General features: G+C 44.8%; 98 protein-coding genes and 6 pseudogenes (2 of these 104 only partly in view). 36 read left to right on the top strand and 68 right to left on the bottom strand.

Annotation, left to right across the window (positions count from 1 at the left end):
• The 3 genes from recN to ruvX form a co-directional block, all read left to right on the top strand.
• Nucleotides 1–674, top strand: partial view of a DNA repair protein RecN gene (gene recN, locus ACT6PV_RS01895; protein ID WP_445114818.1) — the 3' portion only. The gene continues 988 nt to the left of window position 1, outside the view; 674 of the gene's 1,662 nt are visible here — the last part of the coding sequence; its start codon lies off the left edge, out of view; it ends in the stop codon at nt 672–674.
• 183 nt (nt 675–857) lie between these two features.
• Nucleotides 858–1,412, top strand: a complete 555-nt coding sequence (locus ACT6PV_RS01890; RefSeq protein ID WP_445114817.1) for a YqgE/AlgH family protein — start codon at nt 858–860, stop codon at nt 1,410–1,412.
• Nucleotides 1,405–1,854, top strand: coding sequence for a Holliday junction resolvase RuvX (ruvX, locus tag ACT6PV_RS01885; RefSeq protein ID WP_445114816.1), 450 nt, complete (start codon nt 1,405–1,407; stop codon nt 1,852–1,854). Before ACT6PV_RS01890 ends, ruvX begins: the two co-directional genes overlap by 8 nt.
• A 66-nt stretch (nt 1,855–1,920) precedes the next feature.
• Here ruvX and ACT6PV_RS01880 read toward each other — a convergent pair whose 3' ends face one another.
• From ACT6PV_RS01880 to ACT6PV_RS01870, 3 genes are read right to left on the bottom strand one after another with little or no spacing between them, the layout of a single operon-like run.
• Nucleotides 1,921–2,937 carry an HlyD family secretion protein gene (locus ACT6PV_RS01880; RefSeq protein WP_445114815.1) on the bottom strand — a complete coding sequence of 339 codons (1,017 nt, stop codon included), beginning with the start codon at nt 2,935–2,937 and terminating at the stop codon, nt 1,921–1,923.
• A 48-nt stretch (nt 2,938–2,985) separates the two neighbouring features.
• Nucleotides 2,986–3,192: a DUF1656 domain-containing protein gene (locus ACT6PV_RS01875; protein WP_445114814.1), complete on the bottom strand. Its 207-nt coding sequence runs from the start codon at nt 3,190–3,192 to the stop codon at nt 2,986–2,988.
• A complete protein-coding gene (locus tag ACT6PV_RS01870) occupies nt 3,180–5,279 on the bottom strand; it encodes an FUSC family protein (RefSeq protein WP_445114813.1) in 2,100 nt (699 codons plus the stop codon). Before ACT6PV_RS01870 ends, ACT6PV_RS01875 begins: the two co-directional genes overlap by 13 nt.
• 502 nt (nt 5,280–5,781) lie before the next feature.
• Between ACT6PV_RS01870 and ACT6PV_RS01865 the strand changes: the two genes are divergently transcribed.
• Nucleotides 5,782–6,621: an IclR family transcriptional regulator gene (locus ACT6PV_RS01865; RefSeq protein WP_445114812.1), complete on the top strand. Its 840-nt coding sequence runs from the start codon at nt 5,782–5,784 to the stop codon at nt 6,619–6,621.
• A 146-nt stretch (nt 6,622–6,767) separates the two neighbouring features.
• The gene (locus ACT6PV_RS01860) at nt 6,768–8,570 is read left to right on the top strand and encodes an ABC transporter ATP-binding protein (protein WP_445114811.1); all 1,803 of its coding nucleotides are present in this window, start codon (nt 6,768–6,770) and stop codon (nt 8,568–8,570) included.
• Between the two features lie 16 nt (nt 8,571–8,586).
• Here ACT6PV_RS01860 and ACT6PV_RS01855 read toward each other — a convergent pair whose 3' ends face one another.
• The 9 genes from ACT6PV_RS01855 to dxs form a co-directional block, all read right to left on the bottom strand.
• A complete protein-coding gene (locus ACT6PV_RS01855; protein ID WP_445114810.1) occupies nt 8,587–8,874 on the bottom strand; it encodes an STAS domain-containing protein in 288 nt (95 codons plus the stop codon).
• 13 nt (nt 8,875–8,887) lie between these two features.
• Nucleotides 8,888–9,520: an MlaC/ttg2D family ABC transporter substrate-binding protein gene (locus tag ACT6PV_RS01850; protein WP_445114809.1), complete on the bottom strand. Its 633-nt coding sequence runs from the start codon at nt 9,518–9,520 to the stop codon at nt 8,888–8,890.
• Nucleotides 9,521–9,539: 19 nt separating this feature from the next.
• Entirely contained in the window at nt 9,540–10,211 is a 672-nt protein-coding gene (gene mlaD, locus ACT6PV_RS01845) for an outer membrane lipid asymmetry maintenance protein MlaD (protein ID WP_445114808.1), read from the bottom strand.
• A complete protein-coding gene (gene mlaE, locus ACT6PV_RS01840; protein ID WP_445114807.1) occupies nt 10,211–10,990 on the bottom strand; it encodes a lipid asymmetry maintenance ABC transporter permease subunit MlaE in 780 nt (259 codons plus the stop codon). Before mlaE ends, mlaD begins: the two co-directional genes overlap by 1 nt.
• Nucleotides 10,987–11,805 (bottom strand): ABC transporter ATP-binding protein, encoded by an 819-nt coding sequence (locus ACT6PV_RS01835; RefSeq protein WP_445114806.1) that lies wholly within the window; start codon nt 11,803–11,805, stop codon nt 10,987–10,989. Before ACT6PV_RS01835 ends, mlaE begins: the two co-directional genes overlap by 4 nt.
• 181 nt (nt 11,806–11,986) lie before the next feature.
• Nucleotides 11,987–12,127 (bottom strand): hypothetical protein, encoded by a 141-nt coding sequence (locus ACT6PV_RS01830; protein WP_445114805.1) that lies wholly within the window; start codon nt 12,125–12,127, stop codon nt 11,987–11,989.
• Nucleotides 12,128–12,231: 104 nt separating this feature from the next.
• A complete protein-coding gene (locus tag ACT6PV_RS01825; RefSeq protein WP_445114804.1) occupies nt 12,232–14,133 on the bottom strand; it encodes a DEAD/DEAH box helicase in 1,902 nt (633 codons plus the stop codon).
• 437 nt (nt 14,134–14,570) lie between these two features.
• The gene (locus ACT6PV_RS01820) at nt 14,571–15,401 is read right to left on the bottom strand and encodes an inositol monophosphatase family protein (RefSeq protein ID WP_445114803.1); all 831 of its coding nucleotides are present in this window, start codon (nt 15,399–15,401) and stop codon (nt 14,571–14,573) included.
• A 117-nt stretch (nt 15,402–15,518) separates the two neighbouring features.
• Nucleotides 15,519–17,423, bottom strand: coding sequence for a 1-deoxy-D-xylulose-5-phosphate synthase (dxs, locus tag ACT6PV_RS01815; RefSeq protein ID WP_445114802.1), 1,905 nt, complete (start codon nt 17,421–17,423; stop codon nt 15,519–15,521).
• Between the two features lie 302 nt (nt 17,424–17,725).
• Here dxs and ribA point away from each other — a divergent pair, with 302 nt between their 5' ends.
• The 4 genes from ribA to ACT6PV_RS01795 all read left to right on the top strand — a co-directional run bounded on the left by ribA (nt 17,726) and on the right by ACT6PV_RS01795 (nt 22,901).
• Nucleotides 17,726–18,328 carry a GTP cyclohydrolase II gene (gene ribA / locus ACT6PV_RS01810; RefSeq protein ID WP_445114801.1) on the top strand — a complete coding sequence of 201 codons (603 nt, stop codon included), beginning with the start codon at nt 17,726–17,728 and terminating at the stop codon, nt 18,326–18,328.
• Between the two features lie 40 nt (nt 18,329–18,368).
• Nucleotides 18,369–19,310 carry an oxygen-dependent coproporphyrinogen oxidase gene (hemF, locus tag ACT6PV_RS01805; RefSeq protein ID WP_445114800.1) on the top strand — a complete coding sequence of 314 codons (942 nt, stop codon included), beginning with the start codon at nt 18,369–18,371 and terminating at the stop codon, nt 19,308–19,310.
• Nucleotides 19,311–19,910: 600 nt separating this feature from the next.
• Nucleotides 19,911–20,699 (top strand): shikimate dehydrogenase, encoded by a 789-nt coding sequence (aroE, locus tag ACT6PV_RS01800; RefSeq protein WP_445114799.1) that lies wholly within the window; start codon nt 19,911–19,913, stop codon nt 20,697–20,699.
• Nucleotides 20,700–21,077: 378 nt separating this feature from the next.
• Nucleotides 21,078–22,901, top strand: coding sequence for an acyl-CoA dehydrogenase C-terminal domain-containing protein (locus ACT6PV_RS01795; protein ID WP_445114798.1), 1,824 nt, complete (start codon nt 21,078–21,080; stop codon nt 22,899–22,901).
• A 356-nt stretch (nt 22,902–23,257) separates the two neighbouring features.
• Here the strand turns inward: ACT6PV_RS01795 and hemW are convergent, their stop codons facing one another.
• Nucleotides 23,258–24,412: a radical SAM family heme chaperone HemW gene (hemW, locus tag ACT6PV_RS01790; RefSeq protein ID WP_445114797.1), complete on the bottom strand. Its 1,155-nt coding sequence runs from the start codon at nt 24,410–24,412 to the stop codon at nt 23,258–23,260.
• Between the two features lie 126 nt (nt 24,413–24,538).
• Between hemW and ACT6PV_RS01785 the strand changes: the two genes are divergently transcribed.
• The 4 genes from ACT6PV_RS01785 (at nt 24,539) to ACT6PV_RS01770 (ending at nt 28,248) form a co-directional block, all read left to right on the top strand.
• Nucleotides 24,539–25,000, top strand: a complete 462-nt coding sequence (locus ACT6PV_RS01785) for a DMT family transporter (RefSeq protein ID WP_445116996.1) — start codon at nt 24,539–24,541, stop codon at nt 24,998–25,000.
• A 32-nt stretch (nt 25,001–25,032) separates the two neighbouring features.
• Nucleotides 25,033–26,397: an MATE family efflux transporter gene (locus tag ACT6PV_RS01780; RefSeq protein WP_445114796.1), complete on the top strand. Its 1,365-nt coding sequence runs from the start codon at nt 25,033–25,035 to the stop codon at nt 26,395–26,397.
• A gap of 219 nt (nt 26,398–26,616) precedes the next feature.
• Nucleotides 26,617–27,915 carry an ABC1 kinase family protein gene (locus tag ACT6PV_RS01775; RefSeq protein WP_445114795.1) on the top strand — a complete coding sequence of 433 codons (1,299 nt, stop codon included), beginning with the start codon at nt 26,617–26,619 and terminating at the stop codon, nt 27,913–27,915.
• Nucleotides 27,916–27,999: 84 nt separating this feature from the next.
• Nucleotides 28,000–28,248 carry a type B 50S ribosomal protein L31 gene (locus tag ACT6PV_RS01770; RefSeq protein ID WP_445114794.1) on the top strand — a complete coding sequence of 83 codons (249 nt, stop codon included), beginning with the start codon at nt 28,000–28,002 and terminating at the stop codon, nt 28,246–28,248.
• Nucleotides 28,249–28,349: 101 nt separating this feature from the next.
• Here ACT6PV_RS01770 and crcB read toward each other — a convergent pair whose 3' ends face one another.
• Nucleotides 28,350–28,730 (bottom strand): fluoride efflux transporter CrcB, encoded by a 381-nt coding sequence (gene crcB / locus ACT6PV_RS01765; RefSeq protein ID WP_445116995.1) that lies wholly within the window; start codon nt 28,728–28,730, stop codon nt 28,350–28,352.
• A gap of 183 nt (nt 28,731–28,913) precedes the next feature.
• On the opposite strand from crcB, the gene ACT6PV_RS01760 reads away from it, so the two are divergent.
• Nucleotides 28,914–29,252 carry a HopJ type III effector protein gene (locus tag ACT6PV_RS01760; RefSeq protein ID WP_445114793.1) on the top strand — a complete coding sequence of 113 codons (339 nt, stop codon included), beginning with the start codon at nt 28,914–28,916 and terminating at the stop codon, nt 29,250–29,252.
• A 98-nt stretch (nt 29,253–29,350) separates the two neighbouring features.
• On the opposite strand, the gene ACT6PV_RS01755 is transcribed toward ACT6PV_RS01760, so the two are convergent.
• The 3 genes and pseudogenes from ACT6PV_RS01755 to ACT6PV_RS01745 all read right to left on the bottom strand — a co-directional run.
• Nucleotides 29,351–29,746, bottom strand: coding sequence for a GFA family protein (locus tag ACT6PV_RS01755; protein ID WP_445116994.1), 396 nt, complete (start codon nt 29,744–29,746; stop codon nt 29,351–29,353).
• Between the two features lie 59 nt (nt 29,747–29,805).
• On the bottom strand, nt 29,806–31,014 hold the full coding sequence (locus tag ACT6PV_RS01750) for a TIGR03862 family flavoprotein (protein WP_445114792.1): 1,209 nt from the start codon (nt 31,012–31,014) through the stop codon (nt 29,806–29,808).
• Nucleotides 31,015–31,126: 112 nt separating this feature from the next.
• Nucleotides 31,127–31,750, bottom strand: a pseudogene (locus ACT6PV_RS01745) (SAM-dependent methyltransferase); the annotation flags it as partial.
• A gap of 137 nt (nt 31,751–31,887) precedes the next feature.
• Between ACT6PV_RS01745 and ACT6PV_RS01740 the strand changes: the two are divergent.
• Nucleotides 31,888–32,058: a DNA gyrase inhibitor YacG gene (locus tag ACT6PV_RS01740; protein WP_445114791.1), complete on the top strand. Its 171-nt coding sequence runs from the start codon at nt 31,888–31,890 to the stop codon at nt 32,056–32,058.
• A gap of 134 nt (nt 32,059–32,192) precedes the next feature.
• On the opposite strand, the gene ACT6PV_RS01735 is transcribed toward ACT6PV_RS01740, so the two are convergent.
• The 5 genes from ACT6PV_RS01735 to ACT6PV_RS01715 form a co-directional block, all read right to left on the bottom strand.
• Nucleotides 32,193–32,837, bottom strand: coding sequence for an MBL fold metallo-hydrolase (locus ACT6PV_RS01735; protein WP_445114790.1), 645 nt, complete (start codon nt 32,835–32,837; stop codon nt 32,193–32,195).
• Nucleotides 32,838–32,840: 3 nt separating this feature from the next.
• Nucleotides 32,841–33,860 carry a ferrochelatase gene (hemH, locus tag ACT6PV_RS01730; RefSeq protein WP_445114789.1) on the bottom strand — a complete coding sequence of 340 codons (1,020 nt, stop codon included), beginning with the start codon at nt 33,858–33,860 and terminating at the stop codon, nt 32,841–32,843.
• 83 nt (nt 33,861–33,943) lie between these two features.
• A complete protein-coding gene (locus tag ACT6PV_RS01725) occupies nt 33,944–34,960 on the bottom strand; it encodes a DUF4062 domain-containing protein (RefSeq protein ID WP_445114788.1) in 1,017 nt (338 codons plus the stop codon).
• A gap of 61 nt (nt 34,961–35,021) precedes the next feature.
• Nucleotides 35,022–35,906 carry a glutamate racemase gene (gene murI, locus ACT6PV_RS01720; protein ID WP_445114787.1) on the bottom strand — a complete coding sequence of 295 codons (885 nt, stop codon included), beginning with the start codon at nt 35,904–35,906 and terminating at the stop codon, nt 35,022–35,024.
• 40 nt (nt 35,907–35,946) lie between these two features.
• Nucleotides 35,947–36,561, bottom strand: a complete 615-nt coding sequence (locus tag ACT6PV_RS01715) for a DUF1285 domain-containing protein (protein WP_445114786.1) — start codon at nt 36,559–36,561, stop codon at nt 35,947–35,949.
• Between the two features lie 205 nt (nt 36,562–36,766).
• On the opposite strand from ACT6PV_RS01715, the gene ACT6PV_RS01710 reads away from it, so the two are divergent.
• The gene (locus ACT6PV_RS01710; protein ID WP_445114785.1) at nt 36,767–38,479 is read left to right on the top strand and encodes a 4Fe-4S dicluster domain-containing protein; all 1,713 of its coding nucleotides are present in this window, start codon (nt 36,767–36,769) and stop codon (nt 38,477–38,479) included.
• A gap of 204 nt (nt 38,480–38,683) precedes the next feature.
• Here ACT6PV_RS01710 and tusA read toward each other — a convergent pair whose 3' ends face one another.
• Nucleotides 38,684–38,941 carry a sulfurtransferase TusA gene (gene tusA, locus ACT6PV_RS01705; RefSeq protein WP_445114784.1) on the bottom strand — a complete coding sequence of 86 codons (258 nt, stop codon included), beginning with the start codon at nt 38,939–38,941 and terminating at the stop codon, nt 38,684–38,686.
• A gap of 194 nt (nt 38,942–39,135) precedes the next feature.
• Between tusA and ACT6PV_RS01700 the strand changes: the two genes are divergently transcribed.
• Nucleotides 39,136–39,975, top strand: a complete 840-nt coding sequence (locus ACT6PV_RS01700; RefSeq protein WP_445114783.1) for an HlyC/CorC family transporter — start codon at nt 39,136–39,138, stop codon at nt 39,973–39,975.
• Nucleotides 39,972–41,522, top strand: a complete 1,551-nt coding sequence (lnt, locus tag ACT6PV_RS01695) for an apolipoprotein N-acyltransferase (RefSeq protein ID WP_445114782.1) — start codon at nt 39,972–39,974, stop codon at nt 41,520–41,522. The genes ACT6PV_RS01700 and lnt overlap by 4 nt, the downstream gene beginning before the upstream one ends.
• Nucleotides 41,523–41,609: 87 nt before the next feature.
• On the opposite strand, the gene ACT6PV_RS01690 is transcribed toward lnt, so the two are convergent.
• The 4 genes from ACT6PV_RS01690 to gspF form a co-directional block, all read right to left on the bottom strand.
• Nucleotides 41,610–41,948: a tRNA-binding protein gene (locus tag ACT6PV_RS01690; protein ID WP_445116993.1), complete on the bottom strand. Its 339-nt coding sequence runs from the start codon at nt 41,946–41,948 to the stop codon at nt 41,610–41,612.
• A 173-nt stretch (nt 41,949–42,121) separates the two neighbouring features.
• Complete coding sequence (locus ACT6PV_RS01685; protein ID WP_445114781.1) at nt 42,122–42,457, bottom strand: hypothetical protein; 336 nt, start codon at nt 42,455–42,457, stop codon at nt 42,122–42,124.
• A 283-nt stretch (nt 42,458–42,740) separates the two neighbouring features.
• Entirely contained in the window at nt 42,741–43,178 is a 438-nt protein-coding gene (gene gspG, locus ACT6PV_RS01680; RefSeq protein WP_445114780.1) for a type II secretion system major pseudopilin GspG, read from the bottom strand.
• 126 nt (nt 43,179–43,304) lie between these two features.
• The gene (gene gspF, locus ACT6PV_RS01675) at nt 43,305–44,510 is read right to left on the bottom strand and encodes a type II secretion system inner membrane protein GspF (protein WP_445114779.1); all 1,206 of its coding nucleotides are present in this window, start codon (nt 44,508–44,510) and stop codon (nt 43,305–43,307) included.
• 153 nt (nt 44,511–44,663) lie between these two features.
• Here gspF and ACT6PV_RS01670 point away from each other — a divergent pair, with 153 nt between their 5' ends.
• The 6 genes from ACT6PV_RS01670 (at nt 44,664) to ACT6PV_RS01645 (ending at nt 51,873) form a co-directional block, all read left to right on the top strand.
• Nucleotides 44,664–46,889 (top strand): primosomal protein N', encoded by a 2,226-nt coding sequence (locus ACT6PV_RS01670; RefSeq protein ID WP_445114778.1) that lies wholly within the window; start codon nt 44,664–44,666, stop codon nt 46,887–46,889.
• An 89-nt stretch (nt 46,890–46,978) separates the two neighbouring features.
• The gene (locus tag ACT6PV_RS01665; protein ID WP_445114777.1) at nt 46,979–48,856 is read left to right on the top strand and encodes a monovalent cation:proton antiporter-2 (CPA2) family protein; all 1,878 of its coding nucleotides are present in this window, start codon (nt 46,979–46,981) and stop codon (nt 48,854–48,856) included.
• 105 nt (nt 48,857–48,961) lie between these two features.
• Complete coding sequence (hslO, locus tag ACT6PV_RS01660) at nt 48,962–49,837, top strand: Hsp33 family molecular chaperone HslO (RefSeq protein ID WP_445114776.1); 876 nt, start codon at nt 48,962–48,964, stop codon at nt 49,835–49,837.
• 256 nt (nt 49,838–50,093) lie between these two features.
• Nucleotides 50,094–51,050: a DnaJ C-terminal domain-containing protein gene (locus ACT6PV_RS01655; protein WP_445114775.1), complete on the top strand. Its 957-nt coding sequence runs from the start codon at nt 50,094–50,096 to the stop codon at nt 51,048–51,050.
• A 14-nt stretch (nt 51,051–51,064) separates the two neighbouring features.
• Nucleotides 51,065–51,400, top strand: coding sequence for a chaperone modulator CbpM (locus ACT6PV_RS01650; protein ID WP_445114774.1), 336 nt, complete (start codon nt 51,065–51,067; stop codon nt 51,398–51,400).
• 200 nt (nt 51,401–51,600) lie between these two features.
• Entirely contained in the window at nt 51,601–51,873 is a 273-nt protein-coding gene (locus tag ACT6PV_RS01645) for a YdcH family protein (protein ID WP_445114773.1), read from the top strand.
• Between the two features lie 4 nt (nt 51,874–51,877).
• On the opposite strand, the gene ACT6PV_RS01640 is transcribed toward ACT6PV_RS01645, so the two are convergent.
• The 6 genes from ACT6PV_RS01640 to ACT6PV_RS01615 form a co-directional block, all read right to left on the bottom strand.
• Nucleotides 51,878–53,101, bottom strand: coding sequence for a magnesium transporter CorA family protein (locus ACT6PV_RS01640; RefSeq protein WP_445116992.1), 1,224 nt, complete (start codon nt 53,099–53,101; stop codon nt 51,878–51,880).
• Between the two features lie 93 nt (nt 53,102–53,194).
• On the bottom strand, nt 53,195–55,282 hold the full coding sequence (gene pnp / locus ACT6PV_RS01635) for a polyribonucleotide nucleotidyltransferase (RefSeq protein ID WP_445116991.1): 2,088 nt from the start codon (nt 55,280–55,282) through the stop codon (nt 53,195–53,197).
• A gap of 262 nt (nt 55,283–55,544) precedes the next feature.
• Entirely contained in the window at nt 55,545–55,814 is a 270-nt protein-coding gene (gene rpsO / locus ACT6PV_RS01630) for a 30S ribosomal protein S15 (protein ID WP_445114772.1), read from the bottom strand.
• A 798-nt stretch (nt 55,815–56,612) separates the two neighbouring features.
• Complete coding sequence (recD, locus tag ACT6PV_RS01625) at nt 56,613–58,391, bottom strand: exodeoxyribonuclease V subunit alpha (protein WP_445114771.1); 1,779 nt, start codon at nt 58,389–58,391, stop codon at nt 56,613–56,615.
• A 92-nt stretch (nt 58,392–58,483) separates the two neighbouring features.
• Nucleotides 58,484–62,197 carry a UvrD-helicase domain-containing protein gene (locus ACT6PV_RS01620; protein ID WP_445114770.1) on the bottom strand — a complete coding sequence of 1,238 codons (3,714 nt, stop codon included), beginning with the start codon at nt 62,195–62,197 and terminating at the stop codon, nt 58,484–58,486.
• A 6-nt stretch (nt 62,198–62,203) separates the two neighbouring features.
• The gene (locus ACT6PV_RS01615; protein WP_445114769.1) at nt 62,204–65,884 is read right to left on the bottom strand and encodes an exodeoxyribonuclease V subunit gamma; all 3,681 of its coding nucleotides are present in this window, start codon (nt 65,882–65,884) and stop codon (nt 62,204–62,206) included.
• 172 nt (nt 65,885–66,056) lie between these two features.
• On the opposite strand from ACT6PV_RS01615, the gene ACT6PV_RS01610 reads away from it, so the two are divergent.
• Entirely contained in the window at nt 66,057–66,563 is a 507-nt protein-coding gene (locus tag ACT6PV_RS01610; RefSeq protein WP_445114768.1) for a hypothetical protein, read from the top strand.
• 100 nt (nt 66,564–66,663) lie between these two features.
• Here the strand turns inward: ACT6PV_RS01610 and pap are convergent, their stop codons facing one another.
• Nucleotides 66,664–68,082: a polyphosphate:AMP phosphotransferase gene (pap, locus tag ACT6PV_RS01605; RefSeq protein ID WP_445114767.1), complete on the bottom strand. Its 1,419-nt coding sequence runs from the start codon at nt 68,080–68,082 to the stop codon at nt 66,664–66,666.
• 264 nt (nt 68,083–68,346) lie between these two features.
• On the opposite strand from pap, the gene ACT6PV_RS01600 reads away from it, so the two are divergent.
• The 6 genes from ACT6PV_RS01600 to hisIE all read left to right on the top strand — a co-directional run bounded on the left by ACT6PV_RS01600 (nt 68,347) and on the right by hisIE (nt 74,706).
• Nucleotides 68,347–69,054 carry an FFLEELY motif protein gene (locus ACT6PV_RS01600; protein WP_445114766.1) on the top strand — a complete coding sequence of 236 codons (708 nt, stop codon included), beginning with the start codon at nt 68,347–68,349 and terminating at the stop codon, nt 69,052–69,054.
• A 151-nt stretch (nt 69,055–69,205) separates the two neighbouring features.
• Entirely contained in the window at nt 69,206–70,162 is a 957-nt protein-coding gene (gene ubiE / locus ACT6PV_RS01595) for a bifunctional demethylmenaquinone methyltransferase/2-methoxy-6-polyprenyl-1,4-benzoquinol methylase UbiE (RefSeq protein ID WP_445114765.1), read from the top strand.
• An 11-nt stretch (nt 70,163–70,173) separates the two neighbouring features.
• A complete protein-coding gene (locus ACT6PV_RS01590) occupies nt 70,174–70,860 on the top strand; it encodes a ubiquinone biosynthesis accessory factor UbiJ (RefSeq protein WP_445114764.1) in 687 nt (228 codons plus the stop codon).
• Nucleotides 70,861–70,865: 5 nt separating this feature from the next.
• Nucleotides 70,866–72,485, top strand: coding sequence for an ABC1 kinase family protein (locus ACT6PV_RS01585; protein ID WP_445114763.1), 1,620 nt, complete (start codon nt 70,866–70,868; stop codon nt 72,483–72,485).
• Between the two features lie 25 nt (nt 72,486–72,510).
• On the top strand, nt 72,511–73,818 hold the full coding sequence (locus tag ACT6PV_RS01580) for an FAD-dependent oxidoreductase (protein ID WP_445114762.1): 1,308 nt from the start codon (nt 72,511–72,513) through the stop codon (nt 73,816–73,818).
• A 105-nt stretch (nt 73,819–73,923) separates the two neighbouring features.
• Nucleotides 73,924–74,706 carry a bifunctional phosphoribosyl-AMP cyclohydrolase/phosphoribosyl-ATP diphosphatase HisIE gene (hisIE, locus tag ACT6PV_RS01575; RefSeq protein WP_445114761.1) on the top strand — a complete coding sequence of 261 codons (783 nt, stop codon included), beginning with the start codon at nt 73,924–73,926 and terminating at the stop codon, nt 74,704–74,706.
• Nucleotides 74,707–74,799: 93 nt separating this feature from the next.
• On the opposite strand, the pseudogene ACT6PV_RS01570 reads toward hisIE, so the two are convergent.
• The 3 genes and pseudogenes from ACT6PV_RS01570 to ACT6PV_RS01560 form a co-directional block, all read right to left on the bottom strand.
• Nucleotides 74,800–75,198: pseudogene (locus ACT6PV_RS01570) on the bottom strand (transposase); the annotation flags it as partial.
• A 37-nt stretch (nt 75,199–75,235) separates the two neighbouring features.
• Nucleotides 75,236–76,338, bottom strand: a protein-coding gene (locus tag ACT6PV_RS01565) for an IS3 family transposase (RefSeq protein WP_445114760.1) whose coding sequence is annotated in 2 segments (ribosomal slippage) — nt 75,236–76,077 and nt 76,077–76,338 — 1,104 coding nt in all. Because the reading frame shifts where the segments join, the coding sequence is not laid out codon by codon here.
• Between the two features lie 124 nt (nt 76,339–76,462).
• Entirely contained in the window at nt 76,463–78,616 is a 2,154-nt protein-coding gene (locus ACT6PV_RS01560) for a calcium-binding protein (protein ID WP_445114759.1), read from the bottom strand.
• 93 nt (nt 78,617–78,709) lie between these two features.
• On the opposite strand from ACT6PV_RS01560, the gene ACT6PV_RS01555 reads away from it, so the two are divergent.
• The gene (locus ACT6PV_RS01555; RefSeq protein ID WP_445114758.1) at nt 78,710–79,087 is read left to right on the top strand and encodes a helix-turn-helix domain-containing protein; all 378 of its coding nucleotides are present in this window, start codon (nt 78,710–78,712) and stop codon (nt 79,085–79,087) included.
• Complete coding sequence (locus ACT6PV_RS01550; RefSeq protein WP_445116990.1) at nt 79,084–79,614, top strand: IS630 family transposase; 531 nt, start codon at nt 79,084–79,086, stop codon at nt 79,612–79,614. The genes ACT6PV_RS01555 and ACT6PV_RS01550 overlap by 4 nt, the downstream gene beginning before the upstream one ends.
• On the opposite strand, the gene ACT6PV_RS01545 is transcribed toward ACT6PV_RS01550, so the two are convergent.
• The 5 genes and pseudogenes from ACT6PV_RS01545 to ACT6PV_RS01525 all read right to left on the bottom strand — a co-directional run.
• A complete protein-coding gene (locus ACT6PV_RS01545) occupies nt 79,560–80,459 on the bottom strand; it encodes a calcium-binding protein (protein WP_445114757.1) in 900 nt (299 codons plus the stop codon). The genes ACT6PV_RS01550 and ACT6PV_RS01545 overlap by 55 nt on opposite strands.
• Before the next feature lie 7 nt (nt 80,460–80,466).
• Nucleotides 80,467–81,614 (bottom strand): IS3 family transposase gene (locus ACT6PV_RS01540; RefSeq protein ID WP_445114756.1). Its coding sequence is split into 2 segments (ribosomal slippage): nt 80,467–81,368 and nt 81,368–81,614, totalling 1,149 coding nucleotides; the frame shifts between segments, so codons are not numbered across the junction.
• 58 nt (nt 81,615–81,672) lie between these two features.
• Entirely contained in the window at nt 81,673–84,363 is a 2,691-nt protein-coding gene (locus tag ACT6PV_RS01535) for a hypothetical protein (RefSeq protein ID WP_445114755.1), read from the bottom strand.
• Nucleotides 84,353–84,892: a hypothetical protein gene (locus ACT6PV_RS01530; RefSeq protein ID WP_445114754.1), complete on the bottom strand. Its 540-nt coding sequence runs from the start codon at nt 84,890–84,892 to the stop codon at nt 84,353–84,355. Before ACT6PV_RS01530 ends, ACT6PV_RS01535 begins: the two co-directional genes overlap by 11 nt.
• A 234-nt stretch (nt 84,893–85,126) precedes the next feature.
• Nucleotides 85,127–85,246, bottom strand: a pseudogene (locus tag ACT6PV_RS01525) (IS1595 family transposase); the annotation flags it as partial.
• A 951-nt stretch (nt 85,247–86,197) separates the two neighbouring features.
• On the opposite strand from ACT6PV_RS01525, the gene ACT6PV_RS01520 reads away from it, so the two are divergent.
• Nucleotides 86,198–88,366 (top strand): phosphocholine-specific phospholipase C, encoded by a 2,169-nt coding sequence (locus tag ACT6PV_RS01520; RefSeq protein WP_445116989.1) that lies wholly within the window; start codon nt 86,198–86,200, stop codon nt 88,364–88,366.
• A gap of 115 nt (nt 88,367–88,481) precedes the next feature.
• On the opposite strand, the gene htpG is transcribed toward ACT6PV_RS01520, so the two are convergent.
• The 3 genes and pseudogenes from htpG to ACT6PV_RS01505 form a co-directional block, all read right to left on the bottom strand.
• Entirely contained in the window at nt 88,482–90,401 is a 1,920-nt protein-coding gene (gene htpG / locus ACT6PV_RS01515) for a molecular chaperone HtpG (protein WP_445114753.1), read from the bottom strand.
• Nucleotides 90,402–90,526: 125 nt separating this feature from the next.
• Nucleotides 90,527–91,942 carry a Na+/H+ antiporter family protein gene (locus tag ACT6PV_RS01510; RefSeq protein WP_445114752.1) on the bottom strand — a complete coding sequence of 472 codons (1,416 nt, stop codon included), beginning with the start codon at nt 91,940–91,942 and terminating at the stop codon, nt 90,527–90,529.
• 130 nt (nt 91,943–92,072) lie between these two features.
• A pseudogene (locus tag ACT6PV_RS01505) lies at nt 92,073–92,949 on the bottom strand (alpha/beta fold hydrolase).
• A 119-nt stretch (nt 92,950–93,068) separates the two neighbouring features.
• Between ACT6PV_RS01505 and ACT6PV_RS01500 the strand changes: the two are divergent.
• Complete coding sequence (locus ACT6PV_RS01500; protein WP_445114751.1) at nt 93,069–93,563, top strand: DUF4442 domain-containing protein; 495 nt, start codon at nt 93,069–93,071, stop codon at nt 93,561–93,563.
• Nucleotides 93,564–93,598: 35 nt separating this feature from the next.
• Here the strand turns inward: ACT6PV_RS01500 and ACT6PV_RS01495 are convergent, their stop codons facing one another.
• A complete protein-coding gene (locus tag ACT6PV_RS01495; RefSeq protein ID WP_445114750.1) occupies nt 93,599–93,952 on the bottom strand; it encodes a DNA transfer protein p32 in 354 nt (117 codons plus the stop codon).
• A 477-nt stretch (nt 93,953–94,429) separates the two neighbouring features.
• On the opposite strand from ACT6PV_RS01495, the gene ACT6PV_RS01490 reads away from it, so the two are divergent.
• Nucleotides 94,430–94,594, top strand: a complete 165-nt coding sequence (locus tag ACT6PV_RS01490; protein WP_445116988.1) for a transposase — start codon at nt 94,430–94,432, stop codon at nt 94,592–94,594.
• Between the two features lie 22 nt (nt 94,595–94,616).
• Here the strand turns inward: ACT6PV_RS01490 and ACT6PV_RS01485 are convergent.
• The 22 genes and pseudogenes from ACT6PV_RS01485 to ACT6PV_RS01380 all read right to left on the bottom strand — a co-directional run.
• Nucleotides 94,617–94,750: pseudogene (locus ACT6PV_RS01485) on the bottom strand (IS1595 family transposase); the annotation flags it as partial.
• Between the two features lie 109 nt (nt 94,751–94,859).
• Nucleotides 94,860–95,171, bottom strand: coding sequence for a hypothetical protein (locus ACT6PV_RS01480; RefSeq protein ID WP_445114749.1), 312 nt, complete (start codon nt 95,169–95,171; stop codon nt 94,860–94,862).
• Between the two features lie 155 nt (nt 95,172–95,326).
• Complete coding sequence (locus ACT6PV_RS01475) at nt 95,327–95,659, bottom strand: hypothetical protein (RefSeq protein WP_445114748.1); 333 nt, start codon at nt 95,657–95,659, stop codon at nt 95,327–95,329.
• Between the two features lie 58 nt (nt 95,660–95,717).
• Nucleotides 95,718–96,044, bottom strand: coding sequence for a hypothetical protein (locus ACT6PV_RS01470; RefSeq protein WP_419263159.1), 327 nt, complete (start codon nt 96,042–96,044; stop codon nt 95,718–95,720).
• Nucleotides 96,045–96,071: 27 nt separating this feature from the next.
• Nucleotides 96,072–96,524 carry a type II secretion system protein gene (locus ACT6PV_RS01465; protein ID WP_445114747.1) on the bottom strand — a complete coding sequence of 151 codons (453 nt, stop codon included), beginning with the start codon at nt 96,522–96,524 and terminating at the stop codon, nt 96,072–96,074.
• A 1-nt stretch (nt 96,525) separates the two neighbouring features.
• A complete protein-coding gene (locus ACT6PV_RS01460) occupies nt 96,526–96,897 on the bottom strand; it encodes a type II secretion system protein (protein WP_445114746.1) in 372 nt (123 codons plus the stop codon).
• 5 nt (nt 96,898–96,902) lie between these two features.
• Entirely contained in the window at nt 96,903–97,379 is a 477-nt protein-coding gene (locus ACT6PV_RS01455) for a prepilin-type N-terminal cleavage/methylation domain-containing protein (RefSeq protein ID WP_445114745.1), read from the bottom strand.
• Nucleotides 97,376–99,694 carry a secretin and TonB N-terminal domain-containing protein gene (locus ACT6PV_RS01450; RefSeq protein WP_445114744.1) on the bottom strand — a complete coding sequence of 773 codons (2,319 nt, stop codon included), beginning with the start codon at nt 99,692–99,694 and terminating at the stop codon, nt 97,376–97,378. The genes ACT6PV_RS01455 and ACT6PV_RS01450 overlap by 4 nt, the downstream gene beginning before the upstream one ends.
• A complete protein-coding gene (locus tag ACT6PV_RS01445; protein WP_445114743.1) occupies nt 99,691–100,269 on the bottom strand; it encodes a hypothetical protein in 579 nt (192 codons plus the stop codon). The genes ACT6PV_RS01450 and ACT6PV_RS01445 overlap by 4 nt, the downstream gene beginning before the upstream one ends.
• 1 nt (nt 100,270) lies before the next feature.
• A complete protein-coding gene (locus ACT6PV_RS01440) occupies nt 100,271–100,765 on the bottom strand; it encodes a hypothetical protein (RefSeq protein WP_445114742.1) in 495 nt (164 codons plus the stop codon).
• Complete coding sequence (locus tag ACT6PV_RS01435; protein WP_445114741.1) at nt 100,762–101,214, bottom strand: hypothetical protein; 453 nt, start codon at nt 101,212–101,214, stop codon at nt 100,762–100,764. Before ACT6PV_RS01435 ends, ACT6PV_RS01440 begins: the two co-directional genes overlap by 4 nt.
• Before the next feature lies 1 nt (nt 101,215).
• Nucleotides 101,216–101,944: a hypothetical protein gene (locus ACT6PV_RS01430; protein ID WP_445114740.1), complete on the bottom strand. Its 729-nt coding sequence runs from the start codon at nt 101,942–101,944 to the stop codon at nt 101,216–101,218.
• The gene (locus ACT6PV_RS01425) at nt 101,922–103,433 is read right to left on the bottom strand and encodes a GspE/PulE family protein (RefSeq protein ID WP_445114739.1); all 1,512 of its coding nucleotides are present in this window, start codon (nt 103,431–103,433) and stop codon (nt 101,922–101,924) included. The genes ACT6PV_RS01430 and ACT6PV_RS01425 overlap by 23 nt, the downstream gene beginning before the upstream one ends.
• The gene (locus ACT6PV_RS01420; RefSeq protein WP_445114738.1) at nt 103,430–104,623 is read right to left on the bottom strand and encodes a type II secretion system F family protein; all 1,194 of its coding nucleotides are present in this window, start codon (nt 104,621–104,623) and stop codon (nt 103,430–103,432) included. Before ACT6PV_RS01420 ends, ACT6PV_RS01425 begins: the two co-directional genes overlap by 4 nt.
• 91 nt (nt 104,624–104,714) lie before the next feature.
• Nucleotides 104,715–105,104 (bottom strand): hypothetical protein, encoded by a 390-nt coding sequence (locus tag ACT6PV_RS01415; protein ID WP_445114737.1) that lies wholly within the window; start codon nt 105,102–105,104, stop codon nt 104,715–104,717.
• Between the two features lie 62 nt (nt 105,105–105,166).
• On the bottom strand, nt 105,167–105,520 hold the full coding sequence (locus tag ACT6PV_RS01410) for a hypothetical protein (protein ID WP_445116987.1): 354 nt from the start codon (nt 105,518–105,520) through the stop codon (nt 105,167–105,169).
• Between the two features lie 34 nt (nt 105,521–105,554).
• A complete protein-coding gene (gene gspG, locus ACT6PV_RS01405) occupies nt 105,555–105,971 on the bottom strand; it encodes a type II secretion system major pseudopilin GspG (RefSeq protein ID WP_445114736.1) in 417 nt (138 codons plus the stop codon).
• Nucleotides 105,972–106,056: 85 nt separating this feature from the next.
• Nucleotides 106,057–106,575 carry a hypothetical protein gene (locus ACT6PV_RS01400; protein ID WP_445114735.1) on the bottom strand — a complete coding sequence of 173 codons (519 nt, stop codon included), beginning with the start codon at nt 106,573–106,575 and terminating at the stop codon, nt 106,057–106,059.
• Between the two features lie 4 nt (nt 106,576–106,579).
• Nucleotides 106,580–113,497: a polymorphic toxin-type HINT domain-containing protein gene (locus ACT6PV_RS01395; protein ID WP_445114734.1), complete on the bottom strand. Its 6,918-nt coding sequence runs from the start codon at nt 113,495–113,497 to the stop codon at nt 106,580–106,582.
• A 59-nt stretch (nt 113,498–113,556) separates the two neighbouring features.
• Nucleotides 113,557–113,811 carry an RHS repeat domain-containing protein gene (locus ACT6PV_RS01390; protein WP_445114733.1) on the bottom strand — a complete coding sequence of 85 codons (255 nt, stop codon included), beginning with the start codon at nt 113,809–113,811 and terminating at the stop codon, nt 113,557–113,559.
• 346 nt (nt 113,812–114,157) lie between these two features.
• Nucleotides 114,158–114,481 (bottom strand): annotated as a pseudogene (locus ACT6PV_RS01385) (transposase); the annotation flags it as partial.
• A gap of 30 nt (nt 114,482–114,511) precedes the next feature.
• Nucleotides 114,512–115,343 (bottom strand): IS3 family transposase gene (locus ACT6PV_RS01380; protein WP_445114732.1) (it continues 307 nt past the right edge of the window). Within the gene, nt 114,512–115,343 belong to an annotated coding region that runs on past the window's edge; the region does not span the whole gene.

Genomic DNA, 115,343 nt, shown 5'->3' with positions numbered 1-115,343 from the left:
AACTGGAACAGCTGAATCAATTGCAGGACCCGGCCACCCTGGCTGAACAGGTTGAAAGCTCACATCGTGCATTTCTGGACCACGCACAGCACCTGGATGATATCCGTCGGGAAGCTGCCATACCATTGGCCAGGCAACTGACCGAACAGGTCAAAACCCTGGCACTGCCAGAAGCCTATTTTGAATTTAAATTTGAACCACTGGAACAACCCTCTGCGGAAGGTTTCAGCTTTATCCAGCTGCTGTTTACCGCCAACAGGGGCATGCCTGCCCAGCCACTGGCCCGGGTGGCTTCAGGGGGTGAATTGTCACGGATTGCCCTGGTCATGCAGGTCATGAATGCCGAAAAAACAGAAGCTGAAGTGCTGGTATTTGATGAAATTGATGTCGGAATCAGCGGCGGAACAGCAGAAATTGTCGGTCGGCTGCTGACCAGTCTGGGACAGCACGTACAGATTCTATGTATTACCCACCAGGCTCAGGTTGCAGCCCAGTCAGACCAGCATTTACTGGCGCATAAACTGCAGACCGACCCGGCAAGCAGCACCATTATTGAACTGGAGGAAGAGCAGCGAATTCTTGAACTCGCCCGTATGACCGGTGGTGTGGAAATTAATGAAACCACGCTGCAGCATGCCAGACAATTACGACAGTTAAAGTTTCAGAATGGTTAAAAAAATGTACCGATTCATAAAAATCATTTGGCTAAATCGATTTCCTACAGTATGTTGATTAAAAGGTCTGCTGACCATTCATCAATCACCTGCCATGAACAAAAAATCAACAGGCCCTGATACAATTTCAGTTTTATCAGTATATTGATCCACATAAATATTGCATACGGGAGAAGCCCTTAGGTGTCCAGACAATACTTGATGCATCGCTGTCTCATTGCCCCACCCGATATGGCGGATGATTTCTTTGCCCACACTGTTGTATATCTGGCAAGACATGACGAAGAAGGTGCTCAGGGAATTATTCTGAACCGACCATCCGGCCTCAAAATCAAGGAATTACTCAATGACCTTGAAATTGAAGCTGACCATGTGCATCCACAGGAAGTCCTTCAGGGGGGGCCGTTGCGTCCTGAAGCAGGTTTTGTCCTGCATACCGGTCAGCCAACCTGGCATTCCTCGCTTGCCGTCGGTGAAAATGTCTGTATCACCACCAGTAAGGACATTCTCGATGCCATTGCACGCAATGAGGGCGTGGGGCGCTACCAGATCGCACTGGGCTATGCCAGCTGGGACAAAAACCAGCTCGAAGAGGAAATTTCACGGGGGGACTGGCTGATCTGTGACTCGGACATGGACCTGATTTTCAATCTGCCCTATGACGACCGCTGGGACGCCGCCTATCGTAAAATTGGTGTCAACCGTAACTGGCTGTCTTCCGAGATCGGGCATGCCTGACTCAGCACCTGCCCGACTGATTATGTCCTTTGACTTTGGCACCCAGAAAATGGGTATGGCCATTGGTTCAGCACTGATCGAAAGCGCAACACCTTTGGCCCTGTTTCCCATGAAGGATGGCATTCCCGACTGGACTGCATTACTTAACATCATCAGTCAGCATCAACCCAATTTATTTTTAGTGGGTTTACCGCTGAATATGGATGGCAGCGAGTCGGAACTATCTGCCCGCAGCCGTAAATTTGCACGGCGCCTGCAACATCAGACCCAGATTGAAACCTGGATGGTGGATGAACGTCTGACCACCCGTGAAGCACGTCATGCACTGGACCAATATCAGGCAGAGGGCCGCGCCAGAAAACTTGCGGCAGACAGTATCGCTGCTGCCCTGCTGATCAGCAGTTGGTACCGTCACCCGGAAGGCCTACCGCTGAAAGGCTGAGGTGCCGGCAGCGCCGTTTCTGCCCACCAGAACTGTTTCTGTATGATGCACAGGATTCCTGAGAAATCATTGCTTCTTCTTCTCAGGTGGCAGAATATGCACCGTCGCAGTCCGCCCGGCCACAAAAGCCAGCTGATTCTGTGGTAACTCATCCAGCACGATTTTGACCGGAACCCGCTGTGCCAGTCGCACCCAGTTGAAGGTTGGATTGACATTGGCCAGTAAACCTGAGGAACTGCTGCGTTCCCGGTCTTCAATACCGGATGCCATACCCTGTACATGACCTCTTATTTTCTGGTTGTCACCCATCAACTGTATCGTTGCCGAATCCCCAATATGAATTCGGTTGAGTTTAGTCTCTTCAAAATAACCCACCACATAAAGCTGGCTGCGATCCAGTAAGGCTGCAACCGCCTGCCCGGACTGGACATACTTTCCAGGCCGCATATCAAAATTGGACAGAGTACCATCTGCCGGCGCAATCACTTCTGCCCGCTGCAGGTTTAGTTCAGCCAGATGCAGCTGGCTGGTGGCAGCAACGACCAGCGCCTTTTGCTGCTGAATAGTGGCATAGGCCTGTTCAATCGCAGCACCGGACTGTACAAACTCTGCATGTGACTGGTCACGTTCAGCAAAAATCTGATCCTGTTCCTGTTTTGAAATCGCGCCATCCATCAGGTCGGAATAACGGGCAGCATTTTTATCGGCAAGTTTAATATTGGCCTGAGATTTCACAGCATTTGCCTTGTTTTGCGCCAGTCCTGCCTCAGCTTCAGCCAGCCCGGACTTTGCTTTGGCCAGATCTGCTTTTGCCTGCTCCACACCCAGGGTTTGCCGGGCCAGATCAATTCTTAGCAGCACCTGACCTCTCTTCACCTGCTGGTTATCCTGGACCAGTACCTCAGTCACCAGTCCTGAGATATCAGAAGACACCTGTATCACATCACCACGTACCCGGCCATCACGTGTCCACGGTTCCGAATTATAGTAATTCCACAGATGAATCACACACAGCATTGCAATGACAATGACCACCATCAGAATAACGGGACGCAATACCTTACGCATGTCAAAAGTTTTCATTTTCCAGCCAATTCCATCATGTCATTATTGACAAACCATCAACAAAATTCAGTTCATCCACCAGATGAACAACCCATGCATCAGCCACAGTAAAATCAGATACAGACCCAGGCTGAAGACTGCCGGCATGGCAATCCAGCCATCGATAATAAATTTATCCGTGACGACAGCTGACAATCTTAACAGCGCATAGGCCAATATTGCCTGGACCAGTAAAATTGGCACATAAACGCCATAAATATTCAGCTCGCCCATTTTCCCACTCCAATCGGTATGTCCGCCAATGGACTGACAGAGATATCATCCTGCCCCATTGCACTACAGATATTATTCACTGAAACTCCAATCTGATGCCTCAGCTGCCGGTCATCAACCTGCTGTACGGAAATATTCAGCTGCTGAAGCAATTGTATAATCTTCTGCCATTGCTGCTGATTTTCCTGCCCTATTTCCTTTGCCCGAAACCACCGATTCAGTTTTCGCTGTAATTGCAATATTTCAGCAAGGACGCCGGGAGCTGCCGTCAACTGACTGCCCAGTTCGCGCAGACGGATCAAGTCCATCACCATAACTGTCTCAATCAAGGCCTGGTTCATTTCTGCCTTCAGTACTTCGGACTGAATCGGTCTGGCATTTGACATCCCGATCCGATCCAGCATCCCACGCAGGTGTATTCTGAATTTCTGGCCATCCGACATCTGTATGGACTGATACATATCACGGTAGTGCAACGCAAGAATACGCTGCACCGTCACCTCCGGCGACATGGCCCGGACAAGATGAATGACATATACAGCAATGATCGGCCCCAGCGCCGAAGCCATTGATCCTTCAAAAAACATGATTCTATCCGGAGCATAATAGTTGTGCGGATTCAGGCCCATGGCAATGCTCATAATCAGCGGTAAACTCAGTCCCAGAAGCGAAGGATGAGGATACATACTCAGCAGATAAATGAACAGTGGCGCCAGCACAACCACCAGCTGCCAGAAACTGCTGACCGTTGGCAGTATTCCAAACACATAAATAAATACAAAAACGATTGCATAGATACCTGCCCAGGTAAATATTTTCAGGGCAGGCACTGGATTATCCAGTGCAGTCAGAATACAGGAACTGACAGCCGTCATCTGCACCACCATATAACCAGTGGCCCAGCCACTGAAAATCCACACAGCACTGGCCATGATAATTGCAATAAAGGCCGAAATCCCGCCACGGGCAGCAACACCGTAATCACGATGCAGGCTTGGATAAGACGTAGTCAAAGGCGCAATAGCAGCAGGCCAGCCACGCTTGCCCTGTTGTATCTGCTGCCAGATGAGTCGAATCACCCGTACATTTTGCACAAAATGACGAATTTCCATTTTCAGGCTGGTCAGAATAACCTGCTGTGCCGGATTGGCCTGCTCACAGATCTGTATAAAAAACTGGTCAAATTGCTCAGGCAAATATTTTAACTGATTGATCTGAATATCCTGCTCATCATTCAGAAAAATACTAATATCATCATGCAGCTTTTTTAAATACGGACGATATGCCTGCCCGCTCTGATCCAGTTGCCTGATTCTCTCTGACATGGCAACAAGGTTAGCAACCAGCATGGCAATCTGATGCAGCAATTCCTGTATGGGATGAGTCATTCCTTTCAACCGGGAATTTTCATAACTCAGATGCACTGCCATTGCATGAAGATCAGAGGTATCACGGGTAATGACAGCAAGTGACTGGATATAATCCGGCTGATGCTGGTCATCCAGTAAAATATGATCAAACAGCGCCTGAGTATCCACCAGTACTTTATCGACCCGGCTTTGCAGAACCGGGCCGACATGTACAGGGAGAATAACTGCTGAAACGACCGCATTGCACACTACACCCAGCGCAATTTCAAGCGAACGCCCCAGTGCCATATCAAAAATCGACGCGGTGTCGGCATTTGCAACAGCGTTCAGACAAATGATAACCGCACTGAAACCCGCCAGCAAAAAGGCATAATTTCGTGGCGTCCGATCCAGTAATGCAATATATAAACAGACACCAACCCATGCAGCCAGCACCAGCACAAACACCCAGGGCATATTGATCAGCGGTGGTGTAATCACAACCGCAAAAACAGCACCCACCAATGTCCCCAGTAGACGATACATGCTTTTGGATGACGACATTCCCGCATACGGATTTGCAATCACCAGCACGGCTCCCAATGCCCACATGGGGTAATCGAGATTCAGTAAAAATGCAATATAAAGCGCAAGCATCCCTGCAATGAAAGTTTTCACCGCAAAAATCAGATCAGCCCGACCAGGCCGGAATGCAAGCAGCTGTTTCAGTAACGACATGAATCTTTCCAGGTGAATGTAAAAAGTACATCCATATCTTCCCTGAAGATATTGAACTGCACTTTTAAATGACCAAAACCACACCCCGACTATTGCACGTGTATGCTGCAGGTTGGATATTCATGGTCAAATGCAGATCATAAATGGACGACTGAGCAACATTCCATTCATTCAGAGAAAAACACACCCTGACTCAGAGAGTCAACAGCATGTCATCATCAGGTTTAAATAAAAAACATTTAAACTTAATTTTGAGATATTTCTATTAAATTTTACCAAAAAATATATTTTTGTCAAATTAAAGTATCTTATTTTGATAATATATCCAATTTTTATTGAATTTATCCTGCTTTTTTGTCATGATCAGACCATGCTTAAAATTTCTTCACTTCAGGAACTTTGTAAGCAATCCATAAATTACTCGGCAACCCCCCATACTTTTTGGTATAACTAACAAATCTTTTACTTTTATATGGTTCATCAGCACAGTAGCAGGTTATGAATGGCGCTTTCAAGTTTTGGTAAGATACTCACGGTACTGGATTTATTTTCTGTATCTCGACCGGTGATCAATGTGGATATCATCTGTGAAGAGCTGGGACTCTCCAGACCGACCAGTTACCGCTACTTAAAAGAACTTGTCTCTACAGACATTCTGCAACGCCTGAACGGAACCTCCGGAGACTATATTCTCGGACCAAAAATTGCCGTAATGGATTATGTGTCCAGAACCACCGATCCCCTGCTCCAGATCAGTATTCCCTTTATGCGGGACATTGCCGAGAAAACTGAAAACTGCTGTCTGCTGACCTATTTAAATACTGACTATTGTATTGATATACATCACGAAGTCTTCAAGGATACCAACCTGCTGTCCTATGGCCGTGGCTGCCCACGCCCTGTCTTTATGGGAGCCTCCCCGAAAGTCATACTGGCCCATCTTTCCAGGACAAAAATTCATGATTATTATCAACGCTTTGCCAGTCAGCTGAATGAAGTGGGTTTTTCACATGACGAAGAAAGCTTTCTGGCCCGGATGAAAAAAATTAAAAAGCAGGGATATTATTTATCTCATGGCGAACTGAATCCCCAGATTTCAGGCCTGGCTGTTCCGGTCAAGTTTTCAAGCAAGGAAGCCCCACTGGCCCTGACCGTGATTGCTTCAAAAAACCGTTTTGAGTTCATCAATACCGATAAACTCATTGAAACCTTACAGGACAATGCAGCGCAGATTGAAAAGCGCTTTCTGACCCTGTCAGAGAGTGATCAACTGACTGGATATCACCATACACCCGAAGGGACGGATCCTATTCTGACCAATAACACATATACATCTGAATAAGCGATGGATTTTCATACGTTCATGTCATCAAAAATACCGGAATGTTCCGTTAGAATCGACTGACAATTCAAAACATTATACGGGCTTGTGACATGCACCAATCGGGAATAGACTCGGAACAGGCAATACAATAACAACGATGGTCTATGAATTTATTGAACTTATTCCAGCAGCTCAGACCCTTTGTGGCACCCTATCGCTGGCTGGTGATTGCAACACTGATGCTGACCTTAATTGGCTCCCTGACCGCGCAGGTCAATGCCCTGACGCTGCAATATGCAGTGGACAATATCAACCGGTTGCTTGCAGATGGACAAGGCCTGGCACAGGGTTGGCACATTCTGATCAACATCACAGCAATTTTACTGGGTAAGGAAGTCATTAATGCCCTGGTACAGTTCGGACAGAAATTTTATGGCGAACGGCTGCGGATTCTGGTTTCACAGGATCTGGCGCAGGGAATTATTGAAAAATTTCTGACCTATCGGCTGGCCTTTTTTAATCAGGACAACAATCAGGCCGGCAAATTACAGACCCGTATTGACCGGGGAATCGGTTCACTGACCCGACTGGTACAAATCTTCTTCATTGATATCTTACCCTTATTTACCAGTGCCATTGTTGCACTGGCGCTGATGTTCTATGCCAATTTTTATGTGGGCCTGGTAGCGCTGTGCATTGTGCCGATTTATTTCTGGCTGACCTATCAACAGGCACAGAAGCTGGGGAAACCCAGACGGAACCTGCGCGATGGCCGAGAGCGGAAAAGCCAGGGCATTCTGGGGATTATCAACTCAATTACGGTGATTAAATCATTTAACCGGGAATCAATTGAATCTGAGAAACAGCTCAAACTACAAAAGGAACTGACCGATAATCAGATGCATACCCGTCAGATCAGTTTCCTGTTTGACGGCCTGAAAAGTTTTATTGAACAAATCGGGATCGTACTGATCATCATTCTGACCGCTTACTTTGTACTGGATGGAAAAATGAGTATCGGCATGATTATGTATCATGTGCTGTTATTTAATAATGTCTCTGCCCCCATCCGCTCATTGCATCGTATTTACGATGAAATCAATGATGCCATGATTTATTCCGAGAGCTTTTTCAGCATCCTGGAAGCAGATCATGAAATTGAATCCAGTGGCACGCTGAAACCTGAAATTCATGGCAGATTTCAATTACAACAGGTCAGTTTTTCCTATCCCAATGGTCATCAGGCGCTGCACAACATCAACATGACCATCCAACCCAATAAGATCACCGCACTGGTGGGACTGTCCGGGGCAGGTAAATCCACCCTGATCAGTCTGCTGGATAAATTTTATTTGCCAGAATCCGGTGAAATCCTGTTGGATGGTATAAATCTCCAGGACATCGATACCCACCATTTAAGAGAACATATCGGCCTGGTACTGCAAAAAAATCATATTTTCCAGGGCTCAATTTTTGAAAATATCCGCTATGGGAAAATGGATGCTTCTCTACAGGATGTCATGGCCGCCGCGAAAAAAGCCTCCATTCATGAGCAGATTTTAAAACTGCCGCATGCCTATGAGGCCGACGCACTGATGCTGTCAGGTGGGCAACAGCAGCGGATTGCACTGGCACGCATGTTTCTGAAAAATCCACCCATTATTTTCCTGGATGAACCGACAGCCAGCCTGGATGCAATTGCCACAGAGCAAATTAAACTCAGTCTGGATGAGATTAAACAGGGACGTACTGTGATTATGATCTCGCACAGTCTGTCACAGATTATTGACGCTGATTATACTTATGTCATGCAGGAAGGGGAAATTGTGGAACATGGCGAACACCATCAGCTTTATCATCAGGATGGAAGCTACAAGGAAATTTTCGATGCAATGGCCAAAAGCCTGAACATTGAAAAAATTGCCCGAACCTTTGGTGATGATGCAGAAGAAGAAACACACAGTTAACCTGCCCTGCCACGGGTCACATGATCTGCAGGTCATCCTGCAAATGACAGGCCTGGATAATTTTCAGCATTTTATCAGGAACAGCTTTCAGCCTTAAACCCCGCGCATCAGGGGTATGCCGCAACCATTGCACCAATACCGCCAGTGCCAGGGTATTGCCCTGTTCAAGCTGAGATAAATTGACCGTCACCGGAAATTTATGTTCAGCCTGAATGGCTTTTAAACCGTTCTGATACATGTTTTCTGCATTATCAAATCCAATTTTACCGCTGACATGCAGCTGCTGATCCTTAAATTCAATCACCCAGGCACCTGTCTTATTGCTTGTTTACGGCTGCATCAGCATCCGGCTGGAAAGTTGCAATGGCTTTGTCAATGTTACCGCCATTACGTTTCACATTTGCCGCAAACTGATTACGGAACTGTAGCCCCAGATCAATGCCGGAAACATTGATGTTACGGATTTTCCATTGCGAACCATGATCTGCCAGCTGGAAAGACACTGGAATTTTGTCACCCTTGTTATTGAAATCAATAGTCACAACCGGGTTTTTACTGCCAGTTGCCTTATAAGGACGCATGGTATAGGACTGATTGGTATATTTGGCAAACGCCGAACCATAATTTTCAATCAGGGTATTACGGAAATTCTGCTCAAACTTCGCCCGCTGTGCTGCAGTACTGTTCTGATTGGTCGCATAGGTTCCCATCACAATCCGTGTAAATGCCTGACCGTCAACATACGGGTCCAGGTTCTCACGGATAACTGATTTCACCAACGCAGGATTATTCTGCAATGCATTGCCATCTGTTTTTAAACGCGTGATCAAGCCATCTGCAACACGCTTAATGAATGCCGGTGGGGCCTCAGCAGGTGCTGCAAAGGCTGTACCAGTCAACAGGGTTGTCAGCACACTTACTGTCAGGGTTTGTTTTAATAAAATATTCACGTCATAACTCCTCTGATGCCTATTCAACAAATGATGTCTGAGCATCATCAGCTTTGGATGCATCTGTTGATCCCGATGCGCCATCTGATGATGATTTGCCTGCACCGCCTGTAATAAATTTAGAAATTAGATCCTCAAGGTCCATCGTACCCTGTGTATTGCCAATACGTTCACCACGCTTTAAATAGTTCAAACCACCTCCGGGTACAATTTTCAGGTATTTTTCACCGAGAAGCCCATTGGTTGCGACCATTATGTAAGCATCTTCATCAATATTTGTGATGGATTTCATGTTACCGATCAGTTGCTGTTCCATTGCTTTTTGTTTCGTCGCGTCAGCAGCCTGATAGTCCGAACTGTAGCGTAGCTCTTCCAGCGCATTCTGCTGTACATCCTTCAGCTGTTTCTCATTGAATGTGGTCAGTTTGCCATCCAGATCAAAAGTTACCGTGGCCATCCGGGAAACCGGGTCCAGGGAAATGGTTTCAACCCGTCCGATCGTCACGCCACTCATGGTCACTTTGGCACGTGGTTTCAGGCCATTGACGTTATCGAAGGTGGCCGTCATGTCATAGCTGTCTTTTAAATTTGTCCCCACAAGGCCACTGACTTTCATGGCCAGAAAAAATAAAGCCACACCAAAAATAATCACAAAAAGACCTACGGTCAGCTCACTTGTACGTGATTTCATTAAACTCCTCCGAACATGACCGCAGTCAACACAAAATCAAAACCCAGAACACAAAGCGATGAATAGACGACTGTACGTGTTGTCGCTGTCGCAATTCCCTCAGATGTCGGCTCACAGGCATATCCCTGATATACCGCAATCCAGGTACAAATCAAAGCAAAAATCAGACTTTTTATGATTGTGCCATTGAAGATATCCTTTCCAAACTGGACACTGCTTTGCATGCCGCTCCAGAATGAACCTTCGTCCACCCCCAAAAAGTCCACACCGACCATTTTACCGCCCATAATCCCAATCGCAGCAAAAATCACGGACAGCATGGGTAAACTGACGATCCCCGCCCACAAACGCGGAGAAACAATCCGTTTCAATGGATCAACACCAATCATTTCCATACTGGACAATTGCTCGGTCGCCTTCATCAGACCAATTTCAGCGGTCAGTGCAGAACCGGCACGTCCGGCAAAAAGCAGTGCTGCAACCACGGGAGCAAGCTCACGTAACAGAGTCAGTGAGACCATTGTCCCGAGCATGGCTTCTGAACCGACATTAATCAGAATTGAATAACCCTGTAATCCGATCACCAACCCAATAAACAGCCCTGATACAGCAATGATCAGCAGCGAAAGTACGCCAACCCGATACATCTGATAAACAAACAGTCTGACACCCTGCCACGTGGGCATGGAAAAAATAATCTGCAGCAGCATGACCGTTGCCACACCAATGCCCTGAACACGTTCAATGACATATCTACCCAGTAAGGCAATTGCACTCATGAACGCACCTCATGACTCAAATAGGTCTGATGACTGAATTGATAATCCACCGGCCCCTCAATGGAACCGGTCAAAAATTGCTGAACAAAAGGAGAAACATGCGCTTTCAGCTCTGCCGGGGTTCCCTCACCCTGTATCTTGCCCTCGGCAACCACATAAATATAGTCTGCAATGGACAGGGTCTCAGAAACATCATGCGAAACAATAATGGAGGTTAAATCCAGCGCCTCCCGCAGGGAGCGGATCAGACGGGTCAATACTCCCTTGACAATCGGGTCCTGTCCGGCAAAAGGTTCATCATACATGATTAAGTCTGGGTCCAGTGCAATGGCCCGGGCCAGTGCCACCCGTCTGTTCATACCTCCGGACAGTTCTGCCGGCATCAGCAGTTCAGCACCGCGCAGGCCGACTGATTCCAGTTTCAGCGCCACCAGTTCGGCAATTAAATTTTCAGGCAACCGGGTATGTGCGCGGATGGGGAAAGCAACATTTTCATAGACAGACATGTCGGTAAACAATGCACCACTCTGGAACAACATGCCCATGCGTGCACGGGCACTGAATAATTCAGCACGGGGCATTCGGGCAATATTCACGCCATCCAGCAGCACTTCACCCTGATCAGGACTGAGTTGTCCACCGATCAATCGGAGTAAGGTTGTCTTTCCTGTCCCGGACGGCCCCATGATTGCAGTAATCTGCCCACGGCGAATTTTTAAGTTCACCCGGTCATAAATGACACGTTCTCCCCGGTTAAAGCTTAAATCCCGTACTTCAATTAGCGCCTGACTGTCTGGAGGCATCTGATGACTCATAGTTGAACGTTTCCTGCTATTTTACCGCTCACTTTCAATATACCCTGAACAGGCCGGAACGTGTTGTTATAAAAAGATAATGAATATCGATACATTGTATCATTGTTATAAGCGCAAACGGAATCTGGTGTTTTTTATTAATTTTTCCATCCATCTATTTTATAAGAATAAAGACTGACTATCAGGACAAAATGGAGTACAGGAAGTAGCTGATATTGATCAGAAGCAGGGTTGCAAAAATATAAAACATAATCACGCCAAAATAGGCAAGCACAGAAGTCTGCAAATAAATTTTATTGTCCACAATTACAACTTTTTTCATAAAAATATGAATTATTATACATTTTATTTTTATAAATGTGAATATTGCTACAATAAAAAACCAGCCACGAATGGCTGGTTTTTATCAACAACTAAAACAGGGCTTTAGTCGTTAAATTTGCGACGTGGACGATCTTCACCGCCAAATGAACGTTTTGGGCGATCAGCAAAGTCACCTTCACGACGTGGTGGACGGTCGCCAAAATCACGCTTCGGACGGTCACCAAAACCACCTTCACGACGTGGCGGACGATCACCGAAATCACGTTTCGGACGGTCACCAAAGCCACCTTCACGATGTGGTGGACGGTCGCCAAAATCACGTTTCGGACGGTCACCGAAACCACCTTCACGACGTGGCGGACGATCACCGAAATCACGTTTCGGACGGTCACCAAAGCCACCTTCACGATGTGGTGGACGGTCACCAAAATCACGTTTTGGACGATCACCGAAACCACCCTCACGACGCGGACGATCTTCACCACCGAATGAACGTTTTGGACGATCACCAAAACCATTTTCACGAGGCTTATAGTCTACGCGGTTACCACGGTTGTCATCATTTGGGTTAAAGCGCGGCTTGTCATTAAAGCCACCTTCACGGCGTGGCGGACGATCGCCGAAATCACGACGCGGACGATCTTCGCCACCGAATGCCGGACGTTCACCACGTGGTTTATCATCAAAGCTACGGCGAGGACGGTCACCGCCTTCACGACGTTTGAAGTTGCTTTCGCCTTCAAAACGGCGGCCACCACCGAAACCACCACGGCCGCCATCACGTTTACCACCGCGACCGCCGTCACGACCGCCACCACGGCCTGAACGTGCAGGTGGTGGAGATGGCTCAAGACCTTCAATTTCAGACACATCCAGCCGGGCTTCAAGATAATCTTCAAGTGCACGGATTTTGCCACGCTCACGATAGGTTGCAAGTGTGATTGCCTTACCGGTACGCCCCGCACGACCTGTACGACCAATACGGTGTACGTAGTCTTCATTCTTCATTGGCAGACCGAAGTTGATCACATGTGAAATGGTCGGAACATCCAGACCACGTGCCGCAACATCAGTTGCAACCAGGATTTTTGCACGTCCTTCACGGATGCTGCGCAAACGACGATTACGCACAGTCTGTGGCATGGCACCATGCAGTGCAACCACAGAAAGACCGGCTTCTGTCAGTTCTTCAGCCAGCATATCAGTATCTTCCTGAGTGGAAGCAAATACCACAGCCTGATCCAGATCTTCTTCATTTAACCAGTGGGTCAGCAATTTTTTCTTATGCTCAAAACCATCGGTCCAGTGTAGTGTCTGGGTGATGTCTGTATTGGTGGAATGACCTGTCTCAATTGCAATACGCTCCGGATCATTCATCATGCGTTCTGCAAGATTAATAATACGTGGTGCAAAAGTTGCAGAGAACATTAATGTCTGTTTACGGTTAGCCGCCAGATCACTGATGGCTTCCAGATCTTCAGAGAAACCCAGGTCCAGCATACGGTCAGCTTCGTCAACAATTAACGCATCAACCATGTCCAGTTTAATCTGGCGACGATTCACCAGATCAAGTAAGCGGCCCGGTGTTGCAACAACAACCTGCGCACCTTTCAACTGCTGGATCTGCTTACCGAAAGGCATACCGCCCATGATGGCTGCAACACGCACACCTTTCATATGACGTACAAATGCAATGGCATCCTGACAAACCTGCTGTGCAAGTTCACGGGTCGGTGAAATCACCAGAATTGCTGGTTGAGTGACCGCTTTCATGCGGTCTTTAAAAGGTACAAAAGTGTCCTGACCTGCCAGCGCATTCAGCGTCGGCAGTAAAAATGCAGCTGTTTTACCAGAACCGGTCTGGCTGGATACCAGCAGGTCCTTACCTTCCATGGCTGCGGGAATGGATTGTTCCTGAACAGGCGTAGGTGTTGTAAAACCAAGGCCTTCAAGTGCTTTTTGAAGCGACTCGTCTAAGGAAAATTCAGCAAAAGTTTTGCTCATAGAGATTTTCACCCGAATGTGGGTGCTCCATTAAAATAAAGTCAGATGGACATCGGCAAAAAGCGGCACAGCAATAAACGCTGAAAAAGAAAAGAATCAGCGGCGATCCGAGTAACGACGATGTGTATATAACGCACGCATGATTACAGCCGTAACCTGAAAGAATCGCTTAAGCGATTGGGCGGGGCGCGAAATATCGTCCTCTCTTTGGACCGGACGCGCATACACAATGATAAGAAAAGAATGTTCAGGTAATGAACGGAAACTAAGTGCGTGCGCAGATTATAGCAGAAAGATTTTAAAAGTCATCCTGTTTAACTGAATTTCATTATTTTTTTCGTAAATTTTATCCAGAAGCCTTGATTTACACAGAATTTATAAAAACCCCCCGCAATCAGCAAGGGCTTTTTCATGTACCTTCGTGCAATGACTGCCGCTTATTTTGCAGCGTCGCCCCAGGCGGGAACCACAGCCTGCATCAATGGCTTTAACAATTTCATGGAACAGGCAATCACCTGTCCGTTGTCCATACAGTCAGCACCACCACGTGCATCCACCACGGTGCCGCCGGCTTCCTTCACCATCAGCTCCCCGGCAGCAATATCCCACGGTTTTAAGCCCAACTCAAAATAACCATCGAGACGACCGGCTGCGACATACGCCAGATCCAGTGCAGCAGAACCTGCACGGCGATACTGTGCCCCGGCTTCTGTGACATTCAACAGGGATTCAAAATGATTTTTTGCATAGGAAACAATTTCGCCATCACGTTTTGCACGATACGCATGACCAACAGCAATAAAGGTATTAGCCAGACTGTCTTTGATATTGACCCGGATACGGCGCTGATTCATCATCGCTCCACGGCCACGGCTGGCAGAGAATAACTCGTCCTTGACCGGGTCATAGATCACACCATGCTGAGTCACACCTTTGTGTTGAACGGCAATGGATACGCAGAAATGAGGGAAGCCATTGATGAAGTTCAGTGTTCCGTCGAGTGGATCAATCACCCAGCACCAGTCTGCATCATGCCCCTTACCTTCCTGCAGTCCGAATTCTTCGCCCAGAAAGCTGTGATTTTTATAGCTCTTACGCAGTGTATCAATCGTGAGTTGTTCAATATAACGATCCACACGTGTCACCGGGCCATCAATGCCTTTTTCTTCGACCTGCAGATCAAGTTTATGACGATTCTGATGCGCCTTTAAAAGCTCCTGACCAACCAATTGAGCCGCACGCGCAGCCATCACCACCATAGGTTCCATTGAACACCCATTACACAAAGAGATACTGATAAAGAATAATGCATAAAAGCGCCGACATTCTAACAAATGAAAGCGCTTTTAGGGGAAAAATGTTTCTGAAGTTGCAGAATGCGTAGTTTATACCATCTGCACCAGCTTCAGCCAGGCCTTTTCAATGGCATCCTGAATGCCTGCTGCATCCAGACCACTTTCCTGCAACATCTGCTCATGTGTCGCCTGAGCCATGAACTGATCTGCCAGTCCCAGATTCAGCATGGGTTTCAGTATCTGCGCACGGGCCAGATATTCATTGACCGCACTGCCAGCACCCCCCATCACTGCATGTTCTTCAATGGTGACAAATAAAGCGGTATGTTCTGCAAGCTGACTGATGATTGCCTCATCCAGCGGTTTGACATAACGCATGTTCACCACCTGAACCGCCAGGTCATGTTGCTGTGCTAGCTGTTCAGCAGCAGTTACTGCTACGCTGACCCGGCTGCCAAATGCCAGTATGCTGATATGCTCTTCATGCTGCGGATTAAAAACTGCCACAATCTCGGCCCGGCCAATTTCAAGTTCGGTCAGCTGTTTCTGAACCTCTACCCCGGTACCGGCACCACGCGGATAACGCACCGCAGCAGGACCATTGTACAGATAGGCCGTATGCAGCATCTGACGGCATTCGTTTTCATCCTTCGGCGCCATAATCACCATATTGGGAATGGTCCGCATATAAGCATAATCATAAGCCCCTGCATGCGTGGGACCATCCTCACCCACCAGTCCCGCACGATCTATGCCAAATGTGACATCCAGATTTTGCAGGGCAACGTCATGAATCAACTGATCATAACCACGTTGCAGAAAGGTTGAATAAATGGCAACCACAGGTTTTAAGCCCTCACAGGCCATACCGGCCGCCAGGGTCACGGCATGCTGCTCAGCAATGGCAACATCAAAAAAACGCTCAGGAAACTGTTTTGCAAAGGCCACCATTCCGGAACCTTCACACATGGCCGGGGTAATGGCCAGCAAGCGTTTATCCTGTGCGGCTTCATCACACAGCCATTCACCGAATATATCTGAATATTTGGGCGCTCTGGATGCTGAACCCACTGCATTGATTTTACCAATGGCATGATATTTGATCTGGTCCGCCTCAGCCGGGGCAAAACCCTTGCCTTTTTTGGTGTATACATGCACCAGGCGGGGGCCTTTACGCTTTTTCAGCGCATTCAGCACCTGTACCAACTGGTTGACATCATGACCATCAAACGGACCAAAATAATCAAAACCAATGGCTTTAAATAGATTGTCGGCTGCGCCGGTCGCAGACTCATGCAGCCTGGAGTTATAGCCCCAGTCCGGATGCGCCTCGATATAAGCCTCGCCACTTTCACTGATATTGACTGATTGTCCTTTTTCCCAGATGGCAGCCAGATGCCTGGCAAAACCACCGGTACTGCATGAAATGGACATGTCATTGTCATTGAGCACCACCAGTAAGTCAGCATGATGTGCCACGGCATCATTCATGGCTTCAAAAGCCATCCCGGCGGTCATGGCCCCGTCACCGACAATGGCCACAATTTCACACGGATTCTGTTGATAGCGACGCGCCAGTGCCATGCCCAGTCCGGCAGAAATAGCCGTGGATGAATGCCCGACACCAAAAGCATCAAATTCGGATTCTTCACGCGACGGGAAGGCAGCAAGACCATGCCTGGAACGGATACCGGTCAGCTGCTCGCGGCGACCGGTCAGGACTTTATGCGGATAAGCCTGATGACCGACATCCCAGATCAGACGGTCATGCGGTGTGCTGAAACAGTAGTGCAGGGCAATTGTCAGTTCAACCACCCCCAGATTTGCACCGAAATGTCCTCCACTCTGCCCGGCAGCATAGAGAATATACTGGCGTAATTCATCCGCCACCTGGGTTAACTGACCTGGTGCAAGCTGACGTAATTGCTGCGGATGATCTATTCCATCCAGCAATGGCGTGACAGGACGTTGAGCGGGTATTTCGGTATACAACATATATGGCTAAGCCTTGTTAAAGCCTGGCAAATCCTAAGCTAGGTAAACGGGTAGACGATCCTCAGATCAAATCCAGACACCCTCAATCAGCCGTACTGACAACAATGATGCAGAGCAACAGTTCAATTCGGCGATCCGGTAGGATGGATTATCCTGAATAATCTTACTACTTATCAACCATAATTGTCCGCTTTAATACAAAAAAAGAAAATCTGCCCATAAAATCACATTTCACAATTCTACTCCCCCTGGCATTACGTTATACTTGAAATGTAATTTCCCAAGAATTAATGGATACATCTGTGCCGATTGAATTTGCTGCGACTTCTAAACTCCCAACAGCTTTTGGTGATTTTAACATCACAGTATTTCAAGACCCGCAGACGGGTGAAGAACATGTCGCACTGTCCAAAGGCCTGGAGCAGCCTCCGACTGTACCTGTTTTATTGCGCATACACTCTGAATGCCTGACGGGCGATGCTTTCAGCTCACTGAAATGTGACTGTGGCCCACAGCTGCACAACACCATGAAAATGATTGATGATGCGGGACAGGGAGTGATCCTGTATCTGCGTCAGGAAGGCCGGGGAATTGGCCTGACCAATAAAATCCGGGCCTATGCCCTTCAGGACCAGGGACATGATACCGTCGATGCCAACCTGTTACTGAACCTGCCTGCGGATGCCCGCCGCTACGACATGTGCAGCATCATGCTCAATCATTTACAGGTGAGACAGGTCAGACTCATCACCAACAACCCATTAAAAATTAACGCACTCATAGACCTTGGTGTGGAAGTGAAAGACCGGATTCCACTGACAGTGGGGCGAAACCCCCTGAATGCAGACTATTTACAGACCAAACATGACCGGATGTCACACATGTATGAAGAAGATGACTTCTAAGTCATTTTAAACATCATCACGTTGTCCTGAGAACACCATTATGCAGCATCCTACGTCAGCCGACATTCAGCGCGTCCGCGAATTTCTCCTGGATTTACAGGTCCGTATCTGTACAGCGCTGGAGCAGCAGGAACAGGCAGGCGGTGGCAATGCAATCTTTGAGATTGATGACTGGCAACGTCACGAAGGCGGCGGTGGCCGCTCCCGTGTTTTACAAAATGGTGCTGTCATTGAAAAGGGCGGTGTGATGTTTTCACATATCAACATCCGTCAATTACCGGCTTCTGCAACTGAACGCCATCCGCAGATTGCCGGAGCAAAAGCGCAGGCCCTGGGGCTATCACTGGTGATTCATCCCCGTAACCCGCATGTACCGACCTCACATGCCAATGTACGCCTGTTTGTAGCAGAACCCGAAGGCCAGCAGCCGGTGTGGTGGTTCGGTGGTGGCTTTGACCTGACACCGTTCTATCCCCGTGATGAAGATGTGCGGGCGTGGCATCAGACTGCCGCCGACCTGTGCGCGCCCTTCGGCGAGCAGGTCTATGCAGCACATAAACAGTGGTGTGATGATTATTTTTATCTGAAACACCGCGATGAACAACGCGGGATTGGCGGTCTGTTTTTTGATGACCTGAACGAATGGGGCTTTGAAACCTGTTTTCAGTATATGCAGGCCGTTGGCAATGGCTATCTGGACGCCATTCTGCCTATTTTCCGGAATAATCAGCATAAACCCCATACTCAGGTACAGCGTGATTTCCAGCTGTACCGGCGTGGCCGTTATGTGGAATACAATCTGGTCTATGACCGTGGTACATTATTCGGTCTGCAAACCGGTGGCCGGATTGAATCGATTCTGGTGAGCCTGCCAAACCTTGCCGGCTGGTCATACCGCCCGGAATGGGAGGCCGATTCTGCCGAAAAGCGCCTGACGGATTATTATCTGAAACCACGGAACTGGTTAAGGGAGCTTAAATAGTGAATTGACCGGATGGAGCCTACCTCCCATACAGCTTTCATAAAACTTACATATATGAAAAGATTTCTAACAATTATTCAATATAATTTGCAAATTTGAATATCAATCTGGCGGGATATGGCGCTAGAATAGCCTGATATACAACCAGGCTTGTGACAGAACACTACAGCATTTGTCTTTAAGTCAGGTTAACATCCGGTTCATTACGTTTCGAGTCCAACTCATGCCTGCATTACAGATAAATCATAAAATAATATTATCTTTAAGCATATTCATTCTGATTATATGTTCAGTCACTGTGACCATTATTTCTACAAATGAACTGTCGGATAACCTATCCATCACCTTAAGTATTTTACTGGCAATGGGTTTCATCTCTACATTTTCCACAACCCTGCTGGATATCATCGAATCCATCTGCAATCCATAAAAAACCTGATCCAGTCAATCCTATCCGTTTTGGCACCCCCTCCATGCAGACCGGTTAAGCCCTGGTACTGAAAGTATCCATTCAAATGCTCAGACAGAATACTTTTGCAGATACAGATATTCACGTATATTGTGGACTTTGCATCACATGCGGTACACGGATATTCTGATATGAGCAAACTATTCGCGGTCATCGGCAACCCCATCGAGCAATCACGCTCTCCGGAACTGCACCATGCCTTTGCAGAAAAAACCGGGGTTGATCTTGAATATGTCAGACGACTTGCTCCACTTGATGGTTTTGAAGCCAGTGTCCGGGATTTCTTTGCACACCAGGGCACCGGCATGAATGTCACCGTACCATTCAAGGAACAGGCTTTTGCACTCTGTGACCAGCTGACTGAACGGGCCAGCATCGCCGGAGCAGTCAATACCCTGTGGATGACTGACGGTAAATTATATGGTGATAATACCGATGGTCAGGGATTGGTGGATGCTATCCAGACCCTGAACTGGCCTCTGGATCATTCACAGATTCTGATTATCGGAGCCGGCGGAGCAACCCGTGGTGTCATTTACCCACTGGTCAAGGCAGGTGTCCACAAACTGGTCATTGCCAACCGGACACTGGCCCGTGCCGAACAACTCATTGCAGCACTGAAACATACCGTGCCTGAAGCGCAATTGCAGGCCTGTAGCTTAGATGAATTGAGCGGTGATTTTGATATTGCCATTAATGCCACTTCGGCAAGCCTTTCTGGCGCTCCACTGAACCTGCCTGAAAGCCTGCATTTTGACCATGCCTATGAAATGGCATATGGCAAAGCCTCCAGCTTTCTGGATCAGGCAGCAAAACGGGGCGTACCCGTTTCTGACGGTTTTGGCATGCTGGCTGGTCAGGCCATTGAAGCCTTTTACATCTGGAATGGCATAAAGCCCGATTTAAAGGACTTTATTTAAATGCCGGATCAATAGACTGGCGGCTGCTCCGAATCCAGTGCCGTCTGCATATCGGCTACTGATTCTGATGACAGCTGTGGCGCAGATAAAAAGGCCGAAATCGCAGTTAACATAAACGTAAATATTTTAGCTGTACCAACTGATAAAACATCTGATTTAATAGGTATTCCAGGTCAGACGCAGTAATGCAGCCGATGATGCAAATCCTGAAAACCCCGATCAAAAAAGCAACACGACTCAACTGTATTTTTTATCCTGAATTCGCTTTTCTGACACTTTTTTCAATGTCTGCTATCAATGCATTCTTTCACTGAAAACTGAATAATGAAATCATTATCCAAGATGATACAGCATTATTTCTAAATTAGGATGAGTCAAATGCCAGCATATAAAGCACCACTTCGCGACATTCGTTTTTTAATGAATGAAGTCCTGGATTACCCTGCACACTATAAAACGCTGTCAATTGGCGAAAATGCCGATGCAGATACCATTGATATGATTATTGAAGGCGCAGCAGACTTCTGTGAAAACATTCTTTCTCCACTGAATCAGACCGGTGATGAAGAAGGTTGTCATTTTGAAAACGGTGAAGTGAAAACACCCAAAGGCTTTAAGGAAGCATACAATCAGTTTATACAGGGTGGCTGGCAAGGGCTGTCATACCCGGAAGAATTTGGTGGTCAGGGCCTGCCTATGTCACTGAACCTGGTCAAATCTGAAATGATGGGGACCGCCAACTGGTCTTTCACCATGTATCCCGGTTTAAGCATGGGCTGTATGAACACCATCATGCAGTTTGGTACTCAGGAACAGAAAAACACCTATATGCCACGCCTGACTGAAGGCACCTGGTCCGGGACCATGTGTCTGACTGAACCTCAGTGCGGTACGGATCTGGGGCAGATCAAAACCAAAGCAGAACCTGCAGCAGATGGCAGCTATAAAATTACCGGGACAAAAATCTTCATTTCTGCCGGTGAACATGATTTAACAGAGAATATCATTCATATTGTGCTGGCCCGTCTTCCGGATGCTCCTGCCGGCACCAGAGGAATTTCCTTATTCATCGTCCCTAAATTCATGCCAACCGCAGATGGGGGTATAGGTGAACGCAACCCGGTCAGCTGTGGCTCCATTGAACATAAAATGGGCATTCGCGCCTCAGCAACGGCCGTATTGAACTTTGATGAAGCCACCGGTTATTTAATTGGTGAAGTCAACAAAGGCCTGCACGCCATGTTTACCTTTATGAACACAGCACGTATTGGTACTGCGGTTCAGGGACTGGCACATGCTGAGTTATCTTTTCAGGGGGCCCTGCCCTATGCCAAGGACCGTATGTCCATGCGCGCGCTTTCCGGTAAGAAAGATCCGGATAAAGTCGCAGATGCCATTATTCACCATGCCGATGTCCGCCGTATGCTGCTGACCCAGAAAGCCATTGCAGAAGGTGGCCGTGCCATGATTTATCATGCTGCACAGCTGGCAGATAAAATGACTGATGCACTGGCCCAGGGTGATCAGGCAAAATTTGACGAATACGATGACAAACTCGGCTTCTATACCCCGATCTTAAAAGGCTTTTTAACCGAAATGGGTCAGGAAGCGGCCAGTCATGGCATGCAGATCTTTGGTGGTCATGGTTATATCAAGGAACACGGTATGGAACAGATTGCACGTGATGCCCGTATTTCCACCCTGTATGAAGGCACTACCGGTGTTCAGGCCCTCGACTTAATCGGTCGTAAAGTGCTGCTGTCTTCCAAAGGTAAAGTGGTACGTGAGTACACTGCCGAGATTCTGAAATTCTGTGGCCAGCATGCACGCAATAAATACATGCGCCGTTTTGCATGGGATTTAACCAAGATCTGTGCACAATGGAATGCCCTGACCGTGCGCATTATGCTGGCAGCACGTAAAGACCGTGACGTGGTGTCTTCTGCTTCTGTAGATTTTCTGATGTTCTCCGGCTATGCCATGATGGCATATTACTGGGCGCAGCAGGCCGCAGTGGCAACCGAGAAACTGGCGTCCGGTGACGGCAAGGAAGTACCTGAATTCTATAAGGCTAAAATCAAAACTGCTGATTTCTTCTTTGAACGTTTATTGCCACGGACTCAGGGCCATGCAGAAGCCATGACCAATCCATCAAAAACCCTGACCTCCCTTGCACCTGAATATTTCAGTTTTGATTACTGAGTTTTATACAGAGCCATACGGAAAGAGCGCTACGGCGCTCTTTTTTCTGAGGTACTGCTGCTTAAAAACCGAATTTATAAACATGTATAGTCAACCTGTCAAAAAACTCATACACATGAATATAATTTCTCTTGATTCATATTTTAAATTAAATCAATTGCATGAGAAAATGAGTTGTTTGATTATAAAAAAAGCTTTCATTGCCACATTTTTATTTGAAAGTTTGAATCAAATCACGTGTATGAATAATTAGGTGGTTTGACTATATCATATGACTTCTTATATTTTTCCATATCACCGGCATGATCAAAGCCGGCAAAGCTCACACCCGGAAATCATCTCTTTGCGAAAATAAATTACAAAAACGCATCCAACACCGAATTTAAAAACACATGCCCCTGCATGGTACATGCCAGCCTGTTCTGGTCCTCCAGCATCAGCTTCCGCTGTTGTAATGCCACCAGAGGATCAGTCAGGTCGGCCAGATCCTGTCCGGTTCTTTCCGCATACAGTCTTGCTTCCACCCCCTCATTTAAACGCAGGGCATTCATCATAAATTCAAACGGCATTTCTGCAGCAGTCACCCTTTTTAACTGCAGATGTTCTGCCGGAACCTTCGCCAGATAGTCCTTCGGTAAACGGGTTTTCTGAAAACGGTACACTCCATCCGGTCGGGTGACCTTACCATGCGCCCCGGCACCAATGGCCAGATAGTCACCGAACTGCCAGTAATTTAAATTATGTGCCGATGGTTTTTCCCTGCGCCAGGCAGATACTTCATAATTGATAAAACCCTGGGCTTTTAAATAGGCTTCGCCCTGTTCCTGAATATCCTCCAGCACATCATCCACCGGTAAAACCGGTTGCGTACGGAAAAATACCGTATTGGGTTCAATGGTCAGCTGGTACCATGAAATATGAGTGGCACCACTGTTCACCGCAAGTTTCAGGTCATCCAGTGCCTGTTGTGACGTCTGTTCGGGCAGGCCATGCATCAGGTCCACATTCACCCGTTCAAAACCGGCCTTCCGCGCATGCTGAATGGCGTCAATTGCATCGTCATGGCTGTGAATCCGCCCCAGCCGCTTTAAATGTTCCGCATGAAAACTCTGTACCCCAATGGAAAGGCGATTGATCCCGGCCAGCAGATAATCTGCAAAAGGATCATGCTCTACAGTTCCCGGATTGGCTTCCAGGGTAATTTCACAGTCATTTTCAAAGGCAATAACCTTTTTCAGCTGCTCAAACAGCCACTCATAGCCCTGGGCTGAAATTAAGGATGGTGTTCCGCCGCCAATGAATACACTGTGAATCCGGCGTCCCTGTGCAAAATCCCGCTGGGTTTTAAAATCCTCCACCAGGGCCGTTAAATAGTGCTGCTCCAGCACCAATGATAGCTCTCCGTCAGGCACGGCATGTGAATTAAAGTCACAATACGGACATTTACGCACACACCAGGGCATATGAATGTAGAGTGACAATGGAATAATTGCAGGATTCAGATCGACCAAGTGAAGAAAGCTCAGGGGTTAAAGCACTATTTTAACATGACTGTGCAGGAACAATTCGCTCATGTCATGCAATTGCATTAGACTGTCTGGAAACCGGAGAGCAAACTCCCCCCTGATGATGAGCAAATAATGAAAATTTCAAGCCAGTTGCTGTTACTGCTTCCCCTGGCCATGGGTGTCGGAATTGCGATGGCTTTTCAGACCGCCATTAATGCCCAGTTACGGGAATATCTGCACTCCCCCATGCAGGCCGCACTTCTGTCATTTTTAGCGGGTACAATTGTACTGGCTGTACTGGTATTTTTTCAGGCTGCGCCCAGACCGACACTGAACAGTCTCGGTCAGATTCCCTGGTATTTGTGGCTGGGTGGATGTCTTGGCGTCTATGCCATCAGCATCAGTATTTTCACTGCACCCAGACTGGGTTTTCTGACCTTATCCGGATTAATCATGTTTGGGCAGATCAGCATGTCCATGCTGCTGGATCAGACCGGCTTACTGGGCGTTGAAAAAGTCCCGGTGAACTGGCAACGTCTGTCAGGAGCCGCTCTGATTTTTGCCGGAGTGCTGCTCAGCTTACAACGCTGATCGTTTTTAAATGATTAAATTGAGTATTTTTTGTGTCCAATGTCACAGCTTTAACCACCAGTCGCTTTGAATTAAAGCAACTTTTTCATCTGATGATTCCCATTTTAATCACCCAGTTTGCCCAGGCAGGTTTTGGACTGATTGACACTATCATGGCGGGGCACATGTCTCCAGCTGACCTGGCTGCCATTGCAGTGGGTGTCGGTTTATGGCTCCCGGTCCTATTGCTGTTCAGCGGAATCATGCTTGCCACCACACCGCTGGTTGCAGAAGCCCGCGGGGCACGTACTCCCGAGAAAATTCCTTCCATTATCCATCAGGCGCTGTGGGTTGCGCTGATCCTCGGTATCATTGCCATGCTGATTCTGCAGGCTTTGCCGCTATTGCTGCCTGTGCTGGGTGTGCCTGGAAGCCTGCTTCCCAAAGCCAGTCTGTTTTTACACGCCATCGGTTTCGGCATGCCTGCCGTGACCATGTACACTGCGTTACGCAGCTATACCGAAGCACTGGGGTATCCCCGTCCGGTAACCGCTATCAGTTTAATTGCGCTGCTGGCGCTCATTCCGCTGAACTATATTTTTATGTATGGCGCTGGTCCGATCCCCCATCTGGGCAGTGCCGGTTGCGGTTTTGCCACCGCCATTCTACAGTGGCTCATGTTTCTGAGCCTGGCGCTGTATACCTTTAAAGCGAAACGCTACCAGACCACCCGGATTTTTACCGTCTGGGAAAAAATAAACGGTGACTGGGCCAGGCGCATCCTGAAACTGGGCCTGCCTATTGGCCTTGCGATTTTTTTTGAAGTGAGTCTGTTCAGTTCTGCATCAATTATCTTAAGCCCACTGGGTGAAACCATTGTCGCGGCGCATCAGATCGCCACTTCGGTCACTGCCCAGTTATTTATGATTCCCATGTCACTGGCAATTGCACTGACCATCCGGGTCGGCACTTATTATGGTGAAAAAAACTGGGCTGCCATGCGTAAAGTTCAGTCACTCGGGTTAATGACCGCAACCCTGTGTGCGCTGATCACTATGAGCCTGATGTGGATATTCCGCCCTGAGATTGTGTCTGCCTACACGACCGATGCTCAGGTCACTCAGGTCGCCATCCATCTGATTTTGTTTGCCATTGCCTATCAACTCATGGACGCCTGGCAGGTCAGTGCCGCAGGTTGTCTGCGTGGTATGCAGGATACAAAAAGTCCGATGTGGATTACCATGCTGGCATACTGGGTGGTTGCCTTTCCAATAGGCCTTTATCTGGCGCGCTTTACTGCGCTCGGTGCCGGCGGGATATGGATTGGTCTGATTATTGGTCTGACCATTGCCTGTAGCCTGTTGCTGATCCGTTTGCATCTGAATAACCAGCGTCTGAGGCGGGAAAGCCTGTCCTGATTTTCAGCGGGTATGTTGTCCTCCGGCAGTCACCCGCTCGCTGTTTTTTTTATTGGCTGTCACATATGTCATCCGCTTGGTGTCACACATTGACCGGCTACATGTCGCAACCAGCCCTGATGAAACAATATCTTAACAATTAGAAGTATGCAGCCCATGATTTGTCGCCTATGATCAAAACTCAATAACAGCATCACCAAGGTTTAAGGACTCAAGCGAATGTCTAAGAATGCCAGCACACCCGGTAAACGTTTTATGAAACTTGCCAGTATGACTGCAAGTATTGCAACCAAAACGGTGTCCAGCTCCATTCGCAACTTTAATGCCGATGAAGAACAGAAGAACCTGGCCCGCAGTAAACTGTTTCAGGACATCGGTATTCAGATTGCAGACACGCTGGGTGAAATGAAAGGTGCTGTGATGAAAGTGGGACAGATTGCCTCACAATACAAGGATATTTTCCCACCGGAAGTCGCAAAGGCCATTTCAAAGTTACAGCGCCATGCACCGGCCATGCCTTTTGTGGAAATTAAACAACAGGTTGAAAAAGAACTGGGCAAACCGCTGGATCAGGCATTTAAGCACTTCGATGAACACCCCTTTGCCGCCGCCTCAATTGGCCAGGTGCATAAGGCTATTTTGCCCAATGGCAGCGAAGTGGTGGTTAAAGTCCAGTACCCCGGCATTGATGAAGCCTGTGAAAGTGATCTGAAACAGGTTCGTCTGGCCCTGCGTTTAATGGGCATGCTGAAAGTCGACAAAAAACTTCAGGACCGCCTGTTCAGGGAAATTCAGGACAGTCTGCATGAAGAACTGAATTATGAAATTGAAGCACAGAATCTTCAGGTTTTCCGCACCTTCCATGAAAAGCTCGACAGTAAAATTATTATTCCCCGTGTTTTTCCGGCGCATTCCACCCGGCGCATTCTGACCTTAAGCCTGGAAAAGGGCGAAACCATTGAAACCGCCAGCAACTGGGATTTAGATACCCGCAATGAAATCGGCCGGCGCCTGATTCATGCACTGGGGCAGCAGATTTTTTTCCTCAGACGTTTTCATTGTGACCCCCACCCCGGCAACTTTGCCTTCCGGGAAGATGGCAGTGTCATTATTTATGATTTCGGTGGTGTAAAAACGTTGTCCAATGACATTATCACCCATTTTAAGGCATTGGTGCGCGCTGCACGCAGACGGGATATCCCTGCCCTTGAAACGCATTTAATCGGACTGAATGCCCTTTCGGAGTCAGGCAAATTTCCGGAAGATCTGTATCACGCCTGGCTTGAAGTTTTATTGCGGCCACTGCTGACTCACTACGATTTTACGGAAAACTCTGCCCATCAGGACAGTGTAAAACTGGTCAGGCAGTCCCTGAAATACTGGGATGTCTTTAAGCCGTCCCCCGATACGCTAATGGTCAACCGGACCATTTCGGGACAATACTGGAATCTGATCCATCTGAAAGTCCATGATCAGCTGAATGATTTATTTGAAGAGCTGATTCCATCCACTGAATAAGGCTATCCTGCATCCAGTCATTTACTTTGCCAGACTTTGATTGTAATATTATAACATTGCAATAAGCTTTAAATGAGAATTGAAATGCGTAAAGATATCCATCCTGAATATCAGGAAGTGTTGTTTCATGACACCAATGCAGATGCGTACTTCATTATAGGAAGCACTATTCAGGCTAAACAGACCAAAGAATATCAGGGTAAAGTCTATCCGTATGTGACACTTGATATTTCCAGTGCGTCTCATCCTTTTTACACAGGTGAAGTGCGTCAGGCAAACAACGAAGGCCGTGTTGCCAGCTTCAACAAACGTTTTTCACGTTTCAAGCGTTAAGCGGTTAGCTAAATTTCCGATTCCTTTCGGGTTCGTTCAGGGTCTAAGCATGCTCTCCTCCTGCTTAGGCCTTTTTTTATGGATCATTCACGTCTTTATTTTCAGCGCGGACTCAACAGACTCTGAACAATATAAAAGCCCACTGCCAGGGCAAGCAGTCCCACCAGCACACTCGATATGGTATACATCAATGCAATGCCCGGCTGGCCCTGGCGGATCAGCTGAAATGTTTCCAGCCCGAAACTTGAAAACGTGGTAAATCCCCCAAGCACGCCCACCATAAGCAATAAGCGGGTTTCCTGCTGTAATACCGGATAACGCTGTGTAAAGGCAAAAAAAATCCCGGCCAGCAAACATCCCAGCAGATTAATGGACCAGGTGGTCCAGGGAAATAAACTCTGTGGCTTGCTGATAATAAAGCCGGCAGCATAACGCAGGCTTGCCCCAACTGCTCCCCCGCATGCGACCAGTAACCAGTTGATCAATAGATTCTCCCTCAGCAATGTATGTGTATAAACGCAGACTTATCCACAATTCATCCCATATTTTAAGATAATCATAAATCCACCCAGGCTGAGTCACAACAGGCAAATGTAATCTGCCGAATTTCGCTCCGGGCAGTTTCCGGTTATGATAGACCCTCCCAGTCACAAGGAATAATAAACATGCCTCAGACGCTGCTCAGTCAGCTAGATACCGGAAAAGCCGGCTTTTCAGATGTGATTGCCTATATCGATGCACATTATACCCACACCCCGACAGCATTCCGTAATGGCCAGCAACACAATACCGCCACAGAGAATCAGGGCAGTGCAAAGATCTTTTCCTTTGCCCGTCTGCATAATCTGAATCCGCAGCAAACCCTGAGTCTTTTTGCAGAGCATTACAGGTCCGTACTGAATACGCCGGAAGCCAGTGATCATCAGAATATCCGTCAGTTCATGCAGCATGGATGGGATGGCATTCAATTTGAACAGTCCGCCTTAACGGCCAGATCAGTATAAAAATACAGGCCATGCACCTGATTCAGGATGCTGCATCCACAAAATTTTCATGTAAAAAAGGGACCGATCTGATCCCTTTTACAATACTGTGCATGCCGTCATGGACGTTCATCATATTGCGGCAAATTATCACAGATTATGTCCCACTCGGCCTTGTGAGCCACAAAAATATGCTGGGTCGGTTTCTGTTGTAATGGCGTATCCAGCGTACCGATTCTTAAGCGATAAATCTCAGGCAATTCAGTCCGGACACTGATAATCGGCGAGGCACATTCACTGCAAAACCAGCGCTCCGTGATGGGAGTGGACTGGTATTTTTTCAGCAGATGTTCACCCTGGACCATCTTAAAATCTGCCCTGTTAATCGGGGCATTGGTCGCATAGGCACTGCCATTGGCTTTGCGACAGCGTTTACAGTGACATTCAATAATATCACCGATTTCACCATGCACTTCATAACGAATACCGCCACACAGACAACTGCCTGCATGGATTTTTTTTCAACCTCCATCAATCTTCCCTCTCCTGAATGAAGACATTTCAAAATAACATACTATTCAGTCGATATTAAAAGATAATGATGCACACCTTCGGCGGCGGCACGCCCGGTAGCAAGGCAGGCTGTCAGCAAATAACCTCCAGTCGGGGCATCCCAGTTCAGCATTTCACCACAACAGAAAATGTACGGGCAGGATTTTAATTGCAACTCCGTCGTCAAAGCTTCACGCCTGACCCCACCACTACAGCTGATCGCTTCTTCAATCGGGCGGAATCCTTCCAGTTCGATCCTAAGCTGTTTCACCTGTTTTGCCACTGCTTCTGCATTATTCCAGAATGATTTATCCACCAGTTCACGCACCAGACTGGCTTTGGCAGTATCGAGGCCAGCCTTGCGCCAGCAGTTACTGAGTGATTGTTTTTTACTGGCCTGCAATTTGCCTGTTAATTGTTCAAGGCTCAGATCCGGCAATAGATCCAGATAAATCTGCATGGGTTGCCGATGACGGATTAATTCACGCAATGCCCGATTCTGTTTATAAATCAGGCCGCTTTCCAGCCCATAATGACTGATTACAATATCACCAATGCTTTTATCCCGTTCATCCACCCAGCCTGCAACCCGTTTCAGCGGCTGACCAAACACCGGTTGCATAAAATCAGACCATTGCTTCAACACCCCCACATTGCTGGCCTGAAAAGGCTCAAGTTCGGCTGCAGCCAACCAGGCCTGCCATGCGCCATCACTGCCCAGCTGCGGCCAGGACACCCCACCGCATGCCAGTACAATTGCATCAAAACTACGGCTGTGCTGCTGCTCCATTTTCAGGTCATACACCTGCACAGACTGTTGCTCAATGGCCACAACCTGATGGCGATAATAAAACTGTACGCCCTGTGCCGTCAGTCGCCTCAGCCAGGCTCTGAGTAAAGGTGCTGCTTTCATTCCAACCGGGAAAATACGTCCTGAAGAGCCTGTGTAGGATGCAATGCCCAGGCCCCGCATCCAGCGCTGAATCCAGTCAGCATTCCACTGTTCAAGCCACGGCGCCAGCCATGCTGCCTGATCATAACGCTGGACAAACCAGTCAATCGTTTCAGCATGTGAAATATTCAATCCTGTTTTACCGGCCATCAGAAACTTACGGGCAGCAGAAGGCTTCTGTTCAAAAACATGCACCGCATGACCATACTGGCTCAGCACCTCGGCGGCCATCAGCCCGGCAGGCCCAGCGCCAATAATGGCAATGCTTTTATTCGGCATGGTTGTTTTCTGCCTGATTATTTTCTGCCCGGTTATTTTTTTCTGCAAAGTCATTGTCCGGATCATCAGCCACAGCAACACGTTGTTTCTGTACAGCCTGTCTCTGCACATGCTGGCCCTGCAAAGGCAAAAACACATCAAAACGGGTCTGATAATGCTCAGGCCGGGAAATGATCAGTTGCTGACACAGTTCACCACGTGCCAGATATTTAATTTCGAAATGTGTCCGGGCTGAGTCTGCTGCAATCACCTGCTTTTCATAAGGCAGTTGCCATACCTGCTGCAACTGCTGTTCTGCTTCTGCAATATATTCAGGAATATTGCTGGCCAGCGTCAGCGTGCCATTAAATTGCAGCCTGGAAATCAGGAATTCAAAAAAAGGCATATTCAGCCAGCGCTGTGCAGGATTGTGAGGTTCAGGATTTGGATATAAAATAAAAATTTGCTGCACCTGAACCGGATACACCGCATGTACCATCCACGCTATGGCATCTGCATGAACCGGCGTTAAATTCTGATTGCCTTCAACCTGATGCTGTTTCTGCATGGCCAGGAATTTTTCACGGGTTCTTTCAACCGCAATCAGGCTCCTGTGCGGATTCTGCGCTGAGAACAACAGCGCATGCCGGCCTTTTCCTGCGCCAATTTCCACACAGACGGGCCGATTTTCAATGGGCTGAAAGTCACGTGGTGCATGCATACGGTTGGGCTGGAATTGACGAACGGGCATAATCAGATCAGACAGGCATAAATCGGTACGAGTCTAACAATTTCTGACGGGTTTGCCCAGGATTAGCGTATAACGCAGACGATTAATGAAGTTTATGAAGTATCAACAGATACCATTATTTGAAAAATGAGCTGGAGTTTATCATGCCACGTACTTTTCCCTGCCCGCGCTGTGGGAAGAAAACCACATGGGAAGCCAATGCATACCGGCCTTTCTGCTCTGAACGCTGCAAGATGATTGATCTGGGTGCATGGGCCACCGAAGACTATAAACTGCCCACAGAAGACGCTCCACCGTCCGATGATGAGAGCTGAATCTGACTGCGTGAATTGATTGACCGGATGGATGCCGGTTTTCAGCCATCAGATGATCTTCCTCCTCCAGACGACACAGGTCGATGATTTACAGACTGGCATGCCATGCATGACCACACGGTTGCAACAATGCTCTATCCGGCCTGGCCTGCAACAAAGGGATTAAACTGTTTTTCATGGCCAATACTGCTGATGGGGCCATGCCCGGAAATAAACTGTGTCTCATCCGGCAGACTGAAACATTCCCGCTGAATGGATTCAAGCAACTGTTCATGATTGCCCCGCGGGAAATCGGTACGCCCGATGGAACCCTTGAACAGTACATCTCCAGTCCACAACACGCCGTGCTTCTGGTTATAAAACATGACATGGCCTGGGGTATGACCCGGTGCAAAACGGACTTCAAATGTTTCATCACCGAGTTTCAGGGTTTCTCCACCTTCCAGCCATTGATCCACTCTGACCGGCTCCGGGATCGGAAAACCATAACGGGCAGAAACCTCCTGAATCATCTCCAGCCAGAATAGGTCTTCCTTATGCGGACCAATGACAGGCACATGCCATTCATTGACCAGTGCACCCACCGCCCCGGCATGGTCCAGATGACCATGTGTCAGCCACAGTGCCTTCACCGTCAGCCCCAGTGCCTCAACTTCCTGTTTTAATTTTTCAGGTTCTCCACCGGCATCAATTAAAACAGCTTCCCTGGTTTCCGAATCCCAGACAATGGAACAATTCTGGGCAAATGCCGTCACAGGAACAATTTTGACTTGCAGCATGGATCATCTCCCGCCTTCATCTGACAAAGTATATTTTAACGCATCCAGCTGCGCCTGTAACAGACCGGATAACAGGGCAATATGACGCTGCCCGCTGTTTAATGCAGGAATATAGGCATAGCGCTGACCACCTGCATGTAGAAATAACTCACGGTTCTGAATGGCCAGTTCCTCCAGCGTTTCCAGACAGTCTGCCGAAAATGCCGGACTCAGCACCTGTACCGATTGTACGCCATCCTGCGCCCATTGCTGCAACAACTGATCGGTATAGGGTCTGACCCATTCCTGTTTGCCGAAACGGGACTGAAAACTGATGGCCCACTGTTCATCATTCAGCGCCAGGGCCTGAGCAACCTTACGCGCAGTCACATGACAACGTTCAGCGTAGGGATCACCCCGATCGGCATAGGGCTGTGGAATCCCATGAAAGGACATCAGTAATTTTTCTGCAGATCCATGCTGTTGCCGGTATGCACGGACACTGTCTGCCAGTGCCTGAATATACAATGGATGCTGATAATAATCACGAATCACACTGATTCCCGGTAAATTCCGCTGTTCAGTCACCCATTTTGCCAGTGCATCGTACAGTGGTGCCGTGGATGTAGCAGAATACTGTGGAAATAACGGCAATAAAATCAGATGATCGTATACATGCTGAGCAGCCTCAGTCAGCGCCTGATCCATACCGGGATGCCCATAGGTCATGGCTGGAACAATTCTCAGCTCAAATTCAGGATAGGCCGTAACAAGCTGCTGCTCAATCCGCTGAACCTGTTGCAGCAGAATTTCCCGCATGGGCGAGTCTTCCGACCAGATTTTTGCATAAGCTGCTGCCACCCGTTTAGGCCGTATGGGCAACACACAGGCATACAGAATGATTTTCCAGAGCAGCGCCGGGATTTCAATGACCCGGCCATCCGATAAAAATTGTGCCAGAAAACGCCGTACAGCCGGAACCGTTGGCGCATCAGGCGTACCTAAATTGGCAACGATGATGAATACTTTGGGTTTTGAAGACATCTTTTCCACATCAGCTACAACAGGCTTAATCCGCTCATAGTACCGGATTCACCGTCAGAAACGAACCGCTTCCTGCATATTCACTACGACAATGGTGAATGCCGGCCGGTCAGGCGGGGTTCTTCCAGCAATTTCAGCCCCCGGGCAGTGAGCTGCCACAGCATGCGCTGACGATCATCCCGACCCACCGGAATAATCCAGTCATTCTGACGCATCTGCTGTTTAATCCGATGCAGCGCCCGGACATTAATCTGCGCCCTGGCAACCGCATGCGCGCGCGGCATCATGCATTTTGCGTCCTCCAGACCGGTACGATTCAAATAAGCATTCAACACCTTTGAAAAGCATTCTTCAGGTGATACCTGGCAAAACTCAGTGGACAGCACGTTCAGCAGCTCAGCCCAGCTCATTTCACGAATCGGATTCAGTTCCTTAAAGTTACCATCCTGATAGGCATGCATGCGATAGTCAAAATCAAAAACATCATGGATGGACACTTTCGGCAGCGTCAGAAATGGATCGGCTTCCTTTTTGCCCTGCTCAATTCTGAGCTGCGCCAGTTCAGATTTCAGATGATCAATTTTATCCTGTAATATCTGAATATTCTGCGGTCTGACCCATCCCGTCACCGGATAACGCTCAAGCATCTGCGGCATGCGGGAGCGCACAGCCAGTTCCAGCTCCCTCAGAGTCCGATAACAGATCACCTGTTCGACTTCCTTTTGCAGCTGATGGCGGAACTCATCAAACCGTTCCCTTAACTCAGGTCGCTGTTCCTGCAATGCGGCATCTCTTGTATCCGGCTGCTCATGCATAAAAACAATCACCGGCTTCTGCTTGGTTACTGCATAAATGTATTCCAGATGCATATATCCCACCCCGGAAACCGATTGTTCACCATACTGACTGCCCAGCAACAGCAACACATAATCGCAGTCATCAATCTGCCGGCGAGCAAATGCAGTGCTCAGGGGCGTTCTTTGTTCCAGTCCCCACGAAAAGAAACCCATGCCAATCAGGGTCTGAGACACCACCATTCTTTCAGGCTGCATTTCCTGACCTGAGGTGGTGATAAAAACCTGATAACGCTTATCCAGCATAGGCCATCCCTTTCCTTCTCATACAACTGGCTCCAGCCATTTCCGCTCCACGCTGATCCACTCAGTCCCTTTGATCAACCCTATTTTCGACGGACCATGTCAGATCCGCATGCATTAAACGGGCCACAACCGGTTCAAGGGCTGCTGCATTGTTCCCGCTGAGCACACATCTTAACTGTTTTACGTTTCCGGCATGCCATGATGATTCGGAGATTAACCGGTTTTTCGTTAAAATGCGTGAGGTTTGTCTTGCAACAGCCATGCCTGAATCAACCAATACTAATTTTCCTGGATAAAGCTGCTGTATGGCATTGTTTAGAAAAGGATAGTGGGTACACCCCAGCACCAGATGATCAGCACCCTGATCAATCACCGGCTGAAGGCTTTGTCTTAAATCGGCCCGGCATGCCTCACTGTCCTGCAGCCCTGCCTCAATCCAGGGCACCAGCGCCAGACAGGTCACAGGCAACACCGTTACACCTGCCGGTTCTGCAAAATTTTCCACCACGTCGCGGATGAGTTTACCCCGAAAGGTCGCCGGCGTAGCCAGCACCGCTACAACTTTACTCTGACTATGCAACACCGCAGGTTTCAGTGCAGGCACCAGCCCAATAATGGGAAAATCTTCACCATAATAAGCCCGTAAATAATCCAGGCTGAAAGCAGATGCCGTATTACATGCCACCACTGCAATTTTACAGCCCTGACGGTATAGCCACTCAATCGCCTGAGCAGTCAGTTCCCGGATATTCTGATCATTCCTTGGACCATAAGGCACATGTGCGGTATCGGCATAATACAGAATTTGCTCACCCGGTAAATGCCGGGCAATTTCCCGGGCAATGGATAAACCACCAATGCCTGAATCAAAAATACCAATCGGCGCATCGGCAGAAGCCGCCGGCATGCGCTGACCAGGCACGGAGATGGGAAGAACACCTGTCATGGTTGGATCTGCAAATCAAATACTGTATTAAAGATAAACATCAGCTGCTCAATTGCAAGTGCAAATCACCACTTTGTAGCGACAAAATGGTTTCACCCTGTTCATTTTCGGTTAACTGACCATATTCAATCAGATGAAAAAACGCAGACCGCTGGATCAGGGCATTCATTCCAAAACGAACATGGACATAGGGCCGCAGATCGCCCTGATATTCACGCATGAAAACCGGATGCAGCTCATCCACAATCACCACATCCTGACTGGTGGTGGTCAGTTGCAGATATATTTTCCCTTCAATTTCAACCTGATCCACCTGATTCACCAATAAAGGCTCATCCTCCACCTCAATTTCAATCTGTTCCACCGGGGTTTTCAGATAAAACCTGCCATTTTCCTTCCACAAAACCTTTGTAAACAGATCCACCAGTGGCTGACGCCGGATTAACTGACCTTCGTGCCACCATTCGCCATTGGCTTTCACCACCAGATCCATTTTACCACAATGCGCCGGATGCCATTGATCTACAGGAGGAATTACCCTTTTGTGACCCTGCTGTGCATCTTTTACGTATTGTGCAATACTGATTAAGTTTCTATCATTAGCCACTGTTGGCTGATGTTGATCCGCTGATGTTGAATTATTTTGATTTACCATGGTTTATATGCCCTGCTGACAAAAAATAATACGACTCAGCCATTGGCTGGATCAGGGGGTTAAACCTACCATCCCCATACAGATGACATACAGGGTACGATATCAGAAAATTGTACCACTGAATTAAGCATACTCATGGCAGCACCGATTTTTTATTCCTTTGAATAATTTAGGTTGCCACCCTTAAAAATATGAGGAGTCCCGGATGGAGCACATCGAACGTGAATCGATGGAGTTTGACGTAGTCATTGTAGGCGCAGGTCCCGCGGGCCTTTCTGCCGCAATTAAAATTCGTCAGCTGGCAATTGAAAACAATCTTCCAGATTTATCTGTGTGTGTTGTTGAAAAGGGCTCCGAAGTGGGTGCACATATCCTTTCCGGCGCAGTACTGGAACCCCGTGCAATCAATGAGCTCTTCCCGAACTGGAAAGAAGAAGGCGCGCCACTGAATGTGCCGGTGACTGAAGACAAAACCTTTTTCCTGCTGTCTGACCAGAAATCACAGGAAGCTCCGCACTGGATGGTGCCAAAGAGCATGCACAATGACGGCAACTACGTCATTTCACTGGGCAACGTGGTCCGTTGGCTGGGAACTAAAGCTGAGGAACTGGAAGTCTCCATTTTCCCGGGTTTTGCTGCATCTGAAATCCTGTACCATGAAGATGGTGCAGTTAAAGGCATTCAGACCGGTGACATGGGCATTGGCAAAAATGGCGAACCGACAGGCAACTTTACGCCCGGTTATGAACTGCATGCCAAATACACCCTGTTTGCCGAAGGCTGCCGTGGCCATTTAGGCAAACGCCTGATTGCACAATACCAGCTGGATAAAGATGCTGATCCACAGCATTACGGTATTGGAATTAAGGAACTATGGGAAATTGATCCGGCAAAACATAAGCCGGGCCTGGTGATGCATGGTGCAGGCTGGCCTTTAAATGAAACCGGTTCTTCTGGCGGCTGGTGGTTATATCACGCTGAAAACAACCAGGTCACTTTAGGCATGATTGTCGACCTGTCCTATCAGAACCCGCATATGTACCCATTTATGGAAATGCAGCGCTGGAAAACCCACCCACTGATCAAACAATATCTGGAAGGCGGTAAACGTATTTCCTATGGTGCACGTGCCGTAGTCAAAGGCGGATTAAACTCCCTGCCTAAACTGACTTTCCCGGGCGGTTGTCTGATTGGTGATGATGCAGGTTTCTTAAACTTTGCCAAAATCAAAGGCTCACACACGGCCATGAAATCCGGCATGCTCTGTGGTGAAGCGGTATTTGAGGCCATTGCTGCCGGTGCTGCAAAAGGCGGCGATCTGGCCGTTGCCCGCGCGACTGAAGGTGAGGATTTCTTTGCAAAAGAGCTGACCACCTATACCGACAAATTTGAAAACAGCTGGTTGAAGGAAGAACTATTCCGCACCCGTAACTTTGGTCCGGCCATGCATAAATTTGGTCAGTGGATTGGTGGCGCATTTAACTTTATTGATCAGAATGTATTCCGGGTACCATTTACCCTGCATGACCTGATCCCGGATTTCAGTGCGCTGAAACCGGTGGATGCAGTCAGCTTCAAACCGAACTATCCGAAACCGGATGGCAAACTGACCTTTGACCGTTTATCTTCAGTCTTTGTGTCCAATACAGTGCATGAAGAAAATCAGCCTGCGCATCTGAAACTGATTGATCCAGCCATTCCAATTGATGTCAATTTACCGACATGGGACGAACCGGCTCAGCGTTATTGCCCGGCGGGTGTTTATGAAGTCATGGAAAATGATGACGGCTCAAAACGCTTCCAGATTAATGCAGCGAACTGTGTGCATTGTAAGACCTGTGATATTAAAGACCCTTCTCAGAATATCATCTGGGTTACACCGGAAGGTGGCGGTGGTCCGAACTATCCAAATATGTAATATGCCAGATATAGAGCATGCAGAAGATCAGACAAAATTGCTGAAATGCATAAAAATGAGTGTATCCTGATACGCTCATTTTTTTATGGTCTCTCTCAAAATTCAGATTCATGATTTTATTGAGTTAATTTATTTTAATCAGACCTGGAACTGTTATAAAATCCCATTGGGCAACAGCTCCCTGCCCTGTGAACAGGCAATCGCTTATCCCTTTTTCACCAGGTAGCGAAATTCCTTATGACCGGCTTCATCCAGCCGCTCTTCCTGCAACAGCAACTCATGTCCCAGATGCATACAGAATTTCGGAATGTCCCAGCTGGTGGAATTATCTGTCGCGAAGACTTCAACCACATCTCCTGATTTTGATTTACGGATGGCCTGATGCAGCATCATGACCGGTTCAGGACAGCGTAATCCACGTGTATTAAGCTGAATATCCGGACTGAAAACCTGTTCTGACATTGTCACCTCTGCTGCAAATGCCTGCTAAAAATCGGCTTATTCTAACATAGCCCGGCCTGATTCGGACCAGCACACAGATTTCAGCACAAAATGCCCCATGTATTCACGCATTTGAACAGCTTTATAGATAGACATCTGCATTTTCTTCGGTATGATAAAATTGACATTTTCTATAAGAGTCTTCAGGAAAGATCATGCACGAGGAATCAGGCCCGTCGTGGGGTATGCGCGGCTTACGCAAATGGTTAAGAACCGCCCCAGAAACCCGGGATGAGTTGCTCAGACTGGTTCAGGATTCACGTCGTTTTCTGGAACCCGATACCGTGGCCATGCTGGAAGGCGTACTTGACCTGCCGGCCACCAAAGTCCGTGAAGTCATGACGCCACGGACTGCAATGGTCAGCTTGCAGGAAGATGACCAGTTACTGGATATTCTGCACGTGCTGATTGAATCTGCACACTCACGTTTTCCTGTGTTTTCTTCAGATCAGCCGGATAATGTGGTCGGTATTCTGCTGGCCAAGGACCTGCTGCCCTTCCTGAAGGATCAACTGGTGCGGGTGGATATCCGGACCCTGATGCGTCAGCCTTTATTTGTCCCGGAAAGTGCCCGTTCTGATCAGGTACTGCGGATGCTGAAAAATACCCAGACGCATATTGCCATCGTGATTGACGAATATGGCACCACGTCCGGCCTGGTGACTCTGGAAGACATTCTGGAAGAAATTGTCGGTGAAATTGAAGATGAGCATGACAATGCCGATGAAGAAGCCCAGTTCATTATCCCGGATCCGGAACACAGTGCAGCCAACAGCTGGATTGTGCAGGCACTGACCCCCATTGAACACTTTAACAATATCCTGAATGCTGATTTTTCAGATGATGAAGTGGAAACCGTGGGTGGGCTATTACTACAGGAAATCGGCCTGGTCAGTGATCTGCAGGGACAGACGGTTGAACTTGGCAAATGGCAATTTACCATTATGGAAGCAGATGCCCGTACCATTCATCTGATCCGGGCTGTACATCAATGACCGCATATTCTGACAAATTACCGAACACTCCACAGCAGCTGCCTGTTATTTATCCACTATGTATTGCACTCATTTCAGGTGCTGTCTTCAGTCTTGCACTGGCCCCCCATGACTGGTGGTGGCTGGCCATTTTATCGCCGGCACTGCTATATGCCTGCCTGAAAGGACGCTCTGCCGGACAGGCATTTGCCATTGGCTGGGCTTATGGCTTTGGTCTATGGTTTATCGGTGCATTCTGGCTTTATACCTCCATCCATGTTTATGGAGATACCAATGCAGTCCTGAGTGTGCTGATGATCATGGGCATGGCATTGGTCATGGGCTTATTTACCGCCATACAGAGTTGGTTATACCGACGTTTCTTTCCTGAAACGCCCCTGACTTTTGCGCCTTTATGGGTGATTTTTGAGTGGTCAAAGACCTGGCTGTTTACCGGGTTCCCCTGGCTGTTTGCAGGTTATGCATTTACAGAAAGGCTGCTGGATGGCTATGCGCCCTTATTTGGTGTTTTTGCTGTGTCCTTTGCAGTGATTTTGCTCGCCTGTGCGCTGGTCGAGATTTTAAACCGACGTCTCTTCTGGATCATTCCGTCACTGTTATTACTACTGGGCGCGTGGGGTGCATCCTTCATTCATTTTGTTCAGCCCAAAGCTGAAAAACCGCTCTCGGTTTCACTGATTCAGGGCAATATTCCACAGGACCTGAAATGGCTGACCGAATACCAGGTCAAAACCCTGCAAATTTATTTCGATTTAAGTCGTACCGAATGGGGACGTGATCTGATCGTCTGGCCAGAATCTTCCATTCCGCTGTTCCAGACTGATATTCAACCTTTCCTGGACATGATGAATCAGCAGGCCAGAAAAACCGGAACAGCCTGGGTCACAGGTATTCCCTACTGGGATACTGCGGAATCCAGACAGCAGGGATCTCCCATGTACTATAACAGTATGATAGCTATGGGCAGTGACGCATCCGGGTTATATAAAAAGCAGCGACTGGTTCCATTCGGTGAATATATTCCACTGTATGGCTTGCTCAGCTGGGTTTTACCCGCCCTGCAAAATGATCCATCCATGAGTGGCTTTTCCCGTGGCGCAGCGGATCAGCCTCCATTCAGCATTAAAGGGCATCAGCTGGCGGCGGCTATCTGTTATGAAGTGGCTTATCCGAATCTGACCCGACGTAATGCACAACATAGTGACTTTCTGGTGACGGTATCCAATGATGCCTGGTTTAAGGGTACTGCCGGTCCGCTACAGCATTTGCAGATGGTTCAGATGCGGGCCAAGGAAAATGGACGATGGTTTATTCGTGCCACCAATACCGGTGTGACCGCCTTTATTGATCATCAGGGGCATATCGTCAAACAGGCTCCTATGGATCAGGAAGCTGTATTACGTGGTGATTTACCGGCCATGCAGGGCGAAACCTGGTACACCCGTTTCAGTGACTGGCCAATTCTGGGCTTCTCATTGCTGCTGCTGATACTGGGCTGGATTTATCGCCCACGTACTGTTGATGTCAGCTTTAAATCACGCCGCTAACACAAGTACTGATCGTAAACCGGGCCAGGCGCCCGGTTTTTTTCGATTATTCAGTATCGAAATGGCAATGTGTTAAAGTAAAATACATCAAAGCAACCGGGTTCCCAGCGGAACATCCATATCCGGTACACACAGGGCAACCTCACCCGCAGCATTATGAAAACCGGTCACCAGGCATTCTGACTGGATCGGACCAATTTGTTTAGCAGGGAAGTTGACCACTGCCACCACCAGTTTCCCCACCAGATTTTCCGGCAAATATAATGCCGTAATCTGCGCACTCGACTTTTTTACGCCCAGACTTTCCCCAAAATCCACATGCAGAATATAGGCAGGTTTACGTGCCTGCTCAAAAACTTCCGCACGGATAACTTTGCCAACCCGCAGCTCCACTTTAAAAAAATCGTTCCATTCAATCTGTTGCATTGTCATTCTCTGTTGCCTGATTTATTCACTGTATGACAGTGTAATCAATCCGCCTGACATTTCCTAAAAAGCTCACCAATAAATACCCGGTAATTCTGTCTGACAAAAAAACAGATTCAATAAAAAACCGGGATTTGCCCCGGTTTTTGAACACTGAATGAGTGGATCGCTGATTATAGACATGTTGCCAGATATGACATCATCGCCATTAAAAAAAGCATGGGAACATAGCCATAAACTCTGACTATTTGCTGCTCCAGTAAAGACGAAAATTCATATTTCAGATTCAATACTGTCGCATTCAGTGCACTGTAAAAACTGAGAATCGCCAATGCACTGAACATACTGAGCGCCAGGAAACCCACCACAATCTGACTGGCTGCATGAGTGCTTTGCCATAGATTCAGAAAAAAATGACTGGCCGGCAATAAGCTCAGAATCAGCAGTACAGATTTCAGCATGGTCCAGTGAAACTGGTTGATTTCATCAGATAATCCTAATGCTTTCATGGTGACCCCTATAGGCAGTACTGCTGATGGCATTATTATTGATGGCTTTTGTTTAAATAAAAAGCCTATTTTTATTCATAATCCCGGTTTATTGTAACCATTAAACATGGGAATAATTATCATTATAAGTATCATCAAAAAATTAAATATTTCTAATTACAAATCAAAATCTTATATTAATGCAATAAACAAGAAACATTATCACTTCACTTCATATTTATTCATCCGATCAAGTGAAGTGATAAATACCATTAAAGTTTTTAAAATAAACTTTAATTTCTAATCACGGCTGATAATAAATATCTGCATCGTTGCCTTCACCACCCTGCTTTCCATCCGCACCGAAGGAATAAAGGTTATATTGTTTACCATCTGAGCCAGGGATTTCATATTGCACATCATTATCCCAGCTGTCTTTGGGATAGCCCCCTTTGACATAACCGCCCGGTAACCAGTTTTTTGCCGTTGCCGGCTGATTGACCAATGCATCCAGACCGCCTTCCTGCGTGGTTGGGAAATGACCATTGTCCAGTTTGTACTGATCCAGGGCACCCGCAACCCCTTTCAGGGTAATTTTGGTGGTGTCCACTTTGGCTTTTTCACCACGTCCCATAACATTTGGTACAATGAGCGCCGCCAATACACCTAAAATTACAATTACAACCATCACTTCGATCAGGGTAAAACCTGATTGCCGGGTTTGAGACATCTTCCGTTGCATGCTTTATTCTCTCTATTAAACTAATTTTGTATCAGCGTAATCCTGATTCCATAATGCTGACTGGATAATCCTGCTGAAATAACCCAAATCAGATAACTTCAAATAACTCCAGTGAAATAAACCAGGCTAAATCATATTGTTCATATTCACAATAGGCAGCATTACGGCAATCACAATCACCAGTACGATACCCGCCATGAAGACCAGCATCAGTGGCTCAAGCAAGGCCAGCAATGTGGATATGAATGTAGTGACTTCACGATCCTGCATCCCTGATGCACGCTCCAGCATACGGTCCAGTTCACCGGATGCTTCACCACTTCTGATCATTTGTACCATCATTGGTGGAAAATAACCACAGCGTTCAAGTTGTGTTGCCAGATTACCGCCTTCTGTTACTTTTTCAGCAGCAAGATTCACCGCATCCCGGATCACCCAGTTATTGCTCACCGCAGCGCCAATTTTCAGCGCATCCACCAATGGCACACCCGACTGGGTCAAAATGGACAGGGTACTAGCAAAACGTGCTGCATTTATACCACGTGATAATTTACCGAATAATGGCAATCTGAGTGTTAAACGATCAAACGTGTAGTGTCCTGCCGAAGTACGCAGGAATCGGGCCAACCCCAAAACGCCCAGGGTCGTGGCCACCAGCATGAAGGGCCAGCTGGCCCGGATAAAGTCACTGGTTTTCATCAGCGCCACGGTAATCCAGGGCAATGCCTGCTTGCTCTGATCAAAGGTTTTTACAATATCCGGCACCACATAAGTCATCAGCCCCATGACAATGGCAAAGGACATCAGCATCAGAATGACGGGATAAATCATGGCACCCTGCACTTTCTTCTGCATGGAAAAACGGTTTTCCGTATAATCCGCCAACTGGTCCAGAATCAGGTCCAGGTGACCGGAACGTTCCCCGGCGGCAATGGTGGCAATATATAAATCAGGGAAACGTCCGATCTGGTGCATAGCCTGCGCCAATGAATGCCCTTCCAGTACTCGTGAACGGACCGACAGCAGAATATTCTGTACATGCAACTTTTCACTCTGTTTGGCAACGGCGCGCAGGGCTTCTTCAAGCGGTACAGCTGCTGCAACCAGTACGGAAAGCTGCCGGGTCATCAACGCCAGGTCATAGGCTGAGAATTTTTTCTGGAACCATCCTGAACTACGGTTTTTATCCTTTTGTTCCACCGGATCAACAGTAACCGGAATCCACGCTTTATCACGCAGTTGCTGTCGAATCTGACGTGCTGAATCACCTTCCATCACGCCTTTTTGTTGTTTTCCTGAATCATCCAGGGCTGTAAATTGATATGCCGGCATGCTTATGCTCTAATTTTCCAGAATTTTCGGTCACTGCTGTTGCATCTGACCCTGAAAATCATTCATATTCCAGACTGTGAATGACGTATACACTCTAACATAACCTTTTCGCGATCACGATATTATTTCACCCGGAACCGGCGATACCTTAATATGCTGAATATGACAGATTCACGCCAGACCATTTACCGTATACGGGTTGCTGTACCTGTACATCTGTATGACTGTTTCGACTATCAGCTCAGCGCTGAGCAATATCAGCAGGCGGAAATCGGTGCCCGCGTTGCGGTTTCATTTGGACGTCAGCATCTGACCGGTGTGATTGTTGAAAAACTTGCGCCGGATGCACCGATTGATCCCGGTTTTCAGCTGAAAACCATCAGCAGTCTGGTGGATGATCAGGCCATTTTAAATGATAAGGTTTTGAGTCTACTGAGCTGGGCCGCCCAGTATTATCAGTTTCCGCTCGGCGAAGTCATTCATGCAGCATTACCGGTGTTTTTACGTCAGGGCAAACCCTATGATCTGCTGGCGCATGTGTGGAAAGTACTCGACTTAAACGCAGAAGAGAAGTTGAAGCGTTCAGAAAAACAGCTGAATGCCTACAAAATTTTAAAGCTTCATCCTCAGGGAACCTCTGAAAACATTCTGAATCTCAGCGGGATTGAAACAGCCACCCTGAAAGCCATTGAGAAAAAAGGCGTGATCCGCTGCGAACTGGAGCAGCAGGATTTCAGCCCCGAACCCGTACAACTGGCACAGCTGCCCCTGACGCCCAACCATGATCAGCAAAAAGCCATTCAGACCATTTTAAAGGCGCAAAACAAATATCAGGCTTTTTTACTAGATGGGTTAACCGGCAGTGGAAAAACCGAGGTTTATTTACAGATCATGCAACAGGTCCTGAAACAGGGCAAACAGGTGCTGGTACTGGTGCCTGAAATTGGTCTGACCCCGCAGACCATCAGCCGTTTCCAATCCCGCTTTCACTGCAATATTGCCCTGCTGCATTCGGGTCTGAATGATTCAAAACGGCTCCAGGCCTGGCAACATGCACAGACCGGGAAAGCTTCAATTATCCTGGGGACCCGCTCAGCCATTTATACCCCTTTACCTCAACTGGGTCTGATCATTCTGGATGAAGAGCACGATCTGTCGTTCAAGCAACAGGAAGGCTTCCGCTACCATGCCCGTGATGTTGCCCTGTATCGTGCGTCACTGGAAAACTGTCCGATTATTCTGGGTTCGGCCACGCCCAGTATAGACAGCTACTACCTGGTGGACCAGGGCAAGCTGACCGGCCTGCAACTGAACCAGCGGGCCGGTAGCGCCATAATGCCGACCATGCATGTTATTGATTCAAAAATCAGCCGTAAGCAACACGGCATCAGTGAGCCCCTGATTCATGAAATCAGGAAACGGCTGGAAAGAAAGGAACAGGTGCTGGTGTTTCTGAACCGGCGCGGCTATGCGCCGGTTGTCATCTGTGAAAGCTGTGGATGGCAGGCCAACTGTCCAAACTGCGATGCGCATTTTACCCTGCATACCAGTCCCTATACCCATCTGCACTGTCATCACTGCGGCACCATTAACCGCCTGCCCGATGCCTGCCCGCAATGCCACCAGCAGACCCTGAAACCCATTGGCATAGGCACCGCCAGGGTTGAAGACGGCCTGAACACACTTTTCCCGGACTTTCCGGTACTGCGGGTTGACCGTGATTCCACCAGTCGTGTCGGCAGCTGGCAAAAAATCCATGATCAGATTCAGCAAAGCCAGCCAGTCATTCTGCTGGGAACGCAAATGCTTGCCAAAGGACACCATTTTCCTTTTGTGACACTGGTGGCCATTCTGGATATTGATGGTGGCCTGCTGAGTGTCGATTTCCGGGCACCGGAACGCACAGCGCAGCTGATTGTGCAGGTGGCAGGCCGCTCCGGCCGGGGTGAGAAAAAAGGCGATGTCTATCTACAGACGCTGCGGCCTGAGCATCCCATGCTGAATACCCTGATTCATCAGGATTATCGGGCATTTGCCAGACAGATGCTGGCAGACCGTAAACTGGCCTCACTGCCCCCCTGCCGCTATGCTGTCTTAATCCGCTGCGAATCCCGCAGTCAGGAAGAAAACCAGCAATTCCTGACGGACATGACGCAGCAACTCCGACTGAGTACTGAGGAAAATCTGATTGAAGTCTGGGGGCCAATTCCTGCCCCGATGGAACGCAAGGCCGGACGCTGGCAGGCTCATGTGGTCCTGCTGTGTTCTGACCGGGCAAAAATGCATTTTTATCTGCATCGCTGGTGGCCTCAGCTGTTAAAGCAAAAACCGTCTTCCATGAAAATCAGTATTGATGTCGATCCACAGGAATTCAGCTGAGCCCCAAAAATGAATCAAAATCATACTCAGTCATTGCAGTTTTCAGGCTACAATTTTTTTTAAATCACAAAAATACTCAGGGCAATTCAATGTCATTATTGCTACAGATTACAATATTCCTTGGTGCCGCATTATTGCTGGTTCCATTAGGCCGAAAATTTGGTATCTCCACCGTTTTAGGCTATCTCTTCACCGGCATTCTGCTGGGTCCAAGCGTTGCTAATATTGCCAGCGATTCCGAGGCGATCATGCACCTCGGTGAATTTGGCGTGATCCTGCTGATGTTTCTGATCGGACTGGAACTGCGGCCACAGCGGCTATGGGAAATGCGTCAGTCGATCTTTGTCACCGGTGCCCTGCAGACCGGCATCACCGGTATGGTGTTCATGGGGACCATCTACCTGCTGTTGCAACAGTCGCTGTCGGTCAGTTTTGTCATTGGTTTTGCGCTGGCCCTGTCATCCACCGCATTTGTGCTGCAACTGCTTGCAGAGAAACAGCAACTGAATACCACACATGGGCAGCAGTCATTTTCCATTCTGCTGTTTCAGGACATTGCCGCTATTCCCCTGCTAGCCATTATTCCCTTACTTGCAGGTGGCTCATCGGCACATTATGGCATCTCTTATTTCGCTGCCATCATTGCTGCATTTACCGGGTTATTCCTGTTCAGCCGTTATATCATGCGGCCTTTCTTTCGCTTTGTGACCAAAAGCGGCGCAACTGAACTGATCACCGCAGTGGGGTTATTTATTGTGCTGGGGGTGGCTCTGCTGATGGACAGCCTGGGCATCAGCACAACACTCGGTGCATTTCTGACCGGTGTGCTGCTGGCCGATTCAGAGTTCCGCCATGAACTGGAAGCCAGTATTGCTCCATTTAAAGGCTTATTGCTCGGTTTGTTTTTTATGACCGTGGGAATGACCACCCAGCTGTCGCTGATCGTGGATATGCCTTTGCTGATTATTGGCGGCGCGGTACTGCTGATTCTGAGCAAAGCATTGATCATGCTGGTCATTGCCCGCTATAAAAAATACAACTGGCGTAACAGCCTGATGATTGCCGCCAGTCTCGCTCAGGGAGGAGAATTTGCCTTTGTGATTCTGAATGTGGCCCGCAGTGAAAAAATGATCAATGAAACCATCCAGGAACCGCTGGTGTTGATTGTCACACTGTCCATGATACTGACACCAATTGTGTTCTGGCTGGTTTCCTCACAGATTATCCCCCGGTTGTATAAAAATACATCACCGGAATATGACGAAATCCCGGATCAGCATCCGGCACTGATTATTGCCGGTTTTGGGCGTTTCGGGCAGATCATTGCCCGACTGGCACACATGCAGCAGTTCCGATTTACCGCCATTGACAATAATATGAAACGCATAGACTTTGTCAGAAAATATGGCGGCACGCTCTATTATGGCGATGTCACCTATCCGGATCTGCTCAGGGCAGCAGGCATTCAGACCGCCAGAGTCTTTGTACTGGCCATAGATGATGTGGAGGATTCCATGAATGTCGCACGTCACATTCGCCTGAATTATCCTGGTCTAAGTCTGCTGGTGCGTGCAAGAGACCGTCACCACGTACATTTATTGCGGGACCTGGGCGTCAAATATATCTGGCGGGAAACCTACCTGTCTTCACTGGGCATGGCTTACCGTACCTTATGCGAACTGGGCATTCCTGAAGATAAGGCGCAGACCAGTGTCGAACTGTTCAGGGATTATGATGAAAAACTGCTCACTCAGCAGCAGAACATTTATACCGATGAACAGAAAATCTTTGAAAGTTACCGCAGTATCTTAGGTGAACTGGAACATTTGTTTGAAAATGATGCGCGGGCTTCAAAATGGGAAGATCCTTTACATACCCAGGAAAATCCATCCGATGCAGCAACCTCTGTATCTCCCGTAAACAGTGACCGGCATTCAGACCGGATTGATGTTACACGGGATCAATAAAGTGGTTATGAACCGACTCCCTGGCCCGATGGCAGCCATTTTATTGTAATATTTGCTTGTGATTTATCATATCGCCACCATTCAATCAGGGATCCGGAGAATTTTATGTCTGATTTACGCCAACGATTTTATATGGAAAACTGTCCTGTCCGTGGTGAAGTGGTCCATCTGGAAGAAACCCTGCAAACCATTCTCGCACAACGGGACTATGCGCCTGCTGTTCAGATTCTGCTCGGTGAAATGCTCAGTGCAACAGCTTTACTGGCCAGCACTTTAAAAATTCAGGGCCGCATCAGTTTACAGATTCAGGCGGAAGGCACGTTTAAATGGGCCATGGCAGAATGCAACCATTCAGGCGAAGTCCGCGCGCTGGCGGACTATGAGGCAGGCCCCCGTTTTAATGAAGCTGACAGCAGTCAGACCGTGTTGGCTACCCTGGTTAATCCTGTACTTTTTATCAGCATCGAACCGGATTCTGGCGAACGCTATCAGGGCATCGTGGCACTGGACAAGGCCACGCTGGCAGAGTGTCTGATGCAGTACTATGATCTTTCTGCACAGATTCCAACTCATATTGTACTGGCCAGTACAGCACAGCGGGCCGGCGGATTGCTGATTCAGCTATTACCCCGCAACAATGAAGAAGAACAGGAATGGGTGGATGAAGATCTGTGGCCACGCTTAACCCTGCTGACAGAAACCCTGAAAACCGAAGAGCTGACGGAACTGGATGCTCAGGAAATCCTGTACCGTTTATACAACGAGGAAGACGTCCGCTTACCGGACGCCGAACCACTGCACTTTGGCTGTACCTGCTCCAGGGAACGCTGTGCCAATGCCTTACAACAGATTGGCGTTCAGGCAGTACGGGAAACACTGGAACATCAGAACCCGATTACCATGGACTGTCAGTTCTGCAATACCCGCTATAGCTTTACCGCCGAAGAAGCACTGAGCCTGTTCGGAGAACATTTAAGCTGACAGGCAGGTGCAGGGACATGCAAATCATTTAATATAATCAGCAGATTTTTCAGGATTGGGTGCGGTACATGACAGCATCCGGTCCTTTTTCATTTCCATGCTTACTTCCACCTCACTTCATTCTGACTGGTGCGATGCAGAGCACCACCCGGTAAACAGATAAAATTTGAAACAATATCAACACCAAGTCGCACTAGCCACCCAGGTGGAAATCGCAGCATAATAAAATACGTCGATAAAATTACTTATTCCAGATATGGCAAAAAATTATTATGAAGCACTGGGCGTCTCACGTGATGCCAATCCTGATGAAATTAAAAAAGCGTATCGTAAACTCGCCAGGAAATATCATCCCGACGTCAGTAAGGAATCTGATGCTGAACAGAAGATGCAGGAAATCAACGTTGCCTATGACACCCTGAGTAATCCTGAGCGGAAAAAGGAATATGATTTTATGCTCGATCATCCGCAGGGACAGGCAGGCTTTGGGCAGCAGGCAGGTCAGGGTGGGTTTGATGGCGCACAATTCTACCGGCAGGGTTTTGATCAGGGCAATGCAGATTTCAGCGGCTTTGAAGACCTGTTTGGCCGATTTGGCGGAGGTTTTGGCGGCGGCCGGCAGCAACAGTCCGGAGCACGTGGTTCACACGGCTACCGGGGTGAGGACCAGCATGCCAGTATTCATGTGGATGCAGAGGTGGCCTACCACGGTTCCACTCAGCAGATCACCCTGCAGATTCCCACTTATAATGCCTATGGCGAACCCGAAATTCAGCGTAAAACCCTGCAGGTCAAAATCCCTGCCGGCATGAAGGAAGGCCAGCAGATCCGCCTTTCAGGACAGGGGCAGGCCGGAATCAACGGCGGGGAAAATGGCGATCTGTATATTGAAATCCATTATCAGGACACTGACCGGATCCGGGTAGAAGATGCAGACGTTTACTATACTGTCGACATTGCACCGTGGGAAGCAGCACTTGGCCAGCCGATTGAAGTCAGTACTCCTGCCGGAAAAGTAAAGGTCAACGTTCCGCAGAATGCCAGAACAGGACAGCAACTACGGCTCAAGGACAAAGGCATTCCCAGTAAAACACCGGGGCACCTGTATCTGGTTTTAAATATTGTGCTGCCTGCTGCACAGACGGAGGCAGAAAAACAGGCCTGGCAGAATTTTGCAGACAGTTTCGCCGGGTTTAATCCCCGCGCATCCTGAAGGAGAATATTCGCATGACCACCATACATTATCGTGAAATCATCAGCAATGGCCATCATGATATTGAAATTATTGACGAAAGCTACTGTTTTGATCTTTATCATTTTGCGCAGGCATGTGGACAAAGCCCGGAATGGGTCCTGCAACTGCTCGAATATGAAATTCTGCCTGCCCGGCCTGATGAGCGTATTCATCAGTTTTTCGGTGAGGACGTGTCCCGTGCCCGCCGCGCCTACCGCCTGCAACGGGATTTTGAAGCCAGCCTGTCTGCCGTGGCCATGATGATGGATCTCATTGACGAAGTGCAGCAACTGCGTAAACAGACCAGACATCATCACCAGCATCAATAAGCAGCTTTCAGCCATCACAAAATACCGTGGCCATTGATCGCGGTCATAATCTTGCTCTATTTTTCCGGGTGGATGACATGACCCTGTCATCCTGAATTCGCAACTTTTTGTTAAATCAGCTGACAGCTACCCGCCTGGCTGTCATGATGATCGTTTTCTGTTCAATTTCTCAATTTAATATTACAGAGGTGGGTCACACAATGAATATTAAGGTGCTGAATAAAAAGATCAAAAATATGTTCCCGGAATACAGTGGGTTAATGATGTTTCTAAAACAGAATAATGCTCACTTTGCCAATATGCTTGAGGCGCACGATTCGCTTGATCGCGAAATTACCCAGCTGGAACTGGATCCGGTACATGTCATCAATGATGATATTGAAACACTGAAAAGAAAAAAGCTGAAATATAAGGATGCGCTGTATCGGTTGCTTAAAAAAACCGCACGGGAGCGTTCAGTTCATCCGGACTGAATCATTATTTGAAACGGGTGATTTTCCCGACTCCTTTCATGGTTTGCTTAATGGGGTCGTAGTCCAGGAACCAGAACAGGTTACTTCGCTGGCTCTGATTCTGCTGTGCCAGTAAATCAATCACGCTCTTTTCACCACGCCCGACCAGGTGACGCCGATAAAAGTAATACAGCAGTAGAATGGTGGTCATTAACATCAGCCCAAGCATAATCCAGAAACCCAGCGGTGATTTCAGACCGGGAATAAATTCAAAATTCATGCCGTAAATCCCGGTCAGCAGGGTCAGTGGCGCAAACACGGCTGTGATGATTGCCAGAATCCGCATATTTTCATTGGTCTGACTGGCAATGGCTGAAAAATGCAGATCTATTGCTGCCTGAACCGCATTGCCAAGCCGCACGCTGTGTTTTTGTATGCGCTCAATATGGCTGTTTAAATCATTCATTTTGACCAGTAAAAGGTCCTGACGTTCTGCGTGTTTTCTGCCTTTTAAATGCTGATAGTTCTCAACAATTTCATCCCGGAACTCCAACAGGGACTCAATCTGTTCTTCACACAGGTTTTCCATTTGCTGCAAGGCCATATTTTCCTGCAACAACTGATTCCATCGATTAAACCGCCGATGCCCCTGTAACAGCTCCCTCTGCCAGAATTCCACTCTGCGGGTCAGTGGTGCCCGCAGATCCAGATAGCCATCCACCATGCTGTTCAGCAGACGCAGGGCAAGATCAACCGGATTCATGGCCAGTTTTCTTAGACTGTTCTGTTCCTGTATATTGCGCAGCAGCACTGTTTCAAGCCGGGCAATATAATTCTCAACCGCTTTATTGCCCCTTTCACGTATTGTCACCAGCGCCTGCGGACTCAGAATAAAACTGACCGGAGAGGTGGTCAGTCCAAACACACTTTCATGTTTTTCCAGCGCATGCTCACCCATGCCAATATGGTCATCCGGGGTAATCAGTTTCCTGAAAATCAGCAAGTTATAATCATCCACGGTATCAAATACACAGGGATGCTCAAGATTCAATACATCACGGACATGGTATTCGTTCAGTAACAGACCGGTCTGTTGCTGGATCTGTTTTTGCCATTCCTCCACATGATTCACCACATCATCCCGGGTGCAGTCAATCCATATAAACTGCCGCTCATGCTCCGAAACAGGCTGCCTCTGAATAAACATATAGTGCTCAGCATGATGCTGGAAAAAATAAAAAGTCTGCATAGCTGCCGTAATTGCGGTGGTGAGTCCCATGCTGCATGATGCCATAAAAAAAGCCCACATCAAGTGGACTTTTTTATCAGCTCAGACCGGGATTCAGGCCTGTTCTACATCCTTCATGGTCAATTTAATACGGCCACGGTTGTCAACATCGGCAACCTGTACCTTCACATCCTGACCTTCGGTCAGAACGTCTGTCACATTGGCAATACGTTCATTGGAAATCTGGGAAATATGCAGTAAGCCATCAGTACCCGGCATAATGTTGACAAAAGCACCGAATTCAACAATACGAATGACTTTACCGGCATAAATTGTGCCCGGTTCAACTTCGGCAGTCAGTGCCTGAATTTTTGCAATGGCCGCCTGCGCCGCAGCTTTGGTTTCACCAAAGACACGAACCGTACCATTATCTTCAATGTCAATGGCAGCTTTGGTTTCTTCCGTAATCTGACGAATGGTTGCACCACCCTTACCAATCACGTCACGAATCTTGTCCGGGTTAATGGTAATCACCTGGAAAGTCGGCGCATGCATTGAAATTTCAGGACGGGCACGGGAAAGTACCTGATTCATGGCATTCAGGATGTGCATACGACCGGCATAGGCCTGGTTCAGTGCAACTTCCATAATCTCTTCTGTAATGCCTTCGATCTTGATATCCATCTGCAACGCAGTGATCCCGTTGGCAGAACCGGCTACTTTAAAGTCCATGTCACCCAGGTGATCTTCATCACCCAGAATATCGGACAGTACAGCAAAACGCTCGCCTTCCTTCACAAGCCCCATGGCAATACCGGCCACCGGTGCTTTCAGCGGAACGCCCGCATCCATTAATGACAATGAAGCGCCACACACAGAAGCCATGGAAGATGAACCATTGGATTCAGTAATGTCAGATACGATACGGATCACATAAGGGAAGCGGTCAGCTGCCGGAAGTACGGCCTGTACACCACGGCGTGCCAAACGGCCATGACCGATTTCACGACGTTTAGGACCTGATTCACGGCCTGTCTCACCTACAGAGTATGCCGGGAAGTTATAGTGCAGCATGAAGTTGTCAGTTTTGGTTCCTGCCAGTGTATCCACCATCAGGGCATCACGGGTATTACCCAGGGTGGTTGTGACCAATGCCTGAGTTTCACCACGTGTAAACAAGGCAGAACCGTGTGCACGATCCAACACACCTGTCTGTACATCCAGTGCACGGACAGTTTTGGTATCACGACCATCAATACGTGGTTTACCTGACAGAATATTGTCACGAACGGTCCGGTATTTCAGGTCTTCAAATAATTCGTTGACTTCATCCGCAGCATCAGCATCTGAACCTTCAGGTGCAAACTGAGCCAGGGCTTCTGCATGCAGCGCATCCAGGGCTGTATAACGATCCTGTTTGACTGCAATGGTATAGGCTTCAGAAATTTTTGCTTCAAAAGCATCCTTCAGTTTCGCACCCAGTGCTTCATTTTTGGCAGGAGCAACCCAGTTTGACTCAGTCGCACCGGCCGCAGCTGCAAATTCCTTAATTGCCTGAATGGCAATCTGCATTTCATCATGACCGAACAGTACCGCACCCAGCATCTGGTCTTCAGACAGCTCTTTTGCTTCTGATTCGACCATTAATACAGCAGCTTCCGTACCGGCAACCACTAAATCAAGATCAGACTGTGCCAGTTGTTCATGATTCGGGTTCAGTACATATTCACCATTGATCAGACCAACACGCGCTCCGCCAATCGGGCCACGAAAAGGTGTCCCGGCAATGGAAAGTGCAGCAGAAGTCCCCAGCATGGCAGCAATATCAGCATCCATGGTTTTGTCAGAAGACACCACCGTTGCCGTCACCTGAATTTCGTTATAATAACCTTCCGGGAACAATGGACGGATTGGACGGTCAATCAGGCGTGAAATCAGGGTTTCAGCTTCGGAAGCACGGCCTTCACGCTTGCCATAGCCGCCCGGGATACGACCTGCAGCATATTGTTTTTCCTGATAGTTTACGGTTAACGGAAAAAAATCCTGCCCCGCTTTTGCGGTCGGCTGAGCCACTACAGCAACCAGTACGGTGACACCACCCATTGTGACCAATACCGTATTTGCCTGACGGGCAACACGACCTGTTTCCAGCACCACCTGATGCTGGCCAAACTGAAATTCTTTACGAACGATATTAAACATCGACATATATTGTTTTTTCCTGATTTTATGCCAGTGGAGACCCCTAAGGTCTGGCATTCACATTAGCTGCGTAACGATAAATGACAAAGCTTAGAAGCCGACCTCACCAGACAGTAAACATTTATAAATACACTATTTTTAAACACAAAGAAGGAGCGAAACATCGCCCCTTCCAGATGATCTGACCCGTGTCAGATACACTTTAGTTTTCATCAGTACGGCATTGAACATGCAATCATCCGAAAATAAAAGTTTAAATCGATTAACGACGTAAACCTAAAGCACCAATCAAATCGCTGTAACGCGTCGCGTCCTTACCTTTTAGATAGTCAAGCAGCTTACGACGCTGATTTACCATGCGGATCAGACCACGACGGCTGTGATGATCATGCTTGTGCTCTTTAAAATGACCCTGCAAATCATTGATTTGTGCAGTCAGTAAGGCAACCTGTACTTCCGGTGAACCTGTGTCATTTTCAGCGCGGGCAAATTTTGCAATAACCTCTGCGCGGTCTGTGTTTGTTAAAGCCATTCGATTTCTCCGAGATGCTTAATATATAAATCATTGATACAAATCATACTGGCTCTTCAAAACCAGTCTGACTGCCGTGCATCACTACAGCAGCCGCTATTTTAAATGAACTCCCCATAGATTGCAAAATTATCCTCCACCCCAGACCAACTTGCATGATTGCTGTCCGTTTTCGGGCAATTCAGACACCGATTTTTATTTACAGTCAAACCATCTAATTATTCATACGAGCGATTCAATTCAAATGAATGATTATAAATAAAACTTATATTCTTGTATAAGCTTTTAGAAACTATGGGTTATCAATTGGTTTTTTGTACTTTTGAATCATGGATGGTTGTCCTGCCGTGGGGTGACATGGATGTCGCCGTTGGCGGACTTGCGCTGCCTTCAAAGCAAAATATGGCAATCAAAGTTTTTTTATAATCAAACAACTCGTTTTCTCATACAATTGATTTAATTAAAAATATTAATCAAGAGAAATTGTATTCATGCGTATGAGTTTTTTAACAGGTTGATTACAAGCTGGCATTGAACAGACATAAAAAAGCCCTGTAGTCTCTCCCAAAACTACAAGGCTTAGCGGCTGTAAGTTTCCTCTTTATCACTTACCTTCCTGTAAGTTCGCAGTCTCCCGACTTTCATTTCTTCTTATTCTATGCGATTTGCCCAACAATCCATGTTGTGCTCTTTGTATGAACTCATCATCGCAAAATATGTGCTGAAGCTCCATGCGCAAATTTCCTGAATTCATGTAAGCAATTTCGTACATCCATACCAAAACTCCCTGCTTTACTGTCAGCACCCGGCATTGATTTTCCGGGCCAGTCCACTCTGCCGGATTGTAGCAATACTCAGTGACTGAGCAAATGCCTCTTTATGGACCAGCAGACTGACCACCTGCCTGGCACGGGTAATGGCAGTATAAATCAATTCCTGGCTGAGCAATCCGGTTGCCGCCTCGTCCAGCACCACAGCAGTATGTGTGAACTCCGATCCCTGTGATTTATGAATGGTCAGGGCAAAGGCGGTCTGTACTGAACCTGGCAATCGGGTCGCCGCAATCCATTGATCCAGCCCCGGAAAATACACCTCAAACTGATCCGGCTGGCTACGATGTGGCAGACAGATGCCAATATCGCCATTGGACAACCCCAGCTGATAATCGTTATAACTCATCATGACCGGACGCCCCACATACCAGTTGCCCTGTCTGGAGGTCGCAGGTAAATGTTCAAACAGAGCTTTTTCCATTTCCAGGTTGAGATGATCCACACCCAGTGGTCCATAATGAATGGCCGCCAGAATCCGGTACTGATCAAATGCCTGCACCACCTGGCCGACCTGATCCGGACAATGATCAGCAGTGTATTGTCTGAGACAGTCAAAATAAGCGAGATAGCCCTGGCTGAGTATCTGATAATGCCGGCTCATCTCTGCCGGGCTGCTGTGCTTCGGCAAGTATTGCAGCTGGATGATATCGGACATATCCGGCTGTAAGTGAATGGGTTGAATCTCTGATGCAGCGGTCACCTGCTGTTCAAAATCGCTGAGCAACTGCCGGGGTTCAGTATCTGCATATTTATGTGCCTGAATAAACCGTGCCATGGTTCCAATCAGTGCTCCCTCCCGGAAACGGCGGCTGGTCACCAGTTGCACACTATTTTCCTGCAGGCCGGGTACCTGCTGTAAATCTGCGAGCACGGAACCGACATCCACTGACGCCAATTGATCTGCATCTCCCAGTAAAATTAAACGGCAATGCTCAGGCACCGCTTCCAGCAATAAAGTCGCCAGATTTAAATCCAGCATTGAAGCTTCATCAATGACAATCACGTCAAAAGGCAATGGCTGTTTCTGATTGAAGCGTGCCCGGTGCCGGTGCCCCAGACCAAGTAGACGATGGATCGTCAGGGTTTCCTGTTGCTTCAATTGTTCTGTCACCAGTCCTGAGTCATTCAGCTTTGGATCATTCAGCGAGTTTTGCAGGGCTTCCTTCATCCGCTGTGCCGCTTTGCCGGTCGGAGCAGCCAGGGCAATCCGTAAATCAGGAATGGCCTGATTCAGCACGGCAATGATTCTGGCCAGGGTATAGGTCTTGCCGGTTCCCGGTCCTCCGGTAATCAGGTTCAGGGCATTTTCGGCAACCATTTTCAATGCATTGCGCTGATGAATATCTTCCAGCAGATGCTCAAAAGGCTGTATATCCACAGGCACTGTCTGCTGCTGCTTTAATCGTGCAACCTGTATCGCCAGCCGCTGTTCCTGATGCCAGTAGCGGTACAGATACAGTGCCTGATCATCATATACAAATGGGGCCGCCCGCTGTTCAGCCACCTGATCACTGACAGCAATCTGCTGCATCGCCTGAATATTTTTGCCCCGATATTCAATACAGCTGTCACCACGTGTTGTCGCCAGCAACAGGTCACGAATCATTTCAAGTGCATCTTCACTGTTTCCCATACCTGTGAATAACTGCCCCAGCATATATTGACTCCAGTCCTCAATCCATTGCGGCAGTGGGTTTGTTAAATCCTGTTGATTTTCCACACAGTTATCCTCAGAGTTATCCATAAGGTTTTCAACATAGTTATCCACAGACCAACCTTATGTTTATACAGACATTCACCGGACTATGCACACAGTTTTCGCCAGTTTATCCTCAGCTACGCCGGTTGAGTCTGAGTATAGTAGTAACCAAGAATCGCATCCAGCCGCAGAATAAATTCGGCGCCGGGATTCCAGCTGTAACAACCCTGCTGCGGCTGAGCATTCATCCCTCTCAGATACAGATAGGTTGCTCCGCCCAGGTCACGTTCAATCTGATACCCCGCCAGCTGTACACTTAAATAACGATGCAGGGCAACCAGATATAATGCGGCCTGCAACCAGTAACTGGCCTGCGACATACTGGCCTGCACGGCCTCCGGACGGTAGTCCTGCTGATCCTGTCCCAGAAAATTACTTTTATAATCGGCGATGTGGTATTGACGGCCATCAAACAGCACCAGGTCAATCGATCCGTTCAGATAGCGTGCCGAATTGGCTTCCCGGAATTCCGGCATGCTGATGCCATGTTCAGCAAACAACTGATGAATGCGTTGAATGGCCAGTACACGATCTGACAGCGCCAGATAAAAAGGAAACTCTGCCAGATATTCTCCTGTCTGAAGTTGGCTCAGCTGAAAGTCCGACAGAATCGGTGTGTTTAAAACATCCTGTAACCAGTCGGTCATCCACTGAATCAGTGTTGCTTCCACCTGGTCCCGCTGTGGGAAAGCTTTCTGAAATTTTTCTGTCAGTTCCGACCATAGCACTGCATAGGTATTTTTAAAGCGACGGTGAATTTCCAGTGGCCAGCTCGCCTGGTCCTTAAAATCAATATGTTCAAAAATTTCATGCAGAAAATTACCTGCCACGGTGCCCATGGGGAAATTTGCCTTGATCCATGCAATTGGCTGCCCGGTATCCGTCTGTTGCACCATGACCGTTTCCAGCTCAGATGGATACACATCATCTTCGGCACTTTCCGGCAGAGGTTCAGCCACGGCCAGTGCATCCTGAATCTGCTGACGGCTTAAATGCCGGGCCAGATAACTGAAACTGGTTTTCCCACGCGGATAAAACCGCTGCTGTGGCAGGGCTTGTGCTGTCAGTGCAGTGCATGGCTGCTGCAACGGCCGTTTCAGTCTGCGCGGCTGCTCGGTCAATAACGGTTCCTGTACACTGTAGACATGCTGAAAAACATGTACCCCCTGCCCACGCCAGAACGCCAGACCTGTGGTGGAACTCTGTTTCTGATCACTGAGCATGGCATAAACCCGATAACTGGCACGGGTCAGGGCCACATACCACAGCCGGTGATGCTCCGCCAGCGCACGCTGGTCATGTTGCTCAATCTCAGCCGGATTCAGGGTGGTTTTATCATTGACAGCCACGACACGCTGTACTTCCACCTGCCCGGTCTGTGGGTTGGCCGTCTCAATGACCGAAAAGTTCAGGGTTTTGTTCATTTCCCGGAAATCCCGGTCTGCACCCAGCAGAAAAACCACTTTAAACTCCAGTCCTTTGGACTGATGTATGGTCATCAGCTGAACGCCGGCCTGACTGGACAACTGACGCTCCATTTCCCATTCACGCTCTGCTGGAGAGCTCAGTTGCCGCAGGTACCAGTGGTATAAATGCTGCGCTCTCGGATAATGCTCACTGTGCTGACTGAGTAATTCAGTAATATGCCGCAGGTTCACCACGGCACGTTCATTGTCCCTGCGAGGGATGGCAACCAGCTTTTCCCATACCGCAAACTGGCTCAGACAGTATTGCCACGCCGGAAGAAAACCCTGATTCAGCCACATGTCCCGCAGCTGACTGAACTGTTGAATATAATGGTTCAGGCCATCTGCATGCTGTTCAAGCTGAATCAGCTGCTGTAAATTGAAACCCATCATCCGGCTAAGCAGAACCCGCCTGATTTTTGTTTCGTCATAAGGGAACATGATCGCCGTCAGCATGGCTCCGGCATCCCTGGCCACCTGACCGGCAAACACACTTTTTTTCGAGGGTCGATTGACCTGAATGCCCAGATATTGCAATGCAGACTGAACCTGATCCAGCCCATTGTGACTCTTTGACAGCACCGCAATATCATTTGCATCCAGTCCACGCTGCACTGTTGGTTCAGCAAAATAAAGACTGCCCTGAATGCCGCGGTTCAATAAATCCTGAATTTTCCAGGCCACCTGTTCAGCTTCCGTGTTTTTGTCCTGCAACTGAATCCAGCGCAAGGGGGCCGGGTTGCTCAGCCCATCATCCACCAACTCAGGATGCGCACGGCGCCCCGGCCGTACCGGGCTATAAAACACCTGCTCACCAAAATCCGGTTGCCGCTGAAACAGGGCATCCACCACTTCAACCAGCGGCCGAACCGAACGATGATTTTCAATCAGGTTATAGGCATGCCCATCCTTCCCGAAAACATCCTGATGTGCTTTGAGAAAGGTCAGCATGTCTCCGCCACGAAACCCATAAATCGCCTGCTTGCGGTCACCCACCATGATCATACAGCCATTGCTGACCCGTGCAGGATAGCGCCAGATCTGTGCCAATATATTGTCCTGATCCTGACTGGTATCCTGAAATTCGTCCACCAGTATCAGGGGATAACGTGCATGCACAAAAGCCGCAAAACGTTGTCCCTGCTCGCCCTGCAACGCTTCCGCCAGGGTCCTGATTTGCTGACTGAATGTAGTTTCACCCTTTTGCTGTAAAAGCTGCGGTAAGCGTTTTCTGACCTCACTGGCCAGATGAAACTGCAAATAACTGTCCAGCTGTTGCAAGGCTGTGCTCAGATTTTGCAGCGCTACCACAAAATTTCTCAGCAACTGAATCAACGGATGCTGCTCAAAACCCTGTGACACCGCTTCGCTGCATTTATTTAAAACCTTTTTGGTCGCCAGGTCCGCCAACAGCTTTAAAGTCATGGCATGCCGGGCAGCAAACAGGGCATAAGCTCCCTGTTGCTGCAACGCCGACAGAAATACCGGCAGGGTTTCGGTCAGCAAAACCTGCATTCTGTTTTCATCACGCCATTTTTTAGCGATGAACGTATGGTACTGCCCTTCCATCGAATAATAGTCTGCAAGACCCGCCGTGCTGTCTGTATCAATCTGTTGCAGGGTCTGCATCTGCTGCTCAAACTGCGCCAGATCAATCTCCGGTTGTGGTACTGTTTTAAATTGTGCTGAAGCAAAATTCAGGCTATTTTCAACCACAGCAATATAGGCATCCTGCGATTTCAGTTTTTTATTCAGCAACAGGTAGTCAATGATGTGCTGAGGTTGCTGCTGAATCCATTCCCGCAGCACATCATGGATCAGCTGCCGGGTATAGCTTTTTGCATCATCCGTCAGTGCTGCCCGTTCAATTCTGCCGCTTTCAAAAGCAAATTCGCGCAACAGTTTCTGACTAAAACTGTCCAGGGTCCCCACAAACAGCTCATCCAGCTGGTCAATCACCAGTTTCAGCCGCTCACAGGCATAATTCAGCCGGGTGACAAACGTCCTCAACAGCACCGCAAACAGTATGTCCGGTTCCTGCTCAGCTTTTTGCAGCAATTGGCGTTCTGTTAAATCCCGGCATGCTTCAAGATAACGAAGGGTGTCATACAACCGGCTGCGGATGCGGCTTTTCAGTTCTGCGGAAGCTTTGCGGGTGAAGGTGGTGGCAATGACCTGACCCGGTAGATATTTTTCCAGTAAAATCCGCACCATCAGACTGGACAACGTATAAGTTTTTCCGGTCCCTGCTGACGCTTCAATCCAGTGCAGGCCGGCAAACTGCATATCTTCAATCGGCTGAATCGACACTTTTTTATGACGCATGCCCGTTTATTCCTCTGCCACCGATTGGTACTGATACACAGGCTGATACAGCGCATAAGCAAACTGATCACAGGCCTGTTTCAGCAATGCCGTGGCATCCTGTTCCTGTAAAATAAACTGCCAGTCACGATGCTGACTGGTGGCTTCGTTATCCTCCACCGAAAATGTCGTCAGAAAACGGGCGGAATCTGCATACCACTCCTTCAGCAGATCGGCAAAGCTGAGCAGCGTGACATGACCGGCTTCATCAGTTCCCCACTCAAGCTGTTTGCCTTTTTCCGCCGGTTGCAATAACAGTGCAGCAGGCAACACCAGAGGTTGCGTCTGCGCATAGGCATAGGCCTGCAGCCATTGCTGTAAATAATTGCGTGCCTGACCGGCAGTCAGCCCGGTACTGATGATGGTGACGTCACTGAACAGTGCAATCCGTTTTAAACGACTGGCTTCTGTATCCTCCAGCCTTGTAAAACTCAGCCACAATAAATACTCCAGCCAGACACGGGCACGGCGTTTTGCCCGTGCAGATGAGGCCTCCACACTGACCCAGTCCGAACCGGCCTGTACCGGTACGCTAATGTTCATGACCATTTCCGGCTGAATACGCCACTGGCGCTGTGTGGTCGGTGTGGTTGCTGCAGCATATTTTGCCAGCCGCTGCCTGAGATTCTCCTGCTCGGCCACACCAATTTGCCAGGCACTGTGCTGCACTTTGCCAACCGGCAGCTGGTCCTGTAACAAAGCGGCACGATCATCGGCATCAGCTGCACTGCCGGCATCCTGCTGCTGTAAAAAATCCCGGATGACATAACGCCGCAGTCCGTCCAGCATCAGTGGTTCATCCTGCTCCGGTACATCTTCAGCTTTCAGGTTTTCCACCCCGAGCGTGCTTAAATATAAACGGGCCGGAAAGGTTACATCCTGAATCCATTGTCCTGCATCCACCACAATCAGACTCTGCTGTGGCTGCGGATAGTCAGTATTAACCCAGCCTGCCGTGCTGAATGGTGCATTGGCCTGATGCATCTGCAACGCATGAATCTGCTGAGCCACGGCAAACCACTGGTCCTGGTAACGCAGTGCTTCTGCAGCCTCAAAGCCAACGGGGTCAAAAGGCTGCAACGGATGAACATGATATAGCTGCCGAATCTGCTCCGGTACTTCAATGCCATCCACTGAAATCATCTGCTGTGATGACACAGCTGAAGGCAATCGGACCATCAATGCGATATGACTGATAAATTCCTGCAACACGCTGGACGGTTCACGTACCTCGCCATCATTGACATCAAATCCATTATAAAACAGCCACAGATGATTCCGCGCCAGCAACAGCGCATCCAGGAAGGCGCCCTGATCATCCTCCAGCCGGGACCGGTCGCCGAGCTGTGGTTTCAACAGCTGCATTAAATCAAAAGGCAGCTGTACACTGCGATCAGGGAACTGGCCACTGTCCAGATTCAGCATGACAATCAGCTGATACGGCAAAGGGCGAAGCTGACCGATTTCACTGAAACTGATCTGCCCGGTCGGCAATACCTGATCCATCTGACTGTCCAGCGCATGCTGAATTTCCTGCAGCAAATAAGGCAAAGGCAACATGATATTTTCAAACGCTGCATGCTGCTGCTCATCATAAAAACTGGCCAGCGTCAGCATTCTTCGCTGTTTTTCAATAATGTCACGGACCGTTTTTAAAGATTCAACTCCGACCTGTTCAAATTCGCTGATGTCCTGTATCAAACATTTCAGCCACTGTTCAACACGAATACGCTGTCCCTGTTCATGCAGTATCATCCAGTCTCTGCGTTCACTGAAATCCTGATAAATACGCATCAGTACTGCAATCAGTTCAAAATCGCCGGGTAATACGTCTGCATAACTGAGCGTTTCCTCAAACAGCGTATGTTCAGGAATGGCAATCCCCAGCGCCAGCCGGTCCAGTGCAAATTTCAGACTGAAACGGTAGTCCGCATCGCCCTTACTCAGCGTCTGTGCTAAATGTTCAGCATCCAGACCACGTTTAAAGCCGGCCTGGCTCAGTAAGGCAAGGATCCGCTCCGTGCCCTGTATCTCCAGCCGGTAATAACGCTGGGTGGCATGCAGATTCAGCCAGTCTGCGAAATCCTCAATACTGAAACGGCCCTGCACCAATTGTATACGGCCCAGTACCGCCCGCCAGGCATGCTGGACATCCAGCTGGGCAACACCGGCAATTTTTACCGGCAAAAATACGCCATCAGCATCCGGCAGATGCGGAAACACACTGCGTATCAGCGGTTCAATCTGTTTTAAATTCGGCACCTGAATCAGAATATCGCCCGGACGGCGTAGCTGTGCTGCGGTTCCCTGCGACAACCAGTGAATCAGCTGTTCCCTGAGCACTTCCAGCTGGCGCAAGGTGGAATGACAGACATGAATCTGAATGGAATCATCCTGCGGTTTCAACAGACAGCCATGCGGCTCCGGTTCTGCCAGATACAGAATATCCGACTGAAGCCTGCCCAGTAAACCATCCGGAAACTCATCAACAAAGGCATCCACCCATTGCCCTTCCTCACCGGACGACAGACTGGACAACAGGGAAAAATGGTCCCGTGCCTGCTTACCGAAACGGGTCAGCAGTGGATGACGTGATTCCCGTATTTCAGCATTGAAATTTAAAGTAAATTCATCAAAAAACCGGGCAATTTCTGCATCTGTTGCATGCGGGTTTTTCTGAATGAATCGCTCTTTCACCCTCAGATCGTATTGTTTTTTCCAGTGAGGATCGACACTGTCTGCCCAGTATTCCTGAGACGGGTTGTAATGCAGAATAAAAACATCGAGATATTGCCCCAGACGGCGCAAAAAATGCAACTGCGCAGGCGGCAAATCCAGCAGGGTAAAGACCATCAGCTGCGACGGTAGTTTTTTTAACGCAGCCTCACGCTGCTCAGTATCATCCATGATCTGCCAGAAATCGCTGTCAATGCGCTGCATCTGGCTGAAATCCTCATGAAATGTATGCTGCCACAACCAGCGCTGCCATTGCTCCAGTTCCACAATCTGGCTGAACCTGAACGCTGAAGTTTCGGCACCACTCTGATAAAACAGACGCTCAAGATCCAGTGCCTGATCCTGCCCCCAGGCCTGTAGCCAGTTACTGCCTGAACCATCGCTGTCATGCACAGACAGATTGGCGCCACGATACAGCATATAATGACTGAATAATCGGGAGACCTGCTCGGACAGCCAATACAGCATGCCCTGTTTTTTCAGTTGCTTTTCAGGACCATTTTCCAGCCGGGCAGCACTGTCATAAATCCGCAGAATAATCGCATACAACGGATGGGCTGTATCCAGCGCAATTTCATCTGTTGCAATAAACGCTTGCAGCGTGTGATAAATTCGCCATTTCATCATCAGACGCGGGACATTGGCCTTGCGGACCTGATCCTTATTTTCAAGCACCTGTTGATAGGCATACCACTGAAAACCACGAATCCGCTGATGAAACTGCGTGTTGGCACTGATCCCACGCTGTTCGGCCAGTTCCCGGGTCAGCCATTCCTGTACTGCCGGGGTGGGAACAATAAAATGCTGTGCCTGCAGTACTGCAAACGGATGCGCTGAGGGCTGAGGGCTGCTTTGCAGCACCCCCTGCACCAGCACATCAATCCGCTGGCTCTGAATCACATGAATCCCCATAAACCCTCAATCTGGCAGCCTGATCCGACACAAAAGCATAAACATTATTCACTATACATTTTAATTCCACTATGTCACTTTTAAAGTATAGTTCACGTGCAGACTTTGACACATCAGCTCAATAAATGCCTGAATAAACATATGATAAAGAACTTGAACACAGGTACATTTTATGAAAATTGACAAAATTCCGGATTCAATCGACCCAAATCTGAATCTGGAACAAATCCGCAGCGAATGCCTGGAACTCGTAAAAAAACGTTCATACGTTTCCGCCGGTGCTGCGGTAATTCCCATTCCTTTTTTTGATGTGGTGATTGACGTTGGAATGCTGTCCTTCCTGATCCCGGAAATTAATGCCCGTTTTGGACTGGAACCGGATCAGATCAGTGTCTATGACCCGGAAACCAGGAAAATCCACTGGACCGAACTGCGCAAACGCGGCTTTGAATTCTCAGGACTGGTCATTGCGCGTACTGCGGTGAAATCATCCCTGAATAATGTTGCAGCCAAAGTCATTACCAAACAGGTCACCAAATTCATTCCACTGGGTGGCTCCATTGTAGCTGCCAGCCTGGGCTATATTGTCATGAAAAAAGTGGCTGAGGCACATGTGGAAGACTGTTATCAGCTGGCAAAAGGCATTCAGCAGAAACAGCAGGCCCAGGTCATCAACTGATCTGCTGTATGACGATCAGGGCCTCACCCTTCAGCATACTGTCAATAGCATAGGACCAATAGTCGCACCATTGACCGCACAACACCGGCATCAGGACAGATTATTCTGCCCTGAGCTGTTTCAGAATGGCCCTCAGTATTTCTATGCGGGCGGTATATTTATCATTGCTTGCAATCACATGCCAGGGCGCATAAAACGTGTGTGTGCGTTGCAGCATATCCGCAGCAGCATTTAAATAATCATCCCATCTGTCACGGTTACGCCAGTCATCCGGAGTAATTTTAAAGCGCTTATGCGGAGTTTCTTCACGGGCCTTAAAGCGCTGTTCCTGCTCATCCTTACTGATAGCCAGCCAGAATTTAATAATGATGGTCTGATTATCCGCCAGATCTTTCTCGAAACGGTTAATTTCGTCATAGGCACGTTTCCATTCCACATCGGTGGCAAACCCTTCAATCCGTTCCACCAGCACCCGCCCATACCAGCTGCGGTCAAAGATGGAAATCTTTTCATCTTCCAGCAGTTTCATCCAGAAACGCCATAAATAAGGACGGGCCAGTTCATATTTTTCAGGCGCAGCAATGGTATAAATGCCGTATTCACGCGGATCGAGCTTTTTCACAATGCGTTTGATGGCACCGCCTTTACCCGCAGCATCCATGCCTTCAAAGGTAATCAGAACCTTACGTCCACTCAGACGCATGGCTTCGGCCACCTTCACGGTTAATTTTTTCAACTCGGCTTTGTAGTCGTCTTTCTGCATAATCTGCTCAGCCGGATGTATCAGTTCAGCCGGAATGTCTGCCTGTGCCCATTTTGTTCTGAGCTTCACCGGGTGATTCGGCAAATGCTTTAAGTTTTTCAGGATATACTGCGCAAATTGCTGATCACGGACCTCTTCGTCTTCACAGTCAATGATCTGCCAGTCATCGGTAAAACGCTGTCGCAGTTTCTGCACATTGTCATATTGTTTTTTATTACGCCAGTCCAGACCGTGCAGTTTATGCCAGCGCTGGTCAGCGGCATCCATTTTATCCAGTCGTTTCTGCAATGATTTCCAGGACAAATCAAACCAGACTTTAATCACATCGACCCGGTTACTTTTCAGGTCCTGTTCAAAACTCTGCATTTGCTCGACATAAGCATCGAACAGCGTATCATCAAAAGGTTCCGAGACATGCAGTGCAGTGGACAGCAAATCACTGTACCAATTACCAAACATCACGATCATCTGACCTTCGGCCGGCATAAACCGGGTATAGGGCTGCCAGAAGGTTTCATCATTGCGGATTAAATGCGGTGGATCCGCCTTGACCCGCAGATAACGTGGATCAACCCATTCGCGTAATTGCTTGACTGACTCGCCCTTGCCTGCCAGTTCTATGCCACTGACCAGTACCACAAGACTTTTGGCATTTTTTTGCCCCCGGGTACTCTTTAGTGCATACTGGGCTTCAATTAAATCCAGCGATAATTGATCCGGATCCATCAGTTCAAATGTTGTTTGCTGTTCAGACATATGTTCACTCAAAATATTATGCTGGTTTTCATCCATTTTATCGGGCCGACGCATCACACCAGAGCAGTGACAAAATCGCCATCCGCCCGCCCGGCCCCATTCCCATCCATGCCTGACCGACCATAAAATGCCCTCTTTCACACCATAGAATATCCACAGGTTTGGGTCAACTGACTTATTTGCAGACATCTTCTGCATATTCGTCATGGTGGTTAAGCCTGACTATGGTTATGCTGCTGGTCTGTATTCCAATTGAGTTCCGCCATGTCCAGACTCACAGCACTTGACCAGTTACTGGAACAGTATCAACAGCTTCAATATCACCAGGATCCGGCCCTCAGATTGCGCCTGGGTCAGGCCCAGCAGTGGCTCAAAAACCGTATTCAGGACACGCATCAGACGCTGTTCAACCAGCCGGAAAATCAGTTAATGGCGCAATATTTCCTGCAGCGTTTATATGGCGGGTCGGAATTTGATGCACTGGCCCTTCAGATCGAACGCTTACTGAAATATGCGCATAAGGCTGAAAAAATGATCCCGGAAAATGCCATCCGAACCGGTTTAAAATCTGTCGGACTTGCGGTACTGGCCATGCAACTGGATGAACAGGTGACCATTCAGCTGCTCCGGGATTATCCTCTGGATCAGCCCATTGACGATGAAATGATGCGCCTGACCCTAATCCGCCTGGACCAGCAGCAGGCACGCCTACAGCAGCTTGAACTACTGGATGAGCTGGGCAGCAGCCTGGATAAATATATGAATTCCTTTATGATGCATACTGCATTCAGAATGTGTAAGGGCGTGGCCATGAAATATCATTTTGAACTGATGTATGATTTCATCGGTGAAGGTTTTGTGGCAATGAAACCCATGAAATCCGCTGCGGACTTTATTCAGCAATTTACAGAAAAAGAGCGGTTGATCGTGGACAATGTTCACTCAGACAAACCCAAGCCATTTAAAATATGATAAGGTTTCAGTCAATCTGAAATCCACAGCATGCCCTATTTTCTGTATATTATTCATATCAATTGCAGGATAACGTCTGTAAAAACCGACAGAATCTGTCATCATGCACACGCGGTATGATTCCCTATTTTTGTGTTCAGGAGCGACTCGAATGTCCAGTGAAACCCCAAAGCCGACCCCACAGACTGAATCAACACAAAAGATCGACCGCAGTCCATTCCTGACTGACCCTCTGCCTCAGGGTACGCCCCAGGGGCAACAGCAATCCCTGCAGCAAAGTTCAACACAGCACAGTCCGGCAGACAGCCCTGCTTCCGGCACGGTACCCAGGTATAATCTGCCACGCGGCGCCAGCAGCGGCAATGTCGGAGAAACCACCCATTTCGGCTACCAGACCATAAAAAGTGAAGAAAAAGCACAGAAAGTGGCCGAGGTTTTTCATTCGGTCGCCAGCAAATATGACATTATGAATGACCTGATGTCGTTTGGTATTCACCGTTTATGGAAACGCTTTGCCATTCACATGTCCGGTGTACGCCGTGGTCAGCACGTACTGGACATTGCCGGCGGAACCGGCGACCTGGCCAAAGTATTCAGTCGGGAAGTCGGCCCGACAGGTCATGTGGTGCTGTCGGATATTAACGAATCCATGCTTAATGTCGGACGTGACCGTTTAATTGATGCCGGCTGCAGCAATGTCGATTTTGTACTGGCCAATGCCGAAACACTGGAACCTTTTGCAGACAACAGTTTTGACCTGCTGACCATCAGCTTTGGATTGCGCAATGTGACAGATAAGGATGCTGCACTGGCGGCCATGTACCGTGTTCTGAAGCCGGGGGGCCGCCTGCTGATCCTGGAGTTCTCCAAACCGGTGTTTGAGCCCTTTGCAAAACTATATGATCTGTATTCTTTCACCGCCCTGCCGCTGATGGGGAAACTGGTGGCAAATGATGCAGAAAGTTATAAATATCTGGCAGAATCCATCCGTATGCACCCGGATCAACGGACCTTAAAAGGCATGATGGAACAGGCCGGTTTTCAGAACTGTGATTATCACAATCTGACCGGTGGTGTCGTGGCCGTTCACCGCGGTTTCAAACTTTAAGGTTACCGCTTATGTGGTCAATTCTTGCACTGGGTGCAGCTGAACGATTCATCAACCGGCTGATTGACCTGGATGCAGTCAGCCGGATACAGTTCAATCAGTTACAGGGCAAAATGCTGCGCGTGGTCATGGACAGCCCACAGCTGTCTGTCGACAGTTTCGTGGATGAAAATAAAATACGACTGGAAGCCACCGCGACCGGACACAGTGAAGTACCGTCCATTTTTGAACAACGGCCTTTTGACCGACAGAACCATATGACCGAAGCCACGGCAACCCTGCATGTCAAAAATGCCGTGGAGCTGATCAGACTGATGCTGACGGACAGTGACAAAATCGGCAATATTCCCCTGCAGGGCGATTATCATCTGCTCTGGGACATTCAGCGGATTATCCAGCAGGCTGAGCCGGACCTGGCCACCCACTTAAGCCAATGGATCGGGCCGAGCCTGGCGCATGAAATCGGCAAGCTGCAACTGATTCCCCGACATCTGCGGCGCTCGCTGCAAAGTCATCTGTTCTTTGCCGAAGACTTCATTAAAGAAGACAGTGGACTGTTTGCGTCCCGCTGGCAAATGCAGGATCTCCAGCAGACCACCCGTCAGCTGAATCAGGAACTGGATCGTCTTGAAGCCAGGGTTCAACAGCTGCAGACACAAACCACCACCCCACTTCGCCCCAGTAAAACCAGGGAATAAGCACTATGATTCCGCACCTTCCACGTTTACTCGAACTCTGGCGTATTGCTGCGCATTACAGGCTCGACACGTTATTTGCTGCGGAAGAGCTGCCCGAAAAAGCACGGCATGTCCTGGCAATCATCCGACTGCATCCTGCCGCCTGGTCCAGCCGGGAACGTAAAAACCCACTGAAGCTGAAACAGGCGCTGGAAGATATGGGGCCGTTGGCGATTAAGCTGGGACAGCTGCTTTCAACACGCCGGGACCTGATTTCACCTGACATTCTGACCCAGCTGGTGTTATTGCAGGACCGGGTCAAACCCTTTGCCTCAGACCTTGCCAGGACACGCATCCAACAGGCATTAAAGGCCGATATTGACACGCTGTTTGCCCGTTTTGATGAGCAGCCCCTGGCGGCCGCATCGGTTGCACAGGTGCATACTGCTGCTTTGCATGATGGTCGTGAAGTGGTGGTCAAAGTCACCCGACCGGACATCCGCAATCAGATTTTACAGGATTTCGAGATTCTGCAATGGCTTGGCAACCTGCTGGAAAAACGCCTGGAAGCCGCCCGTGCCCTGCACTTATCGGAAATCATTCAGGATTATCGACAGGTTATTCTGAACGAACTGGATTTATCACTCGAAGCCGATAATACCCGTCGTATGCGGCATTATTTCACCGGCTCCACCATGATGTATGTGCCTAAAGTCTATATGGACAGTCAGGATGTCATGGTCGCTGAGCGAATTATCGGTGTTCCGGTTTCCGATACAGCAACTTTTGACCGACTGGGTATGGACCGGGCCGATCTGGCTGAAAAAGGCCTGACCATATTTTTTACCCAGGTGTTCCGGGATAATTTTTTCCATGCGGATATGCACCCCGGTAACGTCTTTGTCGAAACCCTGAATCCGGTTCAGCCACGCTTTATTGCATTGGATTGCGCCATTATGGGCGAGCTGTCCAGGCATGATCAGATGACCGTTGCACGTATGTTGCTGGCCGTCATGAACAGTGACTTTATGCAACTGATTCAGATTGTGCATCAGGCCGGATGGATTCCCCCCGGCACTGACCAGGATGCACTGGCCCGTGAAATGCGCCGGACTGTGGGACCAATGGTTTCCAGACCTATGCATGAACTGGATTTTGCCGGCATTCTGATTCAGGTCATGGATATCGCCCGCCGCTTCCATCTGGAAATTCCGCCACAACTGATGCTGTTACTGAAAACCCTGGTACACGTCGAAGGTCTGGGGACTGATCTTTATCCTCAACTGGACATATGGAAACTGGCAAAACCCATTCTGACTGAATGGGTCAAGGCTCAGATGAACCCTCAGAAAAACCTGAAGGAACTGGGGCAGAAAATTCCGGATTTACTGCTTGGCTCACAGGACCTGCCGACTCTGATGATTGATAGTCTGAACGGTTTAAAAAATCAGTCTGCCTGGCATTCGAAACAATTAAACGAATTACAGAATCTGCGCTTACAGATGGAACATCAGCAGAAACGCAGCTGGATTTTTGGCAGTCTCATGGCAATCTGTCTTTGCATTGCCATCATGAGTCCGTGGTACATTTCCATTCTGCTTATTTTACTGGCAGCGCTGCTGGCGATCTGGCGGATTACAAAATAAGCACATCACCTTAACATCATAAAATATGACTTCCATTGCATCCCAACCCCACTTTGCCATCATTGGTGCAGGAACAGCAGGTTTGGCAACGGCAATTCTATTGGCCCGCCAGAATATTTCAGTCACTCTTTTTGAAAAAATTCCCCAGCTGCAACCCATTGGTGCAGGACTGTTACTGCAACCCACTGGCCTGGCGGTTTTTGAGCATCTGGGAGTACTGGATGAGGCCTTAAAACTGGGAACAATCGTGACCGGTCTGGAGGGGCAGCTGCCCGGTGGACACTTACTGGTGAATAGTCATTATCAGCAGGCAGATCCGAATTTTTATGGTCTGGGGATTCATCGGGCCAGCTTATGCCATGTACTGCAGGCGAAATGCAATGAATATTCCGGGCTGATTCACTGGCAAATGCACAGCGACGTTCAGCAACTGCAGGAACACAGCCACGGTGTACAGGTCACAGGACGGGTCAATAGCTTGACATTTGAGGCCAGTTTTGATGCCGTTCTGATCGCCAATGGTGCAAAAAGCACACTGCGCCCCCGGTCGTGGGTCAAAGTTGATCAGCCTTATCCGTGGGGAGCAGTATGGAGCATTGTTCCCGAATGTCGGATCTTTGATCCCCACATCCTGCATCAGTTTTATGATCGTTCCAATATCATGATGGGAATCTTACCCACAGGCCGTATCCCCACACAGCCGGATCAGCAACTGTCCAGTGTTTTCTGGAGTTTACCGACCCGGCAACTGAATGATTTTTTAACGGACCCACAGGCAAAACATAAATGGCTGGCGGAGGTTGCCTGCCGCTGGAAACCTGCCGCAGACTGGCTGGAACAAGTGTTCACGCCTGATCAGCAACAACCGCCCCAATGGCTTTCAGCCAATTATCGCGATGTGGTCATGTCCAGATTCGGTGAAAACCGTATCGGTGTGCTGGGCGATGCAGCACATGCCATGAGCCCGCAACTGGGACAAGGGGCAAATATGGCGTTGCTGGATGCCTGGGCACTGGGACAGGCGGTGCAATCAGCCCGAAAAAATGAACAGATTGACTGGAATGGGTTATGGCAGAATTATCATCAGCACCGCCAGTCACCCACTGCTTTCTATCAGTTTCTCAGTCGTTTACTGACGCCGCTTTATCAGTCAGATTTATGGTGGGCAGGCAGACTCAGGGACCTGAGTTTTGCATGGATGTATCGTATGCCCTGGCTTTGCAAGCAAATGGCCATCACCATTGCCGGTCTGAAATCCGGTCCGTTCAGCCAGATCAGTTATACAGATATTGCCCGTCAGCCAGCTGAATTCAATGAAGTAAAAATTGACTGAAAATTATTCACACAAAAACCTGACTATCCCCTAAACTATCTGACTGCGATCATAAATCGCAATTCCGCAGTTAATATTGAACGAACTATTTCTGGTAAAATCCTCATGAACAATGTGCAATGGCTCAATGACGTAAAATTTAACGAACAGGGTTTAATCCCGGCCATTGCCCAGCATCATCAGACCGGACGTATTCTCATGGTGGCGTGGATGAACCGTGAATCACTGGCGCTGACTGCTGAAAAGAAGCAGGCGGTGTACTGGTCCCGTTCACGCAATCGGTTATGGCACAAGGGTGAGGAATCCGGCCACTTTCAGACCGTGTACGAAATCCAGCTGGATTGCGATGCCGATGTCATTATCCTGCAGATTGAGCAGCACGGCGGAATTGCCTGCCATACCGGCCGCGAATCCTGTTTCTACCGTAAGCTCACTGCGGACGGCTGGGAAATTGTCGATGCACCCTTAAAGGATCCAACCCAGATTTATGGCGAAAAATCGTCACATTCACACAGTGCAGCGCTGGACACCTCCACAATTCAGTCTGAACAGATCGATGTGCTGGCTGCTCTGGGGCAGATGATGGCAGAGCGTAAGTCGGCTGATCCGGATTCGTCCTATGTGGCACAGCTTTATCACAAAGGTCTGAATAAAATCCTGGAAAAAATTGGGGAAGAAGGTATTGAAACCATTATTGCCGCCAAGGATTTTAAAATTGAAAGCAATGAAGAAAATAAAAATGACCTGATCCACGAAATTGCCGATCTGTGGTTCCACAGCATTGTCATGCTCGGTTATTTTGGATTGGATACACAGCCGGTCCTGAATGAATTGGCCCGTCGTCAGGGCTTATCAGGACTGACTGAAAAGGCCAGCCGCAGTCACTGAACAGATATCGGCTGTCCATAAAAAACCCGCTGTCCGGCTCCAGGAGCAGATCACATGCGGGTTTTTTCAGTATAGCCACATGCAAATTAAGGGCTACATTTCTTTAAATCCGATATCCAGAGCCTCACAGATGGAAATATTCTGTTGACTTACAATATTCCAGACTTTCCTTTTCAGTACAGACCATGCCTGTTCAATCGGATTCAAATCAGGGCTATATGCCGGAAGGTAGGCGATTCGTACATTATACGTTTCAGCAAGCTGTTCTATTTCCCGGCCTTTATGAATGGATGCATTGTCCAGGATCAAAAGATACCCTGACCCGGATAAATTCCGAAATAAATAATCAAGCCATCCTATAAATAGCTTCCTGTCACATGAACCCTGAAAAACCAGCGGTGACAGAAAACTGCAGGGAGCACTCGATCTGACCGCACTGATCATACTCATTCTTTTTCCATGACCGCCTGACTTTAAATCCTGACAGCGTTTCCCCTTAAATTGACCTCCTCCCCAAAGTAGCTACAACCTAAACTGTAGACATGGCCTGTTGGTGATTCCTTACAAATTCGCTGGGGGTCATATAACCGAGTGAGCTATGGGGTCTTTCCCGGTTATAATCCTCACGCCACGCTTCAATCTTATTTCTCGCATCGTCCATGGATAAAAACCAGTGTGTGTTTAAACACTCATCCCGTAGCTTACCATTAAATGATTCTATATAGGCATTATCTGTCGGGGTTCCCGGTCGGGAAAAGTCCAGGATAACACCTTGCTCATACGCCCATTTGTCCAATGCCCTGGAAATGAATTCACTGCCGTTGTCCGTTCGTATTTTTGCCGGCAGCCGGCCATGTAACAGCCTGAGCTCCTCCATAGCCATGACCACATGTTCCCCCTTAATCGAAGCAGCAATATGAATCATAAGACATTCCCGACTAAAATTATCGACTACAGTCAAGGCCCTGAAACGCTGACCATTGAAGAGGTTGTCAGCGACGAAATCCATGCTCCAGCACTGATTGATATCAAAGACCGGATCACGCTGCATCCGGTGTTGCCCGCTGACATGACGGCGGGGACGTTTACGCCGCAAATGCAGCCCTTCCTGACAATAGATACGATAGGTTTTTTTATGGTTAATGAGCCAGCCTTCCCTACGCAGCAGGACATGAATACGTTCGTATCCGTACCGGACCCGCGTTTCCGCAATTTCCCTGATCCGTTGTGTAATCACACGATCATCCTTACAGGATCGGTAGTGGTAAACCGATGTGCTTTGTTCAATCAGATTACAGCTGCGTCTCAGACTGATACGGTAAGCATCAGGCAAGTGATTGACCAACTGACGTTTCTGGGCCGGCTTTAAAACTTTTTTCGCAGGACATCCTGCAGCATTTCCTTATCCAGGCTCAAATCAGCCACCAGTCGCTTCAACCTCTGGTTTTCCTCCTCAAGCTGCCGCAATCTCCTCAGCTCACTGACTCCCAGACCGCCAAATTTCTTCTTCCAGTTATAAAAAGTCGCTTCTGATATGCCCATCTTACGGCAAACCTCAGCGACCAGGACGCCACTTTCAGATTGCTTCAGTGCAAACGCGATTTGCTCTTCAGTAAATTTGCTTCTCTTCATCTTTGCATGCCTCTTAACATGAGTTAAATATACGGCATATCTCCAATTTTAAGTGAGCCTGTTTTCAGGGGGGAGGTCAATCTGATAGATCACTTTTCATAGTAAAACTCTAAATTTTAAATCATCAATACAACAAACTTTGATTATTTAATAAATCCTGCAATAGCAATTGTTCACTTTGGTTAGTCAATACCAAGCTGTCCACATGAGATCCTTTAGAGGTTTGCTTAATACTGATAGTATTGGTCTTCAAGCTATTATCATAGTTTATTTGAACAAACTGATTGACATTTGAGGAAGATAATACTTCATCAATCAAAGATGAAATATCGATCTTATCTTCAGACACATCAAAATCTGTCCAATAGTCCAATTCGACATTCCCCGAACTCAACTTAGTCAATTCCACAACATCAGCACCATCACCCAGACTAAATATTTCACTTAAATCTGCCTGGCTGACTACCGTATCTATTTGATGATGTTCACCCAACACCACATTATTATCAGTATAATCCTCAGCATTCAGTGGACGTTGTAAACCAAATGCACCATAAATCTGGCTTGATGTAATTTGACCACCAGTTTCGAAAATAAAACTTTCAACCTCAAATGCTCCACCCAAGAAAAAATTTTTAATCGTCACTTTATTGGTGTTACTACCATTAACTTTCAGAATTAAATCATCTTCTGATTTGGTTAGATAGTTACCTATTTGACCAAAAGTAATGCCATTTTTGAAGAGAACCTTATCATTACCAAGTTGCTCGGTAATCGTTAAAGCCCCTATTGTATAATCATATGTCGTATTACCCGGAACATTTGACGTTCCTGGTTCAATTGGTATTTCAGGCTCAGATGTGGTTGGTATCGTTAAACCAAATGCACCAAATATTTGCTCCGCTGATAACTGACCACCTGTATCAAAATGGAAGGTTTCTACCAAATATTGTCCACCTAAGAAGAAGTTTTTAACCGTCACTTTATTGGTATTACTACCATCAACTTTAAGAATTAAATCATCTCCCGATTTATTTAGATATGATCCAACCTGGCTAAATGTGATTCCATTCTTAAATACAACTTTATCATTCCCCGACTGTTCTGTAATAATAAGAACACCTGTAGTGTAATTATAAATTGAATCACCGATTGGGTCATCAGAACCTGTTTCCGGTTCAGTTGGTGGCGTTGTGGTTGGAATCGTTAAACCAAACGCTCCAAAGATTTGCTCTGCTGTGAGCTCACCACCAGTTTCAAAATCAATAGTTTCAATTAAGTTATCTCCTGCAAGGAAATAACTCTTCAGTGTAATTTGATTACTATTACTACCATTGACTTTTAGAATCAGATCGTTACCTGCTTTCATTAGACCAGAACCTACCTGATTAAAAGTGATCCCGTTCCCAAAGCGTAAAATATCTATACCACCTGCATCCTGAAGAGTGTCTTTACCACCAATATAGAAGAAAATATTGTCTTCCGTCCCGCCAATCAATGAGTCATTGCCTAAAGTATCGTAGATAGCTCCAGCAATTGGGGTATTTGCTGAAGGTTGTATATTGATATTTACACCAACACCTGTACCAATGCCGTATAAATCCGTCGCCCATAGATAGAAATTTAATTGCCCAATATCAACATCATCCTGAGGACTAGCGGTGATAGATAATGTTTGAGGATCAAAGGTTATCCAATCCGGAATATCTTGATATTCACCATTTGAATCTTTTGTTTGTAGCGTAAGCTTGAAGCTAAGCTGATCATCCTGATCAGGATCACTGATCATATTATCCTCAAAAGTATATTGTAAAACTTCATCGATTTTTACATTTAACGTTGATGGATAATATTGGATAACAGGAGCTTGGTTGTTTTCAGCTCTGGTCACTAAAGCATCAACATTTGTTGTTGTCCAGATTTCTCCTGAATCAAAGATAATTTTATCAAACTTATAACTTATCTGATTGCTTTCATTATCGTAATAGTCATTCAGTGCATAGTCGAATAACCAAATTTTATCTGTATTATTTTTAAACCCTAATAACACACTATTACCAAACTGTTTCCCATACATCTGTGATGCATCATGACCTTCTATTCTTAAAACATTAGTCGCAGAGCTAATGTCCTTAAAATTAAATGTATCAATACCTCCTCCAATTGTATAAATATAAGTATCATTGCCAGCAAGACCATCAATAAAATTATCTTGCTCATTACCCCTGATCACATTGTCTAACTCGTTACCAAAACCAGTCTTTGCTTGTCCTTTCAATATTAGATTTTCAACATTTGAATGCAGAACATGGTATAGCAAAATGCATTTTTTGAGCTACAATGGGTAAAGTCCTTTAAATTGCTTATCCATATGCCAAAGATATATTCAGAAGATTTACGCCGGAAAGTCATGGAATTCTACCGAAAGAGTGGTCATAAATCGAATACCTGCACAACTTTCAATATCGCCCGGACAACACTGGATGACTGGATTCTGCTTGAACAGCAGACAGGACAGCTGGCTCAGCCTAAACTTGTCAATGTCGGCAGACCTTCAACCATTAAGGATCTGGCTTCTTTCAAAGTATTTGTTGAAAATACAAAGTTCTCACAGGCAAAAGACCTGGTTCCACTTTTTAAAAACCAGTTCGGATATGCAGTTTCCTATGATGTCATACTGGCAACACTTCATAAGCTGGGATGGACGCATAAAAAAAGAGTTTCCTCTACAGGCAGGCCTGTCAAATAAGCAGAACTGTATTTCAGTGGATTCTTCCTCAGTGGGAACAGGAATATGGCAGGGAAAATATTCTGTATATCGATGAATCAGGAATCAATACAACTGACACAGCAGAATATGGATGGTCCATTAAAGGAAAACGCTGTCAGGATTTAAAGTCAGGCGGTCATGGAAAAAGAATGAGCATGATCAGTGCCGTGAGATCGAATGCACCCTACAGTTTTCTGTCACCCCTGGTTTTTCAGGGTTCATGTGACAGACATTTATTTACAGGGTGGCTTGATTATTTATTTCGGAATTTACCCGGGTCAGGGTATCTTTTGATCCTGGACAATGCATCCATTCATAAAGGCCGGGAAATAGAACAGCTTGCTGAAACGTATAATGTACGGATCGCCTATCTTCCGGCATATAGCCCTGATTTAAATCCGATTGAACAGGCATGGTCTGTACTGAAAAGGAAAGTCAGAAATATTGTGAGTCAGCAGAATATTTCCATCTGTGAGGCTCTGGATATCGGATTTAAAGAAATGTAGCTCTTAATTTGCATGTGGCTATAGTTACCTGTATCGTACCAATTGCCACTACTATCCTGAGAATAAAATCTATGGTCATCCCATTGTTCTACTGTATCTATACCGCCACTATCACCAAATACATAACCAACTGGATTAAGTAATCCTTCTACAATTTGATCACCACGAATTAAAGTAGTACTCTCATCTGGATTTGTTATTAGCCTATCGTACTGATCAACCACATAATAATCATCGCCAGCACCACCACTCATAATGTCAGCACCGCCTTTTCCATCAAGGTAATTATTACCATCATTACCATAAAGCCCATTATTATTAGCATCACCAATAGCACTAAAATTTCCAGTACCTTTTAAACGGATTTCCTCAAGGTTAGTTCCTTCAAGATCGAAATTATCCGCTATAAAAATAGCATCATATCCCTCATCTAGATTTTCGATAATAGTATCAAATTCATCAACATCATATGAATCATCACCCAATCCACCAATTAGGGTATCTGCTCCTTCATCACCCTGAAGCCAGTCTCTACCGTCTCCACCAATAATGAGATCATCGCCTAATCCACCAAATAGGGTGTCATCTCCATTTCCGCCTTGGATTTCATCATTACCAGCTAAACCAAAAATGAAATCATCACCAAGCCCACCTTGAATATAATCTATTGCATTTCCACCACGAAGTTGATCGTCGCCATCACCACCATCAATGAAATTTTGAGCTACTTCATTTCCATAAACAATATCATCACCTCCATGAGCGTTAATGATATTAGTTCGATCATTTAAAACGCCAATAATAGTTTCACTACTATTATTACCTTCAAAGGTATGAATAGCCACTAAGAATCTAGATACACGCCAGCTTCATTTCATAAAACGTCTCGAAGTCCTTTGGCGACCGCTGGTCGTTAGCACCATGGCGACGTTTCACGTTGTAGAACATCTCAATATACTCAAATATATCTGATCTAGCTTCAGCACGCGTTGAATATATTTTCCGTTTAACTCTTTCTCGTTTCAGTAATTGGAAAAAGCTCTCTGCCACAGCATTATCGTGACAGTTGCCGCGACGGCTCATGCTGCTTTCCAAACCATGTTGCTTCAGAAAGGCTTGCCATTCATGACTGGTATATTGGCTACCTTGGTCAGAGTGAACCAATACTTTATTTGTTGGCGATCTACGCCAAACTGCCATCAATAAAGCATCAAGAACTAGCTCTTTAGTGATCATTGGTTTCATAGACCAGCCAACGACTAACCTTGAGAAAAGGTCAATCACAACAGCTAAATACAGCCAGCCTTCATGAGTACGGATATAAGTGATATCTGTTGCCCATGCTTGATTTGGCTGTGCAGGATTAAACTGCCGATCTAATGTATTGGCTTGAACAATAGGTTGATAGCCCTTTGAATATCCTGGTTTTCGATAGCCACGTTGGGATTTCAAGCCTTCCTGTCGCATCAGTCGATGTACACGATTAACTCCACAAGGCTCACCAATATCACGCAAGTCACAGAAAATCTTGCGATAGCCATATACACCGCCTGACTCTAACCAAAACTGTTTAATCAGGCCTGACAGTTGTTTGCTACGTTTGGCTGTAGCACTCAAAGGTTGTTTCAACCATGCATAATAGCCACTGGGATGAACCTCCAGTACCGAGCACATTCTATAAATTGACCAGACCTGCTGGTGATCCTTGATAAAGGCGTACCTCATTTTGACTGGCTGGCGAAGTACGCCGCGGCCTTTTTTAAGATATCACGCTCTTCTGTAACTCGTTGCAGCTCTTTCTTTAATCGAGCCAACTCTTTGGTTTGATCTTCAAGAGCAGTAGCTTGGGGTGTTTTAGGAAAGTATTTCTTAACCCAAGCATAAACACTATGGGTCGTTGTGCCTAATCTTCCCGCAACCTCTGCAACACTGTAGCCTTTCTCAATGACTTGCTGCGCTGCTGCAATCTTGAACTCTTCGGTAAATCGTTTGCCACTCATAAAAACACCTCTTAATTAGCTATTTTATCTAACTATTCGGTATCGACAAACTTAGTGGCTATTCAGTAACCCTGGACATAAGGTCACTATTTTGCCATATAGTCTGATCTGAAAATTGAATCAATAAAGCTGAATTTTGAGAGTTATGAACATAATTTTTTAGAATAATTTTATCAGCAACTCCGTACTGAATAATTAAATCATTACCCTCAAAGGTAATTTTAGAAATATCTGAAGGGTTTATATCTTGAAAGTTCAGAATATTTTGCTCTGTTGAAAAATCTGGCTCATAGATTTCATCTATACCATCTCCTGATTGTAGAACATAGTTATCCTGACCATTTCCACCATACAATCTGTCATTACCTTTTCCACCAATTAATGTATCGCTACCATCAAAAGCATAGATTTGATTATCTGCATTGGTACCAGTTAATACATCAGTACCTCTCCATCCATTAATATACAGCTCATTAGAAAAACTGCTAAGATTTTGAAGTGGCATTTCCAATATGGAACTCAAAGAAATAACTTGATCACTGAATCTAAAAGAAATATTTTTAGTTGATGTTGAGTCTAATGCCCCTAGCAAAGTTACTTCATCAGTCCCAAACTGAATCACTAAATTATGATTTAGTTGATAAAATACTACTTCATCTATAGAAATTTCAGCAAATGCAACTTTATCAGTACCTGAAGACGTATTTTCATAGTTAATGATATCTTTTCCAGTACCTTTAGATAAAATGTAGGTATTATTGCCGTCACCACCATTTAAGAAATCATTTCCTTTACCTGAAACAATAACATCATCCCCATTTCCAACATTAACAGTGAGCCCCGTTTCTGTGCCAATAACAACAATATCATCCCCATTTCCAGCATTAAAAATACTATTCGGAGATTCCGTAATCATGGTGTAATCATTATCATTGGTTCCATTATTACTTTGTACATCCATGTCACTAAAAATTTGGTCAATCACTATTTTCAGGGTAGGATCATCTGAGAGTTCATCTCTCCACTGTTGAAGTAATACAAAGCCATTTTCCCACCCAGCAATATCTAAAAATTTACCATTTATTTTTAATAAGTCTTTTAGATCCTCAAGAGCGGTCAGCGGGGACTGTAGTATTTTTTGAGAGAGTAATTGTTCCAGATTAGAAAAATCGAAATACATTTCATCTTTTTCCAATCCTAAATACATATCAATAGAATCCAGATAAGATTTTAGTATAGTTTGATTCAGCAAATCAAAATATATTGATTCCTTCATAAGATCATATACTTGATTAACGTTTGATATCTGATCAGTACTATATTGATTGAGTTGTGTTGTCGGTTCTTTTCCTAATAACGCATCAACAAATCTAATCTTAGCTGTAAGTGTAGCATCTGCGATTTCAGATGGTGGCGGTGGCATAGTTAAATAGGCAGGAATTGGATCCCCTCTACGAACATAAATTACATTATCAGAATCTGATGACGAAACCCAGGTAACATGGCTTAAGCGAAAGATCTCAATCGAATCACTAGAATAAGAAGGGTCTGATTTTGCCCAAGCCATAATCAACTCATCAAGCAATTCTTTTTGCTGGAATCTTGTTGTAGCTGTTGCATATTGTGATAATAGTTCTTTGAACTCTGTAGATTGCATTGCAGCTTGATGCAAATCTTGTAATCGCCCATATCCTTTTAATTGTGGTAGAGCTGCAACATCCTCTGTAACGGTGGTTTGATTAATATACTTACTGTAAAAATCATTCTTTTCAAAATTGACATCAGCCATTTTTCCAATAGATCCATCTATCTTCGTATATGAACCTGTTTCAGCAATATACCCACCATCTACTTGTTGATTGTCAATGCTGCTGATCCCTGTATTTAAACTTTCAATACCGACTTCATTCAAAGTGAAAAGTTCAGTTGTTTGACTAACTCCATCACCATTGGTATCTTTCCATACCTTCAATTCATTAAAATTTGCATCATTATTATCAACTTTACCATCGCCATTACTATCGAGATCTGATAAAGCTGAAAATCCATTTTGTGCATTTGTACCATTAGCCAGTTTTGTACTATCGCCAAATAGTTCAGCACCTGAATTGATTATGCCATCATTATTTATGTCTCTGACCAAAAGACCATCTTCAGGCGAAACCCATCCCGTAGCGGTTTTGAGACCGTCATTATCACCATCAAATACAGCCCCTTGAAATTTATTTATAGTAACTGTTCCAATAATTCCATCACCATTTAAATCAAGAATTAAAGGATCATAGTACTCAATTCGGTAATCTCTTGAAGGAGGTTGTCCATTATTTGAATTAGGTGAGTTTGGATCAGGAAATAGAGGATCCAACCATTGAGGATTGTCTTGTATTTTATCAATGGCTTTGTCCAACAAGCGGCCAACGCCGTATGCAACCAAAGCACCACCCAGTACTGCCAATGATAAAGGTGCAAACCCAACTGCTACTGCTACTGTAGCTCCTCCCACCAGGCTTGAAGCCGCAGCTACTCCTATAGATTGTGAAGCATCTGCATAATTACCAGAGTTGATATGATGTCCAACTTCTAATGCGGTAGCAAGATTACCTACTTTTATTGCTTTTGGCAGACTATTCGGCCCAGCATTAGGTTGATCAATTTGTACCCCTGCGGCAGTGATAGCACCTCTTGCAGCATCCACTCCAGATGCAATAGCCCCAAGTGCATTAGAATTAGGTTCGTGATTATTTGACATGTTTAATTAACTCACTATAAATTATTAAAAGCACAGTTAAAACAATAAAACCAATACAAAACATATACATGATAAAAAAAACAACATATATATTACCTTGACTCATCCAAAGATATTTCGACGAATCCAACGGTGGAAGTAAAACAAAAGCGATCCAACTAACTAGATACATAACACCCAAGAAACACATTTCTTTTTTTAAAATACTCTTTGTGAGTTTTGATCCATTAGATTTTTCTCTAATTTCTATCATACGTTTCCAAACAAAACCTGGTAACCCATTTAAAAGGTATTTTATTATCATATAAATATTAGCCAAGAAGGTTGTTATTAATATCATGTCAAACAATATCTTATGCTTAGTACTCAACAAATCTAATCTACTACTTGGAAGAATACCAAAGTAATTTTCAATTGGTAGACTAATTGCAATTAATGTAAATAAAAAAATAAAGATAAAAAAGAAGTACTTTTGTCCAAATGGCGACAACTCTTTTAAAATCTCCCCCCAAAGTTCAGTTTTATTCATACTACGCAGTATCTCTTGTTTTAATAATTGACAATTTGAAGTCGAAAAATACTTATGACGACAGCATTTAAACTTCGATAACTCAAGGCATATAGCCAAATTATTGACTTACACATAAGTTTTGTAACTGTATTGTTAAATTTATATTTTTAACAATGAATATGAAAGCAAAAAATTGTAACAATTAAATTAAGCCTCTTTTCATAAATGAAAAAGGGCTGTCCTGGATAAGGTTCAAATTCCAATCCAGAATCGCAAAATTTTCAATTTTTGTTTTGGGCTTCCATAATTAAATCTAAACTCACATTCTTTCAAAAACAAGGGGAATGACTCCTTCGGAATATCATTATATTTTCACAGTATTCTTTTCGGGGGGAGGTCAATATCGCCTTTCAACTTTTTTCACATTCATTTGCACGATGCCAGTCTACTTTCAGGCGGTCATGTTTTGCATCCCAATCTTTGGCACCAGACAACATAGGGCGTTTAAACAATTCAAAGCACAGAAGCAAGCTATCCCTTGCTCGTGAAAAAAAGAAAAATGAAATACCTCTATGATGTGTTCTATATCACCAATAATCAGCCCCTGGCACAAGCGGAAAAGGGGTTTCTAAAATATTTATCCGACAAAAGCCGAAGAAATCAGCGTACACGGCTGTTATGTCTCTGATCATTGGGCGACCAACCAACAAAACTAAAATAACTGGAAGAACAAGGCGATCTGATTCTATTTATCCAACAGCGCCATACATTTTAAACCAGGATGCTGTGTTGCAAAAACAGTACTTTTCAGATGCCTCAACTGAACATAAAATGGTCATCAGAATTTACGTTCTCACGTATTTCATAGCGCTGTAGTTTCTTGTTTATTTTCTTACTGTGTAAGACGAAAAGCCTCCTCTTCGGAGGCTTTTTTGTGCCTCATCTCCAGAGGCCTGGCTATACCGGCACTGATACAAAAGCAAACACTTCAGATAATGCTATAAAATTCAAATTTGTAATTAAACCACCGACACGTATCTCCCCTGCTGTCATCATGCTTTCAAAAAAGCGTCACCTGGCTGCAACCCGATTTACCTATGGTCTTGTCTTCCAAATCCGGAGAATTCCCATATGGACTCTGTTTTACCCCAGCAAAAGCCCCGAAAATTTCTAATGATCTGTCTACTCATTGCATGCAGTACCTTCCTCAGTGCCTGTAATGACGACAAAGCATCCGACACAGCGGCACAGCCCGGCTCACCCAAATTAAATTGTGCGCCATAATTTTCAGGGACCAGAGATTAAATCATGCCAAATATTAAAATGAACCGTCGCCACTTCTTACAGGGCCTGGCAGGTCTGGGCGCCATGACGGCTTTCCCGGCATCCATTCAAAGAGCGCTGGCCATTGATGCCTACAATCAGACCGGAACCATCCAGGATGTCAAACATGTCGTAATGCTGATGCTTGAGAATCGATCATTTGACAGTTATTACGGCACACGCAAGGGTTACCGGGGCTTTGGGGATCGTTTCACCATCCCTCTGCCAGGCGGACGCAGCGTATGGCAACAGCTGAATGCTAAAGGCAGGGAAATTCTGCCTTATGAACTGGACAGTGCCAAAGGCAATGCCCAGCGTTTAAAAAGTACGCCACATACCTGGGTCGACTCCCACCAGGCCTGGGATGGCGGACGTATGGACAGCTGGCCAAAAATCAAAAAAGACCATTCCATGTCCTATTTTCCAACCCAGGAGCTGAATTTTCAGCATGCATTGGCTGAAGCATTCACGGTCTGTGACAATAATCACTGTGCCATGCATACCGGCACACACTCCAACCGCCTGTTTTATTATACTGGCTGTAATGGCCCCAAAGCGGCCGGTGTGGCCATGCTGAACAATGAACTGGGGGAAATGGGACCTTCCTCTGTCGGCCTGACCTGGACAACCGTTGCAGAACAACTGGAACAGGCTGGTGTGACATGGCGTGTCTACCAGAATATGCCGGATAATTTTGGCTGTAATCAGTTTATTTCTTTCCGGCAATTTCGTGCAGCCAATGAAAAAGCCCCTCCGGAACGTCGTGTCTCCAGTGATGCCAATGCCGTATGCCCTGCCTATGACCCCGCGATTGACGACCAGGATAATCCATTATTTAAGGGTGTCGCCAACACCCTGCCCAATCAGGGACTGTTTGATACCCTGAAGCAGGACGTGCTGGACAATAAGCTTCCCGAAGTCTGCTGGATTGTACCGACCGCACAGTATTCAGAACATCCGTCCCCGTCCTCCCCGGTACAGGGTGGTTGGTATGTACAGGAATTACTCGATGCCCTGACGGAAAATCCTGAGGTGTGGAGCAAAACTGCGCTGATCATTACCTATGATGAAAACGATGGCTATTTTGACCACCTGGCGCCACCGACGGCACCGTATAAGGATAAAGACGGTGTGATTCATGGCAAAAGCACCATTGATGATGCCGAGATGGCTTTTGAATACTGCGATTATCCAAAACCGGAAGGCACCACCAGGCAGCCTGATTTTGATGGCCAGCCTTTTGGCCCCGGTATGCGGGTTCCCATGTATATCATTTCGCCCTGGAGCCGTGGCGGCTGGGTCAACTCTCAGACTTTTGACCATACCTCTGTCATCCAGTTCCTGGAGAAACGCTTTAATATTCAGAACACCAATATCAGTACCTTCCGCCGCACGGTCTGTGGTGATTTAACCTCTGCATTTGATTTTAAAAATCCCAACGATCTGAGTCTGCCTGTGCTGAATGGGCGCAAGACCCAGGCGGAAGTGGATGACATTGCCCTGGCGCAGGGTAAACTTGATGTAATTCCGGTTCCCGCTGAACAAAAGTCACCGGAACAGGAAACCGGGATCCGGCCGTCACGTGCCTTACCTTATATCCTGCATACCAGTGCGGTCAGTCATACAGGCGACGGAAACCTGAGTCTGAAATTTGCCAATGCAGGACAGCAGGGTGCAATTTTCCATGTCTATGACAAATTGCATCTGGAAAATTATCCAAAGCGTTATGTGGTGGAACCGGATAAACAGCTGGATGACACCTGGCGTATGGATAACCGCAGTTATGACTTATGGGTACTCAGCCACAATGGCTTCCATCGTCATTTTAAGGGCAACGCCGATGAATTACTCACGGCAAAAATTCAGCCGGAAATTCAGGTCTGTTATGACAATGAAAATGGAGATGTCTACGTCAAACTGCATAATACCGGAACACAGCCCTGTACGCTGAGCATCCGGGATAAAGCCTATTTTCAGCAGGAGGCAAAAACAGTAACCGTACAGCCGAATGCTGAAGTGGAGCTGTCCTGGAAATTGAAGGATTCAGGATACTGGTATGACTTTGAAGTCAGCTGTCAGGAAGCAGCCGAGTTCTATCGGCGCTTTGCCGGCCGTGTTGAAACCGGTCAGGATTCAGTCAGTGACCCATCTTTTGGCTATAAACTATAAGTCGGCAAAACCTGTATTTTCAATGTGAATCTGATTCACTAAAAAGCCTGTCACATGGACAGGCTTTTTAGAATTTCATGCACATTATGCCAGAATCTTATTTGATTCCGAAAGTTTATTTGAGCAACAGGCTATTGATCCGCTTGACATATTCAGCAGGATCATCCGGTAATCCACCTTCAGCAATCACCGCCTGATCAAAAATCACATTGGCCAGATCATCAAACTGAGTCGAGCCTTCCAGTTTTTTTACCAATGGATGCTCAGGGTTAATTTCCAGAATCGGTTTGTTCTCCGGCACCTCCTGACCTGCCTGTTTCAGCATGCGGATCAGTTGTGGAGACAGCTCACCGTCACTGGTCACCAGACAGGCCGGCGAATCGACCAGTCGAGTGGTCACCCGGACTTCTTTGGTTTTGGCTTTCAATGAATCGGACAGTTTATCCACCACCGGTTTAAATTGTTCAGCCGCCGCTTCAAGCGCTTTTTTCTCTTCTGCATCCTGCAGATCCCCCAGATCCACAGCGCCCTTGGAGACATTCTGCATTGGCATGCCATCAAACTCATTGACGAAGTTCATGGCCCATTCATCGACACGATCCGCCATTAACAGCACTTCAATGCCTTTTTTCCTGAACAGTTCAAGCTGTGGTGAGTTTTTTGCAGCACTCAGACTTTCAGCCGTTACATAATAAATGGCCTTCTGCCCTTCTTTCATGCGGGCCTTATAATCTGCCAGTGAGGTGGAGATTTCATCATTGCCTGAAGTCGCATAGCGCAGTAATTTTAAAATACGCTCACGATTGGAGAAGTCCTCTCCCAGACCTTCTTTAATGACTGACGCAAATTCTGCATGAAATTGTCTGAATTTCTGCTGGTCCTGCTCATCTTCGGATTTTGCCAGTCCATCCAGCAGGGTCAGTACCCGACGGGCATTACCTTCACGGATGGTTTTGACATCACGGCTCTCCTGCAGCAACTCCCGGCTCACATTCAGTGGCAGGTCTGCACTGTCCACCACACCCTGTACAAAACGCAAGTAGTTTGGAATCAGGTTATCCGCATCATCCATAATAAACACACGTTTTACATACAGTTTAATGCCGGCTTTGGCTTCACGGGTAAAAATATCGCCTGCGGCCTTTGCAGGAATATACAGCAATTGTGTATATTCGGTACTGCCTTCAACACGGTTATGCGCCCAGGCCAATGGTGCTTCAAAAGCATGGCTTAAGTTTTTATAAAACTCGATATACTGTTCTTCAGTGATCTCATTTTTATTGCGGGTCCATAGCGCACTGGCAGAGTTAATGGCTTCCCACTCATCGGTTTTAACCATTTGACCACCGGCAGGCTGTTCACCTTCGGCGACCTCTTCCTGCTGCCACACTTCTTTTTGCATTTCAATGGGCAGGCTAATGTGATCAGAATATTTATTAATAATCTGCTTCACTTTATAGGATTCCAGATAATCCAGCGCATCATCGCGTAAATGCAGAATGATGTCAGTCCCCCGTGACTGCTTTGTGATCTGTTCCACCTCAAAATCGCCGGTTCCACCACTGACCCAGCGAACGCCTTCAGCTACGTCCGCACCGGCACGACGGGATTCCACCGTAATTTTATCTGCAACAATAAAGCCCGAATAAAAACCCACCCCAAACTGACCAATCAGCTGCGCATCTGATTTCTGGTCACCGGTCAATTTAGACATAAAGTCTTTGGTCCCGGATTTTGCAATGGTCCCCAGATGATCAATAGCTTCCTGCTGACTCAGACCAATGCCATTGTCTGAAATGGTGATGGTTTTATGGTCTTTGTCCAACCGGACACGGACACGTAAATCGGGATCATTTTCATAATATTCAGGGTGGTTAATCCCTTCAAAGCGCAATTTATCACATGCATCGGAAGCATTTGAAATCAGCTCGCGTAGGAAAATTTCAGGGTTGGAATAGAGGGAATGCGTCACCAGATGTAAAAGCTGAGCCACCTCAGCCTGAAAACTATGTTTTTGTGCGCTCTGTTCGCTCATAAATCACTCCTTAAATACATAACGTCATTTTTTCTGAATGCTTTATGAATTGGAGTGGCTTTGCCATTTTTCAATGGCAAAGCTAAAATTTTTTATTTAAAAAACTCCGGCCAGCTGCGTCGCCTCTATAACACCATCGCAGCAATCCAGCCGAAAATTAACAATGGAATATTAAAATGAATAAAGGTTGGTACCACCGTATCCCAGATATGGTCATGCTGACCATCCACCCCCAGCCCGGCCGTCGGTCCCAGGGTTGAATCCGAAGCCGGAGAACCGGCATCACCCAATGCAGCACCCGTACCGATCAATGCCACTGTGGCCAGTGGAGAAAATCCGAACTGTACGCAAAGCGGCACATAAATGACGGCCAGCACCGGCACACTGGAAAATGATGACCCAATGCCAATGGTCACAAACAGACCAATAAACAGCATCAGAAATGCAGCCAGCGCCTTGTTGTCGCCAATCACATGCACAATACCATTCACCAGGCCGTTAATATCACCGGTATGTGTCATGACAGAGGCAAATCCTGCTGCAGAAATCATGATGAATCCCACCAGTGCCATCATGCGCATGCCCTGTACAAACACATCGTCGGCTTCCTGCCATTTAAAAATACCGGCAGCGGACAATACCGAAAAACCCACCAGACCACCCAGAATCATGGAACCTGAATAAAGCTGTGCCACCAATGTCAGGGAAATGGCCAATAACGCCATCAATATGGTTTTTCGGGCAATAACCGGAACCTGTCTGGCTTCCTGCTCCAATTCAAGCCCGTCTGCCTTTAAATCATCAACAGTTCCTGTCCGCAATGGCTTATCCAGATCAATCGTGGCCACTGGCGTGACATTCCGATCCACATAAATACGTGGTTTACGATAACTGAAAAATACAGCAATCAACGTCCCCACCACCATCCCCACCACAGGAATGGCCATCCCGACCGGCATCATCCAGCGGTCAACATGCAGATGATATGCCGCACCAATTTTGTTGATATTTCCCATCAGAATCTGTTCAAGAAAAATTGCACCAAAGCCCACCGGCAGAAAAATATAGGTTCCCACCAATCCCAGTGTCAGGACACAGGCTGCAGCACGACGATCCAGTTTCAGATGGTTCATGACTTTCAGCAAGGGCGGCACCAGCACCGGAATAAATGCAATATGCACCGGAATCAGGTTTTGTGAACAGATCGCTGCGATCAGTAAAATGCTCAGTAATACATATTTGACTTTCCGGGCCTGGCTGTGAGTGGCTTCTGCGCCCAGCAGCCCAATCAGCTTATGCGCCAGTAAATCAGGCAGACCGGACTTGGAAAGTGCCAGTGCAAAAGCCCCCAGTACCGCATAGGCCAATGCCACTTCGGCACCATCTCCCAGGCCTGCATTAAATGCCTTTACGGTCTCGGACAGACTTAAACCTGCCACCAGACCACCCACCATTGCTGAAATCACCAGCGTCAGAACCACAGAAACACGTGCCAGTGACAAAATAAACATCACGGCAATCGCAATAACGACAGCATTCATGAAAAATTTACAAAATATGAAAAGACCGCATTTTAGCAGATTCATGACCATGAAACCGCAATTTAGTCAAATGGATGCTAACAGACCAACCCTGCTCAGCCTCCCGTTGCAGCAAATATCGCCTATATTTCTATTTTTTAATTGTTTTTTTCACAAAATTTCGGATATGTTCTGCCATTTCCACAGGCCGGCTCAGTATGGCCCAGTGATTGGCATCCACCTCAATACGTTCAAAATCACTGACCCATTTCTGCATTTCATCAATCAGTTCAAGGCTGACAAGATTATCTTGTTTCAACACAATGGCTTGCACCGGGCAGATCGCATGGCGCTGACGCGGACGGATCAGGCGTGGCAGAAAATTTGCCCGATATAATCCAATGCCATATTTCCCATCGGCCACAATATGCTGATTCAGAGGCAAATCATGGGTCTGTTCCAGCTGACTGACCAGCCTGCCCCAGCGTTCAGGGCTGAAGAAATGCCACACGGTCGGCGCCAGCAAGGGTAGCTGAAAAGCAATAATATACCAGGATTTAAACAACTGCTTAAAAAACCTGGCTTTCTGATGTTTAAACTGATCCCGCATCCACCATGCAGCATGATCCAGACATGGACCGGATATGGTGGTATAGGACAAAATCCGGCCTTTGAATTTGGCATCTGTTACCGATTCCCACGACTGTATCGATCCCCAGTCATGCGCGGCCAGATGAAAGGCCCGGCCCGGCAATAATTCACTGACCACACTATCCAGATCCTGTGACAGACGCGGTAACGCATAATCAGCAATTCGTTCAGGCACAGTGGACTGACCTGCCCCCCGGACATCATAGCTCACGATATAAAAATCATTGGTCAGCTGTTCAATCACCGCATCCCATACCTGCTGATGATCCGGATAACCGTGCACCAATACCAGGGCATGGTTCTGCCGATCCCCCCCAGCTTTTTGCATGCAGCGTCTGCCCGTCCCGGGTTAAAATCCAGTGACTTTGTCCCTGTATTGATTGATGTGCCGTTTTCAACATTGGCTGTTCATTCCCCGTTGGCGGCATAATAAATCAATGCCACATCCCTGCTTGCTGGTTTATTATAGTTGAAAATCATCGTATCAGAATTGACCATGAAGAATATTATCCGCAAATTACAAACCATTCCCTTCATTTCAAAATTCATGCTGAACCATTATGCGCCGTATAAAGGTGCAGGCATTGAAATTGATCAATTTGATCTGAAGAACTACCATATTCGGGTCAAAATGCCACTGAACCGCAAAAATCAGAATTTTGTCGGTACTCACTTTGGCGGCAGTCTCTATGCGATGGTTGATCCATTTTATATGTTAATGCTGATCCAGCATTTGGGCCCTGAATATATCGTCTGGGATAAAGCCGCCAGTATTAACTTCCTGGCACCGGGTCGTAGTACAGTATTTGCAGATATTCATCTGGATGCGGCTGAAATTGAACAGATTAAATCACTTGCCGCAAACAATGCGCCAGTTTATCGCAACTATAGCCTGAATATTGTTGATGAATCGGGACTCAGAATTGCCGAAGTTCAGAAGACCCTCTACATTCGTAAGAAACGGGCCAAAGCCATAAAACCCCAGGCGTAAAAAAAGCGCTGTATCAACAGCGCTTTTTCAGACCTTTATTTTCTTTGTTCTATGGCAGCACCGGCACCACCACCAAGAGCACCGCCAATGGCTGCACCTGAGTCACCACCAAAAATGCCTTTACCGACCACTGAACCAATTGCCCCCCCTACACCACTGTAGGTCGCGTTACGGTTGGAGCCATTCTGGGCCTTGCTGCCCACTGCTGCACCACCGCCACCACCGATTGCCGCACCCACACCACCACCGGCATGGTTGCCAACGCCACCGCCCAACGCACCACCCAATGCAGCAGCACCAATCCGTTTATCATTGGCGGACATACTTTCACAGCCTGCCAGCATAATCAGCGGCAAAGCCGTACATAAAACGATAAGAGATTTTTTCATCTGGTCACATCCCAATAACATTTGCTTACCCTAAGCTTAGTCCTGTTTTATTGGTAAATTAAGTATTTTTTGTTACTTTTCATAAAACATAAAATTTTTCAATTCCGTACCAATCATGCACTTTTTGATGTAGTGTCATACCGCAGTGATAAATGGGTTCCTTTTTGATACAAAAAAATGATCAGAAAACGGTAAAAACATCCTGCTGAAAGATAAGGGAATCCACCATGGATTCCCTTATTGTTTAACTGTCATAAAGTATTATAGCCAGATATATTTTTTGAGCTACAATAGTAAACCCTTATTAGATTGCCTGCTATCATGCCAAAAATATATTCAGAAGATTTGCACCTGAAAGTCAGGAATATTGTCAGTCAGCAGAATATTCCCATCTGTGAGGCTCTGGAGATCGGTTTTAAGGAAATGTAGTCCTTAATCCACATGTGGCTATACAATGTGATCTAAAGGGTTTTATCTATTGTAGCTCAAAATGTACGAATCGCCTACCTTCCGGCATATAGTCCTGATTTGAATCCGATTGAACAGGCATGGTCTGTACTGAAAAGAAAAGTCAGGAATATTGTAAGTCAGCAGAATATTTCCATCTGTGAGGCTCTGGATACAGGGTTTAAAGAAATGTAGCTCTTAATTTACATGTGGCTATATAGAACAATGCAGCAGAATTGGGTTGTATCCCAAGTAAATCAGCAGCAGTTCTGGCAGTTACTTCAGCAATAAAAAAACTCCAATAGCTTTCTTTGAGTTTTTTTTATTTAATTTACATCCAGTTATCTTCATAAAAGTAGACTATCACAAAGCTAATCTACTACAGCCCCTATAAATTTAATTTAAAAACACATAGAGAAACTGCATATATTTTTAAATTAAGACTCTAGACTTATAAAAATTAACTAATAATATGTAAATATTGACCTTCACATGAATTATTTATATAAATATTTATTGATTTTCCTGATGAAAGTGCCATTAGAAGGGTAGCATAAGTAGCTTTCATATTATCAGTATTAGGATTTGACCAGCTTAACCAAGTTCCAGCTGGACAAGAGCTGGTTCCTGCATTGAGTTGGAGTAATATTTTTGCGGGCATATAAGTTGCTTCCAAAATTTTCACTTTACCTGTAACCACTTCAACAGCATGTGCTTTCGCACAAACTAAATAAAGCAGCAACATTGAACTCAATAAAATATTTTTAATCATAAAATAATCTCTAATTTAATAAAGGAAAAGAAAAATTATTTCATTTACCCTTATTTACAATGGATAAAAAATATTGGAAGAAGTTGATTAACAAGTTATGGTTGTTTAATCATAATATTTCGACAGCATGTTATATAAATTATATTTTAACACAGTCACTTAGATAAATCCAAACGTATCAAACAAGGCATCCCTTTAGATTGCCACTCACCAGAGCATCCATTTACAAATCCTGAAACAGAAGTCTGACTGTGAAAAGAGGATAGTAAAGCTGCATACATTTCTTTAAAACTTATATGACTACGTTGTAAAACCAATCGATCTAGCATAGTAAAATTCTCACTATTTGCAACACTTCCGTTCAATTGAATAATAATATCACCAGAATCATGCACAATTAATTGAGAAATTTTTGATGCTATAAAGAAAGTTAAAGTATTTACATTACTTAATATTAATATAAAACTACTCAATATTAGTATAGCCAACTTATTTTTACTTTAAAAAACCCTTTATCGATATCCATTTAAAACCTCCTTTTATATATTATTTTCTTAAATCTAATCGAGTCAAAATAGGATAAGATCCATTACAGCCATTTGCCCAACCACTGATAGTTGTCTGTGCATGAAATGCGGATAATAATGCTGCATACATTTCTTTGAACATATAATGGTCTTTTTGAAGAATAACAGCAGATGAGATAGTACAACCTTCACCATTTGCAACACCATTCGGAAACTCAATAATTAAAGCATTCCAATGATCATGAATTGTAATAGCACTAATTTTTGTATTGTAAAACCCACTATTTGCTAAAGCATTCGTATTCAGCAACAAACTAAACAACAACACAAAAAAAATATTTTTCATTATAACTTATCCTTTTAAATAACATCTTTATTTCACTAGAAATTTCCACTCATTATAATGGTTTGAATTTCTAAAAGAAGTCTCTTTTTCATCAAATCCATCTTTTTTAATAGGCGTTTTATCAGATCGGCTATAAACACCAATAATCAAATGATCTAAATTTCGAATAATTAAAAAATCGTCACCCGTTATAGGATCTTTTTCTAATCTTCGCATATAACGAGTTACCGACAAATGCCTTGGATCCTTAAGTAAGTCATTCAATTCTGAAGGATACATTTTAACACCACCTGGCGTATTTTCATAATAATTTTTGATCGCATTTTGATAAGTTCGCCCGATGCCCAACAATTCTTGCTCATTTTCTCTTTGTTTTAAAGTTGCATAATTGATTGCCCACTGCCCAATTCCTAAAGATAAAAGAATCATGATTCCAAGTATCCAAATATATGCAAAACCTAATTGTGATCTATTAGACATATTACCATTCAGCATATATTTTGTCGTTACTCGATACTTCAGTACTCTTTGATTTAACATCATATATACCAGCTTCATTGGGTGTTTTGATAATTTCCCATTCTTGACTTTTCATGATCGGATCTTCTGGTATTTCTCTTAAATATTTTTTTGTTTTTAAATTTTCCAAAGTATCTGGATATTTTCCTTGGTCTGAATAATACTGATCTATTGCACGTCTTATCGTTGATAAATTCTGTTTTAATACAACCTCTTGCCCTTCTTTAATTTTACCAAAATATCTTGGCGTTATAATTGAAAGTAATAATGCAATAACAGAAAGAACAACCAGCAATTCTACAATTGTGAAACCGTTATTTTTTTTATCTTTCATTAAAATTACCATTGATTATAAGGAACCCCATTTGTCCCTTTTTGTTCAGATAATGAATATATATCATAGACATCATCACCGTTCTTAGGCTTATCATAGTCACTCAAATAAGCCCGCTTCCCCCATGTTTCCTCAGGTAAAACATTTTCAATGTTCCCTTCAAAAAAAGGATCTCTAGGAATATTACGAATAAATCTTTCTACTACTATTTTACCACCTTTAGTTTTAACACCTTCAAGCACTTTTAAATTCGAAGGATATCCAGTTTCCGTTTTAAAAGATTTTGGAATTTTATTTTGTTCACTTGCAGTTTTAAATGCATCAATAGCCTGTCGAATTTCTACTAAAGATCGTTTTAGATCTTTTTCTTTACTATTTCTTGACGTAATTTCAGTAACAGGAATAACAATTGAAGCAAGAATCCCCAATAGCACTAAACATACCAATAATTCAACAAAAGTAAATCCACGATTTTCAATCATTTTGATTCTACTTGTATTTCTTTTATAACTTTATCAGTTAAAAACTTTTCTGGTTTTCCATCACCTAGTTTAATACTCCCATGCTCTACAATGAGTTCACGTTTCGCTTTTACTTCGCCAATCGGAATTTTAAAGGTTAATAATGCAGCGGGCCCTTGGTGAGCTGGAGTTGCACCAAAGTTTAATTGAGTCCCCGCTTGTAATTTTGTTTGTTCAATTTTTGCAGAAGGAGCAACTAAAACAATCCTACTCATTTCCCAACTTTCAGGATGTGCAACATCTACTTTTAGACTTTCAAAAGCAGGGGTATTCTGAATCAAAGCAACTGTAAACTCTTGTCCTGGAGTTACACTACTTGGACCACTCAGCTGAAACTGAGCAGATGCTGGTGCCCCACCATAGCTAGTAGTCGCTGGAGGTGTAACTTTAGCAGTTTGTACAGCTTTGTCTGCCACTTCTACAATATTAGTCGTAGTCGCGCTTGCGCTTGCGCTTGAAGGTGATGCTACTTCCATCTGACTGAGCATCGATTCTGCATTTGGTGTATATTTAGCTGATTCATTTAGCCGTAATGGTCTCGTTGTCACCTGATCTAAAGTACCTGAAATGAACTCTTGTATATGTGGTGCTGGTAATTCAAATGGTCTTACTATACGAGGAGTTATAAGTAATACAATTTCACTTTTATTTTTTGAATCTGAAGTGTTTGAAAATAAACGACCAAGCAATGGTATTTTTCCAATGCCAGGTAAATGTGTTGCGGATGTTTTCGAATCATCTCGAATTAATCCTGCTAACATTTGTGTTTCACCATTATTTAACTGCAAGATTGTTGAAGCATTTCGTGTTCCGATTTGATACGCAACTACCCCATTTGCTTCACGTATTTCTTTTGCAATATTACTAACCTCCATTTTTATATTAATCTGTACCTGATTATCTTTATTAACCTCAGGTTTTACATTAACTTTTAAGCCTACATCCAAGTAATTTACATTTTGAGTCAGAAAATTAGAGTTTTCACCTATTGTAGAGGTAATAACGGGGACTTTATCACCAATTAAAAAACTCGCTTCCTCTCGACTTTTTACTCGAATTCTCGGATTAGCCAATAAATTTGATTTATTACTCGTTTGTTTAAAATTCAATGTTGCTAAAGGATCTGCAACAACCAATCCCAAATTATTAGAGTTTAAATTTTTCACCTGATTTAATGTGAATTTTCCAACATCGCCTAAGTCATTTAATGTTTTTACACTTATTTGATTTGGAAAGTCTATGCCTAGACCCAATAATGTATCTCGATTTACTTCTAAAACCTCTATATCTAAGACGACTTCAGGTGTAGGTAAATCGTATGCCTGCAAAGACTGTTCTATACTGGCCAATACATCAGTATTATCCCTAATAATTAACATTTTTAAACGATCATCAAAATACATTGATTTTGGTTCATAGAGTTTACTAATCATTTCTTGTGCATTTTTTGCATCAGCTGAGCCCAAGTAAAATGAACGTGTTATCATCTCTTCGTATGCTTTTCTTTTTTCTGCTGTATTTTGAAATATCAAAAATGTATTAGAATTTAATGCCTTATAGCCAAGCCCAGAAGTTCGCATAATCATATTTAACGCTTCTTGAACAGTTGTATTTTTGGCATAAATCGTTGTATTTTGATCTAACTTAGCATCTTTATCTAATATAAAGTTTATTCCAGAATGTTCAGAAAGCACTTCTAATACAGATTGTACTGGAGCAATTTTAAACTCTAATGAAATCCTCTGTGTAAGTTTTTCATTCATCTGAGGTGGATTAATTAATCGTCGATTTTTTTCTTCAAAAATTCTTGTTCGTAAACTTATCGCATCCTCATAATCGGGGGTGCTCTGTAAAATTTCTTTTAATATAATTAATGCGGATTCGCTATTTCCCTTTTCAAAAGTATTCTGCGCTAATTCTAATAAAGGCTTATTTTGTTGCCTTTGTTTTAATAATTTAATCTCTTGTTTTGCTGTGGCATTGTTTTGATCAAAATCTAAGACTTGCTGGAACAAAAGAATTGCACCTTCAATATTACCTGCACGCTTTTCTTGCAATCCTTGTGTCAGCCTTAAATTAATTATGTGTTGCTGTTCAAAAGTATACTCAATACGGTATTTTGAAGGTCTTTCTTCAGCGTCTTCTTTTAATTTATTGAGTGACGTAACTTGTTTTTCATGTTGAGTCAGAGCAGAATTACAACCCGCTATTATTAACATGCTAAAGGTTAATAGACTATATTTAAAAAACACGGGTGATAAAAAAATTGATTTCATATTATTTTAGACACATTAATAATTTGTTTTGTTGGAACGTACTCAAGTCTAACTTCACGATCATCAACACTAATAACTTTCCATATGTTATCATAGATAATTTGAGGGCGCATCACTACATTGGTGTTATCGAATGATAAAAAAACTTGCAATCCCGCTGAGTCAATAATTTGCCCTAAGTATTTTACATTCGGTAAAGAACTTTGTGTAACAACTGGAACAATAGGAATATGCTGAACAGGTACTTCGGTAATAACTTTCGGTTTAATAGGAGCGACTTTTTCTACTTTAATTTCTTTTAATGGTTTCATATTGATAACTTTAGTTTTTTCTTGTTCAGGCTTAATTTCTTTTAAATCCCAAACATGAAAATCAATATTATCTTCATTATTTAAGGAATAAAACTGCTCTACGTCAGTCGAGTCTACACTTTGTGCCCTGGGTTGCAGTATAGGGTCTGTATTTAGTACAGGGGGTAAAGTCATACACCATAAAGCAACTACAATAGCTAAAGCAGTTAGAGAAAACAAACGACGTTTTTCTTTTGTTAAACTATTAAAAATTTCCTCCCTCATCTTATGGCTCCTGAATACGAATGCTTAGACTAACTTGGTTAGTGACTTCATCTCTTTGTAGATCTATAGATTGTATATATAATGCATCTTTATAAAACTTGGATAATTGATTTAAATACTGCCGTACTTGCAACCAACTTCCTTTTACTTGGATAAAATACTTTTTCGAAGTATCAGTTTTTAACTCTCTGTAATCTTCTAAAACTAGATCATACTGAAACAAAATAGAAATTAAGTTACTGAAATTGATTGGCTCACTAATAATAATACGTTTTGATTCTTCCTCGTTAGATTTACTTTGATTTTCAGATATGAACGTATTCATTTGTATATTTTGTGAATGAATACTTTGCAATCTGCTCTCATATGTTGGAATGATCCATAACCATACTCCACATAGCCAAAGGAACAATCCAAACAAAATAACTTGATACAAGCTCAATTGTGACAAAAACTGATCAAAATACCATTTCATTCTTAGCTTAAAATTTTTCATTTAAGCACCTGCTTTAGTTCAAAATTCACACTCTTCTCAGCATCTATTTGAACTTGAACAATCGCTAAATTTAACTGTTTAGCTGAAGCATTACTTACAATTAAGTTAACATCTGTTGGATTTTTTGTATTTCCGCTGACTATTAACTCTTTATTAACTGCATATTGAATATGATTATAATTTGTTTGCGTACTGCGGGCTTGCATTAATTTATCTAAAACAAGCATATCAATTTTATTTTTATGGTTTTCCTGAGGAATATTTCCTTGAGTAACTTGATTTAAAGTTTCACTATTTTTCTCAAAAAGACTTGATTCTTTTTTATAATCAACAATAAGGTATAGCAATCTAAATACAGTAAAAATAATTAAAAAAAGTATAAAAATATTGATCATTAAAAATAACTTTTGATACTTTTTTCCTTTTAATACAAAAGCCACTTTCGTCATTTTATTTTGATCCCAGCAGGTTCATTGCTTGATTTTCATTCTCTGTAATATAACTTTCCAAATGTGCAGGCAGAAGTAAACGCCCTTCAAGGCCAAAGCCATTTACAAATGCTTTTGATGCATATTCCATATTTGAAAAGTCAAATTTATGATCATATTGAATATGATTAATCATTGTTTTTGGAAAAGAATTGATCTCAACAATTTTCTTATTTTGATAATGAACTAAAATTGCCATTTTCTGTTTTAAAACCAACAAACTTGACTCATGAAGAAACATTTCATAATTATTCCATATTTTTATAACATCCGTAATGATGGAGTCAATTTTTATGATTGCATTAATTTGCTCAATTTCATTCCAAAATTTAATCGGAACGGCTGTAATCACAGTCGGCATTTTAAATTTTATCTGATCATGTAATAGTACATATTGGGCAATATCAAGATCAGGATATTGTTTTTTTAATTGTTGTTTCATCAAAAAATCTAAGGCTGCTTGTTCTGGCCATGTCTGTAATGCGGGAATTGTAGCATAACGGCATATTTCACTAAATAACGTTATCTCCATTTTTACACGTTTAACATTGATTTTTTTTAGGAATTCCATCAATTCGACGAAACTAGAACTACTCCCCATTTTTATCATTTTCTTATCAATAAATGCCCAATGATAATGACCATTACCCAATGTGAGTTGTAATATTTTATCTTTCCACAAAAGTGACACGATTAATTTCCTGTAAAGTTGAATCACCTGCAGCAACTACAGCGAGTGCTTGTTGTCGTAGAAATCGCATGCCTTGTGTTTGAAGTACTTTGCGTATTTGACCAATTGGAATCCCTTGAATCATTAATTCTCTAAGTTCATCCGTCATGATGAGCACTTCAGCAATTGCTTGTCTGCCTTTATATCCTGTTCCTTGGCAATGTTCGCAACCCGTTCCTTGATAAAAATTATATTGATTTAATTCAGATTCTTGAATACCGGAATATTCAATTAGTTTAGGATCTTGCTGAATAGGCTGTTTACAATATGTACAATTTAAGCGTATTAATCTTTGTGCAATGATGCCGTTTAAACTACTGACAAAACCAAACAAATCTATTTCCATATGCCTGAAACGCCCGATCACATCTAATGCATGATTGGCGTGAACCGATGTATAAACTAAATGCCCCGTTAAGGCTGCTTGTACTGCAATATCAGCGGTCTCATGATCACGGATTTCCCCAACCAATATTTTATCTGGATCATGTCTTAGGATCGAACGAAGCCCACGCGCAAAGGTGAGTCCTTTTTTTTCATTCACTGGAATCTGTAGAGTTCCTTTAATTTGATACTCTACTGGGTCTTCAATGGTAATAATTTTTTGTTGTCCATCATGTTGTTCGTAAAGCAATGCATAAAGTGTTGTGGTCTTCCCCGAGCCTGTTGGACCTGTTACCAACATCATGCCATAAGGCTGAAGTGCGAGCTGCCGAATTTCTGACATTGTTTTTTGATCAAAACCCAGCAATTCAAGATTCAACGGATCATCATTTTGGGTTAATGCTTTTTTATCCAAAATTCGCAATACCGCATCTTCACCATGTAAACCCGGCATAATGGATATTCGTAAATCGACATCCTGTCCTTCAAGCTTTACGGATAATCGACCATCCTGAGGAATACGTCTTTCAGCAATATCCAATTCAGCCAAGACTTTAAGACGTGATATGGTGTGTTCAGCTAAAGTACGTTCCAATAGGTTTGTAGTTTCAACTAAAACACCGTCTATACGGCTTTTGATGACTAGCCCTTGCAAGGTATTTTCAAAATGAATATCACTTGCACCTTTTTGATAAGCATCCTTTAAGACTTGATTAACCAATTGAATAACTGGGTTATCGTCTGTACTTTGTTGTTCTAGAACTTGATGCGTTGTTTTAACTGTAAAACTTTCCACATCTTCTTGATGTGATTCAACGATCAACTGATTATAAAAATTGAGTTCATCACTTTGGATCTGCCCTATTTGGAATTCCTGATCTAGAGTGTAGCCTAGCCACGTTAAATCATTAAAAATAGGTTCTTTAAAAAAAATAACCCAAAGTTGATTTTCAAACAATGCCACAAAGCATTGTTGTTGTATTGCAAGTTTACGATTTATATAGTGAAATTGCGGTTTTAATAAGGCAATATCTTGTTTTTTAAACCACCGTTTAACGAGACTCATGACTGTATTCCACTCGCCATTTCAAAAATAGGCATATAAAGTAATACAACAATAAGACCGATGAAAACCCCAATTGCCAGCATCAGCACAGGTTCTAATAGACGTGAAAAACGTTCAATGAATTGGCTCAAATCCAGATCATGAAAATCGGCAGACTGTCTAAGCATCGCCGATATTTCACCATTTTGGTCGCCTGCTGCGAGTAATCTAGAAGAAACTGCCGTATTCAATTTTGATTCGTATAACGCATTACTAATGCTGTTGCCTTGTAAAACTAAAACTTTTGCTTGTTTTAATTGTTGCTGTTGTTTCGGGGACAATACTGTTTCAAGCATATCAAAAGATTGAATAACAGTAGCACCAGCATCAAGTAATAGTGCCAAGCCTCTAAAAAACCGAGACAGATACAAAGTTTCTAAGCGTACTTTTAATGGTTTAAATCCTGAAAGTAAGAACATTAAGGTATTCTCTATGCCTTGCATGAGTATTTTTCGTGTTATCCAAATAAAACCGAATAAAATTATAGCAATAACCCACCAACGGTATTCACCTAACCAAACGCCAAGTTCCAACATTAACTTTGAAGCAAGTGGTAAGTCGATATCAACACCTTCATAAATGGCACCAAAACGTGGTACTAAATACATCAATAAAAATAATGTAACTAACAATGCAATTCCAACTAGAAGCAATGGATACATAGCTGCATTATATATTTTATTTCTAAGTGAAGAAATTTGTTCATCATATTTTATATAACTATTTAATGCCTCTACAATTGTGCCATTCTTTTCACTGGCTGAAATTGTCGCGATAAGTAATGGTGGAAATACATCTGTTCCACATAAAATCATGGCTTGAGAAAGTGGCTTACCTTGGTTCAAGGCTTCTCGAATTTGTGTAATTGGAGAGTTTGATTGTGAAATACTATGATGACTCAATAAAACATCTAAACCCTCTGTTATAGACAAGCCAGAACTTAAAAGGGTTTTAAGTTCGTGTACAAATATAACTACATTAAAACTATTGGGCTTCTTAAAAGTAAATGATTTTTTTTGTTCCAAAATATCAATAACGTACTTATTTTGAGCAATTAACTGGTTTTTCACAGTTATCCCATTTTGACCTTCGATTTTGAGTTCTTGTTGAATTCCATCAGAATTGATTAAACGAACTTTATAAATAGGCATTATTTTAATCCTATATAAAAAATTCTAGTTTAATATTTTGAAGCATGTATGTTTTCAACCTAACAACCCTTTTTATCTACTGACAACGCATTTAAGTATTTTCTAAATCTAAAAATGATATTTCACAAGCGCCTGTTCTTATTGGTAGTGCATCATCGATATGGATATTTACTTTTTTCTTGCTTGCAACAGCTAGATAAGCAGTCGAAATAATATGCTTGTGTTTAACATCGACATAAACACGTGTTATTTCATTACACTTCATTCCATTTGGATAAGTTAATGGCGTTGTAAACCAAAGCTCAACTGTATTTGCATAAATGGGACTGCTATAATTACCTACAGCACGAATTTTTTTTATTGTCAGATTATTGAGGTCAAACTCAGTAGCAGCCGCTATTGTCGTACTGCCCAAGAAAATACCTACACAAATATAGCGTATAAGTGTTCTGTATTTTCCGTTCCATCTTATATTTTTCATTTTTCAATAAGCCCTTCTTTTTTAATCACTAAAAGTATTAGCAATTAGAATATTTAAAAAAATTAGTTGTTTGTTCTGATATCAACATAGTTAATATCTTCCCCATCTATCCAACGGCTACATGTTTCATAGCCAGTAATTACAACTTTTTTATTTGTTGCCTGAGCCATTAATAGCTGTGCAAGTTGTCTTTTACCTGTAGCATTATTTTCATTTTTTATCATCATATAGTTATGTTTTTTTGCACATTCAGGCGTATTCCCTACTCTCTCTCCAGCTATATGTACATATACAAGCCCATCAGAATCTCTAACAATAATTGAAGATATTTTACCTGTATAAGTACTTGCATATATCGTACTCGTAAATAATATTGAACTCAACACCAAGTTCTTTATCACTTTTTTTATACCCATCACTTTTCCCCATTTGAAATTTACAGATGTTTTTTTACCAATTACCAATATCTGCAGCATCATCTTTCCCTCCAACTGCCTTGTCTTTAGCAAATGAATAAACATCATACTCTGTTGGATTATGCTGTCCCGGAAGTTGGTACTGATAGGACATTCCCCACGGATCAAGTGGAATTTTTTTGATATAAGGCCCATTCCAGCGTGGTGCACCCGAAGGTGCAACCAACAATGCATTAAGTCCATTACTATTGTCAGGAAATGCACCATTATCTATACGATATTGATCAATCGCCTTGGTTAAAGCATCCACTTGTGACTTGGCTGTCGTTTTCTCAGACTTATCTAAGTTTTTAAATAGGTTTGGTCCAATAATACCAGCGAGCAAGCCAATGATTACAAGAACGATCATTAGTTCCAGCAAGGTGAAGCCTTTGTAATTTGCTCTCCCCATTAGTTCTACCCATCTATATTTACACTAAAGAATTAACAATAATTTAATATTTACAAAACAATAAGTTGGATCAATAAGCAAAAAATCATTCAGATAGATTCAAGACACTTTCCAGATCTTCTGCTTTAATTTTCCAACTTGACATACCATGTATATTATCTGACAAATATAAATAAAATTTATCTATTCTATATTTATCAAAATAAAAAATTGGAAAATAATTACCATAAGTCTCTTTAATTTGATCAAAAGGTTCATTTGATGTAAATGTTTTTTCATTTTCCGTAATAAAAAGAAAACTTTCTGTAATAAAAAAATCATTGGCATCACTCTCTGAAAAAAAATCATCACTTGACTTAGTCTGCTCTTCAGGAATAATCGTATATATACTCATTTTTTTTACTTTAGATTTAGCACATTCATAATATTTAATAATTCCTGATACTTCACGATTCTTTAATGCATACATTACAGCATGCTTCCATTGATTGATATAATCACCTTTTGTCCAATCTTTCGTACTTAAAATAAATCTCTCATACTCATCATCTAAAAAAATACCAACAGTCCCTTCTTCGGGGAAAAATTTTATCAAATTAAGCATTCTATTATCTCTTAAAAATATTTAGATCAGCATCAGCTGTTCCTAGTCGTTTTCCTTTATGATCAAAAACCTTCCAAATCCCACCATTGTGCGCTGGAGCAACTTCAGGGCTGATATATTTGTTGCCCTTTTTAAATACCGCCTGACCATGACTGTTAAATGGAAATTCTTTAACTCGCTTATAACCCAATTTTTCTGCTGCTTCAGCAGCTAACTGTGTAGATCCAAATATACAATTAGCATTATGCACCCATACATTTGCATCACCTGCAAAGTAAGTATGATAACCTTCAACCTCCAAATTATAAGTGGTTTCTACACGATCTGTTGCAAGCAATGAAACAAATTTAAGTACGTGATTATTGGCATCTAAAAGTTGGTCACCTTCTTTTAAATCAATACTTTCAACCCATTTTTTACCTACAACCCAGAAAGGATGGTCATCCGAGACTTCAATAACAGTTTGTTTACCTTGAGCATCCTCAATCGTTAACAAATAAATACGACGGTTAGGTACAACAAACACTCGACTTACTGGTTTATATGCAACTTCACCATTTTCTTCATTACGTGCAAGAATCAAATCTCCAACGTTAATATCAACAATACGTTTATAGCCCTCTTTTGTTAAAACAGGCGTATCATCATCAAAACAGCCACAAGGCGAACGGTTCAAAATACTCAATACAGAACCAAATACTCCTTGCAATTTTTGAGCAGATCTTACCCCAAAAGAACCATTGAAGAAACCAAAAGCCACTCCAAGTGTTCCCCCCAAATATCCAGCAGATTCTGGCCAAGGTACGATACCCAGTGACAATTCACTATTAAATGCTTGTAATTCATTATTAATTACAGCCAACCCTTCTGCCCTGTCTTCTTCACTTAACGCTAACTTATCTGGAATCGTTCTTGGATCATCAAATCCAGAAACATTATTAGAGTTCGAAGAAAATAAATTAGCATTGATTTTAATACCATTATAATCAAAACTATTAAACTCTAATTGGTTATTCTCATAGGAGAATACTATTTTATAATTATTATTACCATTTAACCCTATATATGGCTGTATTGTATTTTGTCCATTTTGAGCTCCACCTATTCCTTGATTATTAGGATTATTCCCCGCACCTACTTCAAAACCACAATTTCCCTTACTTGCATCACACAGGTTCCATTTATCCATTACCGAAACTATAGCCTTTCCGGTGTCAGTAAAGGCTTTATCTATCGCCTTTCCAGCACTTTTTAAACCAATTGCACCTAATGCCCTACTGAATAATCCATACCCACTCGGGTCTAAAAGTGTCCCAGGATTATTCCTTACATACGCATAACGATTATAACCCTGCGTGTCATCTGCCCCATCAATGTTTGGATCTGCACTTATGAATCGTCCAATTTTCGGGTCATAAACTCGACCATTCATATGGATTAAGCCAATATTGTCTAACATCTCATGTGCAGTATAGCCCCGAGAACTTTTTTCTCCGTTGATCTCTACTTCACTTTCACTGCCATTAACATTGCGACGTTTGCCCCAAGGGTCATAACTTAAGCGCTCAATTGGATTACCTGCCGAATCTGTAATTACCTCAATCGAACCCAAATGATCATTATGGAAGTAACGGTATGGTCCTGTTTTATCAATACCAGCTGATGCACTATTTGGTGCCACACCCGTATTATAGGCGCTACCTAAATCACCTGTTGGTGCTACACCTTTATCATTAGACACATAGCTACCAATAGCATCTCCATTGGCATAGATGTAATGCGTATATTCAGTCGTTCCATTTGGTAAGTAAGTCTTCTCAAATGTACCACCAGTATCTATACGTGGGTTGATATATACTGTCGTTGTGGTTTTTCCATCTTCAATACTGGTACGTCTTACACGCTGATGATTTGCATCATAAAGAAAACTTTCAGAATCACTGCCCTGCTGAATGCTTATAGGCATATTAAAGCTATTCCAGCTATAAGCTTGTTCTTTTGCAGGGGTATAATCTAAATTTGAGGTTTTTTGAGTAATATTCCCAATCGCATCGTAGTTAACCGATGTTGTTTGTCCTTGTTGATTCACAACCGTCTTTAAGCGATTGATGTTGTCATAAGTAAAAGCTTCATTATTTGAAATACCTGCCAGGTTTTGGTTACGATTGGTCAAATTTCCAAGCGCATCAAAAGCGTAGCTATTTTGTTGTATTGAGAAATTTCCAGTATTAATTGAATCAATAAAACCTGTATCTGGTTTATAACTTCTTGTGGTAATCAACCCATTACCCAGTGTTTCCTTTGTTACATTACCACGCGCATCACGCTCATTTGCTGTCCAATACAGTTGGTTTCCTGCAATACTTCTTACTTCTTTTAAATAACCGTTGGTATCGTAAATATTACGATACCCAAACCCTGTTGGGTATGCATAAGCTAAAACACGCCCTGCCGCATCATAATTCCATTTATTGATAAAGTTTGTATCACCTGCACCTTGCGCTTTAGGATCGATACTTTTACTGGTCGTACTTTGGTACGGTCGGCCAAAGCTGTCATAGGCAAAAGTTTGTACAAAACCGTTGGTTGAACTTACCTGTGCTATTTGCCCTTTACCATTGGCACTGGTATCCCATTTCCACTCCGATACCAAATCGGGTTCAGTGCGTTTGATTAATCGACCTAAGTTGTCGTATTGGAAGGTCGTTTGTTGTCCTTTCCCATCTTGTTGCCAAATAGGTTGACCAAGCACATTATAACGATAATTCCAGGTTCCTAAGTTTGGATCAACTTGCTGAAGTTTATTGCCATTTTTATCCAAAGTAAGAACAATATTACGCCCTATTGCGTCTGTCGTCTGGGTTAACCGACCTAAAGCATCTCGCTTGTATTTTAAGCTATTGCCGTCATGATCTATAATTTCAATTGTTTCATTGGCGATATTTGATCTTTCAGTACGTTTTTGTTGTTTTGCATTGGTCATGGTTACTTCAAGACCATTGCGATTGTATGTTGTCACCTGATTGCCCGGTGCAACAATTTTCGTAACACGACCTAATGCATCATACTCAACCACGGTCCATTGTAAGTTACCATACCCTACATTACTCAATGTCGGCTCACTACTGCGGTATAAACGACCCGATGCATCATATTCATTGCGGACAATAACATCATTCACATTGTCATAAGCTTTTGTGATCGTTCTTCTTACATTTCCAAGCGCATCCTTATAAACAATGACTGATGCATTCAACGCTATCGTAGTCGTAATTTTATAATTTTCGCCTGTTTCACATGCCCTGGAGTTTGAACCAATACTTACAAACGTTTTACATAACTCATAGCTAACATCTGTTTGCGCACCACCTGCAGGTTTACTTGAAATAACTCGACCCAACCCATCAATACTCTGAGTACTGGTCACCCCATTAATATCGGTAGTACTGAGTAATTGCCCCGTCGTTGCATCATAAGTAAAGCTTGCTTGTTGCCCCAAATCATTGCTTTCTTTAGTTCTAAATACCCCAGCAGGATAACCATTGCCAGCTTCATAAGCCGTTGTTACACTTTTTGAACCAATGCCTGTATCCGCAGCACTGCCTGTCCCGCTGACTGTAACTTTTATCGGATTACCATATACATCATATTGAAAGTCAGTTTGCACTTTGAATGCGAGATCTTCAGGCTCCGAAATGGTTTTTTTTATGCGCTGTTTATCATCATATTCAAACGCATCTTTTTTTACAATTGTTGCCTCACCCGTGCGACTGGTAGTTACTATCCGCTCTGCAACCAGTCCTGGTTTCCAATTAGCCAGATCATTTGCTGTGTAATTTGCGTTTACTTTAGTGCTATGAGTGGTATTTCCATCTGCACTGATGGTTTGTACTGTTGATTCTAATAAATTCCCAAATACCTTTTCATAGCTATTTGTATTTATGCTCCGTGAAATAAATTTCCCAAGATCATAATTTTCTGTTGTTGTCGTTTTTATCCGTGGAAATTTAACACCACCCAAAGGATAAGCACTATCACTGACAAAATCTGCATCTGCAACAGTAACTTTGGAGACTAATGCATCATTGACTTTGTTTACGATAGATTTGGGCATGCCTAAAAAATCAACGTTTTGATTAAATATTGTGTCCGACTCAGTAGTATTGGTAATATTATTTCCAGATATGTTTCTATTATAAGATTCAGTTTTTATATTCTTACGTTCGAAGCCTAAATATTTTCCTTCTTTTACGTCAACGCGTGGAGAGAAAAAGTTATAACTTATTTTTGATCCAACCACGCCATTCAACAAATTTATTATATTATCAACCACCAACATTGGAGCTTCTGTGCTTCGCACAGGAAAAGGCTTTTTCTCTACAGAATCTGGTAACTGTACCTGGTTCTTATATCTAATATTAACTTTTTTACCATCTCCCTGATCAACACTTGACAACAAATCCTGAAACTCAGGATATGGCGCTAATTGTCCTACAATTAATTGATCCGCACTGCTTTTCTTGATTATCCGCGAAGTAAATGAATAGGCATAAGCTTTGCCATTTGATCTTGAACGCGCAAGGATTAAAAAAGCTGCATCTGGATATCCATCAAGGTTGAGATCTAAATTTGGTTCAGGAATAAAGCTCAACATATAGTTTTGAGAAGTAACATTTGATGGCAACCCTGATACTGCATATAGTGCCTGCACCAAGCTATTATTTGGTGGTTTACTCCATCCTTTCATAGAGTGATTAAAGGTTTCATAAGTTTTATTATAGCTTAATAAATGCCCAATTAAATTAGGTTCATCAACCGTAGTATAGCGATATAAGTCAACATAGCCATCCTGATTAAAATCAGAAAATATTGGTCTTGAGAAGTTCTCCGCCCATGCGGTGGTTGACCACCCTGTGGTATTTATTGTATATGGGCTAGTTTCAGTTAATGCTTGTTTTTCATAGCTATCATTCCCCTTTGAAAGTATAGGGAGGAATTTTTCTTTAAAATGGGTGTCAGTACTATTTGCTATACTTAAACGCTCCACTTTAGACAAGACAATATCATCTAAACCATCTTTATTATAATCGACCACAGAGAATTCATAGTCTTTGTAACTTTGACTCTCTGTCCCTTGTATAAGTGTATATTTAGTACAAACAGCGTTATTATTAATAATAACACCATTGAAATAACATAACTGCAGTCCATCATTATCAAAATAATAAAATTTTACTTGTGGGCTTTTATATGCTTTTGAAAAACTACCAATCAACATATTGGCTCTAAAGTCTGGGCCAATTTTAGTTTTTAACATATTGATTGAATCACTATCTACAGGAATACTTTTTGAACTTGTTTTATTTCCTTGTAAATCCAACTCAATAGTATCAAAACGGATTGTATTTGCATCAATAAATTTAAATTCTAAATCCAGTATGCCATCTTTATTCGTATCTCGAACTGCATGGTCTGCTAAAGGAGCTACAGAATTAATAATGTTTTCCAATACTTTAAAGAAAGTAAATTGACGTTTACCTGATTGATTAAAGGATGAGATATATTCCACTAAAGAAACATTATTTGATGCATCTTTACCATAAATCACCAGATCTGAGATTTCGTCACCATTAACATCCATGATAATTGGCTTCCACTCTTTAAAACTACCAAAGAGTGGATGATTCAAAGTAATCTTTCCTTGACTATCAAGATTAGAACTGTTCGCATAAATTTTTAAATCATTTCCTTTAATACTCAAAATTTTAAGATTTTGAACTCGGCTATTTTTTACATCATTCAGCCGAACAGTCTGTATTTTTTCACTTAATGGTAAATCCTCAAGAACCGATACCCCTGGGACCAACCCAGATGAGAAATATAACTTATCACTCCCATAAGAGCTCCATTGTAACTGCGTCGGAACAATACAGTTTTTATCTGCACCACTTACACTACAGAAATCAATGCTTTTTAATCGTACTTTATTCGCTTGTGTATCATTAATATCTTCATAGTTAAATCGATATTCTCCTTTAATTACATTATTAACTTTCAAATTCAGCTTTGAAAGTTTTTTATCTGAAATTATTGTGCTTCCTTCATTATAAGCCACTGATTTTTCAAAAAAGTTTCGATCCAAATATTCAAAATCAATTGAGTTTAGAGGAGAAGCCCCATTTGTATTACCCGTATATTTAATGCTTTTAGGATACAACCCATCTGTTTTTTTATCTTCCAGATATTCAATGCTCCAATAGTTTCCATTCACATCTTTTTGAGAAGTTAAACCCCAAATATAAGGTAATTCAAGTAATAGTCCCCCATACTTTTCATTTTCATACTGCCCTTGAGCATTTTTTTTATTAATTTTAAGAGTTTTTGCGTATTCTTTAACTATGCCGTTTTTCTGCGTTACAACAAACTTTTCGATAGCTCCATTAGTTCCAGCTTCTAAAACCATTTTTATTTTGGAAAATTCATCATTTTCCAAATGAAATTCCACTTGACTGCCATCTGTTACATTTTTTGTTACAATTAATCGCTTTCCATCCAAACAAAAGTTTGAATTAGCAAATGGGCTTGTAGGTTGATATGATGGTGGTCTATAATATTCACTAGAAACTGCAGTCGGTGTACTTATATAACCCTCTTTCGACATGCATCGAGAAACTGCAGAAATTCCATTTACAGACCAACCCACTCCTAAAATACCATCAGATGATTGACCGCTATAATCCAGCGTTAATTTTGGTGTAAAACCATTGATGGATGGTGGAATTTCAACTGGAATGGAATAATTCAAAACGCCAAGATCGCTAACACTAACATCCCCATCCAAACTTGCTGAAATTTCTGTTTCAGCTGCCATCGCCTGGTTCATCAAAAATAATGATACCACCAGCAGTTTATATTTATACATTTTCATTACCTACATCTTCAATCAATATATTTCAGTACGCTATTAAGAACCAATTCTTATTATTCATCATCCAAGATTAAACTTAAGATCGATGCCAGCCATTCTAAATCAACGATTTCCGAACCATCCGCATTGGTGCCTGTCATCGTCAATCTATTTCCCATAGCATCATAGGTATAAACTACTTTTTTACCGCTGCTATAAATGATTTCGATCAACCGACCAAAACTATCATATTTATAATCGGCTGTCTCAGCATGAACCTGAAAATGGGCACAAAACGTAATTAAAAGCACTAAAAAAATCTTTTCCATTTGACGACTCTTTTTTATTTTCTAATTAATAACATGTTAATATCTTCACCATCCCCCAACATATGCCTTCTATATACCAAAAATCAATCCATCAGCATCCCGCACATGTATCACGGATACTTTTCCGAAGTAATCAGACGCATATGCCTGCCCCCAGAAGAACGGCTGAAACCAAAGCACTACTATTTTTTTCATTCTTATGACTCTTTACTTTCATTAAAAATATTCTTATAAAATACACAATTTTATAAAAAACCACAATACCAATACAAATATTTCATAATTAACCAGAATACTGTTTAAGTTGCTGTTTGCCTAAGCCGGATCATCGGCTTGTATAGAGTTTTGCTTTGTCTCCTGACTGATTCATAATTAAATGCAACTTACAGCCAAAGAACCAGCCCATTGAGCTTTTACCGCGCGTTGCAATCACGATCATGGATTTATATCGTTGAATCCGCTGATTTTTACACACAGGTAATGTTGTTGAATCAATCCATAGATAATGACTTTGATGATCTTTCATCAATGCATAATACAAGGCATGTAAAGTCAGTTGGTGTGTATTGATCAAATAAATCATGCGCTGGTAGCAAGGTAAGCTTTTGAACAAATGAGAATAGTTATGTTTCAGTGCTGCAAAGAATGCTTTGAAATTATTGAAGTGGACTGCTCCCAGTATCCTGGACACGAGACAGCCTCATTTTGAAGCTGCCTCAAATGCTTCTGGGCTCATCCCATCAAGATGCGAATGACGTCTGATTCGATTGTAAAACATCTCGATATAATCAAACACATCTGCACGGGCCATTTCTCGAGTTTTATAGATTCTCTTTTTAATTCTTTCCTTCTTCAGGCTGCTGAAAAAGGATTCAGCAACGGCATTGTCCCAGCAATTTCCGCGACGACTCATACTCGGAACCAAATTATGCTTCTGACAGAATTTCTGCCAGTCTGCGCTGCTGTATTGTGAGCCCTGGTCTGAGTGTATGATCACAGGTTCATTGGGTCTGCGTCGCCATACTGCCATTAAAAGCGCATCCAATACGATATTCCTGGCAAGCGTAGGTTTCATTGACCAACCGATAACTTTTCTCGAATATAAATCAAGAACCACAGCCAGATATAACCAGCCTTGCCAGGTGCGAATGTAAGTTATATCAGTCACCCAGGAGGTGTCAGGTGTGTTTACGACAAACTCTCGATTTAAATGGTTTGGTGGAACAATCTGAGGACGACCGTGACTATGGCTTTTATGCTTCTTATATCCTCGAACAGCGGTAATACCATTGTTCTTCATGATCTTCAGCACACGATTAGGTCCACAGCTTTCACCCAGCTCTTTAAGATCCAGCGTGATGCGACGATAACCATAGATGCCATAACTGGCATCATAAGAAGAACGGATGAGCTGTAATAATCGCTTATCTTCAATAGTCCTGCCTGATTCAGGTTCATGCAACCAAACGTAATAGCCAGCACGGGCAATCCCAAGAACCCGACACATCGTTTTAATCTTAAATTGATGGCTG

It is taken from the genome of Acinetobacter sp. WZC-1 (assembly GCF_052544965.1).
The sequence above is the reverse complement of the archived record's forward strand: the minus strand, read 5'-3'. Positions and strand labels throughout refer to the sequence as shown.

What these genes read in the sequence shown, in the direction of transcription:
- ACT6PV_RS01585 (WP_445114763.1), top strand. Translation starts at nt 70,866, where the DNA reads ATGATTCCGCACCTTCCACGTTTACTCGAACTCTGGCGTATTGCTGCG.
- ACT6PV_RS01600 (WP_445114766.1), top strand. Translation starts at nt 68,347, where the DNA reads ATGTCCAGACTCACAGCACTTGACCAGTTACTGGAACAGTATCAACAG.
- ACT6PV_RS01445 (WP_445114743.1), bottom strand. Translation starts at nt 100,269, where the DNA reads ATGAGGGAGGAAATTTTTAATAGTTTAACAAAAGAAAAACGTCGTTTG.
- ACT6PV_RS01455 (WP_445114745.1), bottom strand. Translation starts at nt 97,379, where the DNA reads ATGATTGAAAATCGTGGATTTACTTTTGTTGAATTATTGGTATGTTTA.
- htpG (WP_445114753.1), bottom strand. Translation starts at nt 90,401, where the DNA reads ATGAGCGAACAGAGCGCACAAAAACATAGTTTTCAGGCTGAGGTGGCT.
- ACT6PV_RS01440 (WP_445114742.1), bottom strand. Translation starts at nt 100,765, where the DNA reads ATGAAAAATTTTAAGCTAAGAATGAAATGGTATTTTGATCAGTTTTTG.
- ACT6PV_RS01620 (WP_445114770.1), bottom strand. Translation starts at nt 62,197, where the DNA reads ATGCGTCATAAAAAAGTGTCGATTCAGCCGATTGAAGATATGCAGTTT.
- gspG (WP_445114780.1), bottom strand. Translation starts at nt 43,178, where the DNA reads ATGCAACGGAAGATGTCTCAAACCCGGCAATCAGGTTTTACCCTGATC.
- ACT6PV_RS01795 (WP_445114798.1), top strand. Translation starts at nt 21,078, where the DNA reads ATGCCAGCATATAAAGCACCACTTCGCGACATTCGTTTTTTAATGAAT.
- ACT6PV_RS01710 (WP_445114785.1), top strand. Translation starts at nt 36,767, where the DNA reads ATGGAGCACATCGAACGTGAATCGATGGAGTTTGACGTAGTCATTGTA.
- ACT6PV_RS01735 (WP_445114790.1), bottom strand. Translation starts at nt 32,837, where the DNA reads ATGCTGCAAGTCAAAATTGTTCCTGTGACGGCATTTGCCCAGAATTGT.
- ACT6PV_RS01650 (WP_445114774.1), top strand. Translation starts at nt 51,065, where the DNA reads ATGACCACCATACATTATCGTGAAATCATCAGCAATGGCCATCATGAT.
- hemH (WP_445114789.1), bottom strand. Translation starts at nt 33,860, where the DNA reads ATGTCTTCAAAACCCAAAGTATTCATCATCGTTGCCAATTTAGGTACG.
- dxs (WP_445114802.1), bottom strand. Translation starts at nt 17,423, where the DNA reads ATGTTGTATACCGAAATACCCGCTCAACGTCCTGTCACGCCATTGCTG.
- recD (WP_445114771.1), bottom strand. Translation starts at nt 58,391, where the DNA reads ATGGATAACTCTGAGGATAACTGTGTGGAAAATCAACAGGATTTAACA.
- ACT6PV_RS01775 (WP_445114795.1), top strand. Translation starts at nt 26,617, where the DNA reads ATGTCTAAGAATGCCAGCACACCCGGTAAACGTTTTATGAAACTTGCC.
- hisIE (WP_445114761.1), top strand. Translation starts at nt 73,924, where the DNA reads ATGAACAATGTGCAATGGCTCAATGACGTAAAATTTAACGAACAGGGT.
- ACT6PV_RS01700 (WP_445114783.1), top strand. Translation starts at nt 39,136, where the DNA reads ATGCACGAGGAATCAGGCCCGTCGTGGGGTATGCGCGGCTTACGCAAA.
- ACT6PV_RS01530 (WP_445114754.1), bottom strand. Translation starts at nt 84,892, where the DNA reads ATGAATAAAACTGAACTTTGGGGGGAGATTTTAAAAGAGTTGTCGCCA.
- ACT6PV_RS01480 (WP_445114749.1), bottom strand. Translation starts at nt 95,171, where the DNA reads ATGATTAAAAATATTTTATTGAGTTCAATGTTGCTGCTTTATTTAGTT.
- ACT6PV_RS01870 (WP_445114813.1), bottom strand. Translation starts at nt 5,279, where the DNA reads ATGTCGTTACTGAAACAGCTGCTTGCATTCCGGCCTGGTCGGGCTGAT.
- ACT6PV_RS01470 (WP_419263159.1), bottom strand. Translation starts at nt 96,044, where the DNA reads ATGAAAAATATTTTTTTTGTGTTGTTGTTTAGTTTGTTGCTGAATACG.
- ACT6PV_RS01640 (WP_445116992.1), bottom strand. Translation starts at nt 53,101, where the DNA reads ATGCAGACTTTTTATTTTTTCCAGCATCATGCTGAGCACTATATGTTT.
- ACT6PV_RS01690 (WP_445116993.1), bottom strand. Translation starts at nt 41,948, where the DNA reads ATGCAACAGATTGAATGGAACGATTTTTTTAAAGTGGAGCTGCGGGTT.
- ACT6PV_RS01830 (WP_445114805.1), bottom strand. Translation starts at nt 12,127, where the DNA reads ATGAAAAAAGTTGTAATTGTGGACAATAAAATTTATTTGCAGACTTCT.
- ACT6PV_RS01835 (WP_445114806.1), bottom strand. Translation starts at nt 11,805, where the DNA reads ATGAGTCATCAGATGCCTCCAGACAGTCAGGCGCTAATTGAAGTACGG.
- ACT6PV_RS01860 (WP_445114811.1), top strand. Translation starts at nt 6,768, where the DNA reads ATGAATTTATTGAACTTATTCCAGCAGCTCAGACCCTTTGTGGCACCC.
- murI (WP_445114787.1), bottom strand. Translation starts at nt 35,906, where the DNA reads ATGACAGGTGTTCTTCCCATCTCCGTGCCTGGTCAGCGCATGCCGGCG.
- gspG (WP_445114736.1), bottom strand. Translation starts at nt 105,971, where the DNA reads ATGGGGAGAGCAAATTACAAAGGCTTCACCTTGCTGGAACTAATGATC.
- ACT6PV_RS01390 (WP_445114733.1), bottom strand. Translation starts at nt 113,811, where the DNA reads ATGGAAAAGATTTTTTTAGTGCTTTTAATTACGTTTTGTGCCCATTTT.
- ACT6PV_RS01495 (WP_445114750.1), bottom strand. Translation starts at nt 93,952, where the DNA reads ATGAAAAAATCTCTTATCGTTTTATGTACGGCTTTGCCGCTGATTATG.
- ACT6PV_RS01820 (WP_445114803.1), bottom strand. Translation starts at nt 15,401, where the DNA reads ATGGAACCTATGGTGGTGATGGCTGCGCGTGCGGCTCAATTGGTTGGT.
- ACT6PV_RS01880 (WP_445114815.1), bottom strand. Translation starts at nt 2,937, where the DNA reads ATGAAAACTTTTGACATGCGTAAGGTATTGCGTCCCGTTATTCTGATG.
- ACT6PV_RS01760 (WP_445114793.1), top strand. Translation starts at nt 28,914, where the DNA reads ATGCCTCAGACGCTGCTCAGTCAGCTAGATACCGGAAAAGCCGGCTTT.
- hslO (WP_445114776.1), top strand. Translation starts at nt 48,962, where the DNA reads ATGTCTGATTTACGCCAACGATTTTATATGGAAAACTGTCCTGTCCGT.
- ACT6PV_RS01420 (WP_445114738.1), bottom strand. Translation starts at nt 104,623, where the DNA reads ATGCCTATTTATAAAGTTCGTTTAATCAATTCTGATGGAATTCAACAA.
- ACT6PV_RS01415 (WP_445114737.1), bottom strand. Translation starts at nt 105,104, where the DNA reads ATGAAAAATATAAGATGGAACGGAAAATACAGAACACTTATACGCTAT.
- hemF (WP_445114800.1), top strand. Translation starts at nt 18,369, where the DNA reads ATGCAGCATCCTACGTCAGCCGACATTCAGCGCGTCCGCGAATTTCTC.
- ACT6PV_RS01725 (WP_445114788.1), bottom strand. Translation starts at nt 34,960, where the DNA reads ATGCTGGATAAGCGTTATCAGGTTTTTATCACCACCTCAGGTCAGGAA.
- ACT6PV_RS01580 (WP_445114762.1), top strand. Translation starts at nt 72,511, where the DNA reads ATGACTTCCATTGCATCCCAACCCCACTTTGCCATCATTGGTGCAGGA.
- aroE (WP_445114799.1), top strand. Translation starts at nt 19,911, where the DNA reads ATGAGCAAACTATTCGCGGTCATCGGCAACCCCATCGAGCAATCACGC.
- ACT6PV_RS01740 (WP_445114791.1), top strand. Translation starts at nt 31,888, where the DNA reads ATGCCACGTACTTTTCCCTGCCCGCGCTGTGGGAAGAAAACCACATGG.
- ACT6PV_RS01450 (WP_445114744.1), bottom strand. Translation starts at nt 99,694, where the DNA reads ATGAAATCAATTTTTTTATCACCCGTGTTTTTTAAATATAGTCTATTA.
- ACT6PV_RS01750 (WP_445114792.1), bottom strand. Translation starts at nt 31,014, where the DNA reads ATGCCGAATAAAAGCATTGCCATTATTGGCGCTGGGCCTGCCGGGCTG.
- lnt (WP_445114782.1), top strand. Translation starts at nt 39,972, where the DNA reads ATGACCGCATATTCTGACAAATTACCGAACACTCCACAGCAGCTGCCT.
- ACT6PV_RS01555 (WP_445114758.1), top strand. Translation starts at nt 78,710, where the DNA reads ATGCCAAAGATATATTCAGAAGATTTACGCCGGAAAGTCATGGAATTC.
- ACT6PV_RS01825 (WP_445114804.1), bottom strand. Translation starts at nt 14,133, where the DNA reads ATGAGCAAAACTTTTGCTGAATTTTCCTTAGACGAGTCGCTTCAAAAA.
- ACT6PV_RS01535 (WP_445114755.1), bottom strand. Translation starts at nt 84,363, where the DNA reads ATGTCAAATAATCACGAACCTAATTCTAATGCACTTGGGGCTATTGCA.
- ACT6PV_RS01460 (WP_445114746.1), bottom strand. Translation starts at nt 96,897, where the DNA reads ATGAAAGATAAAAAAAATAACGGTTTCACAATTGTAGAATTGCTGGTT.
- ACT6PV_RS01685 (WP_445114781.1), bottom strand. Translation starts at nt 42,457, where the DNA reads ATGAAAGCATTAGGATTATCTGATGAAATCAACCAGTTTCACTGGACC.
- rpsO (WP_445114772.1), bottom strand. Translation starts at nt 55,814, where the DNA reads ATGGCTTTAACAAACACAGACCGCGCAGAGGTTATTGCAAAATTTGCC.
- ACT6PV_RS01715 (WP_445114786.1), bottom strand. Translation starts at nt 36,561, where the DNA reads ATGGTAAATCAAAATAATTCAACATCAGCGGATCAACATCAGCCAACA.
- ACT6PV_RS01670 (WP_445114778.1), top strand. Translation starts at nt 44,664, where the DNA reads ATGCTGAATATGACAGATTCACGCCAGACCATTTACCGTATACGGGTT.
- gspF (WP_445114779.1), bottom strand. Translation starts at nt 44,510, where the DNA reads ATGCCGGCATATCAATTTACAGCCCTGGATGATTCAGGAAAACAACAA.
- mlaD (WP_445114808.1), bottom strand. Translation starts at nt 10,211, where the DNA reads ATGAAATCACGTACAAGTGAGCTGACCGTAGGTCTTTTTGTGATTATT.
- ruvX (WP_445114816.1), top strand. Translation starts at nt 1,405, where the DNA reads ATGCCTGACTCAGCACCTGCCCGACTGATTATGTCCTTTGACTTTGGC.
- ACT6PV_RS01610 (WP_445114768.1), top strand. Translation starts at nt 66,057, where the DNA reads ATGAAAATTGACAAAATTCCGGATTCAATCGACCCAAATCTGAATCTG.
- ACT6PV_RS01520 (WP_445116989.1), top strand. Translation starts at nt 86,198, where the DNA reads ATGAACCGTCGCCACTTCTTACAGGGCCTGGCAGGTCTGGGCGCCATG.
- tusA (WP_445114784.1), bottom strand. Translation starts at nt 38,941, where the DNA reads ATGTCAGAACAGGTTTTCAGTCCGGATATTCAGCTTAATACACGTGGA.
- ACT6PV_RS01865 (WP_445114812.1), top strand. Translation starts at nt 5,782, where the DNA reads ATGGCGCTTTCAAGTTTTGGTAAGATACTCACGGTACTGGATTTATTT.
- ACT6PV_RS01875 (WP_445114814.1), bottom strand. Translation starts at nt 3,192, where the DNA reads ATGGGCGAGCTGAATATTTATGGCGTTTATGTGCCAATTTTACTGGTC.
- ACT6PV_RS01395 (WP_445114734.1), bottom strand. Translation starts at nt 113,497, where the DNA reads ATGTATAAATATAAACTGCTGGTGGTATCATTATTTTTGATGAACCAG.
- ACT6PV_RS01615 (WP_445114769.1), bottom strand. Translation starts at nt 65,884, where the DNA reads ATGGGGATTCATGTGATTCAGAGCCAGCGGATTGATGTGCTGGTGCAG.
- ACT6PV_RS01770 (WP_445114794.1), top strand. Translation starts at nt 28,000, where the DNA reads ATGCGTAAAGATATCCATCCTGAATATCAGGAAGTGTTGTTTCATGAC.
- ACT6PV_RS01655 (WP_445114775.1), top strand. Translation starts at nt 50,094, where the DNA reads ATGGCAAAAAATTATTATGAAGCACTGGGCGTCTCACGTGATGCCAAT.
- ACT6PV_RS01590 (WP_445114764.1), top strand. Translation starts at nt 70,174, where the DNA reads ATGTGGTCAATTCTTGCACTGGGTGCAGCTGAACGATTCATCAACCGG.
- ACT6PV_RS01500 (WP_445114751.1), top strand. Translation starts at nt 93,069, where the DNA reads ATGAAGAATATTATCCGCAAATTACAAACCATTCCCTTCATTTCAAAA.
- ACT6PV_RS01400 (WP_445114735.1), bottom strand. Translation starts at nt 106,575, where the DNA reads ATGCTTAATTTGATAAAATTTTTCCCCGAAGAAGGGACTGTTGGTATT.
- ubiE (WP_445114765.1), top strand. Translation starts at nt 69,206, where the DNA reads ATGTCCAGTGAAACCCCAAAGCCGACCCCACAGACTGAATCAACACAA.
- ACT6PV_RS01645 (WP_445114773.1), top strand. Translation starts at nt 51,601, where the DNA reads ATGAATATTAAGGTGCTGAATAAAAAGATCAAAAATATGTTCCCGGAA.
- pap (WP_445114767.1), bottom strand. Translation starts at nt 68,082, where the DNA reads ATGTCTGAACAGCAAACAACATTTGAACTGATGGATCCGGATCAATTA.
- ACT6PV_RS01510 (WP_445114752.1), bottom strand. Translation starts at nt 91,942, where the DNA reads ATGAATGCTGTCGTTATTGCGATTGCCGTGATGTTTATTTTGTCACTG.
- ACT6PV_RS01465 (WP_445114747.1), bottom strand. Translation starts at nt 96,524, where the DNA reads ATGTCTAATAGATCACAATTAGGTTTTGCATATATTTGGATACTTGGA.
- ACT6PV_RS01435 (WP_445114741.1), bottom strand. Translation starts at nt 101,214, where the DNA reads ATGACGAAAGTGGCTTTTGTATTAAAAGGAAAAAAGTATCAAAAGTTA.
- ACT6PV_RS01410 (WP_445116987.1), bottom strand. Translation starts at nt 105,520, where the DNA reads ATGGGTATAAAAAAAGTGATAAAGAACTTGGTGTTGAGTTCAATATTA.
- ACT6PV_RS01665 (WP_445114777.1), top strand. Translation starts at nt 46,979, where the DNA reads ATGTCATTATTGCTACAGATTACAATATTCCTTGGTGCCGCATTATTG.
- pnp (WP_445116991.1), bottom strand. Translation starts at nt 55,282, where the DNA reads ATGTTTAATATCGTTCGTAAAGAATTTCAGTTTGGCCAGCATCAGGTG.
- ACT6PV_RS01425 (WP_445114739.1), bottom strand. Translation starts at nt 103,433, where the DNA reads ATGAGTCTCGTTAAACGGTGGTTTAAAAAACAAGATATTGCCTTATTA.
- mlaE (WP_445114807.1), bottom strand. Translation starts at nt 10,990, where the DNA reads ATGAGTGCAATTGCCTTACTGGGTAGATATGTCATTGAACGTGTTCAG.